The organism is Lysinibacillus sp. NPDC048646 (assembly GCF_050272295.1).
GTDB lineage: Bacteria > Bacillota > Bacilli > Bacillales_A > Planococcaceae > Lysinibacillus.
The window spans coordinates 1-115,343 of the sequence record NZ_JBNNLZ010000010.1 but is presented as its reverse complement, the minus strand read 5'-3'; the positions used below and the strand labels follow the sequence as shown (position 1 = coordinate 115,343).

Below are 115,343 nucleotides of genomic sequence, written 5' to 3'. Positions count from 1 at the left end.
TTTATTTATTTTGTAAAATAATTACTAAGTCCTAGGTCCCCGCCTAAGCATTGAAATTTAGCATAAAATCGGCTACTATGGAAGGGAATGAAATGAGGTGTATGCATGTCAAAGCCAATCACTGACAAAGAACAACAAGTGACTTATTTAAAAGAACGTCTTGAAATCTTTTTAGAAGTATTAGATGCCATTGATCCTGAAACAACTGAGTTAGAGGATATTGATCGTTTAATTCAAATGATGGATGATTTAGAAGACAAAATGGAGCAATTTAACGCTCGTGAAAAATAATGCTAAAAAGCAAGCGGGTGTTATCGCCCGCTTGCTTTTTTAATGGCAGTCCCAATTATAGAGAACCTTGCTAAAATCTCTTCGTTCCAGCTCATCTTCTGTAATAAAAAAGTTACCTACACCGACATCTCCCCACATAATGTGATCTCCCACACTATCCACCTGTAATAGTAAAATCAAAGAATCTGTGTATTCTCCATATGCTCTCGGGTCTTCTTGTGTGAAAAATGGATACCCACCGATTTTATGACCTGTGCTATCCAATGTTTCATAAAACTCGTCTTCTACATCATCATTGTCTTCTATACCTTCAAATATAGCTGCATAGTGCACATTACTTCGAAAGTCATTTGCAGATAGTGGTTCATATCCTAATTCAAAGGACAATGCCATTTCCTTCTCAACCGGGAAGTACATCTCGTCTTTGTTAGCATCGACAAACGCGAAGTCCTGTACTAATTGTGACTCATCTTCCACGATATGTTCATGGAAGATGACACGAAAACCTTGCTGATTTTGGCCATTATCAAAATCCATGCCTAAAACATCATCTTGTGCATCGATATAAAATTGTAAAATACCCTCAGTTGGAAAGTTTGGTACATGTTTCGGTACATCTGCGAAATTAATTTGCGCTAACAATTTTAACGGTTGCCCTTCAGCATTTTTTGGATATGCCATTGTCAGCGGGAAATACGGATCCCCTTCAAATTTACTTTCTAACAAAGATGTTTTCCGTTGTTCCGTTCCTATATTTATAAATGGTTGTATCGTTTCTTCTATTACTTCTCTAAATTTTTCAAATGCTTCAGGTAATTCAAGTTTCTTTACAGACATACACGTACCCCCTAAAGTAGATTTATCACCATTTTAGAACAAATGTTCCTTTTTAGCAAGTGTCTTTTCAGAATACGTCTTTATTTCCGAGTACAATTAGAAGTACTCTTTTTTTCATTAGTCTAAAAGAGTATAATTGACTGTGGAAATAATCAATTTTTTCTATGGGGGGCAATACCAAATGAATTTACAAACTTTGGAGAAAAGTCTTTACAATTTAATTACAGAAACATCTACGAACTTACCTAAAGACGTACGTCGTGCTATTAAAAAGGCCAAAGAAGCTGAAAACGCTGGCACGCGAGCAGCAATGAGTTTAGACACAATTTCAAATAATATTATTATGGCAGAAGATAATGTATCACCAATCTGTCAAGATACTGGTCTACCAACATTCAAAATTTACACACCTGTTGGTGTAAACCAATTAGAAATTAAAGAAGCGATTAAAAAAGCGATTAATGACACAACTGCTGACGCTAAATTACGTCCAAATGCTGTTGATTCATTAACTGGCGCAAACAGCGGTAATAATCTTGGTGATGGTCTACCGGTTATGAAATTCGAACAGTGGGAAAAAGACTATATTACGATTAAATTAATTCTTAAAGGTGGCGGCTGTGAAAATAAAAATATCCAGTACAGCTTACCATGTGAGATTGATGGCTTAGGCCGCGCTGGTCGTGACTTAGATGGTATCCGCAAATGTATCCTTCACTCTGTATATCAAGCACAAGGTCAAGGATGTTCAGCAGGATTCATCGGCGTTGGAATCGGTGGTGACCGTTCTTCTGGATACGATCTTGCAAAAGAACAATTATTCCGTCATGTAGAAGATACAAACCCAAATCAAGACCTTGCAAAGCTAGAAGAGTATGTAGTAAATACTGCAAATACATTCGGTATCGGTACAATGGGCTTCGGCGGTGAAGCAACTTTACTTGGCTGTAAAATCGGCGTTATGCACCGTATCCCTGCTTCTTTCTATGTATCTGTAGCATATAACTGCTGGGCATACCGTCGTATGGCTATCGACCTTAATCCTGAAACAGGTGAAATCATTAACTGGCACTACCAAGATGGTGAAAAAATTACATTCAAAGAAAATGAAGTCGCTGCAACAACAGAAGAAACTTCAACAGATGTAGTTGAACTAACTGCACCAATTACTGAAGAGCAAATTCGTGCATTAAAAGTGGGTGACGTTGTTGCTATCACTGGTCGCATGTATACTGGCCGTGACGCAATCCACCATCACTTAATGAGTCATGATGCACCAGTAGATCTTAACGGACAAGTTATTTATCACTGTGGTCCAGTAATGGCAAAAGACGAAGAAGGCAACTGGACAGTAAAGGCTGCTGGTCCAACTACTTCAATTCGTGAGGAGCCATACCAAGGAGACATCATGAAAAAATTTGGTATCCGTGCTGTAATTGGTAAGGGTGGTATGGGACCAAAAACATTAACAGCACTTGGCGAACATGGTGGCGTCTACTTAAATGCAATCGGTGGTGCTGCTCAGTACTATGCAGACTGCATTAAAGGCGTAGACGGTGTTGACTTAATGGAATTTGGTATTCCAGAAGCGATGTGGCACTTAAATGTTGAGGGCTTCACAGCAGTAGTTACAATGGATTCTCATGGTAATTCCTTGCATGCTGATGTAGACAAATCTTCTCTTGAGAAACTAGGTCTTCACGCTGAACGTATTTTCTAAAAAGGTAGATTTCCTTTTAATTAAGAGATATACTTTCATTCCTAATTTCAGAAATGGCTAATCGCTGTTTCGGCACAAAATTTAAAGGCACAGAATATTCCTAGTGAATAATCTGTGCCTTTTTCTGTTCTGGATAAATTATCTTTGTATTCAAGAGAATAAGCCTTTTACTTATTTAAACAATAGATGCAAGAGTATATGGAGCGAAGACAGCTCATTCATCCGGAAAATGAATTACATGATTTGACGTTTCATCGACAGCTTTTTACGATACTTTTGAACTTCTTACTTTCTTTTTCCAAATCCCTTTGTTATAATAATTCTAAATTATAAAGAAAGAAGTGAAATTTACTTCTGACCATAAACAAACTTAACTCCTTTGTTTATTAAGGTTTTTGATATTGATTTTCATTATCAGGAGGGATAAAGATGGAATACTCTAATCGAGAAAATATTAATCTAATTGAGAAAATAAAAGAACATGCTGAATTAATTGCTGCGATCGTAGCAGGATTTTTCATTTTACTTGCATGGCGTTTAGATTCTAACGATCAAACAACCGCTTCCGTTCTTTTATATATGATTGCATTTTGTGTTGGAGGTTTTGCAAAAGCAAAAGAAGGCATTGAAGAAACCCTCGCAGATAAAAAGTTGAATGTCGAACTACTCATGGTATTAGCTGCGATCGGCTCAGCAGCAATTGGATACTGGACTGAGGGCGCGATCTTGATTTTTATCTTTGCTGTAAGTGGTGCATTAGAAACATATGCCATGAATAAAAGTCATCGCGAAATTTCTGCACTGATGAATTTACAACCCGAGGAGGCTTGGTTAGTACGTGGTGGCTTTGAACCAATGAAAGTTGCAGTTGCTACATTAACTATCGGTGACCACCTACTTATTAAACCTGGTGAACGTGTACCAGCAGATGGTGTAATTTTCAGAGGGCAGTCTTCTATAGATGAATCAGCTATTAGCGGTGAGCCTCTCCCTGTTGCAAAACGTGAAGGTGATGAGGTATTCGCAGGAACAGTCAACTTAAATGGTGCTATTACAATGGAAATGACAAAGCCGAATTCCGAAACATTGTTCCAAAAAATTATAAGCCTTGTGCAAAGTGCACAGAGTGAAAAATCACCCTCTCAGCAATTCATTGAAAAATTTGAAGGTACTTATGTAAAATTCGTCTTACTGACTGTTGCTCTTATGATGTTTCTCCCCCACTTTTTACTCGGTTGGGACTGGACAACAACATTTTATCGAGCAATGGTACTCTTAGTTGTTGCATCTCCTTGTGCGCTTGTCGCATCGATCATGCCAGCAACACTCGCTACCATTTCAAATGGTGCAAAAAACGGTGTACTATTTAAAGGCGGTTTACATTTAGAACATTTAAGTGTATTACGTGCATTAGCAGTTGATAAAACCGGTACTTTAACACAAGGAAAACCAGTCGTAACAGATTTCATCGTTCGTAAAGGAGTGGATAGAAATACGACAATGACTATCCTTGCAAGTATTGAAGCACAGTCGAATCACCCATTAGCACAAGCAATCACTTCATATGCAAAAGCTGAGGGTATCACGCACTATACACAGACCACTATTGAAGACATTCCTGGCTGGGGAATAAAGGGCTTTGTCAATGAAACGGAGTATTTAGTTGGCAAACCAGACTTTGTAGGCATCGAAGAAGCTCATGCATTTGCAGATGGTGCCGCAGCATTACTTGCCGCAGAAGGAAAAACAGTTATTTTCATCCGCGACAACGAAGGCATCGTTGCACTCACAGCTCTAAAGGATACAGTTCGTAATGAAGCAAAAAAAGCGATTACATTACTAAAAGAGCTAGGCATTCATGTAGTAATGCTCACAGGAGACAATGAAAAAACAGCGAAGGTCATTGCGAAAGAAGCAGGTGTCAATGATTATGTAGCGGAATGTCTCCCAGAAACAAAAGTTACTGAAATGAAAAATCTTCTTAGTCAACATAAATATGTAGGTATGGTTGGCGATGGCATTAATGATGCGCCAGCATTAGCTACTGCAACAACTGGAATTGCAATGGGAGAAGGGACAGATGTTGCTTTAGAAACTGCAGATGTGGTGTTAATGAAAAATGAATTATCTAAAATTGCCTATGCTGTTCGCCTTTCACGTAAAATGCAACGTATCGTCAAACAAAATATTATCTTCTCTATCGGTATCATTATATTGTTAATAGCCTCTAACTTTTTACAAGTTGTTGATTTACCACTGGGTGTTATTGGACATGAGGGTAGTACGATTCTTGTTATTTTAAATGGCTTACGTATGCTCAATAAAAATGTGTAACATCCGTGTTTCTCTCACTCTAGTAAATTGTTTCTTTTACGTAAAACAGCCTCACATCACAAAATTGTGATAGTGAGGCTGTTTTATCACGATTATTTTTTTGTAATTTGCGATGCTAATCCTTTTGTTTTTGTAATGCTCTTTTTTGCATTGTGGCATTTAACACACCACCAAAAATTAATATCATGCCCGTGAAATACAGCCATAACATTAAAATAATGACACCGCCAATACTACCGTATGTAGCAGAATAGTTTCCAAAATTACTAATATAAAAAGAAAAAGCATACGTTAATGTCAACCAAGCAATTGTAGAGAACATCGCTCCCGGCCACACGCCCATTAACTTCAAACGTGGATTGGTATTCGGTACAAACCAGTAAATCCCCATTAACACAACAAAGATCAATAACGGTGGCATTGACCATCGTATATTATTCCAAAGAGATTCAAATTCTTCTTCTATTCCAACTATCGAAAACAGAAAATGGCCAATTTGCTGGCCAAAAACAGGTAATAGAAGGGCGACACCTATAACGATTACAAATGCAATTGTAAAGATAAGAGACAACCCTCGATCTAAGATGCCTACCCTACCTTCTGTATCATAGGCTTTATTTAATGCCCTAATCAACGCATTAATCCCCTTGGAAGCTGACCATATTGTACCTAGAATACCAATAGATAATAAACTACTATTACGATTTGTTAATACCTCATTTAATGTACTTTCAATCAATCTATATACTTCATCTGGCACTACATTCACTAAAAAAGAATAAACTTGTGTAGTTTCTAAATTTAGATACGGTAACAGTGTAACTAGGAAAATAAGTAATGGGAAGAAAGATAATAAAAAGAAATAAGCCAATTGTGCGGCAAGAGCTGATATTTCCACGTGTTGTATACGCAACATTAAATCTTGTACAAAGCCCTTTGACGTCATGATATCTACTGAATCTTCATTTGGAGAGACAAATGATTTCACAAAACCAATTGCTGTATTCACTGATTCTTTCTTCTTTTCCATACAAATCCCCTCCTTTACTACAACAATTTATTCTTTACTTGGTGAAGAGAAGGCAGATTTTGTATCGCTGATCATGCCCTGGATAGTGGAAGGTAATTCTTTAAATTCATCAACTTTTTCCGCTACCATGTTGACATTTTCTGTTACGCTCTCACAGAGCACTTGAGCAGCTAACACTTTTTCTTCGATTAAATCTTGTAATTCGCCGCGATTGGCTGCGTAATACGAAACTGCTGAAGTCACCTTTTTCGTAGTAGCTACTGTTTTTTCACGTGTTGTGCGATCAAGCATGCTTAATGCTGCACCTACTGTAGCACCAATAACGATAGATGCTAATAATTTACTTTGTCCCATATTAAAAACCCCCTACTTGTGTACATGTATATTCCCTTATAAATGACAAATAAACAACTTGCTACCTTTATTCTACCCAACAACCACCTATTTTTAAAGCAATGCTCAAAATACAGTATTGACAATTTTTTTATTCAATGAAATGATATTGGCGAGGATTACGAAAGGTAGGTTTAAATAAATGGATTTATCAGTACCATCAAAAGAAAACGTTATTTATATGGTTGATCAAATGAAAGATAAACTTCGCATGGTAAATGTCGATGCGATGAAATCAGAGAATTTCGATGAAGCAAATTATGAAGATTTAGTCTATCTCTACGAAATGGTGATGAAGCGCGACACATTTAGCCCAAGTGAAATGCAAGCAATTGTTGCTGAGTTAGGTTCGTTACGTAAATAATTAGAAAAAAGCTATTAGCTATGGCATAAAGCCTGTTGCTAATAGCTTTTATTTTTATTGCGTATTTGTTGTAGATGAACCGTCTTCTGCGACAAATGGCTGAATCAGCACTTCCACACGACGGTTTTTCGCCCGGCCTTCAGCCGTATCATTTGGTGCAATGGCCTGATCCTCACCGTAACCTTTAGCACTAAATTTCTTCGAATCTAGTTGTGCGTTACTAGCTGTTAGTTCAAGATAGAAATTTGAAGCACGCATTAATGACAACTCTAAATTTGACGAGAAGTTTGGACCTACAGGAACATTATCTGTATGCCCTGCAATGACAATATTACGTGCTGGATCTGATACTAATACGGACGCAAGCTCTTGAATAGTTGGTTTATACTCTGGTTTAATCTTTGCTTTACCTGGATCAAATAGTATACTATCACGAATTGTTACTAACAAACCTTCATCCGTCATTTCTGTTGCGAACTGACCTTCCATCTCATTAACTGCAATGAAATTATCAACGCTGTCCTTGATTTCTGCTAGCTCTTGCTGATCTTTTAAATAGGCTGAGTTCTGCTGTGTTTGCTGCGGTGTTTCATCATTTTGGGCATCAGGCGTTTGAATCGGTGAAGGTTGTTCTAAAAAACTCGTTCCACCATCAAAAACTTGATTGAATACCGCTGACATTCTTTCTAACTTCTCTTGATCGACCGAACTTGATGCAAATAGTATAATGAATACCGCTAATAACAGTGTTAATATATCTGCGTAAGGTACTAACCAAGACTCATCAATATGCTCATCATGCTTTTTTTTCTTAGCTTTCTTTGCCAAGGCCGCCCGCCCCGCTTTCACCCGAAATTTGACGACGCTCTTCCATCGTTAAATAAGAAGATAATTTTTGTTCGATCACACGTGGCGCTTCTCCCTCTAATACAGAAAGAATACCTTCAATCATCATGCGCTTTTGCTTTACTTCCACGGCTGATTTACGTTTTAACTTATTAGCAAAAGGATGCCATAATACGTAACCAGTAAAGATACCTAATAATGTTGCCATGAAGGCAGCCGAAATCGCGTGCCCTAGTTTTTCTATATCATTCATATCTGCCAATGCGGCGATTAACCCTACTACCGCACCAAGTACCCCTAAAGTTGGGGCATATGTACCTGCTTGTGTAAAAATTGCAGAACCACTTGCATGACGTTCTTCCATAGCTTCTACTTCTTCAGTTAATACGTCACGTATATAATCTGCGTTCTGACCGTCAATAGCTAATGTAAGACCATTTTTCAGAAATGGGTCTTCAACTTCTGAAGCTTTACTTTCAAGAGCTAATAACCCTTCACGACGAGCTAAGTCAGCCCATTGCGAGAACATTTTAATAATCTCAATATCATCTGCTAGTTTAGTTTCTTTGAAAAGAATTTTAAATAACTTAGGTACACGCTTTAACTCCTTCACAGGGAAGGCGATTGTTACAGCGGATATTGTACCGAAGATGATGATTAAGATAGCCGCAGGGTTATAAAATGCACTTAAGCTTACACCCTTCATTACCATCCCTGCTAATAACGCTATAAACGCTATTATTAATCCTACTACCGACGATATATCCATTCTAGAACCTCCAAATCTTCTACCACTCTTATTTTCGTCTATTTTTCCATATTATATAGTATAAATGTTATTCACTAATTTTTCGATGTAATAAATGCTTTTTATTCACATTTCGACCATATTTGATTATATTGAATTAAGAATAGTACACTAAATTGTCCATATTCGAAAGGAGCTAAGAATTTGTTATTATCATTTGACACAAATTTACTACGTTATGCCGAATTAGCTGTAAAAGTAGGAGTAAATATCCAGAAAAATCAATTCCTCTATATGAGTTGTTCGACGGATAACATAAAATTAGCACAGATAATTACTAAAATCGCTTATGAAAATGGTGCAAAACAAGTTTTTGTCGATATATCTGATGATGAGCTTGTTCGCACACGCTATGATTTCGCACCAAAAGACTCATTCGATTTCTTTCCACCCTGGAAAGTTCAAGAACGTGAATGGCTTGCTGAACACGGTGCTGCGTTTATAAGTATCATGTCGCAAAACCCTGATTTATTAACAGGGATTGATCGCGAGAAAATTATGGCCTTCCAAAAAGCATCAGGTCAGGCACTTGCTAACTACCGTAGCCTAATGCAATCAGATAAATTTAGCTGGTCAGTTATTGCCGCTCCTTCAAAAAATTGGGCAGCAAAGGTGTTTCCAAATCTACCTGAAGATAAACAAATGGATGCATTATGGGAGGCAATTTTTGCCGCAACTCGTACAAACCTAGAAAATCCAGTGGATGCTTGGCGATCACATGACAAACTTTTACACGACAAAGCTGATTACCTAAATAACAAACAATACAAGGCACTTCACTATAGTGCAACAGGTACTGATTTAACGATCACTTTGCCAGCAAAACATGTATGGACAGGTGGTAGTAGTGTCAATACACAAGGGCAATCATTTATGGCAAATATGCCAACTGAAGAAGTCTTTACAGCTCCGTTAAAAACAGGTGTAAACGGCTATGTAACTAGCACGAAACCTTTAAGCTATGGCGGCACTATTATTGATGAATTTACATTAACATTTAAAGATGGCCGAATTATCGAGGTGCATGCGGAACAGGGGCAAGAAATTTTAGAGTCCCTTGTCGCAACAGACGAAGGAGCTCACTATCTTGGTGAAGTGGCACTTGTCCCTCATCAATCACCCATTTCTCAATCCGGTATATTATTTTACAATACATTATTTGACGAAAATGCCTCAAATCATTTAGCCATCGGCAGTGCCTATGCGTTTTGTATGGAGGGTGGCAAAGACATGTCATCTGAAGAGCTACTTGCAAACGGTCTCAACCAAAGCTTAACACATGTTGACTTTATGATTGGCTCTGCTAATATGAATATTGATGGTATAACAGATGACGGTCAAATAGAACCGATTTTCCGCAATGGCAATTGGGCTTTCTAAAGAAATAGAAACCTATTTATATTATGCTAGACAAGGTATGTTATGGATGTCATAAATTATCCTTAGATTTTCATAGCATCCTATTGTATAATAAGAGTAAACAATATAGTAGATTAATTAGTAGAGAGGAGCTTTTCAATGTTCATCACAACTGTACTTGGCTTTTCAGTCGTTTTATTAATTTCTGTTGCATTCTTCATCCACTACCTACAAGTTGGTTTAGATTCTAAATCTTCAGTAATTGTAGATCCAAAGCCAAACGAAAAATTCTAAGCATATTCAAAACAGCTACTTACCGTAGCTGTTTTTTCACATTTATGTAACATCTTTATTTCGATTCGCTAAATAAACAACAAAACTTCTTTTTTTCTCGTAAAATTGCGTGAATATTGTCATTATTATTTGCATATTTATATTTTTGCTCTAAAATATTTCTGTAAGGAAGGGAGCAATCTTTCATGACAATGTTAAAAGATATTTTAGAGTTTAATGGAGATTTCGTTCAAGAGAAAAAATATGAGCCTTTTATTACAACAAAGTACCCTGATAAACGAATTGTTGTTTTATCTTGTATGGATACTCGACTTGTAGAGTTATTACCTAAAGCTATGAATTTACGTAATGGTGACGTAAAAATTGTTAAAAGTGCTGGGGCATTAGTTAGTCACCCATTTGGTGCCGTTATGCGTAGTTTACTTGTAGCTGTATATGAACTACAAGCAGATGAAGTATATGTCGTCGGACATTATGATTGTGGTATGAGTGCGGTTGATCCAGAAGCAATGCTGAGCAAAATGGTAGAGCGTGGTATTAACCCTGAAACGATTAAAATGATGGAATATTCTGGAATTGACTTAAAAGAGTTTTTACGTGGTTTCGGCGACGTAGCGACTAGTGTGAAAAAAAGTGTCGATACAATTCGCAATCACCCATTAATGGTAAAAAATGTGCCTGTTCACGGCTTAGTAATCGATCCAAATACAGGTCGTCTCGATTTAATAGATGACGGTAATAAACAAGCATAATTTCTGCAACTCTACGTCATGATGGTTAACATATTATTTTGGTCATCTAAGACATTTGAATCTGACGTATTGTTAGCATTTTCATTCGCGCAGTTAAACAATAGCCTATAAAATTATAAAAGATGTGTCTATCCGTCGAGATCTCGAATGATAGACACATCTTTTTCATCATGATTCATCTAAGCAAGCATACATATAGTGATCGACCCATTGCCCATTAATGTACAGAAGTTTTCTTAAAAGGCCTTCTTGTTGAAATCCTGACTTTTCTAAAACACGGATAGAAGCATTATTTTGTGTTGATACATACGCCTCCACTCGATGCAAGCCTATTTGTTCAAAAGCAAAACGAACGACCAATTCCACGGCTTCTGTTACGATCCCTTTCCCTACATAAATCTCATCCATCGCATAGCCAACAAAAGCACTTGAATACGGTAAACGTTTTACAGCATAGAGAGCAATATGCCCAATTAAGTTGTTTGAACCTTGCTCATAGATACCGAAAGAAAATTCTCGCTTTGAATCCATTAAATACAAACTTTCTTGAATTTTTTTATATTGAGCATCTACTGTATAGTATTCAGGTCGTTGTAATGGTTCATATGTAGACCAAAAGTATTTATTGCGACTTACGAGACCAGTTAAACTTTGTGCATCTTTTTCTTGGAATGTGCGAACGTAGCATTTTCCCCCTTGAATCGATACCACATTTCCACCCTTTTTCCTCAATAGATTCCAAATTTTAAGCACCATATCTCCACACTAGCCTTCCGATAATTGTCAGTATATTCATCCCGTCTTAACGATTTCAACTAACAATCAGTGAGTATGAAAAAAACCACTGATTGAAGTTTTACTTTATCCCGCATCAACGATCAGTAAGACTCCCACCTCAAGTTGAATCGTCAGTAGCGTCAGTTAGGTGAGAGATTAACTGACCGTATATGCCCGATTGGCTCAACTAACAATCAGTGAGGGCCCCTACTGATTGGAGTTTTACTTTATTGTATGTAAAAAAAGATGCTGCTACAACTAAAACTACCCACGTCTTGTTTTCACAGCATCTAACCGATTATTTATTTGTTTGTTCTTGTTTTTTCGAGTGCCCTTGTAATATTTCTATACTAGATGATTCTGCATCTTCTAAAAAGGATTTATCTAAAATATTTGTTAAATGTAACCCACGTTTTTGTGACTCCCGCTCAATATGTGCAATTGTTTCTTGTAAAACTTGCACCCTTGCATGTTTTTTATCGTTACCTGCCACTAAAATCCACGGGGCATTCTTTTTATCTGTTTTATCAAACATATCATTTGCAGCATCAATATACAGTGGTGTTTTTTCACGATTTCGCCAGTCTTCATCCGTCAATTTCCACGATTTATATGGATCCTGTTCACGTTCTTTAAAACGTTTTAACTGCTCCTCATCCGACACATGAAGCCAGAACTTCACGATAATATAGTCACCATCAGTTAAAAGCTTTTCAAAGTGGTTAATTTCCTCATATGCACGTGTCCATTCGTTCTTTGTGGCAAATCCTTCAATACGCTCTACCAACACACGCCCATACCATGAACGGTCGAAAATAGCGATTTGTCCATGCTGTGGTAATTTTCTCCAGAATCGTTGTAAATAGTTATAACGAAGTTCATGTGGCTGAGGTGCTGAAATTGGATGTACGACATAACCACGTGGATCTACGCGTTCAATCAGACGCTTTATCGCGCCACCCTTACCTGCCGCATCCATACCTTCAAATACTAAAATAAGCCCGATTTTATTTTTTAGTAAAAACTGCTGGGCATTTAACATTTCATATTGAAGTACTTTTAATTTCTTTTTATACATTTTTTTATCTAGTTCAATTGAAAGGTCTAAATTTTTTAGATTTTGAGTCATTAAAACTTCACTCCTCTAATTTGGATAATCTTATTGTACTAAAGAAATATATGGATGCCTATCCAAATGGTAAATTGTAGATAAATTTGGCGAAACAAGACGATACATTAGTGACAATTTCCGCTATAATGAAAATAGAAAATTTGTGACAGTCCTATACTTATTTGTCTTTTCCCTATACAATTTAACACGAAGGGAGAGGAAACTATGCCTCAATTTATTTTGATGACAATATCTTATATTGTCGCGCTCATCCTAACCTTTTCATCCTATTTCATAAAAATAAATGGTCAATCTTCGTTAGAAATCTCTAATCGTTTTCCCGTTATGTTTGCACCTTTTAATGTTAGTTATGTAATTTGGATTGTGGTTTACTTTTTACTTGGCTATTGGTTAGTTATGAATTTCAAAAAGACAACGATTAAACAGACTGTTCTCTTTAGTAGCGTCTGTATATTGCAGGCGTTTGCCATAATGTTTTGGCATCAGGAATTATTTGTCGTGTCACTTTGCAGTACGTTTATATTAGTAATATATTTATTTTTACTGTACAAAACGTACCCACTTAGTAATAATGCGTTAACAGGTCGAATGCCGTTTTCTATCTATTTCGCATGGGCGACTTTTACCTTGATGACAAATGCAAGTTTTACATTAACATCGTATGAATGGAACGGCTTCGGTCTTAGCAATCCACTTTGGGCAGTTATTTTACTGACTATTGGCGTTGCCATAGCACTACATATTCGCTTTCATCACTTCGATATTGTGTATCCGAGTGTTTTTATCTGGGCCTATATAGGTATTGCGTTACATAATGGCTTTGATGAATTACTCGTGACAACAGCTGCCTTGTTTTTATGCGGGGTGCTCCTGGTTGGTATACAATTCATTAAAAAAAATCCCGCCTACCAAAAATAACTTGGTAAGCAGGATTTTTTTCTATCAATAGCTTCTAAAATAAATTACTCTTCATCTAACGATGTCAAAATGATTGGTTTGTCTTTTGTTACAATAATCGAATGTTCGATTTGGGCAACTAATGATTTGTCTGGTGTAACAAATGTCCAACCATCACCAGCTTCAACGATATGCTCTGCTTTTGCTGAGATGAACGGCTCAACGGCTAACACCATCCCCTCTTTCATAATTGTGGAATCCCATGCATCGTAATAGTTTAAAATGTGATTTGGCTCATCATGCAAAGAACGGCCTAGTCCGTGACCCGTTAAGTTCATGATGACTGTTAAATCGTTGGCATATGCTTCACGTTCAACAGCTTTCCCAATTTGGTTTAATTTTGAGCCAGCTTTTACTTTTGTCATCGCACGATCAAAAGCACTTTTTGCTACGACGCAGAGTTTTTCTTTTTCTTCATAACCTTCTCCGACTACGAACGAAATACCTGTATCAGCAAAATAGCCATTTAGTGAACCTGACACATCAATATTAACAATATCGCCTTCTTGAATAACACGGCTCCCTGGTATACCATGCGCTACTTCTTCATTAACACTAATACAAGTGTAACCTGGGAAATCATATTCACCCTTTGGTCCTGAAATAGCTCCTGCTTCCGCAAACATGCGACCTGCAATTTCATCTAATTCAAGTGTTGTCACACCTGGTTTTGTAGCAGCCTTCATTGCTTCACGAATTTCAGCACAAATACGTCCGATCTTTTTAAAGGCTTCAATCTCTTCTTGCGTTTTTACAATCATTTTTAACGTCCCTTTCATCTAATATCTACACTCTAATATATCATAACAACCATACAATGATGAACAATACGCGCAAATTCTCTCAGAAAAGCCGCCTGCACCTTGTAGGAACAGACGGCGTAAACTTTAAGATTTTCTTTGCATTAATTGTGGAGCTGCTGTAAATAAAAGAACTCCTGCAACAGCTGTTAAAATTGTTGCTGGTAGCATATACGTTCCATTGTAAATAATGGAGTAAATCCAGGCGTTTTGATCGCCAGCATACTCTGCGAAGAACACAGCCCCTGCTATCGTATGTGCCATATAACGTAAGAAGCCTGCTAATACAGTTCCAATGACAATATAAATAGCCATTTTCTTTTTGTTTAAATTCGCTGCTGCCTCAAGTACAGGCTTACGCACAAACGCCACTAAACCAACTACCGTGAAGGCAACCCCATAATCCAATAAACCTTGAAGCCAGTGCACAATATACGCACCGAACATTGTTTGCATGACGCCAATCAGTAGTCCCGTTGTCAGCCCTGCAAAGAGACCCCAGCGAAATGCCATTAAAATAATCGGTATCATCACGAGACTAACTGAGCCACCTTGTGCCCATACTTTAAAAGAAACTTGATCGAGTACAAGACCCACTGCTGCAAAAATCGCAATCTCCACCAGCATTAATAGTCTTTTTCTGTCCATACTATTATTCTCTCCTTTGTTCCGATGTAGGATACAAGAGCAGGAATAGAAATCAGTTATACTGTTATGACTCATCTGACATCCATTTCACCTCATTCAGTACACTGAATGAAGATAAAAAAAACGATGCCAGGACAGAGCCTCACATCGTAAAAGTGTCGGTTTCTATCCACATCCCTACGCAAGCTTTAACTTACAGGTTCGAAGAGTATAGGCATTACGTGCCCAGTCTCAGCTGACATCATCAGCTCCCCTTGTGGTCGTTACATCTTAAATTTGCTTGAACATCCTCATTGTACGCAAACACTTTTATGATTACAACCATTTCCTCATTAATTTTTTTGAAACTTTTGAGATTTTCATGCGTAAATTTTAAATAAGGAGGGATTACTATGGAGAACCAAAAAATATTATCTGCCTTTAGTTATCTCAGCATATTTTTCGCACCTTTTATTGTGCCGTTAATTGTTTATTTCGTGTCAAAAGATGGGGAAGTGAAGCGCCATTCAATCCGCGCGCTTATATCACACTTAATTCCATTTCTTTTCGGTATCATTTTCTTTATCGTCTTCCTGTTTTCATCTATGTCATTGAATACGTTTGAACCTGACACAAATGGCAATACATTCATTATCATCTGGTTTGCTGCGTTTGCCCTATACTTACTCGTATCTCTTGGCATTGTCATATGGAACATCGTTCAAGCTGTACGCGTTATCCGTTAATATTTATGTTTCATCCTCGTGTTAAAGTGAACTTAATAGTTGGGGCTTCACTTTGTCCCAACTATTATTAGTTGAACCAATCGGGCACGTACGAGAGCTTGATTCACGCTTTAGATGGTCATCTTCTCTCTCGTTAGTGTGGGACAAACAGGTAGAAATAATCGTATAAGGGAGCTGATATTTCATGAAAGTATCTAAGGTCGTAAAAACTGCTGTCAAATTAGCGCCTATTGTGATTCCAATCGTCAAAAAAGTAGTTGCCGCAAAAAAAGGAACAACTCCTAATCCAACTACCCGTAGAAAATAAAGAGAAGGCGTAACCTTGCATGAAAGGAATACGCCTTCTCTCTATTTCACTTCAAAGCGTGTTTTGCTATGTCCACTCAAGGTTTTTTCAACATGTAAAACAGCAGGCATTGAAGCCTTTAGTTCTGCAACATGGGAAATAACGCCAATCATACGACCCGATTCTTGAAGATCAATAAGTGTGTCAATTGCTTTATTCAATGCTTCCTCATCAAGCGAGCCAAAACCTTCGTCAATAAACATTGTATCGATTCGAATATTTCCTTGAAAGCTTTGAATGACATCTGCCATACCAAGCGCAAGACTTAAAGAAGCGTTAAATTTCTCTCCACCCGATAATGTTTTGACATCACGAATTTGATCGGTATAGGCATCATATACATCAAGGCCAAGCCCACTTTGTTTAGCGTGCTTCTCTAATCGATCTGAGCGTCGTAGCTCAAATTGTCCATTAGATAAATGGTACAGACGAACATTTGCTGCGGCTGTAATTTTATCTAAATAGTTTATTTGAATATATCGCTCAAAAGATAGCTTTTTCACATTCTGCCCATTCAATAGTGAATGGAGCTCCTTGACACGCCCCGCTTCCTTCTCAAGCAATTGTAGTTCTTCAGCCGTGTCTTTTACTTTTACGATAAAGTCACCACAAGCCTGTGCAAAACCTTTTGTCCGTTGCCATGTATTAAATGCTTCCTCGTACGTCTCACGTAACTTTACGAGCGATTCTTCTAATAGAGCTAAGTCCTTCTTCTCTTTCCCTTTAAGTTGCTTAGCTCCTTCGGCAATTTGTATTTGTAACGTGTGTAGCTGCAAAGCAAAATCGCTACAAGCTTTACGCAAAGTTTCCACTTGCATCATGCTACGCTTTGCCGCATCATACGCCTGATAACTTTCAAAACCTGCCTCTTTCATACTTATCGAAAATTGCTCACGTTTTTCGTTTAGACTCACTTGAATCTCTTCATATGCTTTTTTTGCTAGTTCCTCAGCCATTACCGCATTACTTGCCGCTTCTTTTGCAGATTGTAAATTTTGCTGACTAGCCTGCCAAGCTGTTTGTAACGCTTTTTTTCGCGCCCCCATATCAGCAATAGCCTGCTTTAATGCCTGTAATGTTTGGAGGTTTTCAGGAATGTGCTTTTGTTGCTCTTCCACAATTGCCTGTTGTTTTGTTTCCTCCTTCAGCTGTTCAGCTAAATATTGCTCTAGCTGTGCTTGTTTCACTCGTAGCTGTTCTGTTCTTTCACGCTGACTCTTTTGCTTCGTTCGTGAAACAGCTAATTGCTCATTAACCACTTTTAACAGCGTGACCTGCTCCTCAATATATCGTAAAGAAGAATTTAGTTCTGCTTGATTTGCCTGTGAAATATGATTTACATGAACTTGCTCTATTGCCTCTTGCAGATGTATCTTGGTTGATTTTAATGTTGCCTCTTTTTCAAAATACGTGCGCTCATCCGTAAGAGACTTCGCTCTTAATATCTCTAATTGTGCTTCATCAATTGACTCTAATTGCTTAGTATGTGTTATTTGGTGCGTTGTACTACCACATACAGGGCAAACATCGCCTTCCGTGAGCTGCGCTGCTAAAATACTTGCCTGACTCGCAATCCATTGTTGTTCCAACTGTTGCAATTCTTGCTTACTTTCTTGATAGTAGTGTTTCGCTGTGTAAGCAGCCTGCTCTGCTGATGCAACCGCTCGCTCATATTTCTCGAGCTGTGTTAATAATGTAACTTGTTCACGGATTTTCGGAAGCTGTTCTAAATAGTCTGCAAATGGCTTCACTCGTTCTTCATACTGCTCAATTTTTTGGGTTAAATTCTGTAGCTCGATTTGTTGCTGCTCTAAAATTATAAGATTATCTGCAACCGCCCGCTTTGCTGTTCCAACGCCTTGCTCGTATATCTGTAATTGCTGACGATTATCTTCAAACGCTTCAAAAGTCGGCAGTAGCCCTTGTAGCTGCAATTCTTGCTGTAAGACTTGCTGGCGTTCCTGTTCTTTGGCCTCTTCTTCCTTAAATGATTCCTGTGCTACTTTATATTGTGTCTCTGTTTTCTGTATCATTATAGTTGCTTGCTGATAGGTTTGTTCTTTACGATTTTGTTCAGCACGTAGGTCCAAACACTGCTGTTCGAGCATAACAAGGCGCTCTGCTTGCTCAGCAAATTTAATTTCCTGTGCCTTTGCATCATAAATATCTTGCTGTTGCGCTAATGTTTTCAGCCGTTCTTGACGACTAGCATGCTCTTCAAATTGCTCATTGAGCGCCTTCGCCATACTATAATGCTCCTGCTCCTTTTGATGATGATTATATGCCTCACTATAACGATGCTGTTCAATTTGAATTCTTTCTATATAGTAGATTCGCTCCTCCTCAAGCGCAGTTATTAGTTGATGCAAGTTTTCTGTGTTATTTGCAATGCAAGTAAATAATGCTGATGAACGTTGTGGCAGTGCACCAGCAATTTGTCCCAATAGATGCTCCTTTAATTGCTTAGCGCGTTCTAAATCTTTTTCTGCTTCTTTTCGTTTCGCATCAAGTTTTTTTGTCATATCGCCAAAGCGATCCGTTTTAAAAATTTTGCGTAAAATAGCTTCTTTATTGGTAGAATCTGACGTTAAAAGCTTGCGAAATTCACCTTGAGGGAGCATGACAATTTGGCTAAACTGATCCTTCGTTAAGCCTACGATTTCCTGTAGCTTTTTATCAACCTCATGCGTCTGTTGTTTTTCTACGATACTAAAGTCAAGTTCGCTCTCTTTGATATGAGCCAGCTCAACTTTCTTACCAGTGACACTTTTATTCTTTGCTTTAATATGACCTGGTTGACGTAAAATTTGATACGTTTTTCCATGCATTTCAAAAATGAGTTCTACAGACGTATACACGTCATCTTCAGCAAATCCACTTCTGAGCATAGCTGTATCCTGACGATCTTCACCACTGCCGGAACCATAAAGTGCATAACAAATAGCATCAAAAATTGTCGTTTTCCCAGCACCTGTCTTCCCTGAAATTGCAAACAAACGGTGATCACCAAGTTGTTGAAAATCAATGATTTCTGTATTTTTATATGGGCCGAATGCCGTAATCGTTAACTTTAAGGGCTTCATTTTACAGCCTCCCGTTCCTCATCAAGTAATTCCTGTAGCATTTCCGTAAATAAACGCTCGGTTTCTCGATTAGGCTGCTCACTATATAAATCCGCATAAAATGCACGAAATAAGTCGATGTCTTTTACTTTTTCCGTCTCAATGACTTGAATTTCCTGCGGTAATTCCTGCCGTACTGCCTTACGTTCTATATGCAGTGCATGAGGAAACACAGTGCGAATACGTTCCATTGGTGAAGCAACGGGCGCATCATCTGTTAATCGTACAAAAACGTAATCCTCACTAGGTGTTAATTTTAATAAATCATCCATCAAGCCTTCCACCACACGTAAATCACGTTTAGGTACGAGCTTTCTCTTTTCTACAGTTACTTGCCCTATTTCATTTAACTCAACCATTAAAAATCCCTTTTCATGTAAGTGCTCTGATAGCGAATATTTCAATGGTGAGCCAGCATATCGAATCGTTTCATTGCTTACAAAATGTGCCTTATGTAAATGGCCAAGTGCCGTATAGTCAAACTGTTCAAATAGTGATGCATTGACACAATCCGAGCCACCTATTGATAGTGGACGTTCCGAATCACTCGTGTTCTCTTCCTCATGGCCATATTTGGTTACAAAGGCATGTCCAATGAAAATATTTCGTTTCGTTGTATCCATCGTTTGTGTGATGTGCGCAATGATTTTTTGCATCGCATCTTGATGTGATTGGATTGTATCATCAGCTAAAATGGTACGCACAGCTGCAGGCTCTGCAAATGGCACAAGGTGAAAATGCACCTCACCAAATTCGTCTGTCAGCACAATTGGAGCATGATCTTTCGTAAACTGCCCAACTATATGTAAACCGCTATCGCGCATTAGCCGACTTCCGAAATTCAATCGACCTGCGCTGTCGTGGTTCCCAGCAACCGCTAACACAGGAATTTTCTTATCAAGGACAATCTTAGCAAGAACATCATTTAGTAAATTTACTGCTTCTACAGGTGGCATTGAGCGGTCGTATAAATCACCCGCTACAATAATGGCATCGGGTTTTTCTTCCTCAATGGCCTGCATAAATTGCTGTAAAATATAGTGTTGGTCCTCAGTCATGTACACACCCTGTACAAGCTTCCCTAAATGCCAATCTGCTGTATGGAATAGTTTCATGCGTTGCGCCTCCTGTCTTGTTATTATTTTATCATGCATTCCAAGGGAACGTATATTCTTGCTTCAGTAGTTGTCTGCAGGTTGCACTCGCTTCCCTGAGCAGGAAACATCTTCACATGAGCGGCGCCTGAGCGGTACGCACATCTACCTGAGCGATAATCGCCTTCTCCCGAGCGATGTGCACATCTACCTGAGCGATAATCGCCTCTGCCCGAGCGGTACGCACATCTACCTGAGCGATAATCGCCTTCTCCTGAGCGGTGCGCACATCTACCTGAGCGATAATCGCCTTCTCCTGAGCGGTGCGCACATCTACCTGAGCGATAATCGCTTTCACCCGAGCGATACGCACATCTACCTGAGCGGTGCACGTCCAGCATTCTTTTGCCCCTGTCGCTTGGCCTTTGCGCAGAAAGGAGTTGTCTCAATGGTGAGACAACTCCTTCCCTTCGATATTTCCTCTAACTGTATGAGAACCCATTAGCTATACTGAATCTCTCTTGCTTTTTCGATAAATGCTATATATCCACTAAAGCCTTGAATACGATGCGCTATGGCAACTGACTCTTGCGTTGATTCAACTGGGCTCTGTTCGGCCATTCCTTGCTTTTCTATTATTTCTTTAAAAGTCATTGGGTTAGGCTTAGGTAATTCCTCAGATGCTATCGCTAGAACATCACTGCCACTATAAGCTTTCAAAAAGGCATTCGCCATTTGACGATAACCCTCGAAATTCGGATGTACATCTGAGCTATTCGGCAAGTAGTTCGTTGCCTGCAATCCAAAAGCATCATACACATGAATATACGTCGCTCCTGCCTGCTGTGCTTGTTGCTGTAAAATTGTATTTAACTTTACCAGTTGTTTATTTGTTCCTTCTTTTTGAGAGGCATGCACATTCGGGTAAGCAAAATAGTAACCCATCACATAGACTTTTGCATGTGGTGCACGCGTTTTCAACTCGGCTAAAATTTCCACCATATTTTTTCGGGCTACATTTAAAGCGTAATCTGTCTGTAGCTGTGAAAATGTTAGTGTGCCGGCAGTTGGATTCACTTGTACAAGACGAAGTAAGTCATTGGCACCCGCAGAAATGGTAATAAGCGTTGCATTCGCTAATAACTCACTCGCCTCCACTGACAGTACTCGTTCCAATACGTCCGTTGTTGTAAAGCCTGGGAAAGCAAGTTCTTTTGTATAATGACCTATTTGACCCATCAATCCGAGTCTCATCGCAATCAAATCACTGTAGCCCGTGTCAATTTCCTGATAGGGCGTTTGACCAGCTGCTAAAGAATCTCCGATGGCCACATAATTTTCAGTCTGTGCAAACGCAGATGAAACACCTAATGTGACAGTAAGCATGGTTACACTTATTAAGCTCAAGAGTCTTTTCATCTGCTCACCTCGCATTTAGTCACTATATTAATATAACAATTGGTTAAACTTCCAATAAAATTAAAATGCCCAGCTACCTTTACGGAAAATCGGTTCCACAGTCCCATCAGGCAAAATACCATCAATATCCATATCACCGCTACCAATCATAAAGTCCTCATGTGTCACTGAAATATTGGCGCCTAATGCTTCAAGTTGACCGTTTTCTAAATCTCTACCACCCTCTAGGCAAGTTGGATAGGCTTCACCAATAGCTAGATGATTTGAGGCATTTTCATCGAACAAAGTATTGAAATATAAAATTTCTGATGCTGAAATCGGTGACTCATGCGGGACAAGTGCTACTTCACCTAAATAGCAAGAACCTTCATCCACTGCAATGAGCTCTTGCAATAAATCATGACCAATCTGCGCTTCAGCCTTAATAATTTTCCCATCTTCAAAAGAAAGCTTGAAACCGTCAATAATATTGCCTTGATAAACCAATGGCTTAGTATTGCTTACAAACCCACTAACCCCTTGCTTCATTGGCAACGTATAAACCTCTTCTGTTGGCATATTGGCAATGAATACAGTATCATCAGGCGTTTTACTGCCACCAGTAAGCCATTTATGCTGAGGGGCTAAAGCTATCGTTAAATCTGTGCCTGGTGCCGTGTAATGAAGCTTTGCATATTTTTTACGATTCAATAAATCTGCTCGAGACTCTAAATTCGCAACATGTGAGCGCCAGTTTTCAACTGCGTTTCCCTCACCGATATGCACTGTTTTAAAAATAGCTTCCCACAGTGCAGGCACTTGCTCTTCTACAGCTAAATTTGGGAATACTTTTGCTGCCCACTTTGTAGATGGTACCGCTACGATGGACCAAGCGATTAAATCCTTCATCACAGCATTACGATAGTTTTTCAGTGCGGCACCCGAAACTTTTTGATGTGTTGCTAAACGATCTGCTGGAATCCCAGTTAAAAGATCCGGATCCGCAGCATCAATCCATAAAAGTGCGCCTTTACGCTCGATTAGCTCATCGCGCATTTTAACAACCCACTTTGGATAACGATTGAACTCATCGTCTGAAGCATATTCGAAATAGCCACGATCTATTTCACCATCTGAGAAATTAACATGAACACGGCCTGCTCCAGCTTTATAGGCTTCTTTTACAACTAGACGAGCAAAGTCTAATGCATCCACTGATGTGTTCACTAATAGATATTGACCTGGCTGAATATTGACGCCAACTTTTACGGCAAGCTCTGCATATGTTTGTAATTTCTCTTCAAACGTCATATTATTTCCCTCGCTTTTGTCCAATAGTTTTTGAATTACCTTCTACTAGTTCGCCGTCATGCCATACCTTTTGAACGGGCTTACCAGCAATTTCACGTGTCCACTTTTTATAGGTCTTTTCATCGTGGTACGATAATAATGTTAAGACTTCGCCATCTGCACCTGCACGTCCTGTACGACCAGATCGATGTAGATATTGCTCGATAGTGCGCGGTACGTCAACATGAATAACATGTGTTAAACCTGCGATATCTAAACCACGAGCTGCAATATCAGTAGCAATTAAAATACGAGCATCTCCTTTACGGAATGCATCTAATGCCTTTTTACGTTCTTCTTTTTTCATGTCAGAATGTAGTGTCACAATCGGTGCAGCACGGTATTGTAATTTAGTTTCCTTCATTAGTAATTGGTCAATATTGTTGACAAAGGCCAATGCGCGTAAACCTTCCGTATGCGATAAACGACGCAGGAAATCCGTTTTATCACGTTCTTCTACTTTCACAAAAGAATGCACAACTTTACCAAACTTCACCATATCTTCAGGTTTAATTTTGAAACGTAATGGCTCAAACATCATACGGCTTGCTACTAATTCGATTTCTTCCGTAATTGTGGCAGAAACGACAACTACTTGACGACCGTAGGCTGAGCCTTCGATAAAGGATTTTACTACTACACGATATTCACGGCTTAGTAACTGATCGCATTCGTCTAAAATAACCGTTTCAATTTCTTTAAGTTTTAATTTGCCCGCACGTGTTAATTCATTCAGACGACCCGGTGTACCAACAACAATTGTTGGCTTTTTCTTTAACTTTTCGATTTGACGCGCCGAGTTTGCGCCGCCAATTAGTTGCTGTACTGTTATATCAGTACCAGCTGTCCATTCACGAATAACCTCCACGATTTGCATCGCTAATTCTTGAGATGGGGCAACAATAAGTCCTTGTGTTTGTTTTTTCGTTCCATTTACCTTATTTAATAAAGGCAACACATAGGCTAATGTTTTCCCTGAGCCTGTTGGCGATTCAGCTACAATATCTTTGCCTTCAAGCATTGCTGGAATCATTTCATCTTGAATTTTCATTGGCTCTTCGAAATTCCATTTTGCTTGTAGATCTTCATTTAATAAATTTATTACTGACATGTCAATTCCCACCTTTTATACTGCTTGACACTAGTTTAACATACTAGCCCTGTACAAGCATTTTCCTTCTGTATATCAATTATTCGCCAAAATAAGGCGTGTGCTCCTGGTGCTTCGTTGGGCCTCCACTTTCGCGCAAATACGATTCGATGGAGTCTACACGGTTTACCTTTACATCAAAAAATAGCATGCCATGAGTACTCTTAGCATACTATTTTCACTTTTGGGACAGCCCCAAATGTTACTCCACTAATTCATAGCCACATGCTAAAATAGCACATTCAGCTAAAACAATTAGTGAATCTATATATTTGTCGTTTAATTTTAAATCTCGATTGACGATGGATAACTCTGTGCACCCTAAAACAATACGGTCGCAATCTAATGCTAGCATCGATTCTTCTATTGGTTGCCAATCTTCTCTCGTGACATCCTTACCAGCCTTTACATAATCGTAAATAATTGCCATGACTTTTTCTTTCATGGCATCATCTGGCACTACTGGTGTAATGCCATAATTCTCTAGTGCATCCTGATACATACGTGATGTTAAAGTTCCCGTTGTCGCTAAAATACCGACACGCTTTGCCCCTAAATCATGCGCGCGCTTTGCTGTTTCACGAATCATGTGTAACACAGGTACTGGAGAACCTTGTGCTAATTCATCATAAAAAGTATGCGCTGTATTACATGGAATGGCAATCATGTCTGCTCCAACAGCAGCTAGTTTTTTTGCATCTTCAATTAAGATTGGCACAGGATTTTCCTTTGTATTATCTAATATAAAAGCAGTTCGATCAGGAATATTTGTATCATTATCAATAATTGTATGTACATGCTCCTGATCTTTGAGAGCCTTCGTACGTCTTACAATCATTTCACCGATAAACATTGTCGCTAGTGGACCAACGCCACCAATTATACCTAAAGTTTGTTTTTTCATGAGTTCGACAGACCTTTGTTGTTAAAATATTTCTTATACTTGCGATAAAAGTTTAAATTATCGACCGTTACATTCAACCAGCGTTTTGCATTCATATCTTTATAGTTAAAAATAGAATCCGTCGCTAAGCCTTGGCGAATAAGACTCTTCGCTTCAATCACAAGTTGTTCGTTTAATACATATTTAAATAATACACCGTTAGGCACAATCGTCCAAAGATGCTTATTTTGCACGTATGTTAACTGCTGTTTACTATTTCGAATAAAATCATCCGCTACATACTGCATTAAATTATAACCACTTGCTGTCACATAATAATTCGAGAGTTCATTATGTAATTCAATACTTAATAATTTGTATTGACCATCACGTTCATCATATTTCATATCGAACGTTGCAAAGCCTTGGAATTGAATTGTTTCAAGAAACGTCTTCACAAGATCCATCAACGCCTTGTCATAAGCCGTCATAATGGCTACATAACGGCCGATACCATCGGGCGAATGTTCTTCTAAAATAGGGTTTCCTACAGATAGTAATTTAACTTTACAATCTTGTCCAACATAAGCATTGACAACGCGCATATTGGCGTCTTCACCAGGAATATATTGCTGAATCATTAAATCATCACGATACGCAGACTCCTTATAAATCGCGTGAAAAATTGCATCCTTTTCGACCTTATCATGTGCAATATATACTTTTTTCTTACCTGGAAAAATGCATGAAGCATATTTTGTCATATTCATTGGCTTAATGACAACCGGGTACGCAAAAGGCATGTCATATTCCTCATAATCATTGACCGTACATACATGCATGGCGGGATAATCAAAACCAAATTCCGCACAAAGTTGGTACATACTTTCACGTGACAATAGCTGATTTGCAAGTGAAGCATCGACATAAGGAATTATAAAAAATTCTGATAGTTCCTCTTTATGATGTAAAATTTTCTTTACATAAAATTCATCGCAGGCAAGCAACAGCAATTTTTTTTCTGCAAATTCCTTAGCAATCCCTTGTAAAGCAACAACAAAACGTTCTTCGATATTGAGTCTTGGCACTTCACGAAATGTTAGTAAATCACTCTGTTGAATTTTTGCTGTGTTCGTATGGTTTAAAGCGAGTGGTTTAACGCCATAGGACTCGTAAAATGCTCGTGCCATACCGTAAGCATTCATCTCATCGCCCAATAAAATCGGTAAAAAAGTGTGCTCAATGGTCATTCTACTCAACTCCCTTTAGCTATTTATAGTAGTGTAACATACTGTACCATTATTCTTAGATATGCCTTCATTTGGAGCAAGTACACCTGTTTGGGACAGCTCTGCGGTTTTGTTTTACTTATGAACTGCTACAGCTTGTGAACCTAACTCCTGATAGCTTTTAAAAAATTGATCTTCATTGTATGTGACATAGCCCTTTAGTGGGTCCATTACAACTACTTTCCCACCTAAATGACCTGTTAATACGACAGCATGGAGGTTTATGTAGCCCTTACGTTTTGTTGTTTCTCCTTCATATATCCAACCTTTACTTGCTTTTGTTTTCGGTGTTGATAAATCTAGCGTGACCCACATCACGACTGGTACACCTTCTTGGACAAGCTTTAAAATCTCTTGCTGTGATGCACCGCTCTTATCTGTTACACGTAAATCTGCCTGCTTATCTATTATAGCTGCTTGTGCTGCTTTCACAATTGGTGCCGCAAAGACGTACATGCCATTTGCTTTATCACTTGGATCTCCAGCAAATGCATGTGCTGGATTTGGACCAAATCGTTGCCCCCCGATTATGCTAAATTCTTGCTTCGGTAAATACGTATCAGCCATTTCGAGCTTCGTAACATTCATACCATAATAATTTAATACAGCTGTCAACGATGTAATTTCACAGCCATGTGGTAGTTCTGGGTTTTGTATAACAATTGGCACATCAAGTTCTTGCTCATTTCTTGAAAAATGAGTTTGCAGTCTATAATATGGCTTTGTTGCATCATATGTAAAAGTATCAATTGTTGTATACCCATCGCCCCCCATACTATTTTCAAGCGTGGTCGCAGCAATTGTATACGCCTTGCCCTCGACAAGTTTAGAAAATGTCGCCTCGCCCTCTTCAGAACCAAGTGCATCCTCCACCTCTTTACCTGTCTCCATATCTGTAACTTTTATATAGAGATTTGAAATGGGTGCTCCGCTATTAAATTCCACCGTTAAAACGGTTAATTGATTTTTTGGTTTATCCTGCTGCGTAAGCTGATTGCAGCCCGAAAGTAACATGATTATCATAAGGCCTATTATAAAAAGGCGTTTATACCCCGTCCACAAGACAAAATTCCGCTCCTATCTTGTTCGAAGACAATGAGACTATCTTCAATTTCATTATTTCAATTAATTGCAGTCTCTATTATACGCTAATTTCATAAGTGTTCCTATTTTATCATGCTACTTTTTCATGAACTGACAATGTTCTCACAATATATTAAGTTGTTTTCACTGTAGGGCGTAATGTATGCTTCAGCACCTTGCCGGATGCATTACGTGGTAATTCTACTAAAAATTCAATTTCATGAGGTACTTTATATTTCGCAAGTTGTTTACGGCAATATGCAAGAATTGTATCTTCATTTAAAGATTTCCCTTCCTTCAACACAACAAACGCCTTTGGCACCTCACCATAAACTTCATGCGGTAAACCTACAACTGCCGCTTCTAAAATTTCTGGCAATTGATATAAAACCTCTTCCACTTCGATTGGATAAATATTTTCACCACCACGAATGATCATATCTTTTTTACGATCTACTATATATAAATAACCTTCTTCATCAAAGCACCCTAAATCACCAGAATATAGCCAGCCATCTCGTATTGTTCGAGCTGTTTCCTCATCATTACGTAAATAGCCTTTCATCACTTGTGGCCCTTTGACACAAATCTCTCCAACCTTACCAGCTGGCACTGATTCACCATAGCTATCGACTACTCGCACCTCAGTCTGAGCTAATGGTTGACCAACTGATCCAATTTTCGTTAATGCATCGGGATCTAAAAGAGAAGTAGCCGCAGGTGAGTTTTCTGTCTGACCATATAAGTTTTGAACCTTCACCATTGGAAATGCCTCTTTGACCTGTTTAACAAGCTCATAGGGCATCGGCGCAGCTCCATAACAAAGTAAACGTAAATTCTTAAATGTATGTTCCTTAAATGCCGGTGTATTTAAAATAATTGTATACATGGATGGTACGCCAAAGAAAATCGTCGCTTGCGTGTTTGCAAGTTGGACTAGCGTACTTGTCGGAGAAAATACTTCCTCTATAATGATAGTCCCTCCCTTATAAAACATCGGCATAGCAAAGACATGGAGCCCTGCACAATGAAATAGGGGCGTACAAATAAACATTTTATCCTTATTCGTCATATTCATAGATGTTGACCAAATGTCTGCCGTCGCCGCAATATTTTGATGCGTTAGCATTACTCCTTTGGGCTTACCTGTTGTACCAGAAGTATACATAACAACAGCTGTTTCATTCGGTTCCAATAAGACAGCTCTTCTTTGTCCTTTATAGCTTTGAATAATCTCTGACATGTCTTTTAAACTTATTGTATGTTGGAATGAATATGAAATATCTGCAATTGCATCTTCGATTCGTTCATCATAAATAAGACCTTTCACTTGTGAATGATTAAAAATAAATTCAACCTCCGGCGCGGCCAATTTTGTATTAATAGGCATTGCAACAAAGCCGGCTAATTGAACACCGATATAAGCAATTAAAAATAAATCAGAATTGAGCGTATACAATGCAATAACATCATCTTTTTCATAACCCTGTTCTTGTAAATATGCTGCAAGTTTACTCGCGCGCTTATAAAACTCACTATAGGTCACTTTGTTCTCACCATACATCGTTGCAATCATCTCTGGTTGTTGCTGTGCATAGTTCTGTAAAATATCCGCCATTAACACTGTCATTTTAAGCCCCCCTAATTGTTTACGATCAATTACAGCAATATCGTGTAGTATAAATTTTATGACTAACTACAAAATACTATTCTAATATCAAAATTCAGAAAATTTCGACTATATTTTATATTTTATCAAGCTACGAATAAGTTGGCAATTTTCAACTCCCTCGAAAATTATGTGATGTGTCACAGAAAATCCTTATACATTTTACTTTTCTATCAAATTCTGTTAGGTGTATGATACTTGTACAATTATTTTTAAGGAAAGGCCTGATTAACATGCTGTATGCACTTTTAGGAGATTTACATTCTAATATTGAAGATACAAAAGCAGTATTGACCCATATACAACAAACAGCGAATGATGCTGAAATAATAGGATTAGGTGATTTATATGAATGTATTGTCAGTAAAAAAAAGGCACAATCTGTGACTGACTTGCCGCTGCAAAAAGCTGCTATCATAGATAATGATTTTGAAAATTTACTAACGTTCCCATCCATTCGAGGCAATCAAGAAGAACGTATTACACGAGTGACGGGCATCAATCGTTTTATAGAACTACCTGAAACAATGGATATTGATGGCGCAATACTTATGCATGGCCATCAATTTAAGTGGAGTGTTACATGGCAACCTATTTTCCCTACAATTGATAAACAGCTTCTTTTTTTCGGACATAGCCATGAATCAGGTCTTTATCGTCGTAATAAAAAGCTAGCCATTCGTATTCATTTCGGTCAACCCATTACTTTACAAGAAAAACAATATGGCATCAATGTTGGTTCTGTTGTCGATCATCGAGAATGGTGTCTTTATGACAGTGAACAGCGCACAGTAACCTTTATGAGCGCACCATCCATTTCACCACAGGAAAATTCACAACTTTCAATGGCATTGGGCAACCGAATTTAGCTAGTCTACTATGAACTGTTCACGTTCATTGATTTGATTCTTCGTCATTATTTTTCCATCTCCTCAAAAATAATGTTTATAGTAGACTGTAATAGTTTCGTATTCAGTTGATTGGCGCGCAGGCGGCGAGTGTAGCTGACGGCATTCGTCTTTCGCTACAGAGCAAAGCTTCCTGCGGGAAAAGCGGGACAGTCGAGACCCTTGACTATATTTATATACAGGTCTTTTCCTACTTGATTTCCACATAGAAGAAAACGCTAAAATCACCACCGATTTTAGCGTTTTCTTATTAACAGTCCTGCAAGCCATCCAGTAATTTTTGCATCTCATCGATTTGACGACACATTGTTTGAATCATGCATTGCAGAATTGGTATTAACTCTTGGCAAATGCAGAATCTTAAAACATTTTGTGCCAATCGTACACCGCCTTGATGGTGGACAATCATTTCTTGAATATAATTCACATTGATACTATTTGAAATCGGTGGCGAACACATTGCCTGGAACATGGCTTCTGTTATTTCCTTAAATGCACACATATATTCATATAATTCATACTCTGAATTTTGTACGATACAGCATCTATTCTGTATTGCTTCTAAATTTTCCACGATTTCAGAATGAGTTTTTATAATTTCTAATGCGAAGTTTTGGACAGGTATATTTGTTGTATAACGTAAAACATTTTCTGACATTTTAATAGCAGCTATTTGATGTGGAATTATTTGTTTAATGAAATTCTCTGATATGCTACATGTAATCGTAACATAGGTCATACCCTGTATCATTTTATTTAGGATTTTTTGATATTCCTCTAAATATGCCTGAGTTACATTACTAAGTTCAATTGGTTTAGTCATTAGACACACTCCTTTCAGAGTAATGTATGCCCTGTAGGTTGTTGTGCAATAGACATTTGTACCAACAGATTCTTAAAAACTACACACCTTTATATGTATTTAAGCATTTTTGACAGATACACTTATTAGATTCTGGCGTTACAGCTTCAAATATTCTTTCTGGAAAACACGCCTTCATACACCAGCAAGTATTGTGACCTTCTGCCAGCTCACAATGATTTTCTTCCCCACATATTGGGCAACACTTTTCATCATTAGGCATTTGCATACACTCCTTTCTACTAATGGTTGAACTGTACAATCAGAGAAGTACGAAATACAACGATATTCCGTACTCCTCATAGGCCATCATGAATTTGACTCAGTTGATTGATTTTCCATTTTCACTTCTTGAATGTTCGTATCACTATAGATTGCTGTACCCTGCCCGCCATTTTTAGCTAACAGTTCTTTTACTTCATTGTACGATAATCCCGAAGCAGCATTTTTTCTTTTTACTTCATTAATATTCGTACCAGAAGAAGTGAACTGAGCTTCATGATAATCGCTCATACAAATACCTCCACTCCTATAATTCATCAGGTTGCATTTCAATCAGTTCATCGCTTTCTCTTTTTACCTTTTTATTGAGCTCTTCAATTGGTATACTATCCACTGTTTGCATATCTTCGTGCAAATCGAAAATGCTAATTGTATCCGAATCAACCATGTCGGGTTTATCCTTACTCGCTAAGTTCATAAATATTTTTTTATCATGAGGCACATTTTCTTTGTCCATCATTTCACACTCCTTTACCTATAATGTGTGTAAAGATGAACGGATTATGTGTCTACAGCGTTTTACTTTTATTCCGTAAAACTCACCGATTAACGTTTCGTTTTATCTACACGATGGTATTCAGAGATTTGAATGACTCGAACATTTTTTGTATGCAGTTCATGATAAATCCCTCTACTATCTGTAAATGAAATATATTGATCTCGTTCATTTTGAACCAATTTCTCAGCTTTCTCTTGCGATTCAATATGAATAAATCTTCGCACATAGTGCATTTCATCAAAAAAATAAGTGATTTTAAATTCCTTCATTATTCCATGCTCCCTAATATCAGAAATCCTTTTCGCTTAAGTTAACCGCAATTTCCCCATTTCATCCTTTGCTAAGTTACTTTCGGAACTTTCCCTATCACAAGCATAAAATACACTATAACAACCACTAATCAGGAGGTGATTACACTGATTCATACGGTCAAACCAGGCGAAACATTATCTCAAATCGCCAGAGATTATCGCATCCCTTTGTCTTCAATCATCGCCGCAAATCCTGACATTAACCAAAATGTTCTTTATATCGGTCAACAAATTGTCATACCGGGTTTTCCAAACCCTAACACTATCCCTTATCACATCGATATTTCCGTCAACAATCGTTGGTTACGATTATTCAAAGAGGGTATTCTTCAAAAACAATACCCCATTGCTGTTGGTAGAATGTTACATGGTACACCTGTTGGCAGTTTTATTATCATTAATAAGGAGCCTAATCCAGGTGGACCTTTTGGGTCAATGTGGATGAGTTTATCTAAAGAACACTATGGTATTCATGGTACCAATGATCCTAGTTCAATTGGTCATGCTGTTTCACACGGCTGTATACGTATGCACAATCAAGATGTAGAAGAGCTTGCTAGCATCGTTCCCATTGGTACAGCAGTTTCTATTCATCCCTAACATTCATTAACCATAGCGTAATTGACTGTCCGAGCAATTAACGTCTAGTCTAGCCTAGTCTAAACAACCTTTAAGGAGGGTGATTTCCGTTCCAGGCTACTCGCTTGCCTACTGGAGTCGAGTAGCCTTCCACTCCAATCAACGATAGCGTAGCACTTTTATAAATTTTATGCATTTTAAAAGTGACCACTATGGCTACTCTCCGTAATCGAACAGCATAAAATTTCATTGACACAATAGTTTTTCAACAACATGAAACAACTATGCATTTATTTTATAGGCATAGTTGTTTTCTTTTTTCATGGACACCATGTATCAAAAGTATAAGAAACAACACCTGAAGCAATACTAAAAAGTATTGTAGTACATTAAAAATAGGAGGAAATAATTTTGACCATGACAGACAGTACATTATCCATTTTCGCCTTAGGTGGCATCAATGAAATCGGTAAGAATATGTATGTTGTACAATACGGAAACGATATGGTGATTATCGATTGTGGTGCTAAGTTTCCAGATGAGAGCTTATTGGGCATTGATTTAATTATCCCTGACATTACTTATTTGCAGGAAAATAAAGATAAGATAAAAGCATTGATCGTTACACATGGACATGAGGATCACATTGGTGGGATTCCATATCTTTTAAAAAAATTAAATGTTCCTATTTATGCAACTCGCTTTACACTCGGATTAATTGAGTTAAAGCTAAAAGAGCATAAGCTTTTAAGAGAGACAGACTTAATAGAAATAAACGGTGATTCCACTTTAAACTTCGGGCAAATCGACGCTAGTTTTTTTAGAACGAACCATAGTATACCTGATTGCTTAGGCATCGTTTTTCAAACGCCTGAAGGTAATGTTGTACACACTGGCGATTTTAAATTCGATTTAACCCCTGTGAACAATCAATATGCTGATATTCATAAAATGGCCGAAATTGGTACGCAGGGTGTGCTAGTGCTTATATCTGAAAGTACGAATGCCGAACGACCTGGGTTAACACCATCAGAACAACTTGTCGGTGGTCATATTGAAGAAGCTTTTTTTCATGCCGAGCGCAAAGTCATCATCTCTACATTTGCCTCTAACGTAAATCGTATTCAACAGATTGTCGATGCAACAATTGCAACAAAAAGAAAACTTGCATTGCTTGGGCGTAGTATGGTGAATGTTGTAGATGTCGCTTTAGAACGAGGGTATCTAACAATACCGGACGACATGCTAATCGATGCACGTGAAGTAAAGTATCTCCCACCTGAAGAAGTAGTGGTTTTATGTACAGGGAGTCAAGGTGAGCCATTGGCTGCACTATCTCGCTTAGCCAGCGGAAATCATCGTGAGGTTAAAGTTTTACCAGATGACACTGTCATTTTAGCTGCTTCTCCTATTCCTGGGAATGAGAAGGGCGTTTCACGAATCGTCGATAATTTATTTCAGCTAGGGGCAAAAGTAATTTATGGATCTGCAAGTAATACGGGGATGCATGTTTCTGGACATGGCTACCAAGAAGACTTAAAACTGATGTTGACCTTTATGAAGCCAAAGTTTTTCATTCCAATTCATGGTGAATTCCGAATGCTACACCAACATCGGTTATTAGCAGAAGCGGTAGGCGTCAAAAGAGGTCATACCTTTATTATGAAAAATGGGGACGTCGTTGATATTGACAATGCAAATGCTCGACAAACACGCAAAATTCCATCTGGAGACACGTATGTTGATGGAATTGGTATAGGTGAAGTTGAAGGGATTGTCTTACGTGATCGTAAACAGCTATCGGAAGACGGTATGCTCGTTATTGTCATAACAATCAGTAAGGCAGATGGCACAATTATTTCGGAACCTGATACCATTTCACGCGGTTTTGTTTATGCAAAAGATTCAGAAATGCTGCTAAGTAAAGTGAATGTTCTCGTAACAACAACGGTTAGTGAATTGCAAGAAGAAAATAAGCAGCAAATATTCGTCTTAAAAAAAGAAATAAAAAAAGTAGTGGGCCAATATCTCTTTTCGCAAACGAAGCGAAAACCAATGATATTGCCAATTATCATTGAAATTTGAGCTGATTTAGTAGAGGCTCCACGGATGTTGGCTTATAAACGTTGCAGCGTACGACATTGCACTTTTGCCAGAAAGCGTAGTGGTTGGAGCCAATACGTAATTAATAATGCATCATTTTAATCTTCCCTAAACGGTCGGTGTAGGAGCTACTTGTACCTCTCTCGCACCGACTATTCGCTTGTTACTTTACTTTATTGTTTACACATTCTTTCCATAAAAGAATCTAGATCGTGGATTTCATGAAAAAAATTACCTTTAAAGATTTTATGAAGCAAAGAATTATAACAGTTATGAACGTTTTCAAACCCCTGATTTAATTGGCTTGTATGATTTTCTACTTGCATTGAAATATTGCTAAAATGCCTTGGTAAATCTCCTACCACTGTCATTAGTGAGTCTCTATTTTTCATTAAAAGCTGAACAGTATTTAAGAGCTGCACGATTTTTGTTTGAACTTCAATTACAGGAAGATCTACGGTTAAATTATTTAAATTTTCCCATTCATTAGTTGAATAATACCATTTGAGAAAATACAGTAAATACTCACTCAAAATGATGGATTCATTCGGAATAATTGCCATGAGATCATTGGCAATACAAACTTCAGTTTCACATTGATAGATCATTTTTTCAGTGCTACTCTTGCCATTTTTAGCGACAATAATTGTCTTAGCAGGAACTTTTACACACTTAAAACGCTTTATATTCGAAAAATATTGCTCATTCGATGCCGATATCCTTGCAACAATTAAGACTATTTCTTTTAATCTATAACGTTTTATCATACTTGCATCCCCCATTTTTATTTACACGCTCTATAACACATCTGCTTAAAATGTCTTATTTATTTTTATATTTTTTTAAATATTGCTTGAATATATACTTAACCCTTCCATTGTACCATTTTAATTTAACATTTTCTCTATTATACAAATATAATGGTATATGCATTTCAAATGTTTTTCTCTAGCTTTTTACATAGAGGTGAATGTTATGTCAGACTTTTTTAAGCTAGTAGGCGAACAACTCCGTATCATCAGAGTATCTAAGGGACTTAGTCAAGAAGAAGTTGCAGAAAGAACGGGAAAGTTAGGTTTTAGTAAAGGTCGAATCTCAAATATTGAGCATGGTCAATCAAATATCACATTAAGCACGTTAGAATTGCTTATGAATGCGTTAGATATTGCACCTGAGGAACTTTTTAATTTCCAAAAATTATCTGGTGTTACCGATCTTGAAGAGAAGAGTCTTATGCTCGACATTCATCGCTCATTGCTAAGAGAGCGCGATTTAGATGAAGTAAAATATGTTGTACGCATAACAAAAGATTTTTTAGATACTGTCGATGCACAATCGAAGAAAAACAGCTCAAAGGGTTAACAATACCATTTGAGCTGTTTTCTAATTTCTTATTTTGATACGATTTAATTAATTTTTAAATTTGTCATACCTTGATGAGCATTATGTCAATGGATTTTAACTATTGCATCCCAAATTTTTGGCGATAGCCGCATTTTCTACATAGTTCTTCAACCGCTTCTCTTCTTGAAAATCCATCAACAATATTCGTCGCACGTTCACCCTCAACAATGTCTGTAAATGCTGTCTGATTGACATTGCCTAGATTGATGACGCCCTCCCCATCAAGACAGCAGGGCACAACTGTACCATCAACAAGAATCGCGGCTTGGCTACGTAATGCATGACAAAAACCTTTGCCCTCATCTTCAGGCGCAAGCAAGCTAGGCCATCTAAACTCATGTTCCTGATTTAAATAAATATTGTTGGCAATTTTCACGCCTTTCCCCGGTTGAACCTTTTCCTCAATACGATAGTCAAGTTTATATTCATTCTCTAAGATTTCTAACGTCTCTCGATTTCTCCTCGCCGCAATTTCTGTGACATGTTCCTTTTGTAGATTCCAGAGACGATATGAAATGATGGTATTAAACTCTTTTGCATCACGGACAAAATCTAATATGTCACCCAAATATTTCTCCCGATTTTCTGAGCCCTCATGACCATCAAAGCTATGTAATGAGAAATTAATTTGGCGTAGTGCAGGCTTAGCTAATAATTTTTCACGATTCTTTTTAATCAATGTTCCATTGGTTGTAATATTGACCTTAAAGCCCTTGGCATGTGCAGCATCTAGTAACTGATCGATGCGCGGATGTAGCAGTGGCTCTCCCTTGACATGCAAGTAAATATATTTGGTATGTGGTCGTATTTCATCAAGTATTTTATTAAATTGCTCAACCTTAATCAGCCCTTTTGCACGTGCAGTTGGCGGGCAGAAGCTACAAGCTAAATTACAGACACTCGTAATTTCTATATAAACCTTTTTAAATGTTCTCAACGTTTTTCACCGTTCCAGTTCTATGTTAGTCAAATAATCTTATTCATTTTAACAAATTTTCACGATATCGAGCAGTTTTTCATTATTTATATCGCAAAGGCTTGAGGTTATTTTCATGTCCTTCCTCAATTATGTCACTTACTTTCAATTATTTCTATTTCAACACAAGGCTACACGTACAAGTAAACTCAAGATAAGTTAATACGTTAGTAATAATACTAGACGGAAGGGGTGAAATACGATGGCTGGGTATAAAGATTTCTCGAGGAGAAACAATTCATCTGAAGAACCGGAAAGAGATCATTCAAAAGATCACTCAAAAAATAATATCACGATCCACCTCACGTTTAATATTGGAAACACGGATATCCATGTTGAACAAAGAGCAGAGGGTGGTGGACAAATTAATAAAGATGTGGGGACAAATGCCAACCAAGGTGGGCAAAATGCTTTAAACGGTAGCCACACAAGAAACCAAAACTCTCAATTCGCAGATGGGAATGGTAGAAGCGGAATAGCCGGAAATGATAATGACGAAGCTGGTGGACAACAAGGGACAAAAGTACGGGATAGTTTAGTAATCGGTAGCGAAATCCATCAAGAAGTTGAAGAAGAAATCCAAGATAATTTAAAAACAAACAACGAAAAAATTAAATAAACAATGATTGTACCACCTCATCTAAATAGTAAAACTTCTATCTGTGGGTATAATTCACCATCCCAACTGATAGAAGTTTTACAATTACACAGAACGCTTATAATTTTTTGTCCCATCATACGAATAGAGTACAGGCTTGGCATCAATACATGTTTCCAAGTGAACGGGACGCCCCCACAGTTGATAAATGTACGGTAAGACATTTTCTAAGTAGTGTGGATCGAGCTCCATCCCCTCGTAGCCATGCACTAAATATAGTTCACCATTGCGTAAGTAGTCGCCATTTTTCACGACGATATATGGAAATCCACCATTTACACGCATTGATACGAGCTGATCGCGTACCATTTCATGGTCTTTATCTGTAATACGATATTCATTGCCCTTTTTTTGAAACAAATAAAGATCTTCTTGCTTTGCTAAATCTTTTGTTAAATAGTTACGGATAAAAGAAATATCCGATTCAATCTCTCTTACCTCAAACATTTTCTCGCGACCCGAGTTCGGCAGTACGCCAAGTTCCCTCATTTCTTCTGTTGGATTATTATAGCGATGTTCAATATCCTCAAAAATTTTCAGCCCAAGATAATAAGGGTTAATTGACGTTTTTGATGGTTGCACAACGCCTGCATTTAATTTTGCATAGTCAATCGTTTCTGTTGTTGTGAGCTTGAGCTCACGCATAATTCGTTGGTGCCAATAGGACGCCCAGCCTTCATTCATAATTTTGGTTTCTAATTGTGGCCAGAAATAAAGCATTTCTTCACGCATCATTGTTAAAATATCGCGCTGCCACCCCTCCAGCTCTCGACTATGCTCCTCAATAAATAGCAATAAATCTTTTTCTGGTTTTGCCGGAAATTGCCTTATCTTTCTTCGAATCGGCCTATGCTCTTTTTCCTTATCATCTAAGTTCCAAAGGTCATCATACGGTGACCTTGAAGTAAGTATTTCTTCTTCGTACTCATCTTCATCACCCGTATACAACTTAGGTCGTAATATGGAAGGGTCGATATGCTCTTGGATGGCTAACACCGCATCTAAAAACTGTTCAACCTCTTCCTTACCATACTCTCTTTCATAACCTGCTATCCGTTCGGCCGTTGCAGTCATGCTCTCTACCATATCTCGTCTTGTAATGGAAAAGCGCACATTATTTTTGAAAAAATCACAGTGCGCTAATACATGTGCAATGATTAGCTTATTTTGTGTTAATGAATTGGTATCTAGTAAAAATGCATAGCATGGGTCCGAGTTAATGACCAATTCATAAATTTGACTTAACCCTAAATCATATTGCAATTTCATTTTATGGAATTGTTTTCCGAAGCTCCAATGCGAAAAACGTGTAGGCATACCATATGCGCCGAATGTATAAATAATATCTGCTGGACATATTTCATATCGCATCGGGTAAAAATCTAAACCGAAACCTGCCGCAATTTCTGTTATTTCATCAATCGCTCGATGTAGCTCATTCTCCATTTTCCGCTCCCTCCTTTGGTATTGAATACGCAGTACATTAATCGTTAATCTTCACATTAAGACTCACTTTTCTGGAAAAAACTTTTTAAGGCATCATAGACATCGCTCTTTTTTTTCAAGATATGATACCTAAATTTCTCATCTTGAATTTTTTTATACGTATACATAAGTGTAGAAAAGCGATTATGCTGATTTACTTCACCGTATCCAAACATACTTGAAACATCCATTAACTCCCCAACCAACTTCAGGCACTTCTCATTATCCATTGAAATGTTTTCACCGTCCGAAAAATGAACCGGATAGATATTGTACCGAGTAGGATTATATTTTTCTCGAATGAGTTCCAAGGCTTTAATATAGGCAGATGAACAAATTGTTCCCCCACTTTCTCCCTTAGTAAAAAATTCCTCCTCCGTCACCACTTTGGCTTCCGTATGATGGGCGATAAATTCAATTTCAACAGTTCCGTACTTAGAACGCAAAAATCTCGTCATCCAAAAGAAAAAACTTCTGGCACAATATTTTTCAAAGGTACCCATCGAACCACTCGTATCCATCATGGCTAGAACGACTGCCTTCGATTCTGGCTTTTCTACCTCATCCCATGTTTTAAAGCGCAAATCATCATTATGAATCGGCGTAATTTCTGCTTTCCCCAGCATTGCATTGCGCTTCAGTGCATTTAAAATAGTACGCTTCTTATCGACATTGCCCATGAGCCCTTTTTTTCTAATATCATTAAATTCAATCTTTTCCGTTTTAATATCATCTTTTTCTTTTTGCTGTAAATTCGGTAGCTCCAACTCTTTAAATAATACATTTTGTATTTCTTCTATGCTTACCTCTGCCTCATAGTAATCATTACCAGGCTTATCGCCCGCTTCTTTTCCTTGGCCATTACCTTGATTACCTCTACCTGGTTCACGTGCTACAACATCACCTACATTACTATCTCCTTGTCCTTGACCTACATGTTTCGAGTTATCGTAATTGTATCGAATTTTATATTCATCAAGAGAACGTATGGGTATCTTAATAACCTCACGACCATTGGACATCACAATACTTTCTTCACTTACTAAATCTGGTAAATTATTTTTAATGGCATCTTTTACTTTTTCCATATGACGTTGTTGATCTTGGTGCCCTTTACGATGGAGGGACCAATTTTCCTGAGAAATGACATATCGTTTATTCTGGTTTTCAGTCATTTTTATCCTCACCCATCTATTAAATTTGCTTTTTCTATACTATGCTTGTAATCAGTTATATTGAACTTTTTTTGAGAAATCAATTCTGCCTCGGCGGAATTGCGGCTAACACTTCGTTGTCACTTTGCTTTCGCGCAAAAACAATGCATCCGTATTTCACATTGTACTTAGCATGCACCCGACACAATATTGGTCATTTTGGTAAAACTACAGAATGTAGTCTTTTTACCGATGCGGACCCGTTAGCCGAAGTCGTATCGTTGCGACACCAATAGGCTAACTTCTTTTTTCACTGTTTTAAAATCCGTTGCTTCTGTCAGAGGCTTTATCTTCATTCATTTGGCGTCCCCCACAAATGAATGAAGATAAAAAGAGTGCCCTAAAAATGGGACACTCCTATTCAGTCTTTATCGATTTAATAGACTACCTACATATTGCAATAATTCATTAGCTGACGTTGTGTTATAACCATGTTCGTCAACAAGTCTTGCCACAACCTCATTAATTTTCTTAAGTTGCGATTCATCTGGCATTTTTGAAGACGTTGTAATTTTTACAACATCTTTTAAATCTGCAAATAGTTTTTTCTGTATAGCTTCTCGTAATCTTTCATGAGAATTATAATCAAATCGTTTGCCATTTCTTGCATACGCAGAAATACGGATTAATATTTCTTCACGGAATGCCTTTTTCGCATTTTCGGAAATTCCGATTTGCTCTTCTATTGAACGCATCAATTTTTCGTCTGGATTCATTTCTTCGCCAGTTAAACGATCAAAAATTTTGTTTTTATTACAAAACGCCTCCACATTATCGAGATAATTATTCATTAGTGTTTTCGCAGACTCTTCATACGAATAGACAAATGCTTTTTGTACTTCATTCTTCGCAATTTCATCGTACTCTCTTCTAGCTACTGCAATATAATTCATGTATTTTTCCCGATCTTCCTGTGAAATGGAAGCATGCTGATCTAACCCATCCTTCAATGAACGTAGAACATCTAACGCATTTATAGATGGTATTTCTTTTCGAATAATAGCTGAAGAAATTCGATTAATAACATACCGTGGATCAATACCGTTCATGCCTTCGTTTGGAAACTCTTTTTTAAGCTCCTCTAAGTCAACGGAATTAAATCCCTCCACATTTTCTCCGTCGTACAAGCGCATTTTTTTAATAAGATCCACACCTTGTTTCTTCGGAATTTCAAGTCTTGTTAAGACCGAAAAGATTGCTGCGGCCTTCAATGCATGTGGTGCAATATGAACATGAGACATATCGCTTTCCCTAATCATCTTTTCATAAATCAGTTCTTCCTGACTAACTTTCAAATTATAAGGAATCGGCATTACAATAATTCGAGAATGTAATGCTTCGTTTTTCTTATTAGAAATAAATGAACGATATTCGGTTTCGTTGGTATGTGCCACAATTAACTCATCTGCACTGATTAAAGCGAACCTACCCGCCTTAAAATTACCTTCCTGCGTTAGTGACAATAAATTCCATAAGAATTTTTCGTCTAATTTCAGCATTTCTTGGAATTCCATCATCCCTCGATTCGCCTTGTTTAACTCCCCATCAAAGCGATAAGCGCGAGGGTCCGATTCTGAACCAAAGACGCCAATTGTTGAGAAATCAATACTACCTGTCAAATCGGCAATATCCTGCGATTTCGGGTCAGAAGGTGTAAAAGTTCCTATGCCCACTCGTTTGTCTTCTGAAAAAGTAATACGCTCAATAATGACATTTTCAATGCGCCCATCGTATTCCTTTTCAAGACGCATCGTATTTAAAGGCGATAAACTACCCTCTATTCGTATTCCATACTCCTCATAAAAATCTTTGCGTAAATGATGAGGAATCAAATGTAGAGGGTCTTCATGCATTGGACATCCCTTAATTGCGAAAACAGCACCCTCATCCGTTCGCGAATATTGCTCAAGTCCGCGTTTCAGCAAGGTTACAATTGTTGATTTACCACCACTTACAGGCCCCATTAATAGCAAAATTCGTTTTCTAACATCCAATCTTCGTGCTGCAGGATGGAAATACTCTTCCACCAATCTTTCAATTGCTGTTTCAAGCCCAAAAATTTCTTGCCCAAAAAACTGAAACATCTTTTGCCCATCGCGTTCCTCTAAACCTGCACTTTTAATCATGTTGTAGACGCGTGAATGGGCAGTTTGAGCAACTTCAGGTCTTTCCTTAATAATGCTTAAATAATCTGCAAATGTACCTTCCCACTTCAGTCGATTTTCTTCTTCGCGATAGCTCTTCACTTTGTTTAAAATGTTGATAGCCTTCCCTCCATTCAGGGCTTGATTTATAACATAGTATGAAATAAGAGACATTATGATACCCAATACTTTTTTGCATTCTTTAAATATTGCTATGCATAGGGTTCGAATTGTTGCCTAAATACACTCCATGCCTAGGTTATTTAAGGTAACACTCCTCTAAAAAATTCATTTCGTAGTCCTGAACCAAGAGTAAGAGTAACAAAAAAACCACCTTGCTTTAATTGTTAGCAGATGGTTTAGCATTATTACTATTTAACATTTTTTCCGAATCCGTTGTAACAATAAGCCATCTGTCTGATTATTTTCACCTATAACGAAGTCCTTCATATAATAAGTTAAATAGTCACCAAATTGATTTGTTGTATGTTTTAAAAGTTCATCCACATAATAAGCCCCATTGGCTATATTGTCTTTCAGAATGACAGACAACGAAGCATAGATACCACATGCAACTTGAAAATACGTAGCATTCGTCTGATACTGTGAAAAAATCTCTTCATTTGTTAATACATTGTACATATATTTTTCACTATCTTTATAAACGAGTAGAACTCCACATAAATCTTCGCCTTCTAATGTAGCATCCTGTGGATCAAGTACCTTCATTTCAAAATCCCATAATTTATCTACATCATCAATATTTTTGCAGATTAACTCCGTTGTATGGTCATTTATTTTGTATAAGAAGCCACTTTCCACGTTATACATTTTTCCTAAGCTATAAACTTCTTCATGTGGCATTAAGCAGCCGTAAAATTGTTTTTCCCCTAATGTAACCTTAAATTCTATATCATAAACTTTTTCATATAGGAATAGTGGTGTGCTTTGGCTCATGAACATGGGATAACTCAAAATTGCTTCATCTAAAAAACATTCAGGGGACCAAGTTGTATAGATCACATTTTTCATAGCCTTGTTTTTTTCTTTATAAAAAGAAGTATCATGCTCAACGATATAGCAGCCTAATAATGGATCATTAGCGGAACCCTTTAGTAATTCAAATACCATCCATTGAACGATACCTGGATTCATACCCGAGCAAATTATCGCTACTGCATTAGAAATTCCCGCTTTATGTTTTTCTAAATGCCTAATCCTTTCGATTAGCCCAAAACCCTCATATAATTCTTCGTTTTCATCAATAAATGGATTTTCTAATGCCGTATTTACATAATTAATGCCTAGTTGATTACAACATTGCATCATTTCTACTGTGTCAGCCCAGGATACATCCACAACAACAGAGGTGTTCGTTTCTTTCAGATGATCCATTAATTTCTTTTTATCATTTAAATCGAGTTGATGTACGACAAGTTGATCTTTTAAATTGGGGTATAATTCCTCGAAAGACTTTTTACTGATTTGTTTTTTATCTATTAAATGAATAAAGCTTCTTTCGATAGCAGCATTTATTGGCGCACTTTTGTCTCGAACAGTTTTATTTAAAATAGAGAGTAGTGCTTTCGCAACACCTCCACCACTACCTAATATCGTAATTGAATTATTAAAAGCTAACATTCTATCACCTCACTTTCTTATTTATAGCATATGGCTCGGAAAATGATTGTCATAGGTGGTAACCTTTCGATAAAGGAGTTAGTTCAAGAGACTCAGTCGATTTTTCGATGATTGTTCTTTGTTGTACAAACGCCACTTATGAAATAGTTAAATTCGGTTATTCTAACTGTAGAAAGGAGGTTCATTTATTGAGTCGTCGTCTTATTTTCCTTTTAACATTGCTGCTATTCTGGCTTTTTACTCTGCCCACTGTTACTTTGGCAAATGAAGAACCCGCTAAAGAAGAAATTTTACACCAACGTATGTCCTACTATGTACAATTTGATGAATTATTGATTCCTTGGCACTTCTTAGCTGCCATCGACCAATACGAACGAAATCTACAATCAGTCCGCTCAGACATACCAAAGCGAGAAAGTTATATTGCCATTCAATTTTCTGACGAATATTGGTCAGGCGCATTGAATCCTGTAAAGGAAGATACAATCCCTGAGACCATCAGTTTTTTCGGTGGCATGGGGCTTGACGGCGATGGTGATGGTATTGCGAGTCCAAAAGATGATGAAGATGTAATATTCTCCATGGCCAGCTATTTAAGTAAGTTTGGTTCGACAGATGAAGATTTTAAATTAGCGTTATGGGAATACTACAAAAGTGAAGAAGCTGTAAATCAAATCACAACGATTTCCACTTTGTATAGACATTACAAAACAACTGATCTTGATGCACATACCTTTCCAATCCCTGTCCGCAATGATTACAGCTTTAGAGGCACATGGGGCGATAATAGAGGTTGGGGAGGGAGACGAATACATGAAGGAACAGACATTTTTGCCCGCTATGGCACGCCTGTTCTATCCACTTCCTATGGTGTAGTCGAAGTAAAAGGCTGGAACCAATTTGGTGGATGGCGCATCGGCATTCGTGATAATCACAATTCCTATCATTATTATGCCCACCTAGGTAGCTTTCATAAGGAAATTGAAATTGGAGACATTGTCGAGCCTGGGACAGTTCTTGGCTATGTCGGTAGCTCTGGCTATGGCAAAGAAGGAACATCCGGGAAATTCCCACCACATCTTCATTATGGCATCTACAAGTTCAATGGACGTACAGAATGGGCATTTGACCCATATCCTTCATTACTACAATGGGAGCGACAAGCGAAAAAAGCAAAGTAATGATGTAAAGTTATTTTAAGGTTGTTCGATAAGCATTTTTTGCTTATTGAATAACCTTTTTCTATTTACATAAAAAAGTATGGAATCGTTTATAAGCACTCGATATTAATTGTAAATATTTAACTATACAACGATATGAAATTTCTCTATAATTGTAATAAATAAATAAATTTAACTGGAGAATGGACATGATAGTGAAAACAAAATCTTTAAAAATCCAACTTAAACAAACACAAAATCCTCTCGAAGATTTTGTGCTCATCAATAAAAGTAATCATTCTTCTGTTCGTAAAGAAATCCTTTTTGTAAGATACATTGGCATTCCTAATGCCATCGAACATTACATTGAAAATATTATGAGCATAGATCAATATTTTACTTCAAATATGTCTACTACACCCTACTTACGTTTGCATGGACTTGAACCAATAGCAGATAAAGACGATATTAAAAGGCTGTCAACTATTTGGAATCACTGGCAGACTATCGTCGATAATCCGATTACTGATTCATATTCGCTCTATCAAACACCACTATGCGGTCAATTAGATAACGAGACTCTTGAATGGACAAAAAAAATCACCTTTATTAAAATTCTATCAATGTATAAAAAAACCCATCCTAATTCAAATGCTACACTATTAAAAAATTTTGTCGTTAAATTTTTAAACTGGATGGAAATCTATTTACCAAAGCTTTTGGAGCCCACTAGCATATCTCCAAAAGTTGTTTTTATCGGAGATATTAAACATCATGAATTGTTATTTTTGTGTTTCTTATCTCGTCTTGGTTGTGATATATGCTATATGAATCCGAAAGAGGACATTGCTAATTTGTATCCTGAAATAGAGACATACACAACTTTATACAAATGCAGCACCTTCTATTCAGCTGAGGTACCAATTCCTGAATTTATACCTGCAGCAAATAAAGAACATACCCTCTTGCCTTCAAAACCACATACGATTTCACAATCCATTCTGGCCAATACTACCAACCAGAAACACAGTCTAGTTGATGTTGGTGAATTAAGTTATGTGCAGTTAGCGGGGCTATCGAATTCTGTTGTCATGATTAAAGTTTATGATGAAGAAAATAAAATTTTGTGCGGTGGCTCAGGTGTTATCATCCATAGCAGTGGTTATATTTTAACAAATCTACATGTCGTGGGAGTCGGGCATTATTATGCGGTCATATACGAAAATGAAACGGAAGAATACCTTACAGATCATTTCATAAAATATCATCAACTATATGACTTGGCCATTATTAAAGTTGATAAAGATTGCTCACCTCTCCCTGTGAAAACAGAGAACAATTTAGTTAGAGGGCAGAAGATCGTTGCCATAGGTAGCCCATTAGGGTTATTTAATTCCTTTTCCGATGGCATTGTTTCAGGTTTTAGGGACATTGATAATCTACCCATGATACAATTCACTGCCCCTATCTCCAACGGAAGTTCTGGTGGTGCACTGTTAGATATGTTCGGAAGACTAGTAGGTCTAATCACCGGGGGTTTTGATAAAGGGCAAAATCTTAATCTAGCAGTACCCTCCGATAAAATATATGAATTTGCACAAAACTTTATTGAACATACGAACTAGACTATCTAAAACGCGCAAACTACAAATGTAACAGGCTATCCCGTACTTCGAGATAGCCTGTTTATTGTTTTATTGAAGTTATTTTCAAATAGAAACAAAAATTTCTATACTATTTTACTGCCAATTTCGAATCGGAACTCTTTCAAGTTCAAAACGCTTTATAATGATACTTATTTTACGATACCATTCCTCGCACAACTCCAATGCTTCACTATATTCATCCTCTTCTTTTGAAATCGGTTCGCTATTTGTCATAAAAATATATTCCAAGATTGGTGTGGATAAATTATCAACTACTATTTTTAACGCTAATTGAGACACTGTATCATCAGATTCTTCATCTTCATCTTCCTCTTCTGAGTCTAGTGAAGTATCTTGTTCTCTATCAATTAATGACCCACTTAATAAACCATTTCTAGTACTAGCAATAATATTGTCATCTTCTACTATAGAAACTTCGTATATTTTATTAAACTGTATTTCTTTTTTTGTCAGTTCTGACGCCCAATCTTCTTTTTGAGCGAGCAAAAGTGTATTTGTTGGTTCGTTTAATAATAGTGCATTTAAGCAATCACTAGAAATTGTGCATTGGGTATGCGGAATATTCATGAATTCCTCTTCACTTTCTCGCTTCATTTCAGCAGTTCTTCTGAAAGACATATATTTTTCCTTCATATAACGAAAAGCCCCTATTATAAATAATCCCCATCCAATAAAAAAATAAAGGCCTCTTACGATAACAGCTTCCATTGCATTTGCTAACATCAAATAGATAAGACCTAACAGCAGTAGAAAAAAGGTTTTCACAAATATCCCACCTCTTCAAAAAATAATAGATAGGAAAAAAATCTATTTAATAGAAATCTTATTCACTAGAAACACTTTTCATTCTTAATCTATCTGGAAATTAAGACATGTAAAATAAAACAACACAAGATTATCACTTACGTCAATGTTCTTGTGTTGCTTATACAAAAAGACTATTTGAGGCGTACGCTACTAGACTACAGCCAATCATTTGATTGTTCCATACAAGTCGAAACGCAAATAAAAGTAGCTAGAACGAATTTATCAATCGTTCTAGCTACTTATTTACATTTCACTTACCCCTAAGTGATGAATCTTGTTCAAAGAATTTAGACATTTTGCATGACAAGTAATACAGATGGTATGAAAGATAGCGCAAAAACAGCTACATACCATAACGAAGTCCGACGTAATGAAAAACGAACCTGTTTTTTTTCAGCATAGAAAATATCCAACATAACCGCAACAATAAGTGGCGTACTCACACACGCAATAGCAACTAAGAAAATATCAAAATAGATCATAAAGCACCCCTCTATTCGTGAACATTTATTTCCCCTTTTGTGACAACTTTGTGTCAACTCAAGTGTACACAATTTCGCCACATTCTGTCAATGGTCTCAAACACAAAATTATTTCACTTTTTTATTTCGAGGTGTAGCAATGCAAAAGGAGCTAGCTCAAAGGTCTTTTGAGCTAGCTCCTTTCTGAATTGCATTTGGTATATCTTCTGCGTGACTTAGCTGATACATCTAGCTGAGTGCTTTTTAATCTCTATATTTCATCGTTAAGCCTTTTAAGAAATTCCGCACAAATCGATCGCCACACTCTTTGTAATTTCGATGACTTGGATTTCTTAAAATAGCGCCTATTTCACCTTTAGATACCGTGACGCCACCCTCATATAAAATCTCAAGCATATCTTCACTTGTGAGTGCTAGTGCAATTTTGACTTTCTTTAATAGCATATTATTAGGACTTTCTGTAGTCTTAACAGGCACTGCTGGACTTTCTGCTTGACCAGGCTTTGGTTGTTGAGGCCCTCTTTTAAAAATAATAAAACCGTTTAAAAATGCTTCGAACATCTTATTATTACATTTAATGAAATTTTCGGGTGCTTCCTCCTCATCCTTCACTTTAATCAGCATGTTCAAGACATCCTCTTTTGTAAAGCTCATACCGCCTAGTTCAAAAATTTCTACCATCTCTGTATTTTTTATATCTAATGCGTATCTTAAACGAATCAACATATCATTATCCGTCATCTAAAACCCTCCTGATTTTTCCATTGAAACCGCAACTTCACTCTATGTGAAATGAATACTAGGCTTAATTATAACAGAGGTAATTGCATTTTTAAGCTAACTAACTATTTTAAATTCACTCAATTAGATATTACCTAGCTTTCGTATTTAGCTTGCGCATATATCTCTTTTTTAAATGTATGAAAAACAAACAATCGACCATTCTAATATCACAAGGAGGTGAGAAATATGGCTACAAATAATCGAAGCTCAAATAAACTTCAAGTTCCAGGTGTACAAGAAGCTGTTAATCAAATGAAATATGAAATCGCACAAGAATTCGGCGTACAGCTTGGGCCAGAAGCTTCTTCTCGCGCAAACGGTTCAGTAGGTGGAGAAATTACGAAACGACTTGTTGAAATGGCTGAAAGACAATCAAAAGGCAAATTTTAAATAGAAAAATTAATGTTTTAAAGTAAAAAATGAATATTATCCCCTTTAAGTAGACAATGTTAAAAAAACTACAGTACGCTGTAGATAGCATCTTACTTAAAGGGGAATTTTGTATGCGACATGAGGAGAAAAATTCGAGAAACAACCATATTCCTCGTTTACTTTGTAAAAATAAATTCCCATAATGTAGATCCTAAAAAAAACCAAAAGTAAAGTTACAAAGTTCATATACTAGTGAAACTCTTCTCTAACTAATAAACCTAACCTTGTAAATTTTTTGACCACCTAATATAGTAATTGAACTGTTCTTCGATATCTACAAACTTCAAATCCTTCTAGCGGGGTTGTTTGCTCGTATTTAAAAGTCCCTGCCTCAGATGAAGCAGGGGAGTATATATACGGAATAAGACAAGCTGCTCGCAATCCAATGGTCATTCTGCCACTCCTTGATGACTTCTGAACCAATCCTGCCTGACTTCGTTCATACGTTTTGGTTAGCTCATCAATGCTGATTTCCTTGATGATATTCCCTTTCGTATCACGTTCAAACTGATACGTTTCGCCTTGATGACAGCGGTTAACTGCTCTTCTGTATCATAGGTGAATTTGACGTTCTTGCCACCTTGTTCTCGAGCCTTCAAGCTGCCAAGAATGGTGTAATCAAAGGCTACTTGCGTATGGTTATCTTTCGCAAAAACAATATCGTCATAGGCGTTGTACTTTAATTGCACATCGTTACCATCTGAAAGATTTGCCCGTACAAGGCGATTCAAGTTATCATAACGGAATTTCTCTGTGGCCCCTAGCGGATTGGTCGTGGTTGTGCAATTACCACGACGGTCATATGCCCATGTCGAACTCGTCCCGTCTGGCAACGTCACTTGACATAAGTTCAGATCAGTATCATAAGCTAAGCTTACCATATGGCCTTGCGCGTTCGTTACCGTTTCGATTAAATGATGCTCATTATAGGAAAATTCCGTTTTCGTGCCATCTTCTAAAATATTTGCCTGTAATGTCCCATCTTCATTATAAATCCATTGATTACTTCCACCTTCTGCGTTAACAGCCTGAATCATCCTATCCTTCTCATCATACTGGGAGGATAAGGTACTGCCATCTGCGCCAGTAATCGTCACTGGATTTGCCCACTCATCATAGCTAAATGTCGTCACACGACCATCTTCATCTACTGCTTGGAGTAATTCAAAGTCCTCATTATATTCATAACTGACTTCACTACCATCTGAATGAACAATTTTCGTACAGAGGTTATCTTCGTTAAAATAGTAAGTACTCTTATGGCCTAAGCTATTGGTAATCTCATTATATCCCTCGTGATACGAAAGCTCACCTGCAAGGACATTGCCATCTCCTCATGTTTTGATTACTCGTGCACCTGTAGTTGGACCATCGTAGCGCCAGAAGAAGCTATTTTTATTGCGATCCGTTTTTTGCATCATTAAGTGATTCACATACTTAATATGTGTACTTTGTCCTAACGCATCTTTGATTCCGAAGTGGCTGAAAAACGTCCAAGGTTTATTATAATAATAAAAAGAACGAATTCCTGTAATATGGAATTCGTTCTTTCATGCATTAATTAATTAATTTCACTGGTTGTAAAGCCTCACTTGATACTTTAGTGTGACAGCATAACGATAAAGAAAATGTAATATAAGGCACCTAAGTAGATCATTACAACCGTCATAATTTTGACAAATATAGCCGACAAAGATTGATGAAAACCCTTCAATTGCGCTACCGAAATTAAAAATGGGTTATTAGCTGTACTTCGAATTTGGATAGAATAGTAGCAACTAATTAACCGGCAAACATGCCATTTGAGAAGAAATCTTTTCCCATTATCATTATCTAACTACCTAAAAAACTATAAACGCATCATTTTCAAAATAAAAAATAAACGCTTGGAGTAACTGATCTAGTGATGGATTTTCTAACTGATTATTTACATTGTCAATTACATCCTCAATACTTGCACCATCCAACGTTTCTATCCACCCATCTTTTTTCACTTGTTCCGGTAAAAAGTCATCTGAATCGGGTGGAAAGTCAAAGCTATCTAATGAAAATATCCCCTTTGTATTTAAATTCCATTCTCTTAAATTTGGAGGAAGATAGAACCAAGTCTCTGGATTCTTTTCTGGATGCGATAACACATCCCTAACACTAATTAAATTCATTTTTTCTTTCATCATGTTTTACACCCACTTGTAAGTTTTTTAAATCCACCCTCTTGGTTTGGATGAAGACTGCCTTGCACCGGACCCGGAGCTTTATGTTGCCCCCTTGGAACGAGTTGTATCTTTTCTGGATTTTGTGCATTATGGTGCCAAGAATGTTTTGGAGGACTTGTATCCTTAAAAGCACCTCTAGGACCAGGTTGTACATGTTTCACTACTTCAGGCGGAAGCAAATTTTCCAAACCAGGGTATTTTTGTAAAGCCTCGTATAACTGCTGATTTGTATTTTGGAAATGTTTTCTTCTGGAACTTGATTGGATGTTCTCTGGTATCGATGCTTCAAACCATACGCTATAATTTGAACTTGATAATGGTCGCCCGGTGATATCAGTACCACTCAAATCTACTGACTTTAAACCCCAAGGATCTATTTGGGTGATTGTGTTATACACATACCCATAAAGCGTAGGATTTCCTCCAGCAAGTCCAATCGGGTCAATTTGAGTATAATTCCCTTGTTCTGGGTCGTAGTATCGGAATCGATTATAATACAATCCTATTTCTACATCTTCATACTGCCCTTGATAACGGAATGGAATGAAATCTTGTTCACCTGTAAATTCTTTTACTCTGCCATAAACATCAAGTGCTGCTGACCAAACCCTCTTACCTTCCCCATCATAGGCTTCTACAGGCGTTCCAAGATAATCACTAATAATACTGTAGTTACCTTCACTCGTAATTTTAGCTGAAGGTACAAACCCTTCATTAAATACCCATGTGACTAGATTATCTGGTATTTCGGACTTGCTCTGTGACTCAACTAGATTTTCTAGTTCAACTGAATCATTCTGCGAACAATACTCATGTAGAATCGTATTTCCATTCCATACGAAACTCATTGTTTTTTCGCCAGAACATTTCTCTATTCGCCTACCTAGTGAATCATACTTGAAAGTAACTTCTGTCTTGTCTGGTTTGATGACCTTCGCCATCATGCCATTGCCGTTATATTCGAACTTCCACGTATCACCAGTCTTTTCAACCTTCTAAACGAGATTCCCTTCCTCATCATAAGAGAATGTTGCCTCTCTCGTTTCAAGCAATCTACTGCCGGCAACATAGACTCGATCTGTCTTTTCTTTTGTTTCATACAAGTTCCCGACATCGTCCACACTGCGGTATAAGAAATCAAATTGACGACTGTCTTGATTGGCCCACACGAGGTTACTAAATTCATCATAACCATAGGTAACTTTTACACCTGTTAACTCGTTGACCATGCTTCGTAAGCGATGATTGACGTCCCAATTATAGACGCGTCTTCGTGTGTCACGGTTTTGACTACTTATTCGATGCTGCGTAGGCCTACCTGTTACATCATATTGCCATTTGCTAATGACAAGATTTTCAAATAGTTAATTTTTGAAAAATCGGCATATATCCTATAAAAAACTTAGAAGAAAGACAGAGCAATTATGGTTGCGACGATTACCTAATTCATCATAGCTACTTGCAATCCAATGGTCATTTTGCCACTCCTTGATCACTTGTCCAGATGGGTCTCGTTCCAGTTTAACGGTTACATGCTCATTGGCAGTCTCTATTAACGAACCATTTTTGTCATAGCCAAACGTTTCCCAGGTATCATCATAATAATCTGAGCGAATGACATTCCCTAGATTGTCATGTTGATATGCTGTCCAACGGTTACCAGGTCGTTGAATCCTCTGAACCAATCCTGCCAGACTTCGCTCATACGTTCTTTCCATCTCATCAAAGCCAATTTCTGATGATATTCCCCTTTATATCACGTTCAAACTGATATGCTTCGCCTTTTTCATTGATAACAGCGGTTAAGATCTAAATAGAGCATATTTGGTTAATTCTTCTTTGTCTAACTCAATTAAATTATGTAATTTTTTTGCTGACAGCTTTATATAAACGTAATGTTTTGGTCTAAACCCCCAGTATCGCTTCGCATGGAATAAAGTCTGTTTCTCCTGTGATTTCTTTTACTTGTTTGTATTCAGTTATTTCTAGTTTTTTCACTGCCATATATGTCTAGTTCTCTTTTCCAGACTTCTTTTCATTAGGAACTTATCGGTTTGCCTAAATGGTCGGTGATAATACTGTAACTGCCTGCACTTGTTAGTTTGGTGTAGTGTTACCATACCATAGGAATATTATTGCTTTGACATCATTGCAAGCACAAAATACAAAGGATGAAACAATTCCATTTCTAACAAAAACACACATAAAGCAGGCTTTTATTCCTTAGTTTATGTGTGTTTTATAAAAATAACTAATTTACTTTCTTTTATTTCTGGGTGTATTTCAAAGTTCAAATGGATAAATTAAAGAGACAACCATGATTGATTTTTTCCATTTCTAATTGCATCTTTTCTCGAAATTCTTCTTTTTATCTCCAATTTTCATCAGAAAAATGGATCTTCATCAGCTTGTGAGATTAGATCTGCAAGAAAACCTTTTTTATTTCCAAAAACGAGATGCTTTCAATTCTTGAAAACTGATCTTCTTATATGATACTTGTATTCCTCTAATCATACTAGCTGATCGTTCAGCTTTATCTTCGCCAACATGCGGAGCCTCAATCTGAAAAATCTCATATTTATTTAAAGATGTATTTACTCTAAATTGTATTGCCTTTGTTTGATCTAATATGATCACTCCATAATCCCAATCAATTTCTTCATATGTGCAAACATACACATTAATATTTTTTGATTCCAATTGCTTTTGGAAATCAAATAGTTTCGGGGAATCTTCATAAAATTCTATTGCATGTAAATACCTTTTTCCTTCTGAAAAATATAGTTTTAATTCAATTTCCTGTTTCCCAAGAATTTCTATATAATACGATAATATCACATCATATTTTTCATCGCCTGATTTATTATCACTATATTTTTCTAATAAATGATAAGGCTCATTATACGCATCATTCTCAAATGAAGTCGATCCTTCAATAAAATAAGTAACTATATTATCTATATTGAGCTTTTCTAACTGATTATCTAGTTTTTTTCTTAATTCCATAAGAACTCCCTCTTAATAAAAATCTTGAATTAGAATCTATAAACACTTAGGTTTAGTACCATTTTTTATATGATCATCTAAAACACTAGAAACATCTTTTAATTGTTGAATTCTTTTAGGATCTTTAATTCCACCTTTATCTAAAGCACCTTTTGCAGTTTCAGATAACTTTTTCACGTTTCCATCTGGTTGTAAATAATCTGTAACCTGACTCGAAATCTGCTTCATTTGTTTTGAAGTCAATTTACTTGTAGCCCCATCAGCGGATTTTAATTCAAAGTTTCCAGTTAGCTTACCAGTAGCATCTTTTAATGGAGATAAAGTTAAATGGCCTCCCTTATTAGGCACTCCTGGACCATGCACATTAAAATGAACTCCTCTTGCGATTACATCTTGTTGAGCTGTGTTCGCACCAATGGTGAAACCACCGCCTTTTTTAGCTAACCCAAAAGGATCAATCCATGTATTTGGATCATGCACATACCCATAAACTGTCGGGTTTCCACCAGCCAAGCCAATAGGGTCAATCTGAGTATAAACACCCTCATTTGGTGAATAGTATCGGAATCGATTGTAGTAAAGCCTTGTCTCAGTATCTTCATATTGACCTTGATAACGGAATGGAATAAAGTCTTTCTCACCTGTGAATTCTTTCACTCGTCCATAAATATCAAGTTCTTCTGACCAAACCCTATTACCTTGTTCATCATAGGCTTCAACAGGCGTCCCAAGATAGTCACTAATAATGCTGTAATTACCTTCATTCGTAATTTTAGCTGAAGGTACAAACCCATCATTAAATACCCATGTGACTAGATTATCATTTTCTAGTTCAACTGAATCATTCTCCGAACAATACTCATGTAGAATCGTATTTCCATCCCATACGAAACTCATTGTTTTTTCGTCAGAACTTTTCTCTATTCGTCTACCTAGCGAATCATACATGAAAGTAACTTCTGTCTTATCTGGTTTGATGACCTTCGACATCATGCCATTGCCGTTATATTCGTACTTCCACGTATCACCATTCTTTTCGACTTTCTGAACGAGATTTCCTTCCTCATCATAAGAGAATGTTGCCTCTCTCGTTTCTAGTAATCTGCTTCCAGCGCCATAGACACGATCTGTCTTTTCTTTTGTTTCATACAAGTTCCCGACATCATCAACACTGCGGTGTAAGAAGTCAAATTGACCGCCTTGATTGGACCACACGAGGTTACTGAATTCGTCGTAACCATAGGTAACTCGAACACCTGTTAACTCGTTGACCGTGCTTCGTAATTGGTGATTAACATCCCAATTATAGACGCGTCTTCGTGTATCGCGGTTTTGACTACTTACTCGATGCTGTGTTGGCCTACCGGTCACGTCATATTGCCATTTGCTGATAACATCTCCTGATAAGATTCTCTCAATCTCTTGCCCAAGAACATTGTACTGCATTGACGCTGCCCAATGTTCTTGCTCTGAGCGAGAAGCCGTGATTTGCGCCACATTTCCCATCACATTACGAGCGACATCGATTTTTGCACCTAAGCTACTTGTAATTTGGGAACGGTTGCCTAATGCATCATAGCTACTTGCAATCCAATGGTCATTCTGCCATTCCTTGATGACTTGTCCAGATGGGTCTCGCTCCAGTTTAACGGTTACATGTTCATTGGCAGTCTCAATTAACGAACCATTTTTGTCATAGCCAAACGTTTCCCAAGTGTCATCATAATAATCTGAGCGAATGACATTCCCTAGATTGTCATGTTGATACGCTGTCCAACGATTATCTGGACGAACAATCCTCTGCACTAATCCTGCCTGACTTCGTTCATACGTTTTGGTTAGCTCATCAAAGCCGATTTCCTTGATGATATTTCCTTTCGTATCACGTTCAAACTGGTACGCTTCGCCTTTTTCATTGATAACAGCGGTTAACTGCTCCTCTGTATCATAGGTGAATTTGACTTTCTTGCCACCTTGTTCTCGAGCCTTCAAGCTGCCAAGAATGGTGTAATCAAAGGCTATTTGCGTATGGTTATCTTTCGCAAAAACAATATCGTCATAGGCGTTGTACTTTAATTGCACGTCGTTACCATCTGAAAGATTTGCCCGTACAAGGCGATTCAAACTATCATAACGGAATTTCTCTGTGGCCACTAGCGGATTGGTCGTTGTTGTACAATTACCACGACGGTCATAAAAACAAACGGCTATAAATCCTAATTAATGGATTTATAGCCGTTTTAAATTGAATTATCCATATTGAACTTTAATAACTAAAAATCATGCAGGAAACTATTTTAAAATTCTAGAAACGCATCATTTTCATAGAAAAAATAATTGCACTTTGTAACTAGTCTATGATGGTTTGCCAAACTGAGCTTTTGCATTTTCTAAGATACCTTCAATACTTGCGTTTCTATCCAGCTATTTTTTCTAGCCTGTTTTACAAATAAGCGTCAGAATCAGGTAGAAAATCAGAACTATCTATTTTATCGTTTTTGATGTAGTTTTTTTATCATGGTCTATACTCCAGTCAATCTAAAACTATAAACAGCTCTTTACGTTAACACAACGACGATGCTTTTTTACATATTTCTCATCCGCTATCGCCTTAGCCTAAAGCTTTTAACATGTTAACCTTTCGCACTAATCCTGTTGGAAGTGTTCAGGATCTTCGGTGATCTTTGATAAAAATTCTTCAAGAGAGTTTGCAACCTTCTTTTCGTTATCATATACAGGATTTTGTTCTCCATCTGTTAATTCGATTGAAAAAGGCACTGATTCCCATCCAATAAAGAAGATTAATTTATTTTCTTCATCGTAGTTTGGATAAGCATCAAAAAAACCTTGTCTTAATCGAAAATCTCTAATTGATGCAGGACTTAACACACAATTTTCGTCTAGCTCATCTTCGCCAACAAAAGACCCATAACCAATCTCCGTCAAAAATAACTTTAGTTCTTTTGGAAAAACAATGCCTAGTTCACCTTCCACTTGTTCTACTTCATCACTATTTATTGGGATAAACTGAAGATTAGTATTATTTTTAATAAATGAAAATTTCATTGATCATTCCTTCTTTCAAATAAAATATTATTATTTTTTCATTCATTCTTAGATTATAATTTTCCTTTTTATTTACATCCTTTGAAGCTATTTCTATCATTTAACTTTTTACGAGTCCCTTGTTGTAAATCACGGATCTCCTTCTGCATTCGATCTGTACTCCATTTCTCTCTTTTGGCAACCTCGTATTTTTCATCCAAAATATCGTTCATATCACGATTGTATATATTATGATGATCTGTACCAAGTTTAAAGAAACTGTGAGTTACTTTACTTGGATGTTTTGATGGAAATCTTGGCAACATCATCATATTCATTGCTGCATTAACGTTTAGCCCTGATTTTAACAACAATGGATGTGTACTCCATAAATGATATGGTATGATATGATGTCGTTCAAATCCGGGTTTCTTCTTCGTCCATGTTGGATAACTTTCATTACCACGTAGACCAAATACGTCCACCCAAGTATTTGTATTGTGTACATATCCATATAAGACTAATCCACCATTAAGCCCAATCGGGTCTGGCTGTGTATAAATCCCTTCACTTGGCGAATAATATCGGAATCTATTATAATATAAACCAATTTCCTCATCTTCATACTGACCTTGATAACGGAATGGAATGAAATCTTGTTCACCTGTAAATTCTTTTACTCTGCCATAAATATCAAGCTCTGCTGACCAAACCTTTTTACCTTGTTCATCATAGGCTTCTACAGGCGTTCCTAAATAATCACTAACAATACTGTAGTTACCTTCACTCGTGATTTTAGGTGAAGGTACGAACCCATCGTTAAATACCCATGTGACTAGATTATCATTTTCTAATTCAGCTGAATCATTCTCTGAGAAATACTCGTGTAGGATAGTATTCCCATCCCATACGAATTTCATTATCTTTTCGTTTGAACACTTCTCTATTCGTCTACCTAGCGAGTCATATTTGAAAGTAACTTCTGCGTTATCTGGTTTGATGACTTTCGCCATCATGCCTTTGCCGTTATATTCGTACTTCCACGTATCACCATTCTTCTCAACTTTCTGAATCAGATTACCTTCTTCATCATAAGAGAATGTTGCCTCTCTCGTTTCAAGTAATCTGCTTCGGCACCATAGACACGATCTGTCTTTTCTTTTGTTTCATACAAATTCCCAACATAATCGACACTGCGGTGTAAGAAGTCAAATTGACCGCCTTGAGTAGACCATACGAGGTTACTAAATTCATCATAACCATAGGTTACTTTTACACCCGTTAACTCGTTTACCATACTTCGTAATCGATGATTGACGTCCCAATTATACGCTCGTCTTCGTGTATCACGGTTTTGACTACTTACTCGATGGTGTATTGGTCTACCTGTCACATCATACTGCCATTTGCTGATAACATCTCCTGGTAAGATTCTCTCAATCTCTTGCCCAAGTTCATTGTACTGCATTGATGCTGCCCAATGTTCTTGCTCTGAGCGAGAAGCTGTGATTTGCGAAACATTGCCCATTTCATTACGAGCGACATCGATTTTTGCACCTAAGCTACTTGTAATTTGGGAACGGTTGCCTAATGCATCATAGCTACTCGCAATCCAATGGTCATTCTGCCACTCCTTGATGACTTGTCCAGATGGGTCTCGCTCCAGCCTAACGGTTACATGCTCATTTTCAGTCTCAATTAACGAACCATTTTTGTCATAGCTAAACGTTTCCCAAGTGTCATCAAAATAATCAGCTCGAATGACATTCCCTAAATCATCATGCTGATATGCTGTCCAACGATCACCAGGTCGTTGAATTCTCTGAATCAATCCAGCCAGACTTCGCTCATACGTTCTTTCCATATCATCAAAGCCGATTTCCTTGATGATATTCCCTTTCGTATCACGTTCAAACTGGTACGCTTCGCCTTTTTCATTGATAACAGCGTTTAACTGCTCCTCTGTATCATAGGTGAATTTGACTTTCTTCCCACCTTGTTCTCGGGATATTAAACTGCCAAGAATGGTGTAATCGAAGGCTACTTGCGTATGGTTATCTTTCGCAAAAACAATATCGTCATAGGCATTGTACTTTAATTGCACGTCGTTTCCATCTGATAGATTTGCCCGTACAAGACGATTCAAGTTATCATAACGGAATTTCTCTGTGGCCCCTAGCGGATTGGTCGTTGTGGTGCAGTTACCACGACGATCATATGTCCATGTCTGTTGTAATTAGATGTTCAGACAAAATATCAAATACTGATTATTTCAATGTCAGTATTGATTTCTTGCTTGATCGAACTAACAGACAAGATAGTAATGTTGAAAATAGTAAAATACAAAAACAAGTTAGATTTTAACGAAAATGCAGAGAATTGTACTTAAGTAAAGTTACAATTCTCTGCATTTTTATTTTGCAATTAACACCTAGAGGCGAAGTATGTTAGATTAAAGGGCGATATATATCTTTCCAGTAAGGAATCATCTCTTCTGAAAAAATATAAACAAAATCATTAGAAGATAGGTTACCTAAATTATCTAATGCAATTCCAAACTTGAAATATATTTTATAGTTTCTGTTTATAAAATACTCTTCATTTTTTAAACTATCCAAATTAGAACCGAATTTTGATAACAATTTATTATCTATAAAAACTTCCTCTTTACAATTTAAAGCTAGTTGAATTAACTGTCCTTGTTCATTATACATTGCTTGACTATTCGTCCTGTTTTCTGTAGTTATACCCTTTTTATTATTCTTACTTATTTTTAACGGAACTCCCCATATTTTTTCAATTTCACTCGGTTGCATGCCGAATTTCAATAATCCTACAGATTGATACGGAGTAATTTCATATCTTAAGTTTATTAGCTGATTATCAATACTTCTGAATTGAAAAGCTAATTTTATATCTTTCTCGTAAATATTTTTTTGGTTGTCTGAATAAATTGTTAATTGAATTCCATCATCAGGATAATCCAAACCGTAAATCGACATGTTATATTGAGGAAATATATAACATCCATCAACAAAATACGGATTTTCTTTGAATAAAAATTGCTTTGATTCATTCATTAAATCAATTTTTTGTTTATTCAAGAAAATAATCTTTGGATTGTTCACAGAAATACTTACTAAAACATCATCTACAAAATGAAATATATATTCATCTTGATATAGAAAAAATTCTTTTCCATTGACATTTTTCTTATCCAATTCACCTAGGATATTGTTTAAGTCTGAAGATGTCATAGATAGCTTTACTTCGTTTATCCCGATTTTGGGTAATATTTTTATTTCTCTTCTCATATCTTCTACCTCATCTACAATATTTTCTTGTTAATCTTTTTTGTTCTGCATTGGTTATATATCCATTGTCTCCTGCGTATTCCAACATTTCTCTTATTCCATCATTAAATTGAGAACCAAATTTTCTTTGTACGTCTCGTATGTCAATTTCCATCGCTTTTCCGAATTTCCCACTATCAATCAATTCCTTTTGGTATGCTCTCCATTGTTTCCCTTTGTTATAACTTCCCCAACTAGCTGTATCAAGATGATCGGGAGTAGGCATCCAAATTGCTGGTCCTTTCCCATGACTTACTGGAGAAACTGAGTTTGCAGGCATATGATGTACCTGACCTCCTATGTTCGTTGCTCTAACACTAGAATAGGAACCGCCTTGTTTTAAACCAAAAATATCAATATAAATATTAGGGTCACTGACATATCCATAGAGCGTAGGATTTCCACCAGCAAGCCCAATAGGGTCAATCTGAGTATAAACACCCTCATTTGGTGAATAGTATCGGAATCGATTGTAGTAAAGTCCTGTCTCAGTATCTTCATATTGACCTTGATAACGGAATGGAATAAAGTCTTTCTGGCCTGTGAATTCTTCCATTCTACCAAAAATATCAAGTTCAGCTGACCAAACCCTCTTACCTTCTTGATCATAGGCTTCTACAGGCGTTCCAAGATAGTCACTAATAATACTGTAGTTACCTTCACTCGTAATTTTAGCTGAAGGTACAAACCCATCATTAAATACCCATGTAACTAGATTATCCGGTATTTCAGACTTGTTCTGTGACTCAACTAGATTTTCTAAATCAACTGCATCATTCTGCGAACAATACTCATGTAGAATGGTATTCCCGTCCCAAACGAATTGAATTGTTTTTTCGTTTGAACACTTCTCTATTCGTCTACCTAGCGAGTCATACTTGAAAGTAACTTCTGTCTTATCTGGTCTAATGACCTTCGACATCATGCCGTTGCCAAAGTATTTGTACTTCCACGTATCACCATTCTTTTCGACTTTCTGAACGAGATTTCCTTCCTCATCATAAGAGAATTTGGCATCTCTCGTTTCTAGTAATCTGCTTCCAGCGCCATAGACACGATCTGTTTTTTCTTTCGTTTCATACAAATTCCCGACACTACATCATATTGCCATTTGCTGATGACATCTCCTGGTAAGATTCTCTCAATCTCTTGACCAAGTTCATTGTATTGCATCGCTGCTGTCCACTGTTCTTGCTCTGAACGAGAAGCTGTCATTTGCAAGACATTCCCCATCACATTACGAGCGACATCGATTTTTGCACCTAAGCTACTTGTAATTTGGGAACGGTTCCCTAATTCATCATAGGTACTCGCAATCCAATGAAAAATGCATATTCGAAATTTTTGTTCAATATCCGATTAAAATTTTGATAACACTGTTGAGTATATTTTAGAGAAAAATATGATAGAAAAGCTTTACTAAAAAGGCAAATAAAATTCATTAAAAAAGAGTAGCAATAAAACCCAACTCGGGATTTAAGCTACTCTTTTTATATACTCTTTAAACATTACCCACCTAGAATTTCATCAAAAAGTTGACATCCAAATCTTACAACCCTTATTCTATTCTAATTTAGAACATTCATATAACAAATTATTTTTAAAGTCATCTGCAGATACTCTTATAACTTCTGGATCTTCTGGAACTTTGAATATAAATACATGATTTTCATCTTCTGATAGATTAGGTAATATTTCTTCCGAAAGTATATTTAAATAATTTTTTTGGTCCACAGTTTCCCCGTCATCTATTATACATTTCATTAGCATACTCTTTAAACGGCCAAATAGGCATACAAAGATTTCCCTCTTTAATCTGAAGTTTAACAAACCCACCATCTAATTTCAAAGACCACGCCTCTTCGCAGACTGCAATTTGTTTTACAAAGTAAATATATCTATCTCTAGCTGATTTTTTATCATGGCTTTAAAACGTAGGATTTCCTCCCATAGATCCAATTGGATCTTGCTGAGTATAAATCCCTTCGCTTGGAGCATAGTATCTGAAATTATTGTAGTAAAGACCTGTCTCAATATCCTCATATTGATCTTAATATCTGAAAGGAATAAAGCCTTTCAGATATTAAATTTATTCCATTCGACATAAATAGCATGCTTTTCTTCTGACTATACTTGATTTCCTTGTACATTGCAGGCTTCTACAGACATTCCAATTTTCTCCTTTGTTCAATTACTATCAGGATCCATATTCCATATTTTTTTATTAATAATTAATAAAGTCTTAAAAATAAGGGCAATAACCCCCTTATTAAAGGATTTATTGCCCTTTGCTAATTTATCCAAATTGAAATGCAAATCATTTAAAAACATTTTTGCAATTATAAAAACCAAACACCTTTTATTAATTACTTCTCTTATTCTTCCTTGTTATATACTGTAATAGGAGCAGTACAGATAAAAATCTCTACCTCCAATTATTTCAACTAACCAATATATAAATAATTAATCAAATTATCAACATATTCCTCTTTTTTCAAAATATTAATCAAAGAAGACTTTAACATTACAATAAAATCATCATAGACTTCAAATGTTTCTTCATCCATTATCTCTCCCGCAAAATTCTCATGTACTATTACTAATGCTACCGAAAGAGAATCTAGAAAATCCGAAAAAGAATCTGCAATTGGAAATAATTCACTTGTTTCATAGCTTGCTAAAACAGGTGAATCCTCTTGGTCTGTTGCAACTACAATTGGATCATCATCCTTGTCTGCAAATACAAGCCAATTTGGATCCCAATTTGGATTTTCATTTTTTCCGATCCCTATCCATCTAAATCCTTCTTGCCTACGCTCCAAATTATCAGGTGAGTAAAGATAAAGATTAATATCTCCAAAATCGATACCTATACCATCTAATTGATATCCATCATGACGAACATCACAGATTATTTCACAATTTTTATAAAAATATTCTAATTCAGGTGAAAGGTGTATTTCTTTATTTATTTCTAAATCTGGTAAATTTGATCTGTAATAAAGTTCACCTGTTTTTATAACAGGTGAAACTCTAGGATATTTTTTTGTTGTTTGTATAAAATTTTTTAACGCTCGTTCTATACTTGACATATTAACTTCCTTTCTTTTGGTTATTATTTTATTTACATTTAATAGACTTATTTATCATTGCTTGACGGTCTATTAAACGTCCTTTAGTACTATTCTGTGTTGTACCTCGATGCCCTTGTTTCGAGTGTACATGCTCATTTCCATTTGGATGGTTATGATTTTGTAAAAAAACAATATTTCTAGGATCCCCTTTCCATTTGTGCCCTAGTTGACCATTCCCTTCGACACTGTTAATATGATGCCCCGTGTACCCTATTTCTGTCATTACACTAGCTAATTTCCTATTAGGAGTGTTTTTAATTAATTCTATTTCTGCTTGTGTCCAATTTCTTGTTCCTTTATTAGTAAGTTGAATTAACTCTTTTTCAAATTTCCAAGATCTGTTAATCGTCGTTTGTCTTGCACCTGATTTAGCAGTCAAACTATCATGAGTTTTATATCTAATTAAACTTGATAGTCCAAATATATCAATACATATATTTGGATTATAAACATATCCATAGAGAGTAGGATTATTTCCTTCAAGTCCAATTGGATCCTGTTGAGTATACAAACCTTCTGAAGCAGAGTAATACCTAAATCTATTGTAATACAGTCCTATTTCTACATCTTCATACTGCCCTTGATAACGGAATGGAATGAAATCTTGTTCACCTGTAAATTCTTTCACTCGTCCATAAACATCAAGTTCAGCTGACCAAACTCTCTTACCTTCCCCATCATAGGCTTCTACAGGCGTTCCTAGATAATCACTAATAATACTGTAGTTACCTTCACTCGTAATTTTAGCTGAAGGTACAAACCCTTCATTAAAAAATACCCATGTGACTAGATTATCTGATATTTCAGACTCGTCCTGTGACTCAACTAGATTTTCTAGTTCAACTGAATCATTCTGTGAAAAATACTCATGTAGGATCTTATTCCCATCCCATACGAATTGTATTATTTTTTCATTTGAACTCTTCTCAATTCGTCTACCTAGCGAGTCATACTTGAAAGTAACTTCTGTGTTGTCTGGTTTGATGACCTTCGACATCATGCCATTGCCAAAGTATTCGTACTTCCACGTATCACCATTCTTTTCGACTTTTTGAACCAGATTTCCTTCCTCATCATAAGAGAATTTGGCATCTCTCGTTTCAAGCAATCTGCTGCAGGCGCCATAGACACGATCTGTTTTTTCTTTCGTTTCATACAAGTTCCCGACATCATCCACACTGCGGTGTAAGAAGTCAAATTGACCGCCTTGATTGGACCAAACGAGGTTACTGAATTCATCGTAACCATAGGTAACTTTTACACCTGTTAACTCGTTGACCATGCTTCGTAATCGATGATTGACGTCCCAATTATACACTCGTCTTCGTGTATGACGATTTTGACCACTTATTCGATGCTGTGTCGGTCTACCTGCTACATCATATTGCCATTGGCTTATGACATCTCCTGGTAGGATTCTCTCTATCTCTTGACCGAGTTCATTGTACTGCATCGCTGCTGTCCAATGCTCTTGCTCTGAGCGAGAAGCCGTGATTTGCGCCACATTTCCCATCACATTTCGAGCGACATCGATTTTTGCACCTAAGCTACTTGTAATTTAGGAACGGTTGCCTAATGCATCATAGCTACTTGCAATCCAATGGTCATTTTGCCACTCCTTGATGACTTGACCAGATGGGTCTCGCTCTAACTTTACGGTTACATGTTCATTGGCAGTCTCTATTAACGAACCATTTTTGTCATAGCCAAACGTTTCCCAGGTATCGTCATAATAATCTGAGCGAATGACATTTCCTAAACCATCATGTTGATACGCTGTCCAGCGATTATCTGGACGAACAATCCTCTGCACTAATCCTGCCTGACTTCGTTCATACGTTTTTTCCATCTCATCAAAACCAATTTCCTTGATGATATTTCCTTTCGTATCACGTTCAAACTGGTACGCTTCGCCTTTTTCATTGATGACAGCGGTTAACTGCTCCTCTGTATCATAGTTGAATTTGACTTTCTTCCCACCTTGTTCTCGAACCTTCAAACTGCCAAGAATGGTGTAATCAAAGGCTACTTGCGTATGGTTATCTTTCGCAAAAACAATATCGTCATAGGCATTGTACTGCAATTGAACATCGTTACCATCTAACGTCACTTGACACAAGTTCAGATCAGTATCATAAGCTAAGCTTTAGTTGGATTTAAATCAACAGTTTTTTAAAAAGTTCAGATCTTTATTATAAAAGATCAAAAGGGCAATAAAATCCTTTTAAATGGATTTATTGCCCTTTTTAAATTAAACTTCAAAATAATACCCTGTAGTATTTCTTTTATCTGTGATAATTCTAAAGTCGTTTCGTATATGCATTTTCAGTTTCTTAGTCTATAAGATTTAATTCACATCTGCCACATTAAAGTTATATTTTTCATCTTCGCGTGGATCATTAAAACCTTTAAATTCATTTACTTTAACAAGAGAAAACAAAAATCCAAAATTTGCATTAGGATAATCTAATTTCTTCTTACGTGCATAGCCCTTTATAGATACCAAATATTTACCAGAAGAAACATTATATCCAAATCCGGAATATAGTGTCTCTCCATCTAATGTTTGATATGATACTTCATCATTTCCTATAAATTTATTTCTATCGAATTCATAAAATGAACCAATACTAGCAATCCATAATGTATCTTTAACATAAATATTGAAGTCATGATATACTATTTTCTCTTCCCATTCATCGTCAAAAGACTGATTACAATTATCAAGTTTGATTACATATTCTATAGAGTCTATTGGTAAAAAAGGAATCCAAATACCCTCAGCAAGTGAAGTTAAATATCGATTATGATTATCCTGAAAATTTTTTAAAAGTTTTTTTGACCTAACTTTTTCATTTTTTAAAAAATCTTCTAATACGTCTAATGAAAATAAACAAATTCCGTAACTTGAGACATCTAAAATTCTTTCCATCATAACATCTCCTTTTCTTCTATTTACAAGGGATTTTTCCATCCGAATGTAATTCTTTTAATTTCTCTAAAGCTTCTGCAGGGGTTAAATTTTTGAATAATCTTTCGTCAGTGTAAGGGATTTTTAAATAACCTTTAACGTCAATTTTTTCATATGCTTTAGCACCTTTTTCAAAAAATTCATCTACTGTACCAGTAAACTTTGAACCGTGATAAGGTATTCCAGCTTCTATAAGTTTTTTATGCAATTTTTTGTGAAGTTCTGCTGTTCCAGCCCCCTTATTTGGATACCATGAAATCGAATTATTTTGACTTAATTCTAGAATGTCTAAAGCCTTAGCTATTGATCTCGGCATCAAATGATGGCCCATACCAGTATCTAATAAATCTGAGTATAATCCAAATTTATCTATATTCTTATTCGTATCCCGAACATACCCATATAAAGATGGATTCTTGCCTTCAAGACCAATCGGATCCTGTTGAGTATACATTCCCTCCACAGGAGAATAGTAACGGAATCTGTTATAATATAATCCGATTTCCATGTCTTCATACTGACCCTGATACCTAAACGGAATGAAATCCTGCTCACCAGTGAACTCCATCACTCGTCCATAAACATCAAGTTCAGCTGACCAAACCTTTTTACCTTGTTCATCAAAGGCTTCAACAGGTGTTCCAAGATAATCACTAATAATACTGTAGTTACCTTCACTCGTAATTTTAGCTGAAGGTACAAACCCTTCATTAAATACCCATGTGACTAGATTATCTGGTATTTCAGACTTGTTCTGTGACTCAACTAGATTTTCTAGTTCAACTGAATCATTCTGTGAAAAATACTCATGTAGGATCGTATTCCCATCCCACACGAATCTCATTGTTTTCTCGTCAGAACACTTCTCTATTCGTCTACCTAGCGAGTCATACTTGAAAGTAACTTCTGCATTATCTGGTTTGATGACCTTCGACATCATGCCATTACCATAGTACTCGTACTTCCACGTATCACCAGTCTTTTCGACTTTCTGAACGAGATTTCCTTCCTCATCATAAGAGAATTTGGCATCTCTCGTTTCTAGTAATCTGCTGCCGGCGCCATAGACACGATCTGTTTTTTCTTTCGTTTCATACAAATTCCCGACATCATCAACACTACGATATAAGAAGTCAAATTGACCGCCTTGATTGGACCACACGAGGTTACTGAATTCATCGTAACCATAGGTAACTTTTACACCTGTTAACTCGTTGACCATGCTTCGTAAGCGATGATTGACGTCCCAATTATAGACGCGTCTTCGTGTATCGCGGTTTTGACTACTTACTCGATGGTGTGTCGGTCTACCGGTTACATCATATTGCCATTTGCTGATGACATCTCCTGGTAAGATTCTCTCTATTTCTTGACCAAGTTCATTGTATTGCATCGCTGCTGTCCACTGTTCTTGCTCTGAACGAGAAGCTGTCATTTGCAAGACATTCCCCATCACATTACGAGCGACATCGATTTTTGCACCTAAGCTACTTGTAATTTGGGAACGGTTGCCTAATGCATCATAGCTACTTGCAATCCAATGGTCATTTTGCCACTCCTTGATGACTTGACCAGATGGGTCTCGCTCTAACTTTACGGTTACATGTTCATTGGCAGTCTCTATTAACGAACCATTTTTGTCATAGCCAAACGTTTCCCAGGTATCGTCATAATAATCTGAGCGAATGACATTTCCTAAACCGTCATGCTGATACGCTGTCCAACGATCACCCGGACGTTGAATCCTCTGCACTAATCCTGCCTGACTTCGCTCATATGTTCTTTCCATCTCATCAAAGCCGATTTCCTTGATGATATTGCCTTTCGTATCACGTTCAAACTGATACGTTTCGCCTTTTTCATTGATAACAGCAGTTAACTGCTCTTCTGTATCATAGGTGAATTTGACGTTCTTGCCACCTTGTTCTCGAGCCTTCAAGCTGCCAAGAATGGTGTAATCAAAGGCTACTTGCGTATGGTTATCTTTCGCAAAAACAATATCGTCATAGGCATTGTACTTTAATTGCACATCGTTACCATCTGAAAGGTTAGCCCGTACAAGGCGATTCAAGTTATCATAACGGAATTTCTCTGTGGCCCCTAGCGGATTGGTCGTTGTTGTGCAGTTACCACGACGGTCATACACCCATGTCGAACTTGTCCCGTCTGGCAACGTCACTTGACTCAGGTTCAGATCAGCATCATAAGCTAAGCTTACCATATGGCCTTGCGCATTCGTTACCGTTTCAATTAAATGATGCTCATTATACGAGAATTCCGTTTTCGTGCCATCTTCTAAAATATTTGCCTGTAACGTCCCATCTTCATTATACATCCATTGATTACTTCCACCTTCTGCGTTAACAGCCTGAATCATCCTATCCTTGTCATCATACTGGGAGGATAAGGTACTGCCATCTGCGCCAGTAATCGTCACTGGATTTGCCCACTCATCATAGCTAAATGTCGTCACACGACCATCTTCATCTACTGCTTGGAGTAATTCAAAGTCCTCATTATATTCATAACTGACTTCACTACCATCTGAATGAACAATTTTCGTACAGAGGTTATCTTCGTTAAAATAGTAAGTACTCTTATGGCCTAAGCTATTGGTAATCTCATTATAGCCCCCGTGATACGAAAGCTCACCTGCAAGTACATTGCCGTCTCCCCATGTTTTGATTACTCGTGCACCTGTAGTTGGCCCATCATAGCGCCAGAAGAAGCTATTTTTATTTCGATCCATTTTTTGCATCATTAAGTGATTGTTATATTTTATATGCGTACTTTGCCCTAATGCATCTTGGATTTCAACTAAATCTTGTCCATCATTGTAAATATAACGAACCAAAACTTCACGACTCATCTGATTACGTAAGGCGACTTCTGTCATTCTGCCTGCCTCATTAGTCGTAACCTCGAGCACTCTACCAACACTGTCGGTTACTTGGGATAAGAAGCCTTTAAGGTTATACGCAAATTGAATATGATGGTCTTGCTCATTTCTTACTTCTTTTAATCGGTATTTCGTCTCTATTGTTTGTTCAAATACATAAATCAATCGTGTATCATGCTCAAACAAATGATACTCCTCACCTGTATTTGTCAGGGTCATTCTATCTTTTTTATTAAAATATGACAAATTTATTGGTAAAATTGGAAAGCCAACTACGCGACCATCTGTCACCACAATCCCAATCAGGTCTTCTTCTTCAAATATCTCTAAGGCTAGATCGTATGTAAAGTGCATACCATGACCGGACAAGCCAACCCGACTACTATCACTGTACCAAGCACGTTCCCATGATAGGGGGATCGGTCCAGGTAGTTCGAAGTCGACACCTTCATATATCATACGCCCTGTGATTAAATCAACAGGTTCAAAACCTTTTTTACAGAATTTATCACTTAACCCTTTTGTACAATTAAATTTCTTTAATACCCCATGATTAAATTTCGTTAGCTCCGTTTTCGCCATAGCCTTCATACCGTCTACTGCCTTCGAAACAGCTAGCACTTCATCCATCGAGGAGATGACTTTATCTGCCGCCGTCTTCACGCTCTTAGATCCTTTGTTAGCTAGCCCCGTTACTGTATCTAGCGTTTTAGAAACTTTCGTATAAGCTGCTTTCATCCCTTTTACTGCTTTTGATGCATCCACTACCTTATCCGCAGCTTTTGCGGTTGTAATGGCTGCATCTCCAACTTTTGCCGCTTTACCGGCCTTATAGGCTGTTTTTGCTGCATCTCCAACTACTGGGACTGCACCTACTATGTTCATAGCTGCCCCCATGTAATCTCCTCTTGCCAAGCTAATTCCTGCATTCGCAATATCTGCAAATGTACCGATGACAGGAATAAACCCAGCGACATCCAGTGCTAAACTTACGCCATCTACTAAACTACTAAACCAGCCTTTCTTCTCTTTCTTCTCTTCTGCCTTTTGCGGGAAAATTAAGTCGACTTTCGACGTAGCTTCGATTGCTTCTTCATTTAACTTCGGTGGTTGACTTTGCTTCTCCGTACCTTCTTGATCAATGAGCGTACTAATTAACTGTGTGTCACCTGCAAGGATCACATGACTTTGCTCCTGTGCTGATACAGCAATCCATTCTTCCGCCTCCACAGATAGCTCTTTCATTCCACTAATTTCGAGTGTTTCATCTGCCGCTAGCATGATGGTACTGTTGCTAAGAAATGTTATGCCTTCTCCATCATCCATTTTTAAATCCAATACCCCATCTACTGCACTAAAGGTAATATCTCCAACACCTAATGTCATGTCTTTCCCAGCATTGGTCGCCAATGACTTAACGGTAGAATCCGCCATTTTCTTCGTTGCCTTTTGCCCCCCCTCTGGTGTGACTGGATCAACACGCACCGAGCTGATGACGATGGCCTCTTCTTCAACTGCACTAGGAAAATGCAATTGAGCCCGTGCACCTATTTGGGGCATTAAATACATAACGCCATTGGCATCTGCTGAATAAGCAAACCAATGTGCTTTTTCTTTATCCTGGTTTTTATCTATATCTAAATGAATTTTGACTGTGTTTTGCGTGACATCAATGATCTTTCCTGTAAAAGCTGCACCAATGAGGTCCAAATTGCGTACCAATCGCTGACGAATACTTTTCTCTGGTTGGGCAGTATATTGAAACTTCAACACACCCCCATCAAGATGGGTTTCCCTAGCCGTTACAACATAGGATCTTCCCTTGAATTGCACCAACGTGCCCAACTCATGGGGCTCCGTGCTTTCAAACTCACAAAAGGTATAATCGGCTTCGCTGACATCAGTACCATCGTTTTCAGTAATCAACCGGTACGCATCGACATCCATACGTAATACAGAAGGCAGATGGTCGATGGTTATGCTTTTCCTACTTTGAGGTGTACCAAGCCAGAATCGAGCACCCTTTCCTTTTAAATCAGGAAAAACAACCGCGTGCAAACGGGAGGCCATTCTTTTAATAAATGCCCAATCTGTTTCTAAATATTGAATCGAAATACTATCAATGGCTTGACCGTTAGAAGCCTGGTCGATGTAATCCCCTTTAGGATAGGCGCTCACGATGTTATTGATTAACTGCACATACGTCATATTCGCATCTTGAAATGAACGTGAGCGCTTCTCAATATCCATATTTGCCGTAAACGATACAGCCTCAACTGAGACATAATGCACGCCTTGTGATGCCTTCAACTCCGCATTTTCAATTCTTCCTGAGAATAATATGTCTTTCTCTCGCCCAAATCTCACTACAACTTCATCTGTATGACTGACCCGCTGAATATATTTTTGCGCTTGCTCTTCAGCAATCATTCCTGTAAAGTACAATTTCGCATGGTCATTGCCCTTATGTTTGATTGTTAGTTTATCTAAATGTATAAGTGGATAAGGCCATTCGAGCACAAGATCTTCATACGTACTAATCCTATGTACTTTATTTTCTTCTAGCGATTTCATTACTTGCCTCCTTTCAATGGACCACTTCTTTTAAAAACCTTGTATCGGTATTTCTAATTCCTCTTGCCCGTCATGAACAATATCGATTTTGCCTCCACCCGCTGAGCATTGAGTATGACAGCGGTTTAATAACGCTTGCTTCCCTTCGACATTGACATTTTCCATCCCCTCCAACCAATCAATGGAACATACTGGCGTACACGGTTTTTTCAACTGTAAGCACACACCAAAGGTTGGGATATTTTCAGGGTTTCGATCCCCCACATTCATCACGGCCTTCCCTTTGATATATACGCCATGATCTTGCGGCAAGTTTAAATAATTAAGATGGCTACCATGCTCACAGGAAATAATTGCCCCATGTACCACATAACTAAATTGCTCCTGTTCCGTGCTTTCTGTCTCCAAATTTTCCACAACTTGAGCCATTAGACATCCTTCCTTTCGTATTCGTTTGTGGTTAAATATCGCTTCAACACTGTCCAACACTACCTGCAACAGTATTTTGGAATGATTTATTAGAATTATTTATCGTCTTTCTAGTCTTACTCGCTGCAACTGGATCCCAAGAAAGGGTCTTCGCAACATACTTTCTGCCACATCTAAATTGACTATGGTGAAAGATTCCTTTTTGCTATCGACTTGAAAAATACAATCCAGTTCCACTTTCTTAGGGTCGATCACGAGCTCCTTCATTTGTCCGTCTGGATAATAAGTCGTCTCATGGGAAATACAGTTCTTCTTCACAATGTCCATAAGCCAATATACGCGCTGTGTCCCTTTCTTCACATCCGTAAAGACAATGGCTGTAAAATCTAAGTTATCCTCGTATTTCGCTAACAACTCTTTCAAATCATCAGACACAATTCTTCGCGGCTTGTCCAAATAATCCAGGTATAGCGCATTCTCTTTCTCTATCACTTCCCCGAATACAGACGAACAGACAAAATCATCTTCGAGGTCTGTCTTCAAAGGAATGATTGGATTTGTAATACTTTGATCTTGCCGAACAATAAAATACTCCATCTTTTCCTCCTGTAACCATCATTGCTGTATCTCATAACTTTTGCACATAACATCAAAGTTAATGAATCCAATGAATGTCTTTTATCTGGTCTGGGCTAAATAGACATTTCTCTTGATCACGTTTAAAGAACGTGGCCCCTTTTAAAATGGCACCTGTAAAGTTGGCGCCTGCAATCTGCGCAAACTCAAACCTTGCATTTTCCAAATTTGCATTACTGAAATCAGTACCTAGGTAACACGCAACTTCAACATCGGAAAGCATCAGCGTTTTTCCCTGTGCATGCGTAAAATCAGCGCCTGCTAAATTGGCATTTCGAAAATCAGCATCTTGAATGACTGCATAAGAAAAATCAACATGCACTAACCTACAATCTACAAAGCTAGTACCCATGCAAACACTTTGTTTCAATGAAGCACCTTCTAAGTCACTGCCATTGAAATTGGCATAGGAAAAGTCTATTTGGTTGAAATGTTTCTGCTGTAATTGAAGGTTTGAGAAGGTTTCAAACGTATACGATTTGTCCATCTCTTCTTTCTCTAACCATGCGAGCAAATTTTTTTCCACCCGTTCCCGTTCATCTATGACCGCAACATCTTCACTAAACCCTTTATATTCACCGACACGAAATCGTAAGCACGCTGCTCGTTGAAAATCTATTTCAGGTACGCATTCTTGTTGATAGCGAAAGAGGTAGCGTACCAATTGAATGATATATTGATGAAACAGGGTCACTGTCTGTTGTATGATCCCTCGAATATCAGCTGCTTGGATGGAGAGATATGGCTTTCTTTCTTTTTCAAGCGTTTTTTGTAAATCTATAATCGCCTCACTAAGCCATTCTGCTTCATACTGTGCCGTGCATTCTACCCAATCGTAGTACCATGTTTCTCCATATGCTTCTAGCAAATATGTACACTTGTTTTCTAGTAATGATGTTCGCAATAATGAGAAATGAATAAAGCCAACTGGCGCTAGCTTTTCCTGTTCTTGCTGATCTCTAATATTCGCAAACAGCTGTTCAAGTGCGTCAATGATTGGTTGTAGCAATTTTTCCTTCTCTTGGCGAAACTGTCGATCAACCTTCTCCTGCAACCGGCTGACATGAACTGACACGCATTCATCCATAAAATGCTGTAATGCTTCTTCTCGTTTCATGCATCCACATCCTCACTAATTTGCTCGTACTTCTGTTCCTTTAATCTCCATTTTGTCTTCCATCTTGATTGAATTGTCTTTACAAGTCATCTCAATTTTCTCAGTCGCATTAATCATAATTTGTTTTGCATTGATGACGACTTTCTCTGCTGCTTGTAAGTTAATATTTTTATCACTTATTATCGAAATTCCATTATCATCCATCAGCGAAATTAATAACCCTCCACCAGATATGACAATCCGATCAGGTGCAAGTAGGATTTGTTTACCATGCTTGGTTCTGAGTGTTTTTACATCTGGATCGGCCATCCGCGCTGGATCTTGGCGACCATCCTCTGATGGTGCAGCACTTGATTGACCGCCACCACCTTGACTGGCTGGATTACTTTTTGCTAACATCGCACCAGATTGTGGAGGTGCTTTTGATACGGAACTAATCGCAATCCCTGCATCCTCACGATTGCTTGGGAAGTAGATTCTAACATTATCAGATAACTCTGGCATAAAATACCATCCTGTATTATCTTCTGATGCATAGATCGTTGAATATGGAAACCAATAGGCCGTATCTTTTTCTTGACCCTCATCGAAATCGACATGAATGCGAATTTTGTCACCTGCAACATCAATTACTTTTCCTTGAATGGAAGCACCAATAATGGCTTGATTATAAGTAGTGTGGACACTGAAACCGTTCTGAGGTGTTAACGTATAGATATGCTTGAATAAACCATCTTTTAGCGTCGAGAAGATTTTATAGACATACAATTTTTTTGATTGAAAAGTAACTTCATTGCCTATTTTGAATAGTTGAATCGATTCTACTTCATAGTACATATAGTCACTGTCGGTAATACTGTCGAGATGATTTTTACTGGAGACAAGGAAGTTGCCAATCGCCTTTTTGACTCGATAATTGATTGCATCTATTTTCTGCTTGTTCCCAGCTTGAAATGGTACACCGAAGTAAAACTTTGCAGCTGAGTGAACAGTGTCTGGCACCAATCCTGTATGAAATCGTGATGCCATTCGTTTAAGAAACTCCCAATCTGTCTCTAAATATTGCATCGTGAAGCTACCAAGACTAGCGCCATTTGTGACATAATCCATGAAATCTGCACCTTTTTGATCGGCAATACATACATCTATTAATTCACTATAGGGCATACTCGCATTTTGATAGGTTTGGTTTTTCTTCTTAACATCTAACACATACGTATGCGAAACGGCTTTAACCTCCAAATAATATGTGCCCATGACTGATTTCACTTGTACATCTAACGCTAGCCCATTAAAAATAGGAATAGTTTGTCCATTACTGCCGATTTGCAATACTTCAATAGCCGTTTCTGCATCTGTCATATATACATAAGAATCTTCGAGCTCATCTGGAATCACGCCCGTTAAATGCAATGTAGCATGCTCATTCATTTGTTGAGTAATTTCGATTTGATTGACGCGAATATTATAGGGCATCACAATCATATCTTTATACGTTAAGGCTGTTTCCTTTTTCATCCGATCCATCAAACAACACCCTCTTTATCTAATAATTTGTTTTCAACCGAGATAGATTCCATCATGCCGTAAGCAATGGGTTTCCAAATATTCATCTCTTTCTTCAAACAATTAATCGAGCCCATCGTCACATTCTCGCCTACCCTAAACAAAAACATTAAATTATAAATTTTGTTATCTAGTGCTGGCATGATGAAATCAAAGTAACCAATTTGTACACCGTTAACTTCATTCATGTCGATATCCAACATTTTTGCAGTTGGCTGCGTTTTTTGAAGTATATTCATCATGGTCTGTGTGAAATCTTCCAATTCCTCTGCTTTTATCTGTTGTTCCATGATTTTCATCGTGACGTTGATTGACGTACTTTCGCTTGTATAGATATAATCCGGTCTACGACTTGATGGATATTTAATATCCATTAATTCAGGTTCCATCACGTCAAATGTTGCAGGAAGGCACATCCGGATTTGATCCTCATAAAAACTAATTTCTGTAAACTCAATCGTTTCATCTTCGATCATTAGCTGACCTTCTTTAATCGCTTTAACAATATCAGTATGTAATAATTGGTTTTCGATGTTCTCCATTCGTTTCTTCTGCCTTGCATGTTTCGTCATTTCGATAACTTCTTCATCCATGAAATCCATTTGTTCACGCTCCTTTATTTCGATTCATTTCTATTATTCGTTCTATCTCATAACCTAGTATTTTCTTACTTCCCTAGTTTTGTCATCGCTCACTCATTAGCAATTAATTGATGCTTTTTGTTATTAATTTACCTTTTTTTACCCCTACGCTAGAATTAATTACATATATGGTAATTAAATAATTAATTGGTTATTTTTATCTGTAAACATGCTAATAAACCATAGATAAAAAGTCAATATTAATCTTCAATATTACTCAGAATAGATAAAAAGTATTCCTAAAGGTCGGAAAAATGAGATTTTTAGTAGTTAAATATACTGTGTGAAAGAAGGATAATGTGAAACTTTTTTAGTGGGTGGGATCTTACTTTTACGGGCAGTTAATGCGGGATAATGTGAAACTTTAATCAGTTCTTTGCTTTCGTTGAATTTTGGGCGGGAGTCTTACTGCCTGTTATAATGTGAGACTTTAGTCAGTGTGGATTTTCTTTATCCCTCACTGATTATTAGTCTTCACCAATCGCTACGGGCAATTAGTGCGGGATAAAATCAGAGGACGGTAAATAACTAAGCCAATTACAAAAGAAAATGGCACGGAAGATATTTCCGTACCATCAAAAAATTAAAGCAACCGCTTCTTTAACTTAATATTAAAATCAATAACCATTACAGCTAATCCTGTTTTAAACTTCTGCTACTCTATTTATAAGGCTTTCGTTACTTTCAGCCTTTTAAACTTAGCTTTACTACACACTCGACATGTGTGGAGTGTATGTGGCAACACATTTCCATCATCAATCAACATTGTTTGATTCAAAGTTACTGAGCAATGCACGCACTTCATCTGTTGATTTCGTGTTCATCAATTGATTTCTTAATTCACCCGCTCCACGGAATCCTTTGACATAAATTTTGAAAAAGCGATGAAGTCCTGTGATTGAACGTGGTAGTGCTTCCGCATATTGATCTTGAAGATCCAGCTGCAGTCTTAAAAGATCAAGGTACTCTTTGCTGCTATGCTCTTTTGGCTCTTTTTCAAAAGCAAACGGATTTTTAAAAATACCTCGCCCGATCATAACGCCATCTATACCATATTGTTCAGCAAGCTGCAGCCCAGTTTGACGGTCAGGAATGTCGCCATTGATGGTTAGTAGCGTATTTGGTGCGATACGGTCACGTAATTTTTTGATTTCCGGAATTAGCTCCCAATGCGCATCTACTTGGCTCATTTCCTTTCTTGTACGTAAATGAATAGAAAGGTTCGCAATATCCTGTTTTAAAATATGCGTTAGCCACTCCTTCCACTCATTTACATCGTTATAGCCAAGTCGTGTTTTCACGCTGACAGGCAGTCCGCCCGCTTTTGCTGCTTGAATAAGTTCTGCCGCAACGTCTGAACGCAGAATAAGGCCACTACCTTTCCCTCTCGATGCCACATTCGGTACAGGGCAGCCCATATTAATATCGATGCCTTTAAATCCTAGCTCTGCCATGCCAATACTCATTTGACGGAAATATTCGGGATTATCCCCCCAAATATGTGCCACCATTGGCTGTTCATCTTCTGTAAAAATCAAACGGCCACGCACACTTTTCATGCCCTCTGGATGACAATAGCTATCCGAATTTGTAAACTCTGTAAAAAATACATCCGGTCGACCGGCTTCACTTACTACTTGACGAAAAACAACATCTGTCACATCTTCCATTGGTGCAAGTACAAAAAAAGGTCGTGGTAAATCACGCCAAAAATTATCTATCATGTCAAACTCAAATCCTCTCACTATGGATACAACTTCAAACTCTCGGTCAAAAAATATAAAGCCAAATGTTCTACTTCTTTTACACTTATATCATGCTTAATAACTTATTATCAAACACAAATACATTTGGCCATTTATAATTTGTGAAAATCGGCAATGTTTATTTTAACGAAAATCGGTCCTGAATGGTATTTTTATAAACAAAAAAAGCAGATGGTATAGATTTTTTTCTATATCAACTGCTTTTCTATTAATCCAACTCCAACCACGCGACAGCTTCACAATGCGTCGAGTGCGGGAACATATCAACTGGCTGAATTTCCTGTGTTTTATAGCCCCCGTCTTCTAAAATGCGTAGGTCGCGTGCTAAGGTACCTGGATTACATGATACATAAACAACACGTTTTGGGCGTTGTTCTAGTATTGTTGTCAGTAATGCTTCGTCACAGCCTTTACGTGGAGGATCCACAACAAGCACATCTGCTTCCTTGCCTTCCTTATACCAACGTGGGATGACTTCCTCTGCTGGACCTGCTTCGAAATACGTATTTGTAAAGCCATTAAGCGCTGCGTTACGCTTTGCATCCTCAATTGCCTGTGGAACTATTTCGACCCCCATCACAGCCTTCGCTTTTTGTGCAAGGAACAGTGAAATCGTGCCAATACCACAGTATGCATCAATGACACGCTCATCACCCTGTAAGTCAGCGTAGTCTAGTGCTTGTTTGTATAGGACTTCAGTTTGCTCAGGGTTTACTTGATAAAATGAACGAGCTGAAATTTCAAATCGAACACCGCCAATTGTATCAATAATAACGTCCTTGCCCCAGAGATTTACAGTTTCATCACCGAAAATAACATTTGTTTTGTCACTGTTAATGTTCTGCATAATCGATGTAACATTGGGCACAAGTTTTTGTATAATCGCCACAGCTGCTTCTTTTTGAGGGAATTTTTTCTTTTTCGTCACCAAGACGACCATAACTTCACCGGTTGCTCGTGCTTTGCGAATGACTACATGACGTAGCATGCCTTCATGAGTTTGCTCATTATACGGTCGAATACCGACTGCAGCTAATTCCTTTTTCAAACCTGCAAGTATAGCATCCGCTTCTCCTGTCTGAATCAAGCAACGCTCCATATCCACAATGCTATGTGTTTTCGTTTTGTAGAAACCGGCAATTGCTTGTCCTGCTTCATTTATCGACAAAGGAATTTGCGCTTTGTTACGATAATGCCATGGATCTTCCATACCCTTTACAGCTAATACAGGCGCATCAATTTTACCAATGCGCTGCATCACATTACGCACCATATTTTCTTTCCACTTAAGCTGCCCCTCATAAGATAAATGCTGTAATTGACAGCCGCCACATTGGACGAAATATTCACAAGGTGCATCTACACGGTCTGGTGAGGGCTTTATGATTTCTATGACTTTGGCAAAGCCATAGTTTTTTAATGTTTTTAAAACATGCACCTCTGTCGTTTCGTTAGGAAGTGCGCCTTGGATAAATAACGGATAGCCATCGACTTTTGCTACGCCATTTCCGTCATGCGTTAAATCTTCTATATAAACTGTGAGTCGATCATTCTTTTTTACGGGTGCTGACATTCGAACATCCTCCATTTCAATCTCCTTATTGTAGCATGCAGAGGCAGATGAAAAAAGAACATGGGTTGAATTTCTCAGGTATGCTGGAAAGTAAAAGTAACGGCCCGAGCGTTACGGAATTCTACCTGAGCGGTTTCTCGGTTGACCGGAGCGGTCCCAACCTCTAGCTGAGCGGTAACTCCTCTTACCCGAGCGGTCCCAGCCTCTAGCTGAGCGGTAACTCCTCTTACCCGAGCGGTCCCCAGCTTTACCTGGGCGATTTCTCGCTGACCCGAGCGGTCCTCACCTTTACCTGAGCGGTAACTCCTCTTACCCGAGCGGTCCCAACCTCTAGCTGAGCGGTAACTCCTCTTACCCGAGCGGTCCCAGCCTCTAGCTGAGCGGTAACTCCTCTTACCCGAGCGGTCCCAGCCTCTACCTGAGCGATAACTCCTCTTACCCGAGCGGTAACTCCACTTACCCGAGCGGTCCTCACCTTTACCCGAGCGTTCTCAACCTTCACCCTAGCTTTGGATAGCGCTCATTTACATAACTAGAGTTAAAAAAGAGCCGCTATTCGCGACTCTTTCTTTCGTTTTTCGTTGCATGATAATCTCTCGGTGCCCACCAGAAAGCAACAGCAATACCGATAATGACGACTATAAATGGTGCATAAAAAATGATAAAACTATCCATCACTACAACCTACCTCCTATGCGTGATTATCTTCTTTCCCAGTTACATAATTTTTGTTGAATAAGAAAAGTTTCAACAATAAATATAAAGATGGAATGAGCAGACATAAGCCTAAAATAAATGCGATGATTAAGGCGATCGCCATTTGTGTGCTCGTAAAGCCATCGTAAATTGTTAAGTATGGATACAGTAAATACGGATATTGAGCGATGCCATACGCAAAGAAGGCCACTGCAAATTGTGCAATTAAAAGCCCTACAGCAAGCCCATAATTTTTGCGCTGCCATAATAGCACCACCGTAATGATAAATAGTACGGCTGAAATGGCAAACATCCACCATAAGTTCACCATATGACTATAGCTTTCTGGGTTGATTGTTTTCATTTCATACATTATCCCAATCGCACTAATCATTAAAGGAAGTGCCCAAATCAGGGCATATTTGCGCATTAAACTTGTTGCTGCTTTATCATTTGCTTTATGCGCGTACCATGTTAAGAACACGGCTGATATATACAACACAGCGGCAATGCTCAAAACAACGATGCTCCAAGCAAATGTACTTGTATACAATGTAAAATAATTCAGCACTGGTTGCCCATTTACAATATCCACATAGCCACCGCCTGCAATCGCAAATACGACAGAGAGCGATGCGGGAATGAGTAAACCTGCCACACCATACGTTAGCGTGTAACCGATATGTCCACGTGAACCATATGCCTCAAACGCATAGTATGAGCCTCGAATCGCCAGCAATACTACCGAAATACTAACTGGTATAAGTAAAATCGTTCCATAATAGAAGGCTGTTTGCGGGAAAAAACCGACAATCCCCACAAAGAAGAATACTAAAAAGACGTTCGTTACTTCCCACACTGGCGATAAATAGCGTTTTATAATATTCGTCAGAATGTGATTCTTCCCGATCAGTAAACTATAGGCATTAAAGAACCCTGCGCCAAAATCTATTGATGCTACAATCACATAGCCAAATAAGAAAATCCACAATACCGAAATTCCTAGAATCTCTAAGGTCATAGGATATCACCGCCTTTTTCAGAATGGCGATCTTCAATTTCACGTTCAATAGGGTTCTTTTTAAACATACGAATTAATACGACAATACTGCCGATTCCTAATACTGCATAAACGCCCGAAAATAGTAGCATCATTAAATCCACATGATCGCTTGTTGTAGCGCCTTCTGGTGTACGCATTAATCCATATAAAATCCACGGCTGACGACCGACCTCAGCAAGCCACCACCCTGCTTCAATTGCAATAATTGACAGCGGACCGCCTGCAACAATAATCCATCGATACCAACGAGCATGGATGAATTGCCAACCACGTGCTTTTCCTAACACATAAAGTAGTGATACTAACACCATAAACATGCCAATAAAGACCATGATATTAAATAAATAGTGAATATAGAGTGGAGGGCGATCCTCTTCGGCAAATTGATCTAAACCGATTACTTCTGCCATTGGATTATTATGCGCTAAAATACTTAATGCATAAGGTACTTTAATGGCATATTTCACTTCTCCATCTTGCATTATTCCGAGTAAAATAAGTGATGCTTTATCTTCCGTTTCAAAATGCCACTCAGCTGCCGCTAATTTTTCTGGTTGATATTCTGCTAAGTACTTTCCTGAGAAGTCACCAATAATTGCTGCTGCAATTGAGAAAACTAGGCCAACCTTCATAAGTAATAACAATGCCTTTTTATGATATACATGATCCGAACCTTTTAACATACGATAACCTGCAATGGCCGCTAATACAAATGCTGCTGTCATATATGCAGTAACCAATACATGGGCTACCTTTGTTGGCATTGCTGGGTTAAACATCGCTATAAAGGGTTGAATATTAACAAGCTGCCCGTCAACGATGTCAAAGCCTTGGGGTGCATTCATAAACGCATTCACAATCGTAATAAATACTGCAGACATGGAAGCACCAATCGCAACTGGAATCAGTAAGAGCATATGCTTTTTCTGACTTTCAAAGCGATCCCAAGTGTATAAGTATATGCCTAAGAAAATAGCTTCAAAGAAAAATGCGAACGTTTCCAAAAATAGCGGTAAAGCAATTGTTTGACCTGCTAGTTGCATAAAATTAGGCCATAGTAATGATAATTGCAAGCCAATCGCAGTTCCTGTTACGACGCCTACCGCAACCGTAATAACGAAACCACGTGCCCAACGTCTGGCTAATAAAATGTAGTGCTCATCATTCTTTTTATATCCAGTCCATTGTGCAATCATAATCATCAGCGGTACACCCACGCCTATCGTTGCGTAAATAATATGGAAAGATAGGGTCAGTTCCGTTAATGCTCTACTCCAAAAGACTGCTGATTCATTTACCATTTCTTTGCCCTCCTAACTTCCGAATACTTTACCAAGAATGGAAAGTAGCATGATAATCGCAACGCCAAAACTTAACAACATAAGCTTTCTTTCTTGTGACTTATACAAAGGCAACACTTCCTTTCCCATACCCTCATTTTCCACTATTGCAACGAAAAAAACCTTTATAATGGACCGAAATTTCAGCCTATTATAAAGGTTTCAAATTTTGTTCAAGTAATATACGCACATTCGTCAAACATTTTTCTTACTTCGTTCACAATACCCAATTTTAGGAAATTAATGATACCATGCTGTCATTATACCTGTTGAATGACCCCTAAATAACAAAATCAGCATTCAGCTCACGAACTTGAGAGATGAATACTGATTTTATTAAATACGGTCTTCCTCGCGAATATCTTCTATCGGCACAAATATTTCAATATGGCGCTTTAAATTTTCAAACGTCGCAGGCGCATCTCCACCATATTCCCCATCTAGGTTTAAATGGACTTCATTTTCTGTAGTCACCTTCACGACACTTGCTTTTTTATAAATAACCCGATCATCATTTAAATGTTCGCCTCTTAACGCCATTGCAGCAAGCTGAATAAATTCAGGTAAGCTCACCTTTTTCAATACAATTAATGTAAAATATCCATCATTAATGCTTGCATCAGGTGCTAATTTTTCAAAGCCACCTACTGAATTTGTTAAGCCGCATAAAAACATCATTGCATCTCCATCAAATACCTCACCATCATATTCGATACGCATATGTGATGCTTTAATAGATGGAATCATTTCAACTGCTTTTACATAATAAGCTAGTTGCCCTAGCATAGTTTTCATTTTGCTTGGTACTTCATAGGTTAGCTCTGTAATACGGCCACCAGCAGCAATATTGATGAAATAGCGTTCTCCATTTAATAATCCAACATCAACCGGTAACGTATCGCCTTTAATAATGATTTCAACGGCTTCTTCTATATTTCTTGGAATATGCACGGCACGCGCAAAATCATTGGTTGTGCCCATTGGAATGAGACCCACTTTTGGGCGTTTTTCAAATGAACTCACACCCGAAACAACTTCATTTAGCGTACCATCTCCACCAACTGCTATAATAATATCAAAGCCGCGTTCTACTGCATTTTTTGCTGCATGTGTTGCATCACCTTCGCACGTTGTTGCGTGACATGATGTTTCATAACCAGCTACCTCAAGTTTTTCTAATACTTCTGGTAGATGCTTTTTAAACGCTTCACGTCCAGATGTGGGATTATAAATGATTCTTGCTCGTTTCATAACATACCTTCCTGCTTCATTAGATTCTATTTCTTTCAACGAATTATTTGTTGAAATGTTGCATTGCTTCTTCAAGAAATAACGGCTGTTTAAATACCTACCTTCATTCCTTGATGAAGCTATCGTAAGCCTCGATACTAGCTACTCTTTATTGCAATGCTGCTGTAACCTGTTTCTTGAAATCTTCGTAAACAAATGTCCAAAACGCCTTGTTCGTCATATTTTCTTCACGAATTTCTGCATATAGCGCTTCTTGAGCTTCCTCAAATATAGGGTCTTCTTTGTCAGGTAGGCTCGCGCGTTTGTTGACAACATACTCCTGCAATTCTGGTGCGCGTGGACCCCATTTGCCAATAACTTGCCCAGCATCGTTTAATAATACATACATTGGAATCGCACGTCCACCATTTGTTAAATAACGGTCGATTAAATCTGTATCAGCATCACGTAATACCGCACGCATGTCTAATCCTGCTGCCTCAGCTACACGGCGAATAATAGGATTATTTAACATGGCGTCACCGCACCAATCCTCTGTGATTGTTAAAATCTTTGGTTGCTTGTCCTTCAGTAGTTTGATAAATCCATCATTAGTTGGTACCTCAAAATCATCATAAATCCGGAAGCTATCTTCTTTTAGTGTATCCATATTGTCCATATATTGTTGAATTGTTAATGCTTCATTGAAATACTGCTGTTCAGTTTTCATGGATTTAATTCCCCCTAATAATTGTAATGATAATCTATTCTATATTTTGCTATGAATACTTTTTTTAGACAACTATTTAGTGCTACTTTTATTAGTATGTACATTTTTTTATATAAAAAGCCAAGAAAGCTATTATACTCTCTTGGCTCCGTGCAACAACAAACAATTATCGTTTTGCAATTTCTTGTTGTAATAATTTATTTACCATTGGTGGGTTCGCTTGTCCTTTAGTTGCTTTCATAATTTGACCAACTAAGAAGCCAATCGCACGATCCTTACCATTTTTAAAGTCTTCGATAGATTGTGCATTGTTATCTAACACTTCTGAAACAATAGCTAGTAACGCACCTTCATCTGAAATTTGAACTAAACCTTTAGCTTTAACGATTTCTTCCGCTGAGCCACCGTTTTCTACTAATTCAGCAAATACTTTTTTACCGATTTTAGAAGAAATCGTGCCATCTGAAATTAATTTCACCATGCCAGCAAGGTTTTCTGGTGTTAGCGCTGTATCTTTAAGATCCTTTTGTTCTGCGTTTAAATAAGCAGAAACATCACCCATTAACCAGTTTGCAGAAAGCTTAGCATCTACGCCATCTACTATCATTGCTTCAAAGAAGTCTGAGATTTCTTTAGAAATTACAAGGACACCAGCATCATAAGCTGTTAAGCCTAGTTCTGATTCATAGCGAGCTTTACGAGCATCAGGAAGCTCTGGAATTTCTGATTTTACGCGCTCTAACCATTCGTCATCAATTGATAGACGTACTAAGTCCGGCTCTGGGAAGTAACGATAATCATCTGTTCCTTCCTTCACACGCATAAGTATTGTTTTACCTGTTTTTTCATCGAAGCGACGTGTTTCTTGCTCAATAACACCGCCTGAAAGTAATACGTCCGCTTGACGCAATTCTTCATGTTCAAGACCACGGCGAACAAAGTTGAATGAGTTCAGGTTTTTAAGCTCTGTTTTTGTACCAAACTCTTCTTGACCATATGGACGAATAGAAATATTGGCATCACAACGAAGTGACCCTTCCTCCATACGTACGTCAGAAACGCCTGTATATTGAATGATTGATTTTACTTTTTCTAGATACGCATAAGCTTCGTTTGGTGTACGAATATCTGGCTCAGAAACGATTTCTACAAGTGGTGTACCTTGACGGTTGAAGTCAACTAATGAATGATCACCTGCGTGAGAAAGTTTACCAGCATCTTCTTCCATGTGAAGACGCGTAATACCGATACGTTTTGTGTAGCCGTCTACTTCAATATCAACCCAGCCATTTTTACCGATCGGCTTATCAAATTGTGAAATTTGGTAGGCTTTCGGATTATCTGGATAAAAGTAGTTTTTACGGTCGAATTTCGTTTCTTGTTCAATTTCCATGTTTAACGCAAGTGCTGCGCGCATCGCATAGTCAACAACATTTTTATTTAACACTGGTAATACGCCAGGGTAACCAAGATCGATTACAGATGTGTTTGTATTTGGCTCAGCGCCAAAATGGTTTGGCGAAGCAGAGAATATTTTCGATTCAGTTTTCAACTCAACGTGAATTTCTAAACCAATTACTGTTTCAAAGTTCATGTTACTTTCCCTCCCAAATTTGAGGAACTTGTTTATGGAACTCAGTAGCTTGTTCGAAAGCATGAGCCGTACGGTAAATTGTTGCTTCATCGAAGTGTTTACCGATAATTTGTAAGCCTAAAGGTAGACCATTTTCCAAGCCACAAGGAATTGAAATCGCTGGTACACCCGCTAAGTTAATAGGAATTGTTAAAATATCGTTTGCGTACATTGTCATTGGGTCATCAACATTTTCACCAATTTTAAATGCTGGTGTTGGTGCAGTTGGTCCAATAATCACATCAAAATCTTCAAATACTTTGTCGTAGTCTGCTTTGATGAGCGTACGTGCTTGTTGTGCTTTTTTGTAGTAAGCATCATACGTACCTGCGCTTAGAGAGTAAGTACCAAGCATAATACGGCGTTTTACTTCATCACCGAAGCCTTGCGCACGCGTTTCTTTGTATAGGTCCATTAAGTTTTCAACGTTTTCAGCGCGGAAGCCATAACGGATACCGTCGAAACGAGAAAGATTAGAAGACGCTTCTGATGAAGAAAGGATATAGTAAGCAGCAAGTGCATATTTTGAGTGAGGAAGAGAAACTTCTTCCACTGTTGCACCTAAACCTTTTAGTACTTCTAGTGCATCCACAACAGATTGTCGTGCTGCCTCGCCAACACCTTCACCAAGGAATTCCTTCGGTACAGCGATACGTAAGCCTTTTACATCTCCTGTAAGTGCTGCTGCAAAGTTTGGTACTTCTACGTTTGCTGAAGTTGAATCGTTTACATCTAAGCCTGAGATTGCTTCAAGTAAAAGCGCATTGTCTTCTACGTTACGAGTAATCGGCCCAATTTGATCTAAAGAAGATGCAAATGCCACAAGTCCAAAACGAGATACTCGACCATATGTAGGTTTCATTCCTACAACACCACAATAAGCAGCTGGTTGACGGATTGAACCACCTGTATCTGAACCAAGTGAGAACGGTACTTCACCTGCCGCTACTGCTGCTGCGGATGCACCTGAAGAACCACCTGGTACGTGATTTAAGTTCCATGGATTTTTCGTTGTTTTATAAGCTGAGTTCTCGTTTGAAGAACCCATCGCGAATTCGTCCATGTTTAATTTACCGATTGTAATCATACCGGCTTCACGTAATTTTTTAACGACTGTCGCATCATAAATTGGCATGAAACCTTCAAGAATTTTAGAAGCACATGTTGTTTCTAGGCCTTCTGTTACGATGTTGTCTTTAACACCAATTGGAAGACCAAAAAGTGGTCCACGCTCTTCAAATGGTACTTTGTCCATTTCAGCTGCTTGTGCAGTTGCTTTTTCTTCGTTTGAAGCTAGAAATGCTTGTACATCGCCATCCAGCTTTGTAACACGTTCATATGCTTCTTTTGTTAAGTCAGCGATTGTTAAGTTACCAGCTTTTATATCAGCTTGTAGCTCCTTTGCTGAACGTTCAAATAACGTCATGAGGAATCCTCCTATGTTTTAGTATTACATGATAGCTGGTACTTTTACTTGACCATCTTCTTGTTCTTTCACGTTTAACATCATTACTTCACGGTCTAAACCTTTTGTTGCCACGTCTTCACGCATTACGTTTACTAATGGTAATACATGAGTTGTTGGTTCAACATTTGTTGTGTCTAGCTCGTTTAATTGCTCTGCGAAGTCTGTGATTTTACCAAGTTGCTCAGCAAATTTTTCTGCCTCTTCTTCAGTAATTGCAAGACGTGCTAAATTCGCAACGTGCTTAACCTCTTCTTTTGTTAATTTCGCCATTTTTCACACCTCCGAATAGTAATCAGATTCATTGTTTTTATTGATAACAATAGGGCTGAATAAAGTTAACCATGCCAATTATCATAACATTTTTCGTATTAAAAATCACAACTTTCACCAAAAATATAGAAACTTTCACTACTATGACAAAGTGTTGTCTATAGACGTCACAGTATGTTGGAACAAAGAAAAAAGTCCTTGTGAAAAGTAAATTTCAGCCCGCTCAAGCAATGATTAACTTGGGTTCGAGCTTTACCTGATACAGTCGGAGCCTTTTGCGCAGAACCCGAGCGTTGCACTGCTAGATGCACCCTTGTTTGCTCATAAAAATATAGCCAGCACAAGGCTGACTATATTTTATTCATAGATATGCACGTAAGGATCTTTATCATTCGCTTCTTTCATAATTAACGCCTCTGGACCATTCATCGATGTAATACTAACTTCTACGTTTATATTATCGAATTGATTGATAAGTACGCCTGTCAAATATTGAGTAAAGCCTATAATTTCAGCCGTACCAAAAAATTGGATAGGAATTTCAACCGTTAGTTTTTGTATTTTCTTATTTTGGTAGAAACCTGTTCCAATAACACTCGTATAATTAGCAAAGTATTTATCCACATCTTGCTTAAAATACTTGAAGTTATTGCTAACATCTCGATAGATATCTTGTGAGTCATCTGTTGGGAACATTACATATTCTTCATCAATGACCTGCCAATCGCCTAAACCATTTTGTCCTTCTTTCGAGACACCGTAAGTGAAATAGGTGCCTGGAATAATTTCATTGCGCGCTTGTTGTTTAAACAAGCCCACGACAATTGGCACATCCTTTAGCTCATCACGTGAACGCATACGTGAAACAATTTCTGCAGCCATCTTTTTCCCTTGCTCCACAAGTGCTGCTTCTGGAATTGGTTCATCATAATATTCACCGTATTTTTCTTTTTGGTAATAGTAGATAGAATTCAATGCAAGCCCTATGGAAATACCACCTAGCTTTACTTTATCATCATCTGTTTTTGTTAAATAATTTTGCTCAACAATATGGGCTAAATAAACAGGTGCCTTCGTTGCACGTTCCTCAGCTGTCATTGTGGCAGTCGTTGGCGGATTTAAACCATCTTCCTTATTTGAACTACGATCAAGCCAGTTACTTACTGTGCTTTCTGCTAAATACTGACCTTCTTGGAAGTAGTAGTTTTCAGTATCAAACTCATTTTGCGAAAGTCGCATTAAACCTGTTTCAACTTCCTTCATATCATACTTCGTGTAAATATTTGAAACGACTGATCCACGACTGGCACTTTTTTTATAGGGACTTAGCGTTCTATAAAAAGATTCATCAATCTGTAAGCTTGGAATAATCGTTGTCTCCGCTTTTTCCTGTTGCGTCTCTTGTGTAAGCTCTGTTTCCTTCTTATTAGAAGGGACACAGCCGACTAGCATTGCAGCCGCTACTATTGCTGGAATGAGTCGAATTGACTTCATTATTTTAGTACTCCTTTACAAATAATCAATTTTGTTTGGAAATTTTTTTCAGCTATTTTAAGAATTTGACTCCTTGAGAAGTAGAAATTTCACTTTCCACATCTAAATAATGCTAAGTTGTTCCACTAGTCGTTCTTCATTCCACACTTCAATGCCGAGTTGCTCGGCCTTTGTCAGTTTCGATCCTGCATCTGTCCCAGCAATGACAAGGTCAGTTTTTTTACTGACACTTCCTGTGACAATACCACCTAACTCTTCTATTTTCGCCTTTGCCTCATTGCGTGTCAATTGCTCAAGTTTACCAGTTAAGACAATCGTTTTCCCGGCAAATGGATTATCACCTATTGCTACTTCTACCTTTTTGCCTTTATATGTCATATTAATGCCAACTTCGGCCAGGCGAGCTATTACAGCTCGTGCATCTTCGTTTGCAAAATACTCAACGAGTGAGGACGCCATTTTATCACCAATTTCATGAATAGCCACGAGTTGTTCTTCAGTAGCTGCCAGAACCGCTTCCATTGTCTCAAATTCCTCTGAGACAATTTTCGCAGCCTTTTCACCAACATGTCGGATACCTAACCCGATGAGGAGACGCTCCATGGAATTGTCCTTTGATGCGTGAATAGCATTTACTAAATTCGTTGCTGATTTTTCCCCCATACGTTCGAGCTCAACCAATTGTTCGATTGTTAACTGATATAAATCGGAAACGTCATGAATTAAATCTGCACGCAATAATTGCTCCACGACTTTCTCACCGAGGCCGTCAATATTCATGGCGTTACGTGAGACAAAATATTTAATGCTCTCCGCAATTTGTGCAAAACAGGCTGGGTTCACACAGCGCAAGGCTACTTCACCCTCTATACGAATCAGTTCACTATCACACACAGGGCAATTTGCAGGCATTTCATAAGGTACAGAATCCTCTGGTCGTTGCTCCATTAATACACCGACAACTTGTGGAATAATATCGCCAGCTTTTCGGATTATGACTGTATCTCCAATGCGAATATCCTTATCGCGAATTAAATCTTCATTGTGTAAAGAAGCCCGTTGCACTGTCGTACCAGCAACTTGTACAGGGGTTAAAATAGCAGTCGGTGTGACAACGCCTGTGCGCCCTACAGTTAAATCAATTGCCAGTAATGTTGTTACAACTTCTTCGGCCGGAAATTTATAGGCAATCGCCCAACGAGGACTTTTTGCCGTATAACCAAGTTCATCCTGCTGTGCAAATCGATCTACCTTAATAACGATGCCATCAATTTCATACGCTAAATTTGGGCGATTCTCCGTCCACTTTTCGATAAACGATAGTACTTCATCGATTGTTGTACAGTGCTGACGTTCTTTATTTGATGGGAAACCAAGACCCTCTAAATAATCAAGCATCTCTCCATGCCCGTCAATACCATACGCCTCACCGTCTCCACCAATTGCATAAATAAAAGTTGATAACTGACGGCTGGCCGCTATTTTAGGATCCAGTTGACGTAGGGAACCAGCAGCGGCATTACGTGGGTTGGCAAATAATTCTTCCCCATTTTCAACTCGCATCATATTGAGCTTGTCGAATGATTTTTTCGGCATATACGCCTCACCGCGTACTTCAATTGTAATTGGCTCTTGTAAACGTAGTGGCACTGCACGTATCGTTTTTAAATTTGCTGTTATATCCTCACCGATAACACCATCACCACGTGTCGCTCCCTGAACAAAAACACCATTCTCATATTTTAAGGAGATGGCAAGACCATCAATTTTCAGCTCGCAGACGTATGAAAAATTTTCACCGATTGCTTGACGAATTTTACGGTCATATTCGCGTATGTCCGTTTCATTAAAAGCATTTGATAAGCTTAACATCGGATAATCGTGTGTTACTTTTTTAAAACCTTCTACTACTGCACCACCAACCCGTTGTGTCGGTGAATCAGGGTAAATAAGCGATGGATTCGCTTCTTCTAATGCAATGAGTTCATGTAGTAGTTGGTCATATATGCTATCAGCAACGATAGGGTTATCCAGCACGTAATAGGCATGTCCGTATTCATGCAATAATTTGTTTAGCTCCGCAATACGCTGTTCAATTTCGTTCATTTAAGTTCCTCCGCTTACGCTTTTTCAATAGGTGCAAATTGTGCTAGCAATCGCTTAATACCGATAGGTTGTGGGAATGCGATATCAAGCTCTGTACTATCACCCTCACCTTTTACGCTCACAACCATACCTGTCCCCCATTTTTTGTGAACAGCTTTATCTCCCGCTTTCCAACCAAACTGGTCGCCACCTGTTGAATGTAAACGGGCAGTAGCAGGTTGTGTTTGCTGTACAGTACCAAGTGTACGTTTTTGATAGCTACTAGATGAACGATTAGCAGTTGCAAATGGTACTTCAGGTTTGGTACCACCTTTAGATATTGATTCCGTAATATCCTCTGAAATTTCACGTAAGAAACGAGAAGCGTTATTGAAGCTCGAACGTCCAAAAATCGTACGGGATTGTGCACAAGTTAAATACAAACGTTCCTCTGCACGTGTTATACCTACGTAAGCAAGACGCCGTTCTTCTTCCATTTCATCCTGATCGTCAAGTGAACGAGAGTGCGGGAAGATATTTTCTTCCATCCCAATAATAAAGACTACAGGAAATTCTAAGCCTTTTGCGGCATGCATCGTCATTAAAATAATGCTTCCCTTCGATGTATCGTCTTTATCGAGTGAATCAATATCCGCAATAAGTGCTAAATCAGTTAAGAAAGCGATTAAGTTCTTATCATCACTACGCTCCTCAAATGCTTTTGTTACTGATAAAAATTCTTCAATATTTTCTAAACGGCTTTCTGCTTCAATCGTCTTTTCGTTTTGTAGCATTGCACGATAACCAGATTTCTCGATGACCTGCTCCACAATCTCTGTTACAGATAAATATTCTTGCATTTCCGTAAAGCCTTTCATCATCGCATAAAATTGCTCTGCTGAAGCTGCCGCTTTACCCGTTAACCCCATAAACACTAGATCATTCATCGCATCAAAAATCGAGCGATCTTGGTCAATTGCGTAACGTGCCATCTTTTCAAAAGAAGTAGCTCCGATACTACGCTTTGGTTCATTAATTATTCGTGCAAGCGATAAATCGTCATCATTGTTGGCAATTAGGCGTAAATACGCCAGTAAATCCTTAATCTCTTTGCGATCATAGAATTTTGTGCCACCGACGATCTGATAAGTCATATTAGATTTAACAAGCACTTCCTCCATTACGCGAGACTGTGCATTTGTTCGATATAAAATAGCAAAATCATCAAATGTGCGATTTTCTTTTTTCATAAGCTGTTGGATCGTTTGGATGACGAACTGCGCTTCTTCTTGTTCGTTATAGGCTTTGTACAGAGCGATTTTTTCACCCTCTAAGTTTTCTGTGCGTAGTTCTTTTGGATAACGCGTCGTATTATTTTGAATGACGTCATTTGCTGCTTTTAGGATGCGTTTCGTGGAGCGATAATTTTGCTCTAGCATAATTACCTTGGCATTTGGATAATCTTTTTCAAATGAAAGAATATTTCCGATATCCGCACCACGCCAACGATAAATCGATTGGTCAGAATCCCCTACGACACAGATATTTTGAAATTTCTTTGCAAGTAGCTGAACGAGTAAATATTGAGATTTATTCGTATCTTGATATTCATCCACATGAATATATTGAAATTTATTTTGATAATATTCAAGCACTTCCGGTATCCGCTTGAATAATGTAATTGTCGTCATAATCAAATCATCAAAATCGAGTGATTGGTTGCGGCGTAGACGTTTTTCATAGCCTTTGTAGACACGTGCAATCGTTTTTTCATACGGATTATTGTCATTCATATTAGCCATATAGTCATCGGCTGTGATGCATTCATTTTTAGCTGAGCTAATTGCATTTAAAATAGCACGGGGCTCAAACCGTTTCGGATCGATATTTTCTTCCTTTATGACATTTTTTACGACCGATAACTGATCAGTAGAATCTAAAATTGAGAAATTACGTGACATACCAAGCTGATCGATATTACGACGCAAAATTCGTACACACATTGAGTGGAACGTCGATACCCACATGCTGTCACCAGTTCCATTTCCAAGGATACCATCAATACGTTCTCGCATTTCACGCGCAGCTTTATTTGTGAACGTGATTGCTAAAATTTTTGATGGATACACTTCCTTTTCAATCATCAAATACGCAATACGATGCGTCAAAACTCTTGTTTTCCCAGAGCCTGCACCTGCCATAATCAGTAGTGGCCCTTCTGTTGCTTTCACAGCTTTTTCTTGCTCAGGATTCATTCCTGCTAATAAGTTTTTCGTTAACTGCTCCATATTGCACCTCCAATCAAATTCCCCATAGCGAACCGTCGTCCTAATCTTGAAATGTGCGTAGTTCTACAAAAGGCTTGGACGCAATGCCCTTTTGCGATAAAGCCCTAGAACGTGGTCTTCTACCATTGCAAATTTGTTAGCCTTATTCGTTGAAACTGTGTTTTTTAGGTAAATCTGTTTTCAAAAGCTGTACCTGTCGCTATAGATTCGCACGCATAGTATCCAAGACACCCGCCGGAGATTGTAATTTCATTAAGATGGTGTTTAAATTACCACCGAATAAAATCACTCAAACATTTGTTCTTAATTATAGCGTATTTTTAACTGCCTTAACAGTCGCTAATGCGGCTTTTAAATCTTCATAAATAATATTACCAACAACTACCGTATCCGCATATTTTGCCATTTCTTCAGCGTGCTTAGTAGAGGTAATGCCTCCACCGTAAAATAGCTTTGTATTTTTCAATTCATTCTTAACAGCGCGTACGAGTTCAATATCGCCATACATCCCGCTATATTCCACATAAAATACAGGTAGTTTAAAGAAGTTTTCCGCCATGCGTGCATAAGCAACTACATCCTCTATCGATAAATCTGTTTTCGCTCCAGTTACTTCAGCTACTTTGCAATTTGGATTTAAAATACAATAGCCTTCAGCGACGAGCTCTTCCCAAACCATAATATCGCCATATTCTTTGATGGCTTCATGATGTAAATTTTTAATCCACTTCGGATCATCACTATTTAATACTGTCGGAATGAAATAATAGTCATAACCCGGCGTCACCGATTCTATCGTTGAAATCTCAAGTGCTATTGGTACTTCAAAGCGACGAACACGCACAAGCAAATCTAATACACCATCTAAAGTTACGCCATCTGTGCCGCCAACTAAAATTACGTCTGTTCCTGATTCGCAAATTTTTTCGAGTGCCTCATCTGAAATTTCCTTAGCTGGATCTAACTTGAACACATGTCTCCACTCTAAATAATCCATCTATTTTACCACCTATCACTTTCTATCTATTCGTTTACAAGTATAGCTTATGACTCTCGACAAAAAAATAAAAAAGACTGAGCAGAAACTCTACTCAGCCTCTTACCTATTATTCTTTTGGTGCTTGGAATGGCTTTTCGTCTGGATACAAACGACCTAACATTTCATCATATGTATCATTCCCATAATCAAAACAACGACGTACACGTGAAATTGTTGCTGTACTTGCACCCGTTTCCTTTTTAATGGATTCGTAGGTTTTCTTTAGACGTAATAAATGTGCAACCTCAAAACGTTGTGCTAGCGATTGAATTTCACTAATCGTACATAAATCATCAAAAAATTTATAACATTCTTCGATGTCTTTCAGCTCTAACACCGCTTTAAATAACTGATCTGTTTGATGCCCTCGAATTTTTTCGATTTGCATGCAATTTCCCTCCCTTTAAGGCTGCGTTTTCACCATTGCTTGTAACCCTGGTGAAGATGGTACGAAATGGATCCAAGACTCTCCTGGTACTAACTTTACAAGCTCCCCAGACTCTTCAACAGCCATTGGTAGTCCATCAATATTAGCCCATTTAACTTCTCTCATATTGCCATTTTGAAAAACATACGCATTTCCACCAGATGTTAAATCAATATCTTGGCGACCTACATTATCAATTGTTTGATGTTTCATCTCAAAGAATAAAACATTCGCAAATGTTAGTGCTTCGCCTGTTAACATATCCTTTGTGTCAACGCCAGCCGATTGTCGTCCATAACGATTGTTTTGATGATCATACACATACGAATTGTGGAAATACTCATTATTTCCATAGTAAATGTCAACTTGACTTGTTTCAATGCCTATTTTACCACGTTCATCGGGTTCATAAAAAGCCTGATGCACTTTTTCACTGTAAATCATTGAAGCGCCAACTTTTTCTGCACCATTTAATATGTTTTCAGCAGTAATATATGAATTATGTGGCGCCACACGATCCTTTGACCGTTTGAAAAGTGTTCCATCATAATTCATGCCATTTATATTGTCGACAACTTGATTGCTAAGCATTGTTTTTGCCTCTGGACTATAACCATGAGCTACATAAAATGCACCAAAACCCTTCGCCATATCGACAAAGTAAGAACGTGCACTACGAACTGGTCCTACATTTTCTGGTAACTCACTTTGATAGACTGCTAATAAACGAGTAACATCTCCCTCTGCTAACATTTCATAAATCATATCTGCTGCTGCTAAACCAGATTGTGGACGAGCAGCAGGGTGATTATTAATCGTCACAATAATTGGACGCTGTGTCACTTCTTCAGCGACAGTTTCACCTGTTAATGGAGCAATTTCAAGTTCTTCCTGAACAGGCTCTTCAATAACTGGTTCTTTCTCAGGTGTCGCAATATCTGCTTCCACTTCTGATGCATCTTTTGAACATCCTCCGATGAACAAAGCGCTAAATGCTAATGCCATAAATAATTTCTTGGATTTAAACACAACCATTCCCCTTCCTCGATTAACGCATCACTGCTGGTAATAATATCTTATTCTTCATTACATCAAAAATACCTTTTGGCGTAATGCGAATATAAGGTAAGTGGGTGGATTGTAGAAATAATAGAGAATAAATAGCATCACCTAGGTAATAGCCTCGATCCATAAGTGCTTGTTTTAAAACACGTTCCTGTTCCATTAATTCCTCAAAGTTGCTTTCCGACAATAAGCCGTTAATGGACAAAGGAATGGAAGCAATAACCGCATCCTTGTCAACTAAGACAATTCCACCTTTCATCTTTTTAAATTCAACAAAGGCCCTTTGCATGGCATGTATATTTTTCCCGATTAAAATAAAGTCCCCTGTATTGGAATACGAAGAAATTAATCCGTCAATATTCGAAGCAAATCCCTTTATAAAGGTATTCACACGCCATTTACCGTTGCGATCCACAAGCATTAAAAAACACTCATCTATATCTCCGATGATTTGCCCATCCACTACTTGAGCAGTAACATTATAGGGCTTCGTAATAACATCATTCTCAAGTTTTATGCCCAATGGTGTAGAGAATTGAAAATCATTTTCTTCCATATCAAAGCTTACTTCAAAGTTCTGTTCTTCCTGCCAATCGACTGCATCGAAGGTAACACTCTTTATACCATCCCGCTTCAACCAAACTCCCTTTGATAAAACACTTTCTGGCGTTGGTGTAAGTTCATCTTTCAAAATATTGAACGTCGCTACTCGACCTGTCGCAATGATCCCTTGGTAATGTGTCAAATCATAGTACCGAGCAATGTTATAAGAAGCCATTTGATATGCATCAATTGGTGATACCCCTGCATCCAAAGCCAGCTGAATACATTGATCCATAACGCCCTTTCGATAAAAACTCGGCGTTGAACCATCAGTGGTCATCATGAGATGATCGAAAATAGGAAGTTGTTTATCTATCACACCTTTTAACATGCCCACTAAATCCTGCCTAATAGAAGAATGACGCAATGTTACTGCATAACCATGTAAGATTCGTTTTTCCACATCTTCAATAGTCATTGCTTCATGATCTCCGTCTGCACCAACCAGTTTCATCTTCGCTAATGTGTTTGAAGAGGCGCCTGGAAAATGGCCTTCAATCTTTTTATTTATGTGCTTTGCTTGTAAAATCCAATGGAGCATTTGATTATCTCCTTGTAGCAGACGTGGCCATCCCGTTAGTTCCCCCCCTAATAGTACGTCAGATCTATCCAGCCATTGATTAACAGATGATGTTGTAAAAATTTCTTCTTCATTATAAATTTCAGTTTGTGCATCAAATCGAGCCCACCAATAAAAAATGAATGGCAGTGTATTTAATTTCTCAATTAATGAAAACGCTTTCTTTTCTTTTAACATTAATAAAAGCGTTAAATTATCTGAAATAAAAGTAGTGGTGCCTCCTTGAGCTGCATAGTTAGCAAAAGATTGTGGATTATATAGTTGAGTAGGATGCACATGGGGTTCAATATATCCCGGTACAATTACTTTATTTTCCACATCGATAATCTCTGTTCCCTGTACATTTTTTGGCATCTCTTGCCCTGTATAAACAATTCGATCCCCACTCACCCATATATTACCTTCAACCCACTGTTTGAGCATACTATGTAAATAGCGTGCATTTTTAAAAACAATATCTGGCTTACTATCGCCATTAATAATATTAATATGATTTCTAACGTCTTTTATCTTCCAATGATAATCCATGTTTCTATACTCCTCTTCTGTAGAATTTTGTATCTATATCGTAACATTCCACTTTGTCAAAGCAAGTTTTTTCTATTTATTTTATTTACTATATTTTTAATACTATAAAAATGCCTTCAATTTAACTAGGAGATTGTTTCTATCATTTTTTAAGCGCGGTGCCATTTCGTGTGTACGGAAAATACCTACTGGCTCAGATTGTACGAGAAAAGTTTTATCGTTCTCTAAAAATTTTAATGATGCTATAATGGCATCATAGCATATACAGTTACGTGTAGCCTTTCCAATCCCCCCATACACTACAAAGATCCTCTGGATTTTCTGCAACCAAGTAATTTCACGAGGTTTTCCGACAAAAACCAAAAAGCGGCTTTTATTGCCATTTGGAGCATATATATTCAGGTTTAGTTATTCATATCATACACATACTACTATTGCATAAACGCATACAATAGTGCTTTGTGCAATCATTTTGTTTCAATCGTTGTACCCCGCTTTTTTCCCACTATGACTAAAGGAGGAAATTTTATGTTGCAAGCGAATTTAAGTGATAAAAATGCCTTTTCACGTTTTGCCTGTGGTACAAGCATGACTGCATTTGGCATTGCCAGAGTGTCACGAAATCCTAACTGCACAAAAGGTCGATTGATGATTGCTTTAGGTGCCATGAAAATGGCCGAAGGGATATTTAAATATTGTCCGACTAAGGCTTTGCTAAGCTCCAATATGCAAAGTGCCATGAACACCTCTATGCAAAGTATGTTCAATGGACAAAATTCTATGTCCTCTGACCAAATCAATAAGCTCATGCAGGATTTCTCCTCTGCTATTTCTGGTAATACGTCGTCAGATACTAATTCGGCTGCTAAGTCCACTGACAACAGTGCTTCTCAAAAACAAAATGCCTCAGACAGCAATAGCACTACAAATAAAGCACAAAATCCTTCTTAGTCAAAAAAGCCGTCTCAACTTACAGTTGAGACGGCTTTTACTATGAAGTGACTAAGCGTCAACCACTGATTTTAATTTTCAAGAGTTTTCTTATTTACATGATGCACCAGGTTTAATTGAACGCCTGGCTACCATTATTTAAAAGTACGCCAACCGATATCTTTACGGTAGAAAAAGTTAGCCCATTCCTCTGTTGTGATCCCAGCATAAACTTTTTCTTGTGCTTCTTTTAACGTAGGAGCTTTTGCACCAACAAGTAGGACACGTCCACCATTTCCAACAAAATTTCCATCGACTAGCTTTGTGCCTGCATGGTATACAGCATGTGAGGCAGATAAAGTCTTTAAGTTCGGTAAGACATTTCCTTTTTCCACATCACCAGGATAGCCCTCAGCTGCAATTACAACACCTAACATTGCATCATCTGACCATTGTAAATCAAACGGTTTTTCATCCATTAATGCTGTCATAAATGCACCAAAATCGGAAATCATACGTGGTAGCACAACTTGTGTTTCTGGATCACCAAAACGCGCATTAAATTCAATCACTTTTGGTCCATTTTTCGTTACAATAAGACCCGCATATAAAATCCCTGTGAACGATACACCATCTGCATCCATACCTTTAACAGTTGGCTCCACAACCGTTTTGTACGCTACGTCCACAACTTCATGTGAGATTTGAGGTACTGGTGAATAAGCACCCATCCCACCCGTATTCGGCCCTTTATCACCATCATAAGCACGTTTATGATCCTGAGCAATAACCATTGGATAGATTTGCCCCTTATGGACGAATGACATAAATGAAAACTCTTCCCCATCAAGGAATTCTTCAATGACAACGCGAGATGATGACTCACCAAAACGCTGATTTCCAATCATGTCCTGAACTGCTTCAATTGCCTCTTCTTCAGTCATGGCTACAACTACACCTTTACCAGCGGCCAAACCGTCCGCCTTAATAACAATTGGTGCACCTTGTTCTTTAATGTATGCAATAGCCTTTTCTGCTTCTGAAAATGTTTCATGTACAGCCGTTGGGATATTATATTTATTCATTATATCCTTTGCGTACGATTTACTACTTTCGATTTGTGCTGCAGCCTTTGTGGGGCCAAATACACGTAAGCCACGATCAATAAAGAAATCCACGATACCTACAGCGAGTGGCTGCTCTGGACCTACAAATGTTAAATCTATTGCATTTTCCTTTGCAAATTGTGCAAGTCCCGCAAAATCCATTGTGTCAATTGCAACAACTTCAGCGTCACCACGCATCCCATCATTTCCAGGAGCTACAAAAACTTTATTTACAGATGGCGAAATACCAAATTGCTTGGCGATTGCATGCTCTCGACCGCCGCTTCCGATTACTAATACATTCATTTTTAGGAAATCCTCCTCTTACAATTCAATTTTACCTTGGCGTATTTGCCGCTGACGCTTTGCTTTCGCGCAAATAAACGATGTATTGAGAATTTGCATTATGCTTGTACAATGCAACTAAATCTCGTATATCCACCGGAGGCTCTATCTTCAGTCAGCATATGTATAGACATTCGCTGAAAAAAACCGCTTCTATTCACCTCCCACTTATAGAAGTGAGCGTCTTATGCTGAATGAGGGTAAGACCGAGATGAACCAACATCTCGGTCTAAGTGTCTGTATATTTTTTAATACCGCGCAGAAAACATCTCTATTATCTTGCGGCTTCGACTTTTCTATTATTAATGTTTGAAATGACGTACGCCCGTAAATACCATCGCGATGCCGAATTCATTCGCTTTATTAATTGAATCCTGATCTTTAATAGAACCACCTGGTTGAATAATCGCCGTAATCCCTGCCGCTGCCGCTGCTTCCACTGTATCGCTCATTGGGAAGAACGCATCAGATGCTAATGCTGCACCTTTTGCTTTTTCACCCGCTTGCTCAAATGCAATTTTTGCCGCACCGACGCGATTCATTTGTCCAGCTCCAACACCTAGCGTCATTTGCGCATCTGTGACAACAATAGCATTAGATTTTACATGTTTCACAACAACCCAGCCAAGTTGTAATGCTTCCCATTCTTGTTCAGTTGGTTCACGATCTGTTACAACTTTGATATCTGCATTGGCAAAACCATAACGGTCTGGCTCTTGTACTAGTAGACCACCTTCTACAGAAACAACATTCAATTTATCTTGTTTCGCTTGCTCGAAAGGAATCGTTAACAGACGGATATTTTTCTTTTGTGTTAAAATATCAAGCGCTTCTTGCGAGAATGATGGTGCAATAATAATTTCTAAGAAAATATGACTTAATTTTTCAGCAGTTGCTGCATCTACTTCCTTGTTCAAAGCAATGATTCCACCGAAAATTGATGTTGAATCTGCTTCATAAGCTTTGTCGAAAGCTTCCTCTATAGTCACGCCCGTACCAACACCGCAAGGATTCATATGCTTAACAGCTACTGCTGTAGGCATTTCAAATTCTTTAACAATTTGAAGTGCTGCATTGCCGTCTTGAATATTATTGTATGATAACTCCTTGCCGTGTAGTTGCGTTGCATACGCTAAAGAAAAATCTGAGCCAAGGCGCTTTTGATAGAACGCCGCTTTTTGATGAGGATTTTCACCATAGCGTAAATTTTGTTTTAACTCATATGTCATCGTTAAGCTTTCTGGGAATTCTTCTTCTGTTAGATGATTTGAGATATATGAATCATAAGCCGCTGTGTGACGGAATACTTTTGCAGCTAGCTTACGACGTGTTTCAATAGTTGTTGCACCATTTGCTTGTAGTTCCTCTAATACGGTTGCATAGTCATTGCTATCCACAATTACAGTAACATATTGATGGTTTTTCGCTGCAGAACGAAGCATTGTTGGACCACCGATATCAATATTTTCGATGGCATCATCCCATGTTACATTAGGCTTTGAAATTGTTTCAACGAACGGGTAAAGATTGACACATACAATCTCAATTGGTTCAATTCCATGCTCATTCATTTGCGCTTGATGAGAAGCATCGTCAAATTTCCCTAATAAACCACCGTGTATCATTGGGTTTAAAGTTTTCACACGACCATCTAAAATTTCTGGGAATTTTGTTACTTCATCGACTGCTGTTACAGCAACATTATTGTCTTGTAACATTTTTTTCGTACCACCAGTTGATAAAATTTCATAACCTAATGCTACTAACTCTTTAGCAAACTCTAAAATACCATCTTTATTGGAAACACTGATTAATGCACGTTTTGTCACAACGAAATCCTCCTAATTTTATTTCGTGTTTAGCCACGAAAATGTCTCGCATATCTTAATTGAACACAGTTAAATCTATATGGAACAACATCATTACAGATAGAATCCCTTCCACTTGAAGTAAAGCGGGCGGAGAATTAAACATTTCTCCGCATCTTCTCAGCGACCTAACTACTATTTCAAATGGGTTTATTACTTGAATAATTGTTGTAATGCCTTTGTATATAACAAATGCTCTTCTTTGTGAATCGCCGTTTCCGTTGCCTCACGATCGTCATCTACCATTGACACAGCAGCTTGTGCAATAATCGGCCCTGTATCCATGCCTTCGTCTACGAAATGCACCGTAACACCCGTTATTTTGACACCATGCTCTATCGCTTGCCCAATTGCATCTTTCCCAGGAAAGGAAGGCAATAATGATGGATGAATATTGACGATACGCTGCTGATATGCCGACAAAAGTACTGCGCTTATTAAGCGCATATAGCCTGCAAGCACAATCCATTCCACACCGCATTCACGCAACGTTTTGATAATTGCAGTCTCGTAATCTGCCTTCGATGCAAACTCTTTCGGATTTAATGCTAGAACTGGAATACCAAATTTTTCAGCACGTGATACAACAAATGCACCGGGCTTGTCTGTGACAACAAGCTCGACCTTGGCATTTAGTTCGCCATTTTCAATAGCTTCTTGAATGGCTTGAAAGTTACTGCCGCTGCCTGAAGCAAATACGGCAATTTTAGTAGCTGCAGCCATTACACTAAACTCCCATCATGAGTGCCGTTAAATACAACACCTTCGCCTTTCACAACGCGACCAATTTTGTATGCTCTTTCACCATTTGCTTGTGCAGTAGCAATTACTTTTTCTGCCTCTTCTGCTGGTACTGCTAAAACAAAACCAATGCCCATGTTGAAGACATTGTATAAATCTTTGTCCTCTAGCTGACCTTTTTCTTTTAGGAATTCAAAAATACGAAGAACTGGCCAAGAACCTAAGTCGATTTCAGTTGCTAAACCTTCTGGCATCATACGCGGTAAGTTTTCATAAAAGCCACCACCTGTTACATGCGCACAACCGTGTACATCTGCTGCCTTTAAAGCTGCAAGTACTGGTTTTGCATATAACTTTGTTGGCACTAATAGCGCTTCACCGATTGGACCAAGGTCTTCGTAACCTTCAACAACAGCATTAACTGCAAGATCATTATCAGCAAAGACAATTTTACGAACTAATGAATAACCATTGGAATGCACACCGCTTGAAGCAAGACCCACAAGTACGTCACCTTCTACGATTTTTTCGCCTGTTATAATTGCTGATTTTTCGCAAGCACCTACTGCAAATCCTGCTAAATCGTACTCGTCTTCCTCGTATAGGCCTGGCATCTCAGCAGTTTCTCCACCGATTAATGCAGCACCAGATTGCACACAACCATCTGCTACACCTTTAACAATTTGTTCAATTTTCGCAGGCTCTGCCTTACCAAGTGCCACATAATCTAAGAAATACAGTGGTTCAGCACCTTGCGCTACGATATCGTTTACACACATTGCAACACAGTCCACACCAATTGTATCGTGCTTGTCTACCATAAATGCTAATTTTAATTTTGTCCCAACACCATCAGTACCTGAAATAAGAACAGGTTCTTGTAGATTTAGTTCTGACAAGTCAAACATACCGCCAAAGCCACCGAACGTACCCATTACACCTAGACGGTTCGTACGCTCAACGTGAGACTTCATTCGTTTAACGGCTTCATAGCCCGCTTCAATATTTACACCTGCTTGTTCATATGCTTTTGACATGCAAAAGATCCTCCTTTTAATCAAATACGCCTTAGCTTTTAGCTCAGTATTCGTAGCTATTACTTCGCTATCATACAATAGTCAACTGTGACATCTGCTAAAGGCTTGTTTAGATTGCTTGTACATAACCTTAACGTAGTAGTTCTTTTTCATGCGGTAAGATTGTATCAGGGAAAATTTCAGTTGGATATTTGCTTGTAAAGCATGCTAAGCAAAGGCCACGATTTTCATCATCATATGGTCGTGCGATAGTCTCCACCGTTCCTTCAACTGAAAGAAATGTAAGAGAATCTGCCCCAATAGCTTCACGAATTTCATCGACATTATGACTAGACGCAATTAATTCCTCATGTGTGGAAGTGTCAATACCGTAATAACAAGGGTCAGTCATTGGTGGCGAAGAAATCACAACATGCACCTCTGATGCACCTGCATCCTTTAACATCTTTACGATACGACGTGATGTTGTACCCCGAACGATTGAATCATCAACCATCACTACTCGTTTGCCTTTTACGACTTGCACAACAGGTGAAAGCTTCATTTTCACACCGCGTTCACGTAATTCCTGAGTTGGCTGAATAAATGTACGACCTACATAGCGGTTTTTAATCAAGCCTAACTCATATGGAATTCCACTTTCTTCAGCGAAACCAATTGCCGCAGAAATACTAGAATCTGGAACACCTGTTACTACATCAGCTTCAATATGTGCACATTCACGTGCAAGCTGTTTCCCCATACGTTTACGTGCCATATGGACATTAATGCCATCAATATCAGAATCGGGACGTGCTAAGTACACATATTCCATTGCACACATTGCACGATTTTCCATATCAGCGAAACGATCAGACTTCACGCCCTCATCGTTAATAATTAACAATTCACCTGGTTCAACAGAACGAACAAACTCAGCACCGATTAAATCGAACGCGCAAGTTTCAGAAGCAACGACCCAACCATCTCCAAGCTTTCCTAGAGAAAGCGGACGTAAACCATGTGGATCACGTGCAACAAGCATTTCATCTTTTGTCATTATTAAGAATGAATACGCACCCTTTAATAATGACAGGGCATTTTTCACCTTTGCACGGAATGGTGAATGCGAGCTTTTCTTAATAAGATGCGCCAGCACTTCTGTATCAGAGCTAGAATGAAAAATACTGCCTTGACGCTCTAAATATTGTTTTAAGTGAGTCGCATTGACTAAGTTACCGTTATGAGCAATTGAAAGGCTACCAGTTGATGAATGGAATAGTAATGGCTGAACATTTTCGATACCGCCACCACCAGCAGTTGTGTAACGGACATGTGCAATAGCAGCTTTACCGTCGACTGCCTTTAATTTATCTTCATTAAATACATCATTAACTAGTCCTTCGCCTTTCACCGCGCGAAGGTGCTGACCGTCAGAAACGACGATACCAGCTCCTTCTTGTCCACGGTGTTGAAGAGCATGTAGCCCGTAATAACTAAGGTGTGCTGGATTTGGGTTCCCCCAAATACCAAACACCCCACATTCTTCGTTTAAGCCTCTGAGTTCAGCAAGCATGGGATTGCTCCTTTCCAATTAGAACGGAATTCCTCCACTGTACCTTCTACAAGCACACCGTTGTCCCCGTTGATTTTAACAAGCGCATCGTTTGTTACGACACCGATTTTTTGTGCATCTTTTACAGTCTCAACAAATGCAGCCGCATTTTCTTCTTTGACTGTTACTACAAAACGAGATTGTGTTTCACTGAATAATGCAGTTGTTGCTGAACCAGTTAATGTCACATCAACACCTAAATCATTAGCTCCAAATGTTGTTTCAGCAATCGCTACTGCAAGACCGCCTTCCGCCACATCATGTGCAGATTGTACAAGTCCAGCTTTAATTGCTTTTAGTAAGGCTTGTTGACGAGCTGCTTCAACCTCTAAGTCAATAGTGGGTGCTTTTCCTGAGATAACACCATTATTTAATAATTTTTGAAGCTCTGATCCACCGAATTCAGTTTTTGTATCACCGATAACAAAGACAACATCGCCAGCAGCCTTCACTTCTTGTGTAGTCACATGTGCTAGGTCTTCAATAAGACCAACCATCCCGATTGTTGGTGTTGGGTAAACAGCTTCACCAGAACGCTCGTTATAAAGTGATACGTTACCACCGATTACGGGTGCATTCAGTGCTGTACAAGCTGCTGAGATACCATCCGCTGATTTTTCAATTTGCCAGAAGATTTCTGGTTTCTCTGGATTACCGAAGTTTAAACAGTCTGTAATTGCAAGTGGTGTACCACCAGTTGCTACAATGTTACGAGCTGCTTCTGCTACTGCAATCGCACCACCCACTTCTGGGTCAAGGTAAATGTAGCGAGAGTTACAGTCTGTTGTCATTGCCAGACCCTTGTTTGTGCCGCGTACACGAATAACTGCAGCATCTGAACCTGGAGCAACGACAGTTGACGTTCGTACTTGGTAATCATATTGATCGTAAACCCATTCTTTAGAAGCAACAGTTGGTGCTTTTAAAAGTGCATTTAACGTCTCTTGGTAATCATTTACGACTGGTTCAGTGTTTTCAATTGCTTGGAACTCTGCATAGTAAACAGGCTCAGCAGATGGTTTATAGTAGACTGGTGCATCTTCTGCAAGTGCATCCGCCGGCACATTTGCCACAACTTCACCGTTGTGAAGTAAACGAAGCATTTTGTCATCTGTAACGACACCAATAGCTACTGCATCTAAATCATATTTTTCGAAAATCGCTTTAATTTCATCTTCGCGACCTTTTTTCACAACTAATAACATACGTTCCTGAGATTCGGATAACATCATTTCGTAAGCTGTCATACCTGTTTCTCTTTGCGGCACTAAGTCTAGATTCATCTCTACACCTGAGCCAGCCTTTGAAGCCATTTCAGCAGATGATGACGTAAGACCAGCTGCACCCATATCTTGAATACCAACAAGTGCGTCAGATTTCACAACCTCTAGACATGCTTCCAGCAAAAGCTTTTCCATAAATGGATCGCCAACTTGAACCGCTGGGCGTTTGTCTTCTGAGTCTTCCGTTAATTCTTCAGATGCGAATGTCGCACCGTGGATACCATCACGCCCCGTTTTCGCGCCAACGTACATGACTGTATTGCCAACCCCAGCAGCGATACCACGTTGAATATCTTTATGGTCGATTAAACCAACACACATAGCATTAACAAGTGGATTTCCTTCATAGCAAGGGTCAAATTGAATTTCGCCACCTACAGTGGGAATCCCAATACAGTTACCGTAACCGGCGATACCAGCAACAACTTCTTCAAATAAATATTTACCGCGCGCTGACTTCAATTCGCCAAAACGTAAAGAGTTCAACATTGCAATCGGGCGTGCACCCATTGAGAATACGTCACGGATAATACCACCAACACCAGTTGCTGCACCTTGATAAGGTTCAATCGCAGATGGATGGTTATGTGATTCCATTTTAAATACAACCGCTTGCTCATCACCGATGTCTACGATACCCGCACCTTCACCAGGACCTTGTAATACTTGAGGACCTTTCGTAGGGAATTTACGTAATACTGGTTTTGAGTTTTTGTATGAGCAGTGCTCAGACCACATTACTGAGAAAAGACCTGTCTCTGTCCAGTTTGGCAGTCGACCTAAAATACCTTCTACCATTGCAAATTCTTCGTCTGACATCCCCATACCAGCGTATAGCTTTTCATCTTTAATTTGCTGTGCTGTTGGCTCAAACTTAGTTGTTGACATGATTTTCCCTCCACTGCTTCACAATTGATTTAAATACTGCTAGACCGTCTGCTCCGCCCACAAGTGCATCTACAGCCCGTTCTGGGTGTGGCATCATACCTAATACATTGCCGCGCTCGTTAATAATCCCTGCGATATCTGCTAAAGAACCGTTTGGATTTTCTCCTGAATATGTGAACACGATTTGATTGTTATCTTTTAGTTTTTGTAATGTTTCCTCGTCACAGTAATAGTTACCTTCACCGTGGGCGATTGGAATATTGATTACTTGACCTTGCTCATATTGATTTGTGAATAATGTATTGTTGTTTTCAACTTTAAGCTGGATTGTACGGCACATGAATTTTAAGTTTTTGTTACGAAGTAATGCACCAGGCAATAAACCTGCTTCTGTTAGAATCTGGAATCCATTACATACACCCAACACAGGTTTTCCAGCATCTGCTGCCTTTTTAACCTCCGCCATAATGTTTGATTGGTTTGCCATTGCACCACAACGTAAGTAGTCACCATAAGAGAAACCACCTGGTACTAAAATGCCGTCAAAGCTACTTAAATCCGTTTCTGTATGCCATACATATTCTACTTCTTCACCTAGTTCATCTTTAATCGCATGATACATATCGATGTCACAGTTTGACCCAGGGAATACGAGTACTGCGAATTTCATGATTAGTTAGCCTCCCCGACTTCGTAACGGTAATCTTCAATTACTACATTCGTTAAAACTTTTTCACACATTTCTTTTACTAACGTGTCTATATCGCGCGCTGAATCACTGATTGTAAGCTCTAGATATTTACCAATACGTAATTCTTCTACTTCACCGTAACCCATTTTTGCTAAAGAACCTTGTACTGCCGAACCTTGTGGATCTAGAATACTCTCACGTAATGTTACGTAAATTTTAACTTTTTTCATTGTTATTTGCCTCCGAGTCTAGAAAGAATAATAGTATATACTTCAGTTAAATTACCAAGGTCCCGACGAAAGACATCTTTGTCCAACTTTTGTTTTGTTTCTGCATCCCACAATCTGCATGTATCTGGAGAGATCTCATCTGCCAGAAGTACATCTCCATTTGTGTCACGTCCAAACTCTAATTTAAAATCAATTAAAGTAACGTTCACAGCTGCGAATATTGGTTGCAATACTTTGTTAACAGCTAATGCGCCTTCATACATAGCTGTTACTTCTTCGGGTGTTGCAAGTTCAAGTACATCAATATGCTCCGTTGTAATAAACGGATCGCCTAGGTCGTCGTCTTTATAATAGAATTCAACGATTGGACGCTTTAATGGTGTGCCTTCTTCAAAGCCAAGACGTTTAGCTAAGCTACCAGCCGCAATATTACGTACTACGACCTCGATTGGAATAATTTCGACCCTTTTCACAAGTTGTTCTGTATCAGACAATTGTTTTACGAAATGTGACGCAATTCCGTTTGCTTGTAATTTTTCGAAAATTAATGAAGTAATGCGGTTATTTAATACGCCTTTTCCTGCGATTTCTTCTTTTTTCTCACCATTAAATGCTGTTGCACTATCCTTGTATTCAACTAGGAGTACATTGGGCTCCTCGGTTGCATACAATTTTTTTGCTTTACCTTCATACAAAAGTTGATCTTTATTCATTTCGTCATTCCCCCAGATTATTATGAAATACGCCTCGACGTATTGATGTTCGGATTTTGAATCGTACAGGCAATTCAAAATCCGTAACATCCGTCAACGGCTCTAACTTTATTTAGTCTACTGATTGAATAAAAGTTAGTTTAGTCCAAGACGTTCAAAAATCATGTCTACATGCTGTAAGTGATAGTTATAGTCAAAGCACTCATCCAATTCTTCCTTCGTTAAATACGATGTAATTTTTTCACTTGCATCGACTAACGTACGGAATTGAACTTGCTCGTCCCATGCCTGCATTGCTAATGGCTGTACTGTATCATACGCTTCTTCGCGCACTAAGCCTTTATCGATTAGTGTCAATAAAATGCGTTGAGAGTAAATCAGCCCGAATGTGCTACCCATATTACGTTTCATGTTTTCAGGGAATACTGTTAAATTTTTCACGATGTTACCAAAACGATTTAACATATAGTTCAGTGTAATGGTCGCATCCGGTAAAATCACACGCTCAGCAGATGAATGTGAAATATCACGCTCATGCCATAGTGCTACATTTTCATAAGCTGTTACCATATAACCACGCATTAAACGTGACATACCAACCATATTTTCAGAACCGATTGGATTGCGCTTATGCGGCATTGCAGATGAACCCTTTTGTCCTTTTGCAAAAGCTTCTTCTACTTCTCGTGTTTCGGATTTTTGCAACCCGCGAATTTCAGTTGCGAATTTTTCAATGGACGTTGCAACTAATGCTAATGCTCCTAAATATTGTGCATGGCGATCACGCTGTAGTGTTTGTGTTGAAATCAGAGATGCAGCCAAGCCTAATTTGTCACAAACATATTGTTCAACACGTGGGTCAATATTTGCATATGTGCCAACTGCTCCAGACATTTTCCCAGTTTCAATCACTTTCGATGCTGCGTCAAAACGTTCTAGGTTACGTTTCATTTCTTCATACCATAAGCCAAGCTTTAAACCAAAAGTTGTTGGTTCTGCATGAACACCATGTGTGCGACCCATCATAACCGTATGCTTATGCTCTTTTGCTTTCACCGCAATAATATCAATAAAGTTCACAATATCTTGTCGTAAAATGTCATTCGCTTGTTTAATAATATAAGAAAGTGCTGTATCAACTACGTCCGTCGAAGTTAGGCCATAGTGTACCCATTTACGTTCATCACCTAGCGTTTCGGAAACTGCACGCGTAAAGGCTACTACGTCATGGCGTGTTTCTTTCTCAATTTCTAAAATACGATCTACATCAAATGAAGCATTCTCACGAATTTTAGCTACATCCTCCTTAGGAATATCGCCTATTTCTGCCCAAGACTCGCATGCTAAAATTTCAACCTCTAACCAAGCTTGGTATTTATTTTGTTCTGTCCAAATTGCACCCATTTCGGGTCTTGTGTAACGTTCAATCATTGCGTATCTCCTTCTATTCTGACCAAATGCCAGAATGCTCGATTTCTTTTAAAGTATGTTCCAAATCTTTTGTCATAATCGTTACGTGGCCCATCTTACGGTTCACCTTAGCTTCAGCTTTCCCATAAAGATGCAATGACCAATCAGGATATTTTGCAATTGAGTTACTTAGTGGCATCACGTGCTGCCCTAAAACATTCACCATAATTGATGGTGCCCATAGTTGTGGCTTGCGCAACGGCCAACCACAAACAGCACGAATATGCTGATGGAATTGTGATACATTACATGCTTCTATTGAATAGTGGCCTGAATTATGAGGTCTTGGTGCCAATTCATTAATAATAATGCCACCATCCTCTAAAACGAACATTTCTACCGCCAATGTCCCTACTAAATTAAGGGTATCTGCAATTTTCAAAGCTTCTCGTTCAGCTGCTAATGCTGTCTCATCTTTGATACGCGCTGGTACAATTGTTTCATGTAAAATATGATGCACATGAATATTCTCACCAACTGGCTGACAATACGATTCCCCATCACCATTCCGTTGTACAATGACAGATACCTCTTTTACGAACGGTACAAACCCCTCAGCAATGCACTGTGAATGTGCGAAAAGCTCTTCCGCTAACGGTAGGTCTATTGCTGATTTTAGAAGTTGCTGTCCTTTGCCGTCATAACCACCTCTTGCTGTTTTCACAATGCAAGGATATCCAATGGTATCGATATTGGCTACTAGCTCTTCATATGTCCCAGCCACTACGTAAGGTGCTACTGGACAACCCGCGTTCACGATCGCAGCTTTCTCTGTTACACGATTTTGTGTAATGCGAACTAATTCTGCTCCTTGTGGTACATAAGCCATTTGAGTCAAACGCTTTAAGCCGTCATAATCAATATTCTCGAACTCATACGTGATAACATCACTTACTTCTGCAAGTTCCTCTAATGCTGACTCATCATCATACGGTGCCACAATCCGAATATCTGCAACCTGTCCACAAGGCGAATCCATTGTAGGTTCTAGTACTGCAATTTTAAAGCCAGCTTCCTTTGCAGCAAGTGCCATCATACGACCAAGTTGTCCCCCACCGATTATACCGATCGTTTGTCCGGGATAAATAATTTTTGTCACACTAAGTCACCTGTGCTTTCTAATACCTGTTGCTTCGTCGCCTCGCGTCTAGCATCTAGTTTGTTAGCAAGCTCTACATCAGTTGTCGACAAAATTTGCGCTGCCAGCAAACCTGCGTTCGTCGCCCCTGCTTTACCAATCGCAACAGTTGCTACAGGAACACCACCTGGCATTTGGACAATAGATAATAGTGAATCAAGCCCATTAAGCGCACGAGATTGTACAGGTACACCAATAACTGGTAACGTTGTTTTTGCTGCTACCATCCCTGGTAAATGTGCCGCACCGCCAGCACCTGCAATAATTACTTGAATGCCTCGCTCACGTGCTGCTTCTGCGTATTCAAACATTAAATCAGGAGTACGATGTGCGGATACTACCTTTTTCTCGTACGGTACTTGTAATTCATCTAAAATATCACATGCATGCTTCATTGTTTCCCAGTCACTTGAACTACCCATAATGACACCGATTTTCGGATTCATGAATTGTCGCTCCTTTTAAACGATAGAAAAATGATCGATTTTTGTGCAAGCCTCTATTATTCAATAGCCACTGCATTTCTTTACTTTTGTCCACAAAGAAAATCCTCAAATAAACTACTCTCTACAGTACACGCGAAAGCAGCTTACTTGAGGACTTATTATGAAAAGAATATGCAGATTTACACATCTGTACACACACCTTCCCGTAACATGCCAAAAGTTGCTTTCCCGCATAGTCCAGCATTTACGGTGCCGGGTAGAAACACTAGAGCCAATCCTCTAGCATATATGAGGGATTTAATTGTTTTTCCTTATCACATTTTAACAAGTGAAAACACTATCGTCAATGTAAAAATGCGAACGTTTTATTTTCACCAATTAATATTGTTCGGTTTTAAGTCAAATTCATTCAAATTCTTGACACAACATCGCTTTAAATTGTATTTTTTGACGTAAATAAGTTGGTTCTCCATCTACTATATGAAAAAGTGGTTCCTCTTTTCTTCCCATCGCTAGATAACCATCTTGACGCATTCTCGTCAGGCATTCGTCAATCGTTTCATTTTCTTCTACTTCATACCAAATTTGCTTTTTCCCCAAATTATTCTTCCTTCCAATCACTTATCTTTAATATTCTTCCTCGCTTGAAATTCATTATACCCTGATATGACATTTCAGGAATACACGATTTTGTAACAATTAGTATTATCGCAAAAAATTCGAACGAAAAGGGCTAGATATTTCTAGGATGTGAAGACATGAGAATTTCTATTGGTACAGAATCATTCATTTTCTATATCAACAACTAAAAAAATTTACGGCAAGCACAAATTGTAAATCAGATAAATCAATGAAAATCTTTCTATTGCACTACAATAAATTTCGCAATTTTATTGTTAGCATTTCAAATTCATCTTCTCTTACAACTATCTCTGGTTCAATCCAAGAAAAACCATCGCCATTAAAACGTGGAATTATATGCATATGATAATGTTCAACATCTTTGAAAATCCCATTATTTTGCATACTCGTTATACCATCAGTAATTAATAGCTTTTCCAGTAGTATGGAAATTTTTTGAGCAGTGAGTATAACTTCTGATAGACTCTGTGAGTCTACATCACTGAATTCTTGATAATGTTTTTTGGGAACGACTAATACATGACCTTTATTTATTGGAAACTTGTCTAAGAAGCAACAAACAAAATCATTTTCATAAATTATAAAGGCTTTCTCTACCTTCGAAATAATCTCACAAAATATACATAACTCCATGGCTTCACCCCTATTTACATAAGAATAAGGCTTTTGAATTTTATGATTAGGATTCGAAAAGAAGGAAGGAAATTATATAAGGATTTTACTTATTGTACCATTAACTTTTGGGTAGAAATAATTTATAGAAATTCATAAAACAAAAAAAGCCGAGAAATAAATCCTCGACTTTTACGGTTTGCCTAGCGACGTCCTACTCTCACAGGGGGAAGCCCCCAACTACCATCGGCGCTAAAGAGCTTAACTTCCGTGTTCGGTATGGGAACGGGTGTGAC

At 38.1% G+C, this 115,343-nt stretch carries 109 protein-coding genes, 1 rRNA gene, 1 pseudogene and 2 riboswitches; of the genes and pseudogenes, 19 read left to right on the top strand and 92 right to left on the bottom strand.

Annotated elements, in window-relative coordinates:
- The first annotated feature begins 105 nt into the window (after positions 1–105).
- The gene (locus ACQKII_RS12935; protein ID WP_010857232.1) at positions 106–291 is read left to right on the top strand and encodes an SE1561 family protein; all 186 of its coding nucleotides are present in this window, start codon (positions 106–108) and stop codon (positions 289–291) included.
- A gap of 39 nt (positions 292–330) precedes the next feature.
- Here ACQKII_RS12935 and ACQKII_RS12930 read toward each other — a convergent pair whose 3' ends face one another.
- Entirely contained in the window at positions 331–1,128 is a 798-nt protein-coding gene (locus ACQKII_RS12930) for a YwqG family protein (RefSeq protein WP_427459795.1), read from the bottom strand.
- Between the two features lie 181 nt (positions 1,129–1,309).
- Between ACQKII_RS12930 and ACQKII_RS12925 the strand changes: the two genes are divergently transcribed.
- Both ACQKII_RS12925 and ACQKII_RS12920 read left to right on the top strand, forming a co-directional pair.
- The gene (locus tag ACQKII_RS12925) at positions 1,310–2,848 is read left to right on the top strand and encodes a fumarate hydratase (RefSeq protein ID WP_427459793.1); all 1,539 of its coding nucleotides are present in this window, start codon (positions 1,310–1,312) and stop codon (positions 2,846–2,848) included.
- Positions 2,849–3,277: 429 nt separating this feature from the next.
- Positions 3,278–5,182, top strand: a complete 1,905-nt coding sequence (locus tag ACQKII_RS12920) for a heavy metal translocating P-type ATPase (protein WP_427459791.1) — start codon at positions 3,278–3,280, stop codon at positions 5,180–5,182.
- A 115-nt stretch (positions 5,183–5,297) separates the two neighbouring features.
- Here ACQKII_RS12920 and ACQKII_RS12915 read toward each other — a convergent pair whose 3' ends face one another.
- Both ACQKII_RS12915 and ACQKII_RS12910 read right to left on the bottom strand, forming a co-directional pair.
- Positions 5,298–6,212, bottom strand: a complete 915-nt coding sequence (locus tag ACQKII_RS12915; RefSeq protein WP_427459789.1) for a YihY/virulence factor BrkB family protein — start codon at positions 6,210–6,212, stop codon at positions 5,298–5,300.
- 27 nt (positions 6,213–6,239) lie between these two features.
- The gene (locus ACQKII_RS12910; RefSeq protein ID WP_427459787.1) at positions 6,240–6,566 is read right to left on the bottom strand and encodes a YtxH domain-containing protein; all 327 of its coding nucleotides are present in this window, start codon (positions 6,564–6,566) and stop codon (positions 6,240–6,242) included.
- A 181-nt stretch (positions 6,567–6,747) separates the two neighbouring features.
- Between ACQKII_RS12910 and ACQKII_RS12905 the strand changes: the two genes are divergently transcribed.
- Entirely contained in the window at positions 6,748–6,969 is a 222-nt protein-coding gene (locus tag ACQKII_RS12905; RefSeq protein ID WP_340822324.1) for a DUF1128 domain-containing protein, read from the top strand.
- Positions 6,970–7,023: 54 nt separating this feature from the next.
- Here ACQKII_RS12905 and motB read toward each other — a convergent pair whose 3' ends face one another.
- Both motB and motA read right to left on the bottom strand, forming a co-directional pair.
- The gene (gene motB, locus ACQKII_RS12900) at positions 7,024–7,797 is read right to left on the bottom strand and encodes a flagellar motor protein MotB (RefSeq protein WP_427459785.1); all 774 of its coding nucleotides are present in this window, start codon (positions 7,795–7,797) and stop codon (positions 7,024–7,026) included.
- Entirely contained in the window at positions 7,781–8,584 is an 804-nt protein-coding gene (gene motA / locus ACQKII_RS12895; RefSeq protein ID WP_427459783.1) for a flagellar motor stator protein MotA, read from the bottom strand. The genes motB and motA overlap by 17 nt, the downstream gene beginning before the upstream one ends.
- A 183-nt stretch (positions 8,585–8,767) precedes the next feature.
- Here motA and ACQKII_RS12890 point away from each other — a divergent pair, with 183 nt between their 5' ends.
- The 3 genes from ACQKII_RS12890 (at position 8,768) to ACQKII_RS12880 (ending at position 11,028) form a co-directional block, all read left to right on the top strand.
- Positions 8,768–10,003: an aminopeptidase gene (locus ACQKII_RS12890; protein ID WP_427459781.1), complete on the top strand. Its 1,236-nt coding sequence runs from the start codon at positions 8,768–8,770 to the stop codon at positions 10,001–10,003.
- A gap of 138 nt (positions 10,004–10,141) precedes the next feature.
- On the top strand, positions 10,142–10,276 hold the full coding sequence (locus ACQKII_RS12885; protein WP_427459779.1) for a hypothetical protein: 135 nt from the start codon (positions 10,142–10,144) through the stop codon (positions 10,274–10,276).
- A gap of 185 nt (positions 10,277–10,461) precedes the next feature.
- Positions 10,462–11,028, top strand: coding sequence for a beta-class carbonic anhydrase (locus ACQKII_RS12880; RefSeq protein ID WP_427459777.1), 567 nt, complete (start codon positions 10,462–10,464; stop codon positions 11,026–11,028).
- A gap of 168 nt (positions 11,029–11,196) precedes the next feature.
- Here the strand turns inward: ACQKII_RS12880 and ACQKII_RS12875 are convergent, their stop codons facing one another.
- Positions 11,197–11,784, bottom strand: coding sequence for a GNAT family N-acetyltransferase (locus tag ACQKII_RS12875; protein WP_427459775.1), 588 nt, complete (start codon positions 11,782–11,784; stop codon positions 11,197–11,199).
- Positions 11,785–12,103: 319 nt separating this feature from the next.
- Positions 12,104–12,934, bottom strand: coding sequence for a polyphosphate kinase 2 family protein (locus tag ACQKII_RS12870; RefSeq protein WP_427459773.1), 831 nt, complete (start codon positions 12,932–12,934; stop codon positions 12,104–12,106).
- A gap of 207 nt (positions 12,935–13,141) precedes the next feature.
- Between ACQKII_RS12870 and ACQKII_RS12865 the strand changes: the two genes are divergently transcribed.
- Positions 13,142–13,855 (top strand): hypothetical protein, encoded by a 714-nt coding sequence (locus ACQKII_RS12865; protein WP_427459771.1) that lies wholly within the window; start codon positions 13,142–13,144, stop codon positions 13,853–13,855.
- Between the two features lie 44 nt (positions 13,856–13,899).
- On the opposite strand, the gene map is transcribed toward ACQKII_RS12865, so the two are convergent.
- On the bottom strand, positions 13,900–14,655 hold the full coding sequence (map, locus tag ACQKII_RS12860) for a type I methionyl aminopeptidase (RefSeq protein WP_427459769.1): 756 nt from the start codon (positions 14,653–14,655) through the stop codon (positions 13,900–13,902).
- A 126-nt stretch (positions 14,656–14,781) separates the two neighbouring features.
- A complete protein-coding gene (gene thiT, locus ACQKII_RS12855; protein ID WP_427459767.1) occupies positions 14,782–15,342 on the bottom strand; it encodes an energy-coupled thiamine transporter ThiT in 561 nt (186 codons plus the stop codon).
- Positions 15,343–15,499: 157 nt separating this feature from the next.
- A riboswitch (TPP riboswitch) is annotated at positions 15,500–15,607 on the bottom strand.
- Positions 15,608–15,734: 127 nt separating this feature from the next.
- Here thiT and ACQKII_RS12850 point away from each other — a divergent pair.
- Both ACQKII_RS12850 and ACQKII_RS12845 read left to right on the top strand, forming a co-directional pair.
- Positions 15,735–16,067, top strand: coding sequence for a DUF4870 domain-containing protein (locus tag ACQKII_RS12850; RefSeq protein WP_427459765.1), 333 nt, complete (start codon positions 15,735–15,737; stop codon positions 16,065–16,067).
- A gap of 184 nt (positions 16,068–16,251) precedes the next feature.
- Positions 16,252–16,374: a hypothetical protein gene (locus ACQKII_RS12845; protein ID WP_427459763.1), complete on the top strand. Its 123-nt coding sequence runs from the start codon at positions 16,252–16,254 to the stop codon at positions 16,372–16,374.
- Between the two features lie 41 nt (positions 16,375–16,415).
- Here the strand turns inward: ACQKII_RS12845 and ACQKII_RS12840 are convergent, their stop codons facing one another.
- The 10 genes from ACQKII_RS12840 to ACQKII_RS12795 all read right to left on the bottom strand — a co-directional run bounded on the left by ACQKII_RS12840 (position 16,416) and on the right by ACQKII_RS12795 (position 29,412).
- The gene (locus tag ACQKII_RS12840; protein ID WP_427459761.1) at positions 16,416–19,496 is read right to left on the bottom strand and encodes an AAA family ATPase; all 3,081 of its coding nucleotides are present in this window, start codon (positions 19,494–19,496) and stop codon (positions 16,416–16,418) included.
- The gene (locus ACQKII_RS12835; RefSeq protein ID WP_427459759.1) at positions 19,493–20,650 is read right to left on the bottom strand and encodes an exonuclease SbcCD subunit D; all 1,158 of its coding nucleotides are present in this window, start codon (positions 20,648–20,650) and stop codon (positions 19,493–19,495) included. The genes ACQKII_RS12840 and ACQKII_RS12835 overlap by 4 nt, the downstream gene beginning before the upstream one ends.
- 23 nt (positions 20,651–20,673) lie before the next feature.
- A complete protein-coding gene (locus tag ACQKII_RS12830; protein WP_427459757.1) occupies positions 20,674–21,030 on the bottom strand; it encodes a hypothetical protein in 357 nt (118 codons plus the stop codon).
- A gap of 100 nt (positions 21,031–21,130) precedes the next feature.
- Positions 21,131–22,048: an SGNH/GDSL hydrolase family protein gene (locus tag ACQKII_RS12825; RefSeq protein ID WP_427459755.1), complete on the bottom strand. Its 918-nt coding sequence runs from the start codon at positions 22,046–22,048 to the stop codon at positions 21,131–21,133.
- Positions 22,049–22,108: 60 nt separating this feature from the next.
- A complete protein-coding gene (locus ACQKII_RS12820) occupies positions 22,109–23,338 on the bottom strand; it encodes an aminopeptidase (protein ID WP_427459753.1) in 1,230 nt (409 codons plus the stop codon).
- A 1-nt stretch (position 23,339) separates the two neighbouring features.
- Entirely contained in the window at positions 23,340–24,488 is a 1,149-nt protein-coding gene (locus ACQKII_RS12815; RefSeq protein WP_427459751.1) for a DEAD/DEAH box helicase, read from the bottom strand.
- A gap of 241 nt (positions 24,489–24,729) precedes the next feature.
- Positions 24,730–25,431, bottom strand: coding sequence for an aspartate/glutamate racemase family protein (locus ACQKII_RS12810; protein WP_427459749.1), 702 nt, complete (start codon positions 25,429–25,431; stop codon positions 24,730–24,732).
- A complete protein-coding gene (locus ACQKII_RS12805; protein ID WP_427459747.1) occupies positions 25,428–26,660 on the bottom strand; it encodes an ATP-grasp domain-containing protein in 1,233 nt (410 codons plus the stop codon). The genes ACQKII_RS12810 and ACQKII_RS12805 overlap by 4 nt, the downstream gene beginning before the upstream one ends.
- A 114-nt stretch (positions 26,661–26,774) precedes the next feature.
- On the bottom strand, positions 26,775–27,722 hold the full coding sequence (locus ACQKII_RS12800; protein ID WP_427459746.1) for a C39 family peptidase: 948 nt from the start codon (positions 27,720–27,722) through the stop codon (positions 26,775–26,777).
- Between the two features lie 193 nt (positions 27,723–27,915).
- Positions 27,916–29,412 (bottom strand): class I adenylate-forming enzyme family protein, encoded by a 1,497-nt coding sequence (locus tag ACQKII_RS12795; RefSeq protein ID WP_427459744.1) that lies wholly within the window; start codon positions 29,410–29,412, stop codon positions 27,916–27,918.
- A 272-nt stretch (positions 29,413–29,684) separates the two neighbouring features.
- On the opposite strand from ACQKII_RS12795, the gene ACQKII_RS12790 reads away from it, so the two are divergent.
- Positions 29,685–30,320: a metallophosphoesterase family protein gene (locus ACQKII_RS12790; RefSeq protein ID WP_427459871.1), complete on the top strand. Its 636-nt coding sequence runs from the start codon at positions 29,685–29,687 to the stop codon at positions 30,318–30,320.
- Positions 30,321–30,609: 289 nt separating this feature from the next.
- Here the strand turns inward: ACQKII_RS12790 and ACQKII_RS12785 are convergent, their stop codons facing one another.
- From ACQKII_RS12785 to ACQKII_RS12765, 5 genes are all read right to left on the bottom strand, one after another.
- Positions 30,610–31,182: a DUF305 domain-containing protein gene (locus tag ACQKII_RS12785; protein WP_427459742.1), complete on the bottom strand. Its 573-nt coding sequence runs from the start codon at positions 31,180–31,182 to the stop codon at positions 30,610–30,612.
- 79 nt (positions 31,183–31,261) lie between these two features.
- Positions 31,262–31,444 carry a cysteine-rich CWC family protein gene (locus ACQKII_RS12780; RefSeq protein WP_427459740.1) on the bottom strand — a complete coding sequence of 61 codons (183 nt, stop codon included), beginning with the start codon at positions 31,442–31,444 and terminating at the stop codon, positions 31,262–31,264.
- A gap of 86 nt (positions 31,445–31,530) precedes the next feature.
- Positions 31,531–31,734, bottom strand: coding sequence for a gamma-type small acid-soluble spore protein (locus ACQKII_RS12775; RefSeq protein ID WP_427459738.1), 204 nt, complete (start codon positions 31,732–31,734; stop codon positions 31,531–31,533).
- A gap of 16 nt (positions 31,735–31,750) precedes the next feature.
- Positions 31,751–31,963: a hypothetical protein gene (locus ACQKII_RS12770; protein WP_427459736.1), complete on the bottom strand. Its 213-nt coding sequence runs from the start codon at positions 31,961–31,963 to the stop codon at positions 31,751–31,753.
- 86 nt (positions 31,964–32,049) lie between these two features.
- Complete coding sequence (locus ACQKII_RS12765) at positions 32,050–32,271, bottom strand: hypothetical protein (RefSeq protein ID WP_427459734.1); 222 nt, start codon at positions 32,269–32,271, stop codon at positions 32,050–32,052.
- 147 nt (positions 32,272–32,418) lie between these two features.
- Between ACQKII_RS12765 and ACQKII_RS12760 the strand changes: the two genes are divergently transcribed.
- Together ACQKII_RS12760 and ACQKII_RS12755 are read left to right on the top strand one after the other, a co-directional pair.
- Positions 32,419–32,913: a L,D-transpeptidase family protein gene (locus ACQKII_RS12760; RefSeq protein ID WP_427459869.1), complete on the top strand. Its 495-nt coding sequence runs from the start codon at positions 32,419–32,421 to the stop codon at positions 32,911–32,913.
- Positions 32,914–33,309: 396 nt separating this feature from the next.
- Positions 33,310–34,977: a ribonuclease J gene (locus ACQKII_RS12755; RefSeq protein ID WP_427459867.1), complete on the top strand. Its 1,668-nt coding sequence runs from the start codon at positions 33,310–33,312 to the stop codon at positions 34,975–34,977.
- Between the two features lie 191 nt (positions 34,978–35,168).
- Here ACQKII_RS12755 and ACQKII_RS12750 read toward each other — a convergent pair whose 3' ends face one another.
- On the bottom strand, positions 35,169–35,762 hold the full coding sequence (locus ACQKII_RS12750) for a restriction endonuclease subunit S (protein ID WP_427459732.1): 594 nt from the start codon (positions 35,760–35,762) through the stop codon (positions 35,169–35,171).
- A gap of 208 nt (positions 35,763–35,970) precedes the next feature.
- Between ACQKII_RS12750 and ACQKII_RS12745 the strand changes: the two genes are divergently transcribed.
- Positions 35,971–36,357: a helix-turn-helix domain-containing protein gene (locus ACQKII_RS12745; protein ID WP_427459730.1), complete on the top strand. Its 387-nt coding sequence runs from the start codon at positions 35,971–35,973 to the stop codon at positions 36,355–36,357.
- Positions 36,358–36,457: 100 nt separating this feature from the next.
- On the opposite strand, the gene ACQKII_RS12740 is transcribed toward ACQKII_RS12745, so the two are convergent.
- Positions 36,458–37,336 carry a radical SAM/SPASM domain-containing protein gene (locus ACQKII_RS12740; RefSeq protein WP_427459728.1) on the bottom strand — a complete coding sequence of 293 codons (879 nt, stop codon included), beginning with the start codon at positions 37,334–37,336 and terminating at the stop codon, positions 36,458–36,460.
- 241 nt (positions 37,337–37,577) lie between these two features.
- Here ACQKII_RS12740 and ACQKII_RS12735 point away from each other — a divergent pair, with 241 nt between their 5' ends.
- Positions 37,578–37,994 (top strand): hypothetical protein, encoded by a 417-nt coding sequence (locus ACQKII_RS12735; protein ID WP_427459726.1) that lies wholly within the window; start codon positions 37,578–37,580, stop codon positions 37,992–37,994.
- Positions 37,995–38,078: 84 nt separating this feature from the next.
- Here ACQKII_RS12735 and ACQKII_RS12730 read toward each other — a convergent pair whose 3' ends face one another.
- The 4 genes from ACQKII_RS12730 to ACQKII_RS12715 form a co-directional block, all read right to left on the bottom strand.
- Positions 38,079–39,479, bottom strand: a complete 1,401-nt coding sequence (locus ACQKII_RS12730; protein WP_427459724.1) for a SpoVR family protein — start codon at positions 39,477–39,479, stop codon at positions 38,079–38,081.
- 56 nt (positions 39,480–39,535) lie between these two features.
- A complete protein-coding gene (gene yhbH / locus ACQKII_RS12725) occupies positions 39,536–40,693 on the bottom strand; it encodes a sporulation protein YhbH (protein WP_427459723.1) in 1,158 nt (385 codons plus the stop codon).
- 407 nt (positions 40,694–41,100) lie between these two features.
- A complete protein-coding gene (locus tag ACQKII_RS12720) occupies positions 41,101–42,996 on the bottom strand; it encodes a PrkA family serine protein kinase (RefSeq protein ID WP_427459865.1) in 1,896 nt (631 codons plus the stop codon).
- A 255-nt stretch (positions 42,997–43,251) separates the two neighbouring features.
- Positions 43,252–44,517: a saccharopine dehydrogenase NADP-binding domain-containing protein gene (locus tag ACQKII_RS12715; protein ID WP_427459721.1), complete on the bottom strand. Its 1,266-nt coding sequence runs from the start codon at positions 44,515–44,517 to the stop codon at positions 43,252–43,254.
- A 188-nt stretch (positions 44,518–44,705) separates the two neighbouring features.
- On the opposite strand from ACQKII_RS12715, the gene ACQKII_RS12710 reads away from it, so the two are divergent.
- Positions 44,706–45,698, top strand: a complete 993-nt coding sequence (locus ACQKII_RS12710) for a M23 family metallopeptidase (RefSeq protein WP_427459719.1) — start codon at positions 44,706–44,708, stop codon at positions 45,696–45,698.
- 188 nt (positions 45,699–45,886) lie between these two features.
- Complete coding sequence (locus ACQKII_RS12705) at positions 45,887–47,302, top strand: trypsin-like peptidase domain-containing protein (RefSeq protein WP_427459717.1); 1,416 nt, start codon at positions 45,887–45,889, stop codon at positions 47,300–47,302.
- Between the two features lie 114 nt (positions 47,303–47,416).
- Here the strand turns inward: ACQKII_RS12705 and ACQKII_RS12700 are convergent, their stop codons facing one another.
- The 3 genes from ACQKII_RS12700 to ACQKII_RS12690 all read right to left on the bottom strand — a co-directional run bounded on the left by ACQKII_RS12700 (position 47,417) and on the right by ACQKII_RS12690 (position 49,374).
- Complete coding sequence (locus ACQKII_RS12700; RefSeq protein WP_427459715.1) at positions 47,417–48,109, bottom strand: hypothetical protein; 693 nt, start codon at positions 48,107–48,109, stop codon at positions 47,417–47,419.
- 329 nt (positions 48,110–48,438) lie between these two features.
- Positions 48,439–48,633, bottom strand: coding sequence for a hypothetical protein (locus ACQKII_RS12695; RefSeq protein WP_143996256.1), 195 nt, complete (start codon positions 48,631–48,633; stop codon positions 48,439–48,441).
- Positions 48,634–48,876: 243 nt separating this feature from the next.
- Positions 48,877–49,374 carry a DUF1456 family protein gene (locus tag ACQKII_RS12690; protein WP_427459713.1) on the bottom strand — a complete coding sequence of 166 codons (498 nt, stop codon included), beginning with the start codon at positions 49,372–49,374 and terminating at the stop codon, positions 48,877–48,879.
- 228 nt (positions 49,375–49,602) lie between these two features.
- On the opposite strand from ACQKII_RS12690, the gene ACQKII_RS12685 reads away from it, so the two are divergent.
- Positions 49,603–49,806: an alpha/beta-type small acid-soluble spore protein gene (locus tag ACQKII_RS12685; protein ID WP_010857183.1), complete on the top strand. Its 204-nt coding sequence runs from the start codon at positions 49,603–49,605 to the stop codon at positions 49,804–49,806.
- Positions 49,807–50,300: 494 nt separating this feature from the next.
- On the opposite strand, the gene ACQKII_RS12680 is transcribed toward ACQKII_RS12685, so the two are convergent.
- The 44 genes and pseudogenes from ACQKII_RS12680 to ACQKII_RS12465 all read right to left on the bottom strand — a co-directional run.
- The gene (locus ACQKII_RS12680) at positions 50,301–50,981 is read right to left on the bottom strand and encodes a hypothetical protein (protein ID WP_427459711.1); all 681 of its coding nucleotides are present in this window, start codon (positions 50,979–50,981) and stop codon (positions 50,301–50,303) included.
- Positions 50,982–51,689: 708 nt separating this feature from the next.
- Positions 51,690–52,025: a DUF7716 domain-containing protein gene (locus ACQKII_RS12675; RefSeq protein WP_427459709.1), complete on the bottom strand. Its 336-nt coding sequence runs from the start codon at positions 52,023–52,025 to the stop codon at positions 51,690–51,692.
- Positions 52,022–52,912: an RHS repeat domain-containing protein gene (locus ACQKII_RS12670; RefSeq protein ID WP_427459707.1), complete on the bottom strand. Its 891-nt coding sequence runs from the start codon at positions 52,910–52,912 to the stop codon at positions 52,022–52,024. Before ACQKII_RS12670 ends, ACQKII_RS12675 begins: the two co-directional genes overlap by 4 nt.
- Before the next feature lie 147 nt (positions 52,913–53,059).
- The gene (locus ACQKII_RS12665; RefSeq protein WP_427459705.1) at positions 53,060–53,293 is read right to left on the bottom strand and encodes a hypothetical protein; all 234 of its coding nucleotides are present in this window, start codon (positions 53,291–53,293) and stop codon (positions 53,060–53,062) included.
- Positions 53,294–53,455: 162 nt separating this feature from the next.
- Positions 53,456–53,782, bottom strand: coding sequence for a hypothetical protein (locus tag ACQKII_RS12660; protein WP_427459703.1), 327 nt, complete (start codon positions 53,780–53,782; stop codon positions 53,456–53,458).
- A gap of 721 nt (positions 53,783–54,503) precedes the next feature.
- The gene (locus ACQKII_RS12655; protein ID WP_427459702.1) at positions 54,504–55,070 is read right to left on the bottom strand and encodes a hypothetical protein; all 567 of its coding nucleotides are present in this window, start codon (positions 55,068–55,070) and stop codon (positions 54,504–54,506) included.
- A 36-nt stretch (positions 55,071–55,106) separates the two neighbouring features.
- Entirely contained in the window at positions 55,107–57,224 is a 2,118-nt protein-coding gene (locus tag ACQKII_RS12650; RefSeq protein WP_427459700.1) for an RHS repeat domain-containing protein, read from the bottom strand.
- A gap of 492 nt (positions 57,225–57,716) precedes the next feature.
- Positions 57,717–58,136, bottom strand: coding sequence for an SMI1/KNR4 family protein (locus ACQKII_RS12645; protein ID WP_427459698.1), 420 nt, complete (start codon positions 58,134–58,136; stop codon positions 57,717–57,719).
- A 68-nt stretch (positions 58,137–58,204) separates the two neighbouring features.
- A complete protein-coding gene (locus ACQKII_RS12640) occupies positions 58,205–59,131 on the bottom strand; it encodes an RHS repeat-associated core domain-containing protein (protein ID WP_427459696.1) in 927 nt (308 codons plus the stop codon).
- 56 nt (positions 59,132–59,187) lie between these two features.
- Positions 59,188–60,219: an RHS repeat domain-containing protein gene (locus ACQKII_RS12635; RefSeq protein WP_427459694.1), complete on the bottom strand. Its 1,032-nt coding sequence runs from the start codon at positions 60,217–60,219 to the stop codon at positions 59,188–59,190.
- A gap of 343 nt (positions 60,220–60,562) precedes the next feature.
- The gene (locus ACQKII_RS12630; protein WP_427459692.1) at positions 60,563–61,429 is read right to left on the bottom strand and encodes a hypothetical protein; all 867 of its coding nucleotides are present in this window, start codon (positions 61,427–61,429) and stop codon (positions 60,563–60,565) included.
- A 10-nt stretch (positions 61,430–61,439) separates the two neighbouring features.
- Positions 61,440–62,552, bottom strand: coding sequence for an RHS repeat domain-containing protein (locus tag ACQKII_RS12625; RefSeq protein ID WP_427459690.1), 1,113 nt, complete (start codon positions 62,550–62,552; stop codon positions 61,440–61,442).
- Positions 62,495–62,683, bottom strand: a complete 189-nt coding sequence (locus ACQKII_RS12620; RefSeq protein ID WP_427459688.1) for a hypothetical protein — start codon at positions 62,681–62,683, stop codon at positions 62,495–62,497. The genes ACQKII_RS12625 and ACQKII_RS12620 overlap by 58 nt, the downstream gene beginning before the upstream one ends.
- A 348-nt stretch (positions 62,684–63,031) precedes the next feature.
- Positions 63,032–63,232, bottom strand: coding sequence for a hypothetical protein (locus tag ACQKII_RS12615; protein ID WP_427459875.1), 201 nt, complete (start codon positions 63,230–63,232; stop codon positions 63,032–63,034).
- On the bottom strand, positions 63,213–63,317 hold the full coding sequence (locus ACQKII_RS12610; RefSeq protein WP_427459686.1) for a hypothetical protein: 105 nt from the start codon (positions 63,315–63,317) through the stop codon (positions 63,213–63,215). Before ACQKII_RS12610 ends, ACQKII_RS12615 begins: the two co-directional genes overlap by 20 nt.
- Before the next feature lie 78 nt (positions 63,318–63,395).
- Positions 63,396–63,503, bottom strand: a complete 108-nt coding sequence (locus tag ACQKII_RS12605) for an RHS repeat-associated core domain-containing protein (protein WP_427459863.1) — start codon at positions 63,501–63,503, stop codon at positions 63,396–63,398.
- Between the two features lie 409 nt (positions 63,504–63,912).
- A complete protein-coding gene (locus ACQKII_RS12600) occupies positions 63,913–64,560 on the bottom strand; it encodes an SMI1/KNR4 family protein (protein ID WP_427459684.1) in 648 nt (215 codons plus the stop codon).
- A 28-nt stretch (positions 64,561–64,588) separates the two neighbouring features.
- On the bottom strand, positions 64,589–66,106 hold the full coding sequence (locus ACQKII_RS12595; RefSeq protein WP_427459682.1) for an RHS repeat domain-containing protein: 1,518 nt from the start codon (positions 66,104–66,106) through the stop codon (positions 64,589–64,591).
- A gap of 54 nt (positions 66,107–66,160) precedes the next feature.
- On the bottom strand, positions 66,161–66,712 hold the full coding sequence (locus ACQKII_RS12590; protein WP_427459680.1) for a hypothetical protein: 552 nt from the start codon (positions 66,710–66,712) through the stop codon (positions 66,161–66,163).
- Positions 66,713–66,949: 237 nt separating this feature from the next.
- Positions 66,950–67,534: a hypothetical protein gene (locus ACQKII_RS12585; protein ID WP_427459678.1), complete on the bottom strand. Its 585-nt coding sequence runs from the start codon at positions 67,532–67,534 to the stop codon at positions 66,950–66,952.
- Between the two features lie 19 nt (positions 67,535–67,553).
- On the bottom strand, positions 67,554–73,046 hold the full coding sequence (locus ACQKII_RS12580) for a DUF6531 domain-containing protein (protein WP_427459676.1): 5,493 nt from the start codon (positions 73,044–73,046) through the stop codon (positions 67,554–67,556).
- Positions 73,047–73,076: 30 nt separating this feature from the next.
- Positions 73,077–73,475, bottom strand: a complete 399-nt coding sequence (locus ACQKII_RS12575) for a DUF4280 domain-containing protein (RefSeq protein WP_010857170.1) — start codon at positions 73,473–73,475, stop codon at positions 73,077–73,079.
- 99 nt (positions 73,476–73,574) lie between these two features.
- Positions 73,575–74,072 (bottom strand): hypothetical protein, encoded by a 498-nt coding sequence (locus ACQKII_RS12570; protein ID WP_427459674.1) that lies wholly within the window; start codon positions 74,070–74,072, stop codon positions 73,575–73,577.
- 58 nt (positions 74,073–74,130) lie between these two features.
- The gene (locus tag ACQKII_RS12565) at positions 74,131–75,228 is read right to left on the bottom strand and encodes a pentapeptide repeat-containing protein (RefSeq protein WP_427459672.1); all 1,098 of its coding nucleotides are present in this window, start codon (positions 75,226–75,228) and stop codon (positions 74,131–74,133) included.
- A 15-nt stretch (positions 75,229–75,243) separates the two neighbouring features.
- On the bottom strand, positions 75,244–76,755 hold the full coding sequence (locus ACQKII_RS12560) for a phage baseplate assembly protein V (RefSeq protein WP_427459670.1): 1,512 nt from the start codon (positions 76,753–76,755) through the stop codon (positions 75,244–75,246).
- Complete coding sequence (locus ACQKII_RS12555) at positions 76,755–77,396, bottom strand: hypothetical protein (protein WP_427459668.1); 642 nt, start codon at positions 77,394–77,396, stop codon at positions 76,755–76,757. Before ACQKII_RS12555 ends, ACQKII_RS12560 begins: the two co-directional genes overlap by 1 nt.
- Positions 77,397–78,190: 794 nt before the next feature.
- Positions 78,191–79,159, bottom strand: a complete 969-nt coding sequence (locus ACQKII_RS12550; protein ID WP_427459666.1) for a tRNA dihydrouridine synthase — start codon at positions 79,157–79,159, stop codon at positions 78,191–78,193.
- A gap of 250 nt (positions 79,160–79,409) precedes the next feature.
- Entirely contained in the window at positions 79,410–80,774 is a 1,365-nt protein-coding gene (gene rlmD, locus ACQKII_RS12545) for a 23S rRNA (uracil(1939)-C(5))-methyltransferase RlmD (protein WP_427459861.1), read from the bottom strand.
- 552 nt (positions 80,775–81,326) lie between these two features.
- The gene (gene cydS, locus ACQKII_RS12540; RefSeq protein ID WP_427459859.1) at positions 81,327–81,449 is read right to left on the bottom strand and encodes a cytochrome bd oxidase small subunit CydS; all 123 of its coding nucleotides are present in this window, start codon (positions 81,447–81,449) and stop codon (positions 81,327–81,329) included.
- 16 nt (positions 81,450–81,465) lie between these two features.
- On the bottom strand, positions 81,466–82,491 hold the full coding sequence (locus ACQKII_RS12535; protein WP_427459665.1) for a cytochrome d ubiquinol oxidase subunit II: 1,026 nt from the start codon (positions 82,489–82,491) through the stop codon (positions 81,466–81,468).
- Positions 82,488–83,834: a cytochrome ubiquinol oxidase subunit I gene (locus ACQKII_RS12530; protein ID WP_427459663.1), complete on the bottom strand. Its 1,347-nt coding sequence runs from the start codon at positions 83,832–83,834 to the stop codon at positions 82,488–82,490. Before ACQKII_RS12530 ends, ACQKII_RS12535 begins: the two co-directional genes overlap by 4 nt.
- Before the next feature lie 375 nt (positions 83,835–84,209).
- Entirely contained in the window at positions 84,210–85,124 is a 915-nt protein-coding gene (locus ACQKII_RS12525) for a diacylglycerol kinase (protein WP_427459661.1), read from the bottom strand.
- Positions 85,125–85,272: 148 nt separating this feature from the next.
- Entirely contained in the window at positions 85,273–85,833 is a 561-nt protein-coding gene (locus ACQKII_RS12520; RefSeq protein ID WP_427459659.1) for a thioredoxin family protein, read from the bottom strand.
- 166 nt (positions 85,834–85,999) lie between these two features.
- A complete protein-coding gene (gene gatB, locus ACQKII_RS12515; protein ID WP_427459658.1) occupies positions 86,000–87,427 on the bottom strand; it encodes an Asp-tRNA(Asn)/Glu-tRNA(Gln) amidotransferase subunit GatB in 1,428 nt (475 codons plus the stop codon).
- Position 87,428: 1 nt separating this feature from the next.
- Positions 87,429–88,892: an Asp-tRNA(Asn)/Glu-tRNA(Gln) amidotransferase subunit GatA gene (gatA, locus tag ACQKII_RS12510; RefSeq protein WP_427459656.1), complete on the bottom strand. Its 1,464-nt coding sequence runs from the start codon at positions 88,890–88,892 to the stop codon at positions 87,429–87,431.
- A 24-nt stretch (positions 88,893–88,916) separates the two neighbouring features.
- Positions 88,917–89,204 carry an Asp-tRNA(Asn)/Glu-tRNA(Gln) amidotransferase subunit GatC gene (gene gatC / locus ACQKII_RS12505; RefSeq protein ID WP_010857153.1) on the bottom strand — a complete coding sequence of 96 codons (288 nt, stop codon included), beginning with the start codon at positions 89,202–89,204 and terminating at the stop codon, positions 88,917–88,919.
- A 357-nt stretch (positions 89,205–89,561) separates the two neighbouring features.
- A complete protein-coding gene (locus ACQKII_RS12500) occupies positions 89,562–90,698 on the bottom strand; it encodes a CamS family sex pheromone protein (protein WP_427459655.1) in 1,137 nt (378 codons plus the stop codon).
- Positions 90,699–90,800: 102 nt separating this feature from the next.
- A complete protein-coding gene (ligA, locus tag ACQKII_RS12495; RefSeq protein WP_427459654.1) occupies positions 90,801–92,804 on the bottom strand; it encodes an NAD-dependent DNA ligase LigA in 2,004 nt (667 codons plus the stop codon).
- A 14-nt stretch (positions 92,805–92,818) separates the two neighbouring features.
- Positions 92,819–95,071 carry a DNA helicase PcrA gene (gene pcrA, locus ACQKII_RS12490; protein ID WP_427459653.1) on the bottom strand — a complete coding sequence of 751 codons (2,253 nt, stop codon included), beginning with the start codon at positions 95,069–95,071 and terminating at the stop codon, positions 92,819–92,821.
- Between the two features lie 307 nt (positions 95,072–95,378).
- Positions 95,379–96,068: a heptaprenylglyceryl phosphate synthase gene (locus ACQKII_RS12485; protein WP_427459651.1), complete on the bottom strand. Its 690-nt coding sequence runs from the start codon at positions 96,066–96,068 to the stop codon at positions 95,379–95,381.
- Positions 96,069–96,177: 109 nt separating this feature from the next.
- Positions 96,178–96,498, bottom strand: coding sequence for a YerC/YecD family TrpR-related protein (locus ACQKII_RS12480; RefSeq protein WP_004225717.1), 321 nt, complete (start codon positions 96,496–96,498; stop codon positions 96,178–96,180).
- Between the two features lie 15 nt (positions 96,499–96,513).
- Entirely contained in the window at positions 96,514–97,566 is a 1,053-nt protein-coding gene (locus tag ACQKII_RS12475) for a DUF3048 domain-containing protein (RefSeq protein WP_427459649.1), read from the bottom strand.
- A gap of 19 nt (positions 97,567–97,585) precedes the next feature.
- A complete protein-coding gene (locus tag ACQKII_RS12470) occupies positions 97,586–99,313 on the bottom strand; it encodes an adenine deaminase C-terminal domain-containing protein (RefSeq protein WP_427459647.1) in 1,728 nt (575 codons plus the stop codon).
- A 126-nt stretch (positions 99,314–99,439) separates the two neighbouring features.
- Positions 99,440–99,641 (bottom strand): annotated as a pseudogene (locus ACQKII_RS12465) (urocanate hydratase); the annotation flags it as partial.
- 200 nt (positions 99,642–99,841) lie between these two features.
- On the opposite strand from ACQKII_RS12465, the gene ACQKII_RS12460 reads away from it, so the two are divergent.
- Positions 99,842–100,264, top strand: a complete 423-nt coding sequence (locus ACQKII_RS12460) for a hypothetical protein (protein WP_427459645.1) — start codon at positions 99,842–99,844, stop codon at positions 100,262–100,264.
- A 134-nt stretch (positions 100,265–100,398) separates the two neighbouring features.
- Here ACQKII_RS12460 and purD read toward each other — a convergent pair whose 3' ends face one another.
- The 15 genes from purD to rrf all read right to left on the bottom strand — a co-directional run.
- Positions 100,399–101,655, bottom strand: coding sequence for a phosphoribosylamine--glycine ligase (gene purD / locus ACQKII_RS12455; RefSeq protein ID WP_427459644.1), 1,257 nt, complete (start codon positions 101,653–101,655; stop codon positions 100,399–100,401).
- A 341-nt stretch (positions 101,656–101,996) separates the two neighbouring features.
- A complete protein-coding gene (gene purH / locus ACQKII_RS12450; RefSeq protein WP_427459642.1) occupies positions 101,997–103,523 on the bottom strand; it encodes a bifunctional phosphoribosylaminoimidazolecarboxamide formyltransferase/IMP cyclohydrolase in 1,527 nt (508 codons plus the stop codon).
- 192 nt (positions 103,524–103,715) lie between these two features.
- Positions 103,716–104,285 (bottom strand): phosphoribosylglycinamide formyltransferase, encoded by a 570-nt coding sequence (gene purN, locus ACQKII_RS12445; protein WP_427459640.1) that lies wholly within the window; start codon positions 104,283–104,285, stop codon positions 103,716–103,718.
- Positions 104,285–105,340, bottom strand: coding sequence for a phosphoribosylformylglycinamidine cyclo-ligase (gene purM / locus ACQKII_RS12440; protein WP_427459639.1), 1,056 nt, complete (start codon positions 105,338–105,340; stop codon positions 104,285–104,287). The genes purN and purM overlap by 1 nt, the downstream gene beginning before the upstream one ends.
- Before the next feature lie 130 nt (positions 105,341–105,470).
- Positions 105,471–106,895, bottom strand: coding sequence for an amidophosphoribosyltransferase (gene purF / locus ACQKII_RS12435; protein WP_143996281.1), 1,425 nt, complete (start codon positions 106,893–106,895; stop codon positions 105,471–105,473).
- Positions 106,871–109,105 carry a phosphoribosylformylglycinamidine synthase subunit PurL gene (purL, locus tag ACQKII_RS12430; protein ID WP_427459637.1) on the bottom strand — a complete coding sequence of 745 codons (2,235 nt, stop codon included), beginning with the start codon at positions 109,103–109,105 and terminating at the stop codon, positions 106,871–106,873. The genes purF and purL overlap by 25 nt, the downstream gene beginning before the upstream one ends.
- Positions 109,092–109,775 carry a phosphoribosylformylglycinamidine synthase subunit PurQ gene (purQ, locus tag ACQKII_RS12425; protein ID WP_143996283.1) on the bottom strand — a complete coding sequence of 228 codons (684 nt, stop codon included), beginning with the start codon at positions 109,773–109,775 and terminating at the stop codon, positions 109,092–109,094. The genes purL and purQ overlap by 14 nt, the downstream gene beginning before the upstream one ends.
- A 2-nt stretch (positions 109,776–109,777) precedes the next feature.
- A complete protein-coding gene (purS, locus tag ACQKII_RS12420; protein WP_143996284.1) occupies positions 109,778–110,026 on the bottom strand; it encodes a phosphoribosylformylglycinamidine synthase subunit PurS in 249 nt (82 codons plus the stop codon).
- 2 nt (positions 110,027–110,028) lie between these two features.
- Complete coding sequence (purC, locus tag ACQKII_RS12415) at positions 110,029–110,739, bottom strand: phosphoribosylaminoimidazolesuccinocarboxamide synthase (protein ID WP_427459634.1); 711 nt, start codon at positions 110,737–110,739, stop codon at positions 110,029–110,031.
- Positions 110,740–110,874: 135 nt separating this feature from the next.
- On the bottom strand, positions 110,875–112,170 hold the full coding sequence (purB, locus tag ACQKII_RS12410; RefSeq protein ID WP_427459632.1) for an adenylosuccinate lyase: 1,296 nt from the start codon (positions 112,168–112,170) through the stop codon (positions 110,875–110,877).
- Between the two features lie 13 nt (positions 112,171–112,183).
- Complete coding sequence (purK, locus tag ACQKII_RS12405; RefSeq protein WP_427459631.1) at positions 112,184–113,308, bottom strand: 5-(carboxyamino)imidazole ribonucleotide synthase; 1,125 nt, start codon at positions 113,306–113,308, stop codon at positions 112,184–112,186.
- The gene (gene purE, locus ACQKII_RS12400) at positions 113,305–113,793 is read right to left on the bottom strand and encodes a 5-(carboxyamino)imidazole ribonucleotide mutase (protein ID WP_131522010.1); all 489 of its coding nucleotides are present in this window, start codon (positions 113,791–113,793) and stop codon (positions 113,305–113,307) included. The genes purK and purE overlap by 4 nt, the downstream gene beginning before the upstream one ends.
- A 213-nt stretch (positions 113,794–114,006) precedes the next feature.
- Positions 114,007–114,105, bottom strand: a riboswitch (purine riboswitch).
- A gap of 93 nt (positions 114,106–114,198) precedes the next feature.
- Positions 114,199–114,393, bottom strand: coding sequence for an NETI motif-containing protein (locus ACQKII_RS12395; RefSeq protein ID WP_427459630.1), 195 nt, complete (start codon positions 114,391–114,393; stop codon positions 114,199–114,201).
- Between the two features lie 270 nt (positions 114,394–114,663).
- A complete protein-coding gene (locus ACQKII_RS12390) occupies positions 114,664–115,068 on the bottom strand; it encodes an HIT family protein (RefSeq protein ID WP_427459628.1) in 405 nt (134 codons plus the stop codon).
- 180 nt (positions 115,069–115,248) lie between these two features.
- Positions 115,249–115,343, bottom strand: a 5S ribosomal RNA gene (rrf, locus tag ACQKII_RS12385); the annotation flags it as partial.

What these genes read in the sequence shown, in the direction of transcription:
- ACQKII_RS12470 (WP_427459647.1), bottom strand. Translation starts at nt 99,313, where the DNA reads ATGGATTATCATTGGAAGATAAAAGACGTTAGAAATCATATTAATATT.
- cydS (WP_427459859.1), bottom strand. Translation starts at nt 81,449, where the DNA reads ATGGATAGTTTTATCATTTTTTATGCACCATTTATAGTCGTCATTATC.
- ACQKII_RS12845 (WP_427459763.1), top strand. Translation starts at nt 16,252, where the DNA reads ATGAAAGTATCTAAGGTCGTAAAAACTGCTGTCAAATTAGCGCCTATT.
- ACQKII_RS12560 (WP_427459670.1), bottom strand. Translation starts at nt 76,755, where the DNA reads ATGGATCGGATGAAAAAGGAAACAGCCTTAACGTATAAAGATATGATT.
- gatC (WP_010857153.1), bottom strand. Translation starts at nt 89,204, where the DNA reads ATGGCGAAATTAACAAAAGAAGAGGTTAAGCACGTTGCGAATTTAGCA.
- ACQKII_RS12460 (WP_427459645.1), top strand. Translation starts at nt 99,842, where the DNA reads ATGTTGCAAGCGAATTTAAGTGATAAAAATGCCTTTTCACGTTTTGCC.
- ACQKII_RS12690 (WP_427459713.1), bottom strand. Translation starts at nt 49,374, where the DNA reads ATGACGGATAATGATATGTTGATTCGTTTAAGATACGCATTAGATATA.
- ACQKII_RS12775 (WP_427459738.1), bottom strand. Translation starts at nt 31,734, where the DNA reads ATGAGCGATTATCATGAAGCTCAGTTCACTTCTTCTGGTACGAATATT.
- yhbH (WP_427459723.1), bottom strand. Translation starts at nt 40,693, where the DNA reads ATGACTGAAAACCAGAATAAACGATATGTCATTTCTCAGGAAAATTGG.
- purN (WP_427459640.1), bottom strand. Translation starts at nt 104,285, where the DNA reads ATGGCTGCAGCTACTAAAATTGCCGTATTTGCTTCAGGCAGCGGCAGT.
- ACQKII_RS12550 (WP_427459666.1), bottom strand. Translation starts at nt 79,159, where the DNA reads ATGATAGATAATTTTTGGCGTGATTTACCACGACCTTTTTTTGTACTT.
- ACQKII_RS12530 (WP_427459663.1), bottom strand. Translation starts at nt 83,834, where the DNA reads ATGGTAAATGAATCAGCAGTCTTTTGGAGTAGAGCATTAACGGAACTG.
- ACQKII_RS12780 (WP_427459740.1), bottom strand. Translation starts at nt 31,444, where the DNA reads ATGCCTAATGATGAAAAGTGTTGCCCAATATGTGGGGAAGAAAATCAT.
- purC (WP_427459634.1), bottom strand. Translation starts at nt 110,739, where the DNA reads ATGAATAAAGATCAACTTTTGTATGAAGGTAAAGCAAAAAAATTGTAT.
- ACQKII_RS12615 (WP_427459875.1), bottom strand. Translation starts at nt 63,232, where the DNA reads ATGAAATGTATAATAGATGACGGGGAAACTGTGGACCAAAAAAATTAT.
- ACQKII_RS12555 (WP_427459668.1), bottom strand. Translation starts at nt 77,396, where the DNA reads ATGGATTTCATGGATGAAGAAGTTATCGAAATGACGAAACATGCAAGG.
- ACQKII_RS12790 (WP_427459871.1), top strand. Translation starts at nt 29,685, where the DNA reads ATGCTGTATGCACTTTTAGGAGATTTACATTCTAATATTGAAGATACA.
- ACQKII_RS12840 (WP_427459761.1), bottom strand. Translation starts at nt 19,496, where the DNA reads ATGAAGCCCTTAAAGTTAACGATTACGGCATTCGGCCCATATAAAAAT.
- ACQKII_RS12480 (WP_004225717.1), bottom strand. Translation starts at nt 96,498, where the DNA reads ATGCAAATCGAAAAAATTCGAGGGCATCAAACAGATCAGTTATTTAAA.
- purB (WP_427459632.1), bottom strand. Translation starts at nt 112,170, where the DNA reads ATGATTGAACGTTACACAAGACCCGAAATGGGTGCAATTTGGACAGAA.
- ACQKII_RS12770 (WP_427459736.1), bottom strand. Translation starts at nt 31,963, where the DNA reads ATGATGGACAAAGAAAATGTGCCTCATGATAAAAAAATATTTATGAAC.
- ligA (WP_427459654.1), bottom strand. Translation starts at nt 92,804, where the DNA reads ATGAACGAAATTGAACAGCGTATTGCGGAGCTAAACAAATTATTGCAT.
- ACQKII_RS12525 (WP_427459661.1), bottom strand. Translation starts at nt 85,124, where the DNA reads ATGAAACGAGCAAGAATCATTTATAATCCCACATCTGGACGTGAAGCG.
- ACQKII_RS12660 (WP_427459703.1), bottom strand. Translation starts at nt 53,782, where the DNA reads ATGGAAAGAACGTATGAGCGAAGTCTGGCAGGATTGGTTCAGAGGATT.
- ACQKII_RS12885 (WP_427459779.1), top strand. Translation starts at nt 10,142, where the DNA reads ATGTTCATCACAACTGTACTTGGCTTTTCAGTCGTTTTATTAATTTCT.
- ACQKII_RS12915 (WP_427459789.1), bottom strand. Translation starts at nt 6,212, where the DNA reads ATGGAAAAGAAGAAAGAATCAGTGAATACAGCAATTGGTTTTGTGAAA.
- ACQKII_RS12820 (WP_427459753.1), bottom strand. Translation starts at nt 23,338, where the DNA reads ATGACGTTTGAAGAGAAATTACAAACATATGCAGAGCTTGCCGTAAAA.
- ACQKII_RS12585 (WP_427459678.1), bottom strand. Translation starts at nt 67,534, where the DNA reads ATGGAAAGAATTTTAGATGTCTCAAGTTACGGAATTTGTTTATTTTCA.
- ACQKII_RS12665 (WP_427459705.1), bottom strand. Translation starts at nt 53,293, where the DNA reads ATGGTCAACGAGTTAACAGGTGTAAAAGTTACCTATGGTTATGATGAA.
- purM (WP_427459639.1), bottom strand. Translation starts at nt 105,340, where the DNA reads ATGTCAAAAGCATATGAACAAGCAGGTGTAAATATTGAAGCGGGCTAT.
- rlmD (WP_427459861.1), bottom strand. Translation starts at nt 80,774, where the DNA reads ATGTCAGCACCCGTAAAAAAGAATGATCGACTCACAGTTTATATAGAA.
- purE (WP_131522010.1), bottom strand. Translation starts at nt 113,793, where the DNA reads ATGAATCCGAAAATCGGTGTCATTATGGGTAGTTCAAGTGACTGGGAA.
- ACQKII_RS12730 (WP_427459724.1), bottom strand. Translation starts at nt 39,479, where the DNA reads ATGGAGAATGAGCTACATCGAGCGATTGATGAAATAACAGAAATTGCG.
- purS (WP_143996284.1), bottom strand. Translation starts at nt 110,026, where the DNA reads ATGAAAAAAGTTAAAATTTACGTAACATTACGTGAGAGTATTCTAGAT.
- ACQKII_RS12755 (WP_427459867.1), top strand. Translation starts at nt 33,310, where the DNA reads ATGACAGACAGTACATTATCCATTTTCGCCTTAGGTGGCATCAATGAA.
- ACQKII_RS12880 (WP_427459777.1), top strand. Translation starts at nt 10,462, where the DNA reads ATGACAATGTTAAAAGATATTTTAGAGTTTAATGGAGATTTCGTTCAA.
- ACQKII_RS12750 (WP_427459732.1), bottom strand. Translation starts at nt 35,762, where the DNA reads ATGATAAAACGTTATAGATTAAAAGAAATAGTCTTAATTGTTGCAAGG.
- ACQKII_RS12765 (WP_427459734.1), bottom strand. Translation starts at nt 32,271, where the DNA reads ATGAAGGAATTTAAAATCACTTATTTTTTTGATGAAATGCACTATGTG.
- ACQKII_RS12645 (WP_427459698.1), bottom strand. Translation starts at nt 58,136, where the DNA reads ATGAAATTTTCATTTATTAAAAATAATACTAATCTTCAGTTTATCCCA.
- ACQKII_RS12580 (WP_427459676.1), bottom strand. Translation starts at nt 73,046, where the DNA reads ATGAAATCGCTAGAAGAAAATAAAGTACATAGGATTAGTACGTATGAA.
- ACQKII_RS12675 (WP_427459709.1), bottom strand. Translation starts at nt 52,025, where the DNA reads ATGATGAAAGAAAAAATGAATTTAATTAGTGTTAGGGATGTGTTATCG.
- ACQKII_RS12575 (WP_010857170.1), bottom strand. Translation starts at nt 73,475, where the DNA reads ATGGCTCAAGTTGTGGAAAATTTGGAGACAGAAAGCACGGAACAGGAG.
- ACQKII_RS12620 (WP_427459688.1), bottom strand. Translation starts at nt 62,683, where the DNA reads ATGACAGCTTCTCGTTCAGAGCAAGAACAGTGGACAGCAGCGATGCAA.
- ACQKII_RS12825 (WP_427459755.1), bottom strand. Translation starts at nt 22,048, where the DNA reads ATGAAAAGACTCTTGAGCTTAATAAGTGTAACCATGCTTACTGTCACA.
- map (WP_427459769.1), bottom strand. Translation starts at nt 14,655, where the DNA reads ATGATTGTAAAAACGCAAGAAGAGATTGAAGCCTTTAAAAAGATCGGA.
- ACQKII_RS12905 (WP_340822324.1), top strand. Translation starts at nt 6,748, where the DNA reads ATGGATTTATCAGTACCATCAAAAGAAAACGTTATTTATATGGTTGAT.
- motA (WP_427459783.1), bottom strand. Translation starts at nt 8,584, where the DNA reads ATGGATATATCGTCGGTAGTAGGATTAATAATAGCGTTTATAGCGTTA.
- purD (WP_427459644.1), bottom strand. Translation starts at nt 101,655, where the DNA reads ATGAATGTATTAGTAATCGGAAGCGGCGGTCGAGAGCATGCAATCGCC.
- ACQKII_RS12565 (WP_427459672.1), bottom strand. Translation starts at nt 75,228, where the DNA reads ATGAAACGAGAAGAAGCATTACAGCATTTTATGGATGAATGCGTGTCA.
- ACQKII_RS12715 (WP_427459721.1), bottom strand. Translation starts at nt 44,517, where the DNA reads ATGTTAGCTTTTAATAATTCAATTACGATATTAGGTAGTGGTGGAGGT.
- ACQKII_RS12535 (WP_427459665.1), bottom strand. Translation starts at nt 82,491, where the DNA reads ATGACCTTAGAGATTCTAGGAATTTCGGTATTGTGGATTTTCTTATTT.
- ACQKII_RS12655 (WP_427459702.1), bottom strand. Translation starts at nt 55,070, where the DNA reads ATGGAATTAAGAAAAAAACTAGATAATCAGTTAGAAAAGCTCAATATA.
- ACQKII_RS12835 (WP_427459759.1), bottom strand. Translation starts at nt 20,650, where the DNA reads ATGAAACTATTCCATACAGCAGATTGGCATTTAGGGAAGCTTGTACAG.
- purL (WP_427459637.1), bottom strand. Translation starts at nt 109,105, where the DNA reads ATGTCAACAACTAAGTTTGAGCCAACAGCACAGCAAATTAAAGATGAA.
- gatB (WP_427459658.1), bottom strand. Translation starts at nt 87,427, where the DNA reads ATGAACTTTGAAACAGTAATTGGTTTAGAAATTCACGTTGAGTTGAAA.
- ACQKII_RS12485 (WP_427459651.1), bottom strand. Translation starts at nt 96,068, where the DNA reads ATGGATTATTTAGAGTGGAGACATGTGTTCAAGTTAGATCCAGCTAAG.
- ACQKII_RS12630 (WP_427459692.1), bottom strand. Translation starts at nt 61,429, where the DNA reads ATGAGAAGAGAAATAAAAATATTACCCAAAATCGGGATAAACGAAGTA.
- ACQKII_RS12910 (WP_427459787.1), bottom strand. Translation starts at nt 6,566, where the DNA reads ATGGGACAAAGTAAATTATTAGCATCTATCGTTATTGGTGCTACAGTA.
- ACQKII_RS12805 (WP_427459747.1), bottom strand. Translation starts at nt 26,660, where the DNA reads ATGACCATTGAGCACACTTTTTTACCGATTTTATTGGGCGATGAGATG.
- ACQKII_RS12920 (WP_427459791.1), top strand. Translation starts at nt 3,278, where the DNA reads ATGGAATACTCTAATCGAGAAAATATTAATCTAATTGAGAAAATAAAA.
- ACQKII_RS12705 (WP_427459717.1), top strand. Translation starts at nt 45,887, where the DNA reads ATGATAGTGAAAACAAAATCTTTAAAAATCCAACTTAAACAAACACAA.
- ACQKII_RS12800 (WP_427459746.1), bottom strand. Translation starts at nt 27,722, where the DNA reads ATGATAATCATGTTACTTTCGGGCTGCAATCAGCTTACGCAGCAGGAT.
- pcrA (WP_427459653.1), bottom strand. Translation starts at nt 95,071, where the DNA reads ATGGAGCAGTTAACGAAAAACTTATTAGCAGGAATGAATCCTGAGCAA.
- ACQKII_RS12520 (WP_427459659.1), bottom strand. Translation starts at nt 85,833, where the DNA reads ATGAAAACTGAACAGCAGTATTTCAATGAAGCATTAACAATTCAACAA.
- ACQKII_RS12695 (WP_143996256.1), bottom strand. Translation starts at nt 48,633, where the DNA reads ATGATCTATTTTGATATTTTCTTAGTTGCTATTGCGTGTGTGAGTACG.
- thiT (WP_427459767.1), bottom strand. Translation starts at nt 15,342, where the DNA reads ATGGACAGAAAAAGACTATTAATGCTGGTGGAGATTGCGATTTTTGCA.
- ACQKII_RS12570 (WP_427459674.1), bottom strand. Translation starts at nt 74,072, where the DNA reads ATGGAGTATTTTATTGTTCGGCAAGATCAAAGTATTACAAATCCAATC.
- ACQKII_RS12685 (WP_010857183.1), top strand. Translation starts at nt 49,603, where the DNA reads ATGGCTACAAATAATCGAAGCTCAAATAAACTTCAAGTTCCAGGTGTA.
- ACQKII_RS12745 (WP_427459730.1), top strand. Translation starts at nt 35,971, where the DNA reads ATGTCAGACTTTTTTAAGCTAGTAGGCGAACAACTCCGTATCATCAGA.
- ACQKII_RS12390 (WP_427459628.1), bottom strand. Translation starts at nt 115,068, where the DNA reads ATGGAGTTATGTATATTTTGTGAGATTATTTCGAAGGTAGAGAAAGCC.
- ACQKII_RS12600 (WP_427459684.1), bottom strand. Translation starts at nt 64,560, where the DNA reads ATGTCAAGTATAGAACGAGCGTTAAAAAATTTTATACAAACAACAAAA.
- ACQKII_RS12640 (WP_427459696.1), bottom strand. Translation starts at nt 59,131, where the DNA reads ATGATGGCGAAAGTCATCAAACCAGATAACGCAGAAGTTACTTTCAAA.
- ACQKII_RS12850 (WP_427459765.1), top strand. Translation starts at nt 15,735, where the DNA reads ATGGAGAACCAAAAAATATTATCTGCCTTTAGTTATCTCAGCATATTT.
- ACQKII_RS12810 (WP_427459749.1), bottom strand. Translation starts at nt 25,431, where the DNA reads ATGAAAAAACAAACTTTAGGTATAATTGGTGGCGTTGGTCCACTAGCG.
- purQ (WP_143996283.1), bottom strand. Translation starts at nt 109,775, where the DNA reads ATGAAATTCGCAGTACTCGTATTCCCTGGGTCAAACTGTGACATCGAT.
- ACQKII_RS12930 (WP_427459795.1), bottom strand. Translation starts at nt 1,128, where the DNA reads ATGTCTGTAAAGAAACTTGAATTACCTGAAGCATTTGAAAAATTTAGA.
- ACQKII_RS12735 (WP_427459726.1), top strand. Translation starts at nt 37,578, where the DNA reads ATGGCTGGGTATAAAGATTTCTCGAGGAGAAACAATTCATCTGAAGAA.
- ACQKII_RS12815 (WP_427459751.1), bottom strand. Translation starts at nt 24,488, where the DNA reads ATGTCAGTAATAAATTTATTAAATGAAGATCTACAAGCAAAATGGAAT.
- ACQKII_RS12795 (WP_427459744.1), bottom strand. Translation starts at nt 29,412, where the DNA reads ATGACAGTGTTAATGGCGGATATTTTACAGAACTATGCACAGCAACAA.
- ACQKII_RS12925 (WP_427459793.1), top strand. Translation starts at nt 1,310, where the DNA reads ATGAATTTACAAACTTTGGAGAAAAGTCTTTACAATTTAATTACAGAA.
- ACQKII_RS12865 (WP_427459771.1), top strand. Translation starts at nt 13,142, where the DNA reads ATGCCTCAATTTATTTTGATGACAATATCTTATATTGTCGCGCTCATC.
- ACQKII_RS12670 (WP_427459707.1), bottom strand. Translation starts at nt 52,912, where the DNA reads ATGAGTTTCGTATGGAATGGAAATACGATTCTACATGAGTATTGTTCG.
- purF (WP_143996281.1), bottom strand. Translation starts at nt 106,895, where the DNA reads ATGCTTGCTGAACTCAGAGGCTTAAACGAAGAATGTGGGGTGTTTGGT.
- ACQKII_RS12935 (WP_010857232.1), top strand. Translation starts at nt 106, where the DNA reads ATGTCAAAGCCAATCACTGACAAAGAACAACAAGTGACTTATTTAAAA.
- gatA (WP_427459656.1), bottom strand. Translation starts at nt 88,892, where the DNA reads ATGACGTTATTTGAACGTTCAGCAAAGGAGCTACAAGCTGATATAAAA.
- ACQKII_RS12875 (WP_427459775.1), bottom strand. Translation starts at nt 11,784, where the DNA reads ATGGTGCTTAAAATTTGGAATCTATTGAGGAAAAAGGGTGGAAATGTG.
- ACQKII_RS12870 (WP_427459773.1), bottom strand. Translation starts at nt 12,934, where the DNA reads ATGACTCAAAATCTAAAAAATTTAGACCTTTCAATTGAACTAGATAAA.
- ACQKII_RS12830 (WP_427459757.1), bottom strand. Translation starts at nt 21,030, where the DNA reads ATGCTGGACGTGCACCGCTCAGGTAGATGTGCGTATCGCTCGGGTGAA.
- ACQKII_RS12500 (WP_427459655.1), bottom strand. Translation starts at nt 90,698, where the DNA reads ATGAAGTCAATTCGACTCATTCCAGCAATAGTAGCGGCTGCAATGCTA.
- ACQKII_RS12785 (WP_427459742.1), bottom strand. Translation starts at nt 31,182, where the DNA reads ATGACTAAACCAATTGAACTTAGTAATGTAACTCAGGCATATTTAGAG.